The 115343-nt window shown below is 54.3% G+C and carries 92 protein-coding genes (2 of these 92 running past the window's edge); 47 read left to right on the top strand and 45 right to left on the bottom strand.

What is annotated here, in order from left to right; genetic code table 11:
• The 9 genes from htpG to FJD38_RS01910 all read left to right on the top strand — a co-directional run.
• Positions 1–257, top strand: the final stretch of a protein-coding gene (htpG, locus tag FJD38_RS01950; RefSeq protein WP_122784534.1) for a molecular chaperone HtpG. The gene continues 1651 nt to the left of window position 1, outside the view; 257 of the gene's 1908 nt are visible here — the last part of the coding sequence; its start codon lies off the left edge, out of view; the stop codon is at positions 255–257.
• Positions 258–316: 59 nt separating this feature from the next.
• Positions 317–1045 (top strand): dienelactone hydrolase family protein, encoded by a 729-nt coding sequence (locus FJD38_RS01945; protein WP_122784535.1) that lies wholly within the window; start codon positions 317–319, stop codon positions 1043–1045.
• A gap of 631 nt (positions 1046–1676) precedes the next feature.
• Positions 1677–2942, top strand: a complete 1266-nt coding sequence (locus FJD38_RS01940) for a carbohydrate porin (protein WP_244302694.1) — start codon at positions 1677–1679, stop codon at positions 2940–2942.
• Positions 2943–3007: 65 nt separating this feature from the next.
• Positions 3008–3541: a sugar dehydrogenase complex small subunit gene (locus tag FJD38_RS01935; protein WP_146383777.1), complete on the top strand. Its 534-nt coding sequence runs from the start codon at positions 3008–3010 to the stop codon at positions 3539–3541.
• Complete coding sequence (locus tag FJD38_RS01930) at positions 3534–5180, top strand: GMC family oxidoreductase (RefSeq protein WP_146383776.1); 1647 nt, start codon at positions 3534–3536, stop codon at positions 5178–5180. The genes FJD38_RS01935 and FJD38_RS01930 overlap by 8 nt, the downstream gene beginning before the upstream one ends.
• A gap of 3 nt (positions 5181–5183) precedes the next feature.
• Positions 5184–6545 carry a cytochrome c gene (locus FJD38_RS01925; RefSeq protein ID WP_146383775.1) on the top strand — a complete coding sequence of 454 codons (1362 nt, stop codon included), beginning with the start codon at positions 5184–5186 and terminating at the stop codon, positions 6543–6545.
• 131 nt (positions 6546–6676) lie between these two features.
• On the top strand, positions 6677–8662 hold the full coding sequence (locus tag FJD38_RS01920; protein WP_146383774.1) for an FUSC family protein: 1986 nt from the start codon (positions 6677–6679) through the stop codon (positions 8660–8662).
• Positions 8649–8855 (top strand): DUF1656 domain-containing protein, encoded by a 207-nt coding sequence (locus FJD38_RS01915; protein WP_146383773.1) that lies wholly within the window; start codon positions 8649–8651, stop codon positions 8853–8855. The genes FJD38_RS01920 and FJD38_RS01915 overlap by 14 nt, the downstream gene beginning before the upstream one ends.
• Positions 8856–8868: 13 nt before the next feature.
• Entirely contained in the window at positions 8869–9741 is an 873-nt protein-coding gene (locus FJD38_RS01910; RefSeq protein WP_122784541.1) for an efflux RND transporter periplasmic adaptor subunit, read from the top strand.
• A gap of 177 nt (positions 9742–9918) precedes the next feature.
• On the opposite strand, the gene FJD38_RS01905 is transcribed toward FJD38_RS01910, so the two are convergent.
• The 8 genes from FJD38_RS01905 to FJD38_RS01870 form a co-directional block, all read right to left on the bottom strand.
• Complete coding sequence (locus FJD38_RS01905) at positions 9919–10800, bottom strand: aldose 1-epimerase (RefSeq protein ID WP_146383772.1); 882 nt, start codon at positions 10798–10800, stop codon at positions 9919–9921.
• A 26-nt stretch (positions 10801–10826) separates the two neighbouring features.
• The gene (locus FJD38_RS01900) at positions 10827–11741 is read right to left on the bottom strand and encodes an EamA family transporter (protein WP_122784543.1); all 915 of its coding nucleotides are present in this window, start codon (positions 11739–11741) and stop codon (positions 10827–10829) included.
• Between the two features lie 139 nt (positions 11742–11880).
• Positions 11881–13161 carry a TRAP transporter large permease gene (locus tag FJD38_RS01895; RefSeq protein ID WP_146383771.1) on the bottom strand — a complete coding sequence of 427 codons (1281 nt, stop codon included), beginning with the start codon at positions 13159–13161 and terminating at the stop codon, positions 11881–11883.
• Positions 13162–13689 carry a TRAP transporter small permease gene (locus FJD38_RS01890; RefSeq protein WP_146383770.1) on the bottom strand — a complete coding sequence of 176 codons (528 nt, stop codon included), beginning with the start codon at positions 13687–13689 and terminating at the stop codon, positions 13162–13164.
• A gap of 61 nt (positions 13690–13750) precedes the next feature.
• On the bottom strand, positions 13751–14734 hold the full coding sequence (locus tag FJD38_RS01885) for a TRAP transporter substrate-binding protein (protein ID WP_146383769.1): 984 nt from the start codon (positions 14732–14734) through the stop codon (positions 13751–13753).
• Between the two features lie 58 nt (positions 14735–14792).
• Complete coding sequence (locus tag FJD38_RS01880) at positions 14793–15680, bottom strand: SMP-30/gluconolactonase/LRE family protein (RefSeq protein ID WP_146383768.1); 888 nt, start codon at positions 15678–15680, stop codon at positions 14793–14795.
• A 45-nt stretch (positions 15681–15725) separates the two neighbouring features.
• Complete coding sequence (locus tag FJD38_RS01875) at positions 15726–16553, bottom strand: NAD-dependent epimerase/dehydratase family protein (RefSeq protein WP_122784548.1); 828 nt, start codon at positions 16551–16553, stop codon at positions 15726–15728.
• A 222-nt stretch (positions 16554–16775) separates the two neighbouring features.
• Complete coding sequence (locus FJD38_RS01870) at positions 16776–18071, bottom strand: OprD family porin (RefSeq protein ID WP_122784549.1); 1296 nt, start codon at positions 18069–18071, stop codon at positions 16776–16778.
• Positions 18072–18304: 233 nt separating this feature from the next.
• Here FJD38_RS01870 and FJD38_RS01865 point away from each other — a divergent pair, with 233 nt between their 5' ends.
• The gene (locus FJD38_RS01865; protein ID WP_122784550.1) at positions 18305–19387 is read left to right on the top strand and encodes an AI-2E family transporter; all 1083 of its coding nucleotides are present in this window, start codon (positions 18305–18307) and stop codon (positions 19385–19387) included.
• Here FJD38_RS01865 and FJD38_RS01860 read toward each other — a convergent pair.
• From FJD38_RS01860 to FJD38_RS01740, 25 genes are all read right to left on the bottom strand, one after another.
• The gene (locus tag FJD38_RS01860) at positions 19384–21501 is read right to left on the bottom strand and encodes a TonB-dependent receptor family protein (protein ID WP_146383767.1); all 2118 of its coding nucleotides are present in this window, start codon (positions 21499–21501) and stop codon (positions 19384–19386) included. The genes FJD38_RS01865 and FJD38_RS01860 overlap by 4 nt on opposite strands.
• Before the next feature lie 303 nt (positions 21502–21804).
• Positions 21805–28686 (bottom strand): hypothetical protein, encoded by a 6882-nt coding sequence (locus FJD38_RS01855; RefSeq protein ID WP_158637844.1) that lies wholly within the window; start codon positions 28684–28686, stop codon positions 21805–21807.
• A 280-nt stretch (positions 28687–28966) separates the two neighbouring features.
• A complete protein-coding gene (gene nuoN / locus FJD38_RS01850; RefSeq protein WP_146383765.1) occupies positions 28967–30436 on the bottom strand; it encodes an NADH-quinone oxidoreductase subunit NuoN in 1470 nt (489 codons plus the stop codon).
• 7 nt (positions 30437–30443) lie between these two features.
• Positions 30444–31976 carry an NADH-quinone oxidoreductase subunit M gene (gene nuoM, locus FJD38_RS01845; RefSeq protein ID WP_122784553.1) on the bottom strand — a complete coding sequence of 511 codons (1533 nt, stop codon included), beginning with the start codon at positions 31974–31976 and terminating at the stop codon, positions 30444–30446.
• 38 nt (positions 31977–32014) lie between these two features.
• Entirely contained in the window at positions 32015–33868 is a 1854-nt protein-coding gene (gene nuoL / locus FJD38_RS01840; RefSeq protein ID WP_146383764.1) for an NADH-quinone oxidoreductase subunit L, read from the bottom strand.
• Complete coding sequence (gene nuoK / locus FJD38_RS01835) at positions 33865–34173, bottom strand: NADH-quinone oxidoreductase subunit NuoK (RefSeq protein ID WP_122784555.1); 309 nt, start codon at positions 34171–34173, stop codon at positions 33865–33867. The genes nuoL and nuoK overlap by 4 nt, the downstream gene beginning before the upstream one ends.
• 1 nt (position 34174) lies before the next feature.
• The gene (gene nuoJ, locus FJD38_RS01830; protein ID WP_122784556.1) at positions 34175–34678 is read right to left on the bottom strand and encodes an NADH-quinone oxidoreductase subunit J; all 504 of its coding nucleotides are present in this window, start codon (positions 34676–34678) and stop codon (positions 34175–34177) included.
• A 9-nt stretch (positions 34679–34687) separates the two neighbouring features.
• The gene (gene nuoI / locus FJD38_RS01825) at positions 34688–35236 is read right to left on the bottom strand and encodes an NADH-quinone oxidoreductase subunit NuoI (RefSeq protein ID WP_122784557.1); all 549 of its coding nucleotides are present in this window, start codon (positions 35234–35236) and stop codon (positions 34688–34690) included.
• Positions 35237–35248: 12 nt separating this feature from the next.
• Positions 35249–36256 carry an NADH-quinone oxidoreductase subunit NuoH gene (gene nuoH, locus FJD38_RS01820; protein WP_122784558.1) on the bottom strand — a complete coding sequence of 336 codons (1008 nt, stop codon included), beginning with the start codon at positions 36254–36256 and terminating at the stop codon, positions 35249–35251.
• A complete protein-coding gene (gene nuoG / locus FJD38_RS01815) occupies positions 36253–38967 on the bottom strand; it encodes an NADH-quinone oxidoreductase subunit NuoG (protein WP_146383763.1) in 2715 nt (904 codons plus the stop codon). The genes nuoH and nuoG overlap by 4 nt, the downstream gene beginning before the upstream one ends.
• A 132-nt stretch (positions 38968–39099) precedes the next feature.
• Positions 39100–40455, bottom strand: a complete 1356-nt coding sequence (gene nuoF / locus FJD38_RS01810; RefSeq protein WP_122784560.1) for an NADH-quinone oxidoreductase subunit NuoF — start codon at positions 40453–40455, stop codon at positions 39100–39102.
• Positions 40452–40949 (bottom strand): NADH-quinone oxidoreductase subunit NuoE, encoded by a 498-nt coding sequence (gene nuoE, locus FJD38_RS01805; RefSeq protein ID WP_019412098.1) that lies wholly within the window; start codon positions 40947–40949, stop codon positions 40452–40454. The genes nuoF and nuoE overlap by 4 nt, the downstream gene beginning before the upstream one ends.
• A 2-nt stretch (positions 40950–40951) precedes the next feature.
• On the bottom strand, positions 40952–42736 hold the full coding sequence (gene nuoC / locus FJD38_RS01800) for an NADH-quinone oxidoreductase subunit C/D (protein WP_122784575.1): 1785 nt from the start codon (positions 42734–42736) through the stop codon (positions 40952–40954).
• A gap of 75 nt (positions 42737–42811) precedes the next feature.
• Complete coding sequence (locus FJD38_RS01795) at positions 42812–43486, bottom strand: NuoB/complex I 20 kDa subunit family protein (RefSeq protein WP_016780200.1); 675 nt, start codon at positions 43484–43486, stop codon at positions 42812–42814.
• A gap of 10 nt (positions 43487–43496) precedes the next feature.
• The gene (locus tag FJD38_RS01790) at positions 43497–43910 is read right to left on the bottom strand and encodes an NADH-quinone oxidoreductase subunit A (protein WP_003446990.1); all 414 of its coding nucleotides are present in this window, start codon (positions 43908–43910) and stop codon (positions 43497–43499) included.
• 699 nt (positions 43911–44609) lie between these two features.
• Positions 44610–45935: an isocitrate lyase gene (gene aceA / locus FJD38_RS01785; protein WP_003446991.1), complete on the bottom strand. Its 1326-nt coding sequence runs from the start codon at positions 45933–45935 to the stop codon at positions 44610–44612.
• A 234-nt stretch (positions 45936–46169) separates the two neighbouring features.
• Positions 46170–46913: a secretin N-terminal domain-containing protein gene (locus FJD38_RS01780; RefSeq protein ID WP_146383762.1), complete on the bottom strand. Its 744-nt coding sequence runs from the start codon at positions 46911–46913 to the stop codon at positions 46170–46172.
• Positions 46914–47132: 219 nt separating this feature from the next.
• Complete coding sequence (locus tag FJD38_RS01775; protein WP_122784562.1) at positions 47133–47555, bottom strand: GNAT family N-acetyltransferase; 423 nt, start codon at positions 47553–47555, stop codon at positions 47133–47135.
• On the bottom strand, positions 47548–48714 hold the full coding sequence (locus tag FJD38_RS01770; protein WP_122784563.1) for a ribosomal protein uL16 3-hydroxylase: 1167 nt from the start codon (positions 48712–48714) through the stop codon (positions 47548–47550). The genes FJD38_RS01775 and FJD38_RS01770 overlap by 8 nt, the downstream gene beginning before the upstream one ends.
• 83 nt (positions 48715–48797) lie before the next feature.
• A complete protein-coding gene (purB, locus tag FJD38_RS01765; protein WP_146383761.1) occupies positions 48798–50168 on the bottom strand; it encodes an adenylosuccinate lyase in 1371 nt (456 codons plus the stop codon).
• A gap of 127 nt (positions 50169–50295) precedes the next feature.
• Complete coding sequence (gene hflD, locus FJD38_RS01760; RefSeq protein ID WP_122784564.1) at positions 50296–50919, bottom strand: high frequency lysogenization protein HflD; 624 nt, start codon at positions 50917–50919, stop codon at positions 50296–50298.
• A complete protein-coding gene (gene mnmA / locus FJD38_RS01755) occupies positions 50916–52049 on the bottom strand; it encodes a tRNA 2-thiouridine(34) synthase MnmA (RefSeq protein WP_122784565.1) in 1134 nt (377 codons plus the stop codon). The genes hflD and mnmA overlap by 4 nt, the downstream gene beginning before the upstream one ends.
• A gap of 59 nt (positions 52050–52108) precedes the next feature.
• Positions 52109–52555, bottom strand: coding sequence for an NUDIX hydrolase (locus FJD38_RS01750; RefSeq protein WP_122784566.1), 447 nt, complete (start codon positions 52553–52555; stop codon positions 52109–52111).
• Between the two features lie 229 nt (positions 52556–52784).
• Complete coding sequence (locus FJD38_RS01745) at positions 52785–55007, bottom strand: NADP-dependent isocitrate dehydrogenase (protein WP_122784567.1); 2223 nt, start codon at positions 55005–55007, stop codon at positions 52785–52787.
• Between the two features lie 502 nt (positions 55008–55509).
• Complete coding sequence (locus FJD38_RS01740; RefSeq protein WP_146384595.1) at positions 55510–55788, bottom strand: cold shock domain-containing protein; 279 nt, start codon at positions 55786–55788, stop codon at positions 55510–55512.
• A gap of 226 nt (positions 55789–56014) precedes the next feature.
• Between FJD38_RS01740 and clpS the strand changes: the two genes are divergently transcribed.
• Positions 56015–56377, top strand: coding sequence for an ATP-dependent Clp protease adapter ClpS (gene clpS, locus FJD38_RS01735; RefSeq protein WP_122784569.1), 363 nt, complete (start codon positions 56015–56017; stop codon positions 56375–56377).
• 29 nt (positions 56378–56406) lie between these two features.
• Entirely contained in the window at positions 56407–58677 is a 2271-nt protein-coding gene (gene clpA / locus FJD38_RS01730; protein ID WP_122784570.1) for an ATP-dependent Clp protease ATP-binding subunit ClpA, read from the top strand.
• A 242-nt stretch (positions 58678–58919) separates the two neighbouring features.
• Here the strand turns inward: clpA and infA are convergent, their stop codons facing one another.
• From infA to aat, 3 genes are all read right to left on the bottom strand, one after another.
• Positions 58920–59138, bottom strand: coding sequence for a translation initiation factor IF-1 (gene infA, locus FJD38_RS01725; protein WP_002553999.1), 219 nt, complete (start codon positions 59136–59138; stop codon positions 58920–58922).
• A 98-nt stretch (positions 59139–59236) separates the two neighbouring features.
• Positions 59237–59944, bottom strand: a complete 708-nt coding sequence (locus FJD38_RS01720; protein ID WP_146383760.1) for an arginyltransferase — start codon at positions 59942–59944, stop codon at positions 59237–59239.
• Positions 59945–60026: 82 nt separating this feature from the next.
• A complete protein-coding gene (aat, locus tag FJD38_RS01715; RefSeq protein WP_146383759.1) occupies positions 60027–60713 on the bottom strand; it encodes a leucyl/phenylalanyl-tRNA--protein transferase in 687 nt (228 codons plus the stop codon).
• A gap of 396 nt (positions 60714–61109) precedes the next feature.
• Here aat and FJD38_RS01710 point away from each other — a divergent pair, with 396 nt between their 5' ends.
• Genes FJD38_RS01710 through cysG form a run of 6 tightly spaced genes read left to right on the top strand, consistent with a single transcriptional unit; the run spans position 61110 to position 68606 of the window.
• A complete protein-coding gene (locus FJD38_RS01710; protein WP_146383758.1) occupies positions 61110–63512 on the top strand; it encodes a DNA translocase FtsK in 2403 nt (800 codons plus the stop codon).
• A 52-nt stretch (positions 63513–63564) separates the two neighbouring features.
• Entirely contained in the window at positions 63565–64188 is a 624-nt protein-coding gene (lolA, locus tag FJD38_RS01705) for an outer membrane lipoprotein periplasmic chaperone LolA (protein WP_146383757.1), read from the top strand.
• A gap of 29 nt (positions 64189–64217) precedes the next feature.
• On the top strand, positions 64218–65543 hold the full coding sequence (locus tag FJD38_RS01700; RefSeq protein ID WP_146383756.1) for a replication-associated recombination protein A: 1326 nt from the start codon (positions 64218–64220) through the stop codon (positions 65541–65543).
• On the top strand, positions 65540–65914 hold the full coding sequence (crcB, locus tag FJD38_RS01695; protein ID WP_122783268.1) for a fluoride efflux transporter CrcB: 375 nt from the start codon (positions 65540–65542) through the stop codon (positions 65912–65914). The genes FJD38_RS01700 and crcB overlap by 4 nt, the downstream gene beginning before the upstream one ends.
• Before the next feature lie 16 nt (positions 65915–65930).
• Positions 65931–67211 (top strand): serine--tRNA ligase, encoded by a 1281-nt coding sequence (serS, locus tag FJD38_RS01690; RefSeq protein ID WP_146383755.1) that lies wholly within the window; start codon positions 65931–65933, stop codon positions 67209–67211.
• Positions 67212–68606, top strand: a complete 1395-nt coding sequence (cysG, locus tag FJD38_RS01685) for a siroheme synthase CysG (RefSeq protein WP_122783270.1) — start codon at positions 67212–67214, stop codon at positions 68604–68606.
• Positions 68607–68763: 157 nt separating this feature from the next.
• On the opposite strand, the gene FJD38_RS01680 is transcribed toward cysG, so the two are convergent.
• The 3 genes from FJD38_RS01680 to FJD38_RS01670 form a co-directional block, all read right to left on the bottom strand.
• Complete coding sequence (locus tag FJD38_RS01680; RefSeq protein WP_122783271.1) at positions 68764–69951, bottom strand: osmoprotectant NAGGN system M42 family peptidase; 1188 nt, start codon at positions 69949–69951, stop codon at positions 68764–68766.
• Between the two features lie 70 nt (positions 69952–70021).
• Positions 70022–71767, bottom strand: coding sequence for an N-acetylglutaminylglutamine synthetase (gene ngg / locus FJD38_RS01675; RefSeq protein ID WP_122783272.1), 1746 nt, complete (start codon positions 71765–71767; stop codon positions 70022–70024).
• Between the two features lie 3 nt (positions 71768–71770).
• Complete coding sequence (locus FJD38_RS01670) at positions 71771–73543, bottom strand: N-acetylglutaminylglutamine amidotransferase (RefSeq protein WP_146383754.1); 1773 nt, start codon at positions 73541–73543, stop codon at positions 71771–71773.
• Positions 73544–73805: 262 nt separating this feature from the next.
• On the opposite strand from FJD38_RS01670, the gene FJD38_RS01665 reads away from it, so the two are divergent.
• Positions 73806–74093 carry a helix-turn-helix domain-containing protein gene (locus tag FJD38_RS01665; RefSeq protein WP_146383753.1) on the top strand — a complete coding sequence of 96 codons (288 nt, stop codon included), beginning with the start codon at positions 73806–73808 and terminating at the stop codon, positions 74091–74093.
• A gap of 22 nt (positions 74094–74115) precedes the next feature.
• Here the strand turns inward: FJD38_RS01665 and mnmC are convergent, their stop codons facing one another.
• Positions 74116–76092 (bottom strand): bifunctional tRNA (5-methylaminomethyl-2-thiouridine)(34)-methyltransferase MnmC2/FAD-dependent 5-carboxymethylaminomethyl-2-thiouridine(34) oxidoreductase MnmC1, encoded by a 1977-nt coding sequence (gene mnmC, locus FJD38_RS01660; RefSeq protein WP_146383752.1) that lies wholly within the window; start codon positions 76090–76092, stop codon positions 74116–74118.
• A gap of 139 nt (positions 76093–76231) precedes the next feature.
• Here mnmC and pap point away from each other — a divergent pair, with 139 nt between their 5' ends.
• Complete coding sequence (pap, locus tag FJD38_RS01655) at positions 76232–77746, top strand: polyphosphate:AMP phosphotransferase (protein ID WP_146383751.1); 1515 nt, start codon at positions 76232–76234, stop codon at positions 77744–77746.
• A 55-nt stretch (positions 77747–77801) separates the two neighbouring features.
• On the opposite strand, the gene FJD38_RS01650 is transcribed toward pap, so the two are convergent.
• Positions 77802–79193 carry a class II fumarate hydratase gene (locus FJD38_RS01650; protein WP_122783277.1) on the bottom strand — a complete coding sequence of 464 codons (1392 nt, stop codon included), beginning with the start codon at positions 79191–79193 and terminating at the stop codon, positions 77802–77804.
• Positions 79194–79388: 195 nt separating this feature from the next.
• On the opposite strand from FJD38_RS01650, the gene FJD38_RS01645 reads away from it, so the two are divergent.
• The 7 genes from FJD38_RS01645 (at position 79389) to FJD38_RS01615 (ending at position 87387) form a co-directional block, all read left to right on the top strand.
• Complete coding sequence (locus FJD38_RS01645; protein WP_122783278.1) at positions 79389–79904, top strand: DUF2059 domain-containing protein; 516 nt, start codon at positions 79389–79391, stop codon at positions 79902–79904.
• 11 nt (positions 79905–79915) lie between these two features.
• Complete coding sequence (locus FJD38_RS01640) at positions 79916–80212, top strand: BolA family protein (RefSeq protein ID WP_122783279.1); 297 nt, start codon at positions 79916–79918, stop codon at positions 80210–80212.
• 367 nt (positions 80213–80579) lie between these two features.
• Positions 80580–81518, top strand: coding sequence for an oxygen-dependent tRNA uridine(34) hydroxylase TrhO (trhO, locus tag FJD38_RS01635; protein ID WP_122783280.1), 939 nt, complete (start codon positions 80580–80582; stop codon positions 81516–81518).
• 2 nt (positions 81519–81520) lie between these two features.
• Positions 81521–82153 carry a DsbA family protein gene (locus tag FJD38_RS01630; protein WP_122783281.1) on the top strand — a complete coding sequence of 211 codons (633 nt, stop codon included), beginning with the start codon at positions 81521–81523 and terminating at the stop codon, positions 82151–82153.
• Positions 82154–82172: 19 nt separating this feature from the next.
• Positions 82173–83963: an ABC transporter ATP-binding protein gene (locus FJD38_RS01625; RefSeq protein ID WP_167654242.1), complete on the top strand. Its 1791-nt coding sequence runs from the start codon at positions 82173–82175 to the stop codon at positions 83961–83963.
• 134 nt (positions 83964–84097) lie between these two features.
• Entirely contained in the window at positions 84098–86557 is a 2460-nt protein-coding gene (locus FJD38_RS01620) for an EAL domain-containing protein (RefSeq protein WP_122783283.1), read from the top strand.
• Positions 86558–86601: 44 nt separating this feature from the next.
• Entirely contained in the window at positions 86602–87387 is a 786-nt protein-coding gene (locus tag FJD38_RS01615) for an iron-containing redox enzyme family protein (RefSeq protein ID WP_122783284.1), read from the top strand.
• 81 nt (positions 87388–87468) lie between these two features.
• Here FJD38_RS01615 and FJD38_RS01610 read toward each other — a convergent pair whose 3' ends face one another.
• The 4 genes from FJD38_RS01610 to FJD38_RS01595 form a co-directional block, all read right to left on the bottom strand.
• Positions 87469–88209, bottom strand: coding sequence for a YciK family oxidoreductase (locus FJD38_RS01610; RefSeq protein WP_146383749.1), 741 nt, complete (start codon positions 88207–88209; stop codon positions 87469–87471).
• A gap of 36 nt (positions 88210–88245) precedes the next feature.
• Positions 88246–88917 (bottom strand): N-acetylmuramic acid 6-phosphate phosphatase MupP, encoded by a 672-nt coding sequence (mupP, locus tag FJD38_RS01605; protein ID WP_122783286.1) that lies wholly within the window; start codon positions 88915–88917, stop codon positions 88246–88248.
• 3 nt (positions 88918–88920) lie between these two features.
• A complete protein-coding gene (ubiG, locus tag FJD38_RS01600) occupies positions 88921–89619 on the bottom strand; it encodes a bifunctional 2-polyprenyl-6-hydroxyphenol methylase/3-demethylubiquinol 3-O-methyltransferase UbiG (RefSeq protein WP_122783287.1) in 699 nt (232 codons plus the stop codon).
• A 62-nt stretch (positions 89620–89681) separates the two neighbouring features.
• Positions 89682–91013: a TRZ/ATZ family hydrolase gene (locus FJD38_RS01595; protein ID WP_122783288.1), complete on the bottom strand. Its 1332-nt coding sequence runs from the start codon at positions 91011–91013 to the stop codon at positions 89682–89684.
• 108 nt (positions 91014–91121) lie between these two features.
• Here FJD38_RS01595 and mtnA point away from each other — a divergent pair, with 108 nt between their 5' ends.
• From mtnA to FJD38_RS01495, 20 genes are all read left to right on the top strand, one after another.
• Entirely contained in the window at positions 91122–92198 is a 1077-nt protein-coding gene (gene mtnA, locus FJD38_RS01590) for an S-methyl-5-thioribose-1-phosphate isomerase (protein WP_146383748.1), read from the top strand.
• A 386-nt stretch (positions 92199–92584) separates the two neighbouring features.
• Positions 92585–95248: a DNA gyrase subunit A gene (gene gyrA / locus FJD38_RS01585; protein ID WP_146383747.1), complete on the top strand. Its 2664-nt coding sequence runs from the start codon at positions 92585–92587 to the stop codon at positions 95246–95248.
• A 195-nt stretch (positions 95249–95443) separates the two neighbouring features.
• On the top strand, positions 95444–96529 hold the full coding sequence (serC, locus tag FJD38_RS01580; protein WP_122783291.1) for a 3-phosphoserine/phosphohydroxythreonine transaminase: 1086 nt from the start codon (positions 95444–95446) through the stop codon (positions 96527–96529).
• On the top strand, positions 96529–97623 hold the full coding sequence (gene pheA / locus FJD38_RS01575; RefSeq protein WP_122783292.1) for a prephenate dehydratase: 1095 nt from the start codon (positions 96529–96531) through the stop codon (positions 97621–97623). Before serC ends, pheA begins: the two co-directional genes overlap by 1 nt.
• Before the next feature lie 12 nt (positions 97624–97635).
• Positions 97636–98748 (top strand): histidinol-phosphate transaminase, encoded by a 1113-nt coding sequence (hisC, locus tag FJD38_RS01570; RefSeq protein ID WP_146383746.1) that lies wholly within the window; start codon positions 97636–97638, stop codon positions 98746–98748.
• A 28-nt stretch (positions 98749–98776) separates the two neighbouring features.
• The gene (locus tag FJD38_RS01565; protein ID WP_146384593.1) at positions 98777–100984 is read left to right on the top strand and encodes a bifunctional prephenate dehydrogenase/3-phosphoshikimate 1-carboxyvinyltransferase; all 2208 of its coding nucleotides are present in this window, start codon (positions 98777–98779) and stop codon (positions 100982–100984) included.
• Positions 100981–101670, top strand: coding sequence for a (d)CMP kinase (cmk, locus tag FJD38_RS01560; protein WP_146383745.1), 690 nt, complete (start codon positions 100981–100983; stop codon positions 101668–101670). The genes FJD38_RS01565 and cmk overlap by 4 nt, the downstream gene beginning before the upstream one ends.
• 123 nt (positions 101671–101793) lie before the next feature.
• Positions 101794–103488 (top strand): 30S ribosomal protein S1, encoded by a 1695-nt coding sequence (rpsA, locus tag FJD38_RS01555; RefSeq protein WP_122783295.1) that lies wholly within the window; start codon positions 101794–101796, stop codon positions 103486–103488.
• Between the two features lie 338 nt (positions 103489–103826).
• Positions 103827–104123: an integration host factor subunit beta gene (gene ihfB, locus FJD38_RS01550; RefSeq protein WP_122783296.1), complete on the top strand. Its 297-nt coding sequence runs from the start codon at positions 103827–103829 to the stop codon at positions 104121–104123.
• A 24-nt stretch (positions 104124–104147) separates the two neighbouring features.
• Positions 104148–104396 (top strand): lipopolysaccharide assembly protein LapA domain-containing protein, encoded by a 249-nt coding sequence (locus tag FJD38_RS01545; protein ID WP_146383744.1) that lies wholly within the window; start codon positions 104148–104150, stop codon positions 104394–104396.
• Between the two features lie 312 nt (positions 104397–104708).
• A complete protein-coding gene (locus tag FJD38_RS01540; RefSeq protein WP_146383743.1) occupies positions 104709–106079 on the top strand; it encodes a Wzz/FepE/Etk N-terminal domain-containing protein in 1371 nt (456 codons plus the stop codon).
• Between the two features lie 79 nt (positions 106080–106158).
• On the top strand, positions 106159–107604 hold the full coding sequence (locus FJD38_RS01535; protein WP_146383742.1) for an MBL fold metallo-hydrolase: 1446 nt from the start codon (positions 106159–106161) through the stop codon (positions 107602–107604).
• Between the two features lie 88 nt (positions 107605–107692).
• Entirely contained in the window at positions 107693–108217 is a 525-nt protein-coding gene (rfaH, locus tag FJD38_RS01530) for a transcription/translation regulatory transformer protein RfaH (RefSeq protein ID WP_146383741.1), read from the top strand.
• Between the two features lie 158 nt (positions 108218–108375).
• Entirely contained in the window at positions 108376–109263 is an 888-nt protein-coding gene (rfbA, locus tag FJD38_RS01525) for a glucose-1-phosphate thymidylyltransferase RfbA (protein WP_146383740.1), read from the top strand.
• A 2-nt stretch (positions 109264–109265) separates the two neighbouring features.
• Positions 109266–109811 carry a dTDP-4-dehydrorhamnose 3,5-epimerase gene (rfbC, locus tag FJD38_RS01520; protein ID WP_146383739.1) on the top strand — a complete coding sequence of 182 codons (546 nt, stop codon included), beginning with the start codon at positions 109266–109268 and terminating at the stop codon, positions 109809–109811.
• Positions 109812–109893: 82 nt separating this feature from the next.
• Positions 109894–111009, top strand: coding sequence for a DegT/DnrJ/EryC1/StrS family aminotransferase (locus tag FJD38_RS01515; protein ID WP_146383738.1), 1116 nt, complete (start codon positions 109894–109896; stop codon positions 111007–111009).
• A gap of 1 nt (position 111010) precedes the next feature.
• Positions 111011–112297 carry an O-antigen translocase gene (locus FJD38_RS01510; RefSeq protein ID WP_146383737.1) on the top strand — a complete coding sequence of 429 codons (1287 nt, stop codon included), beginning with the start codon at positions 111011–111013 and terminating at the stop codon, positions 112295–112297.
• On the top strand, positions 112294–113355 hold the full coding sequence (locus FJD38_RS01505) for a glycosyltransferase family 4 protein (RefSeq protein ID WP_146383736.1): 1062 nt from the start codon (positions 112294–112296) through the stop codon (positions 113353–113355). Before FJD38_RS01510 ends, FJD38_RS01505 begins: the two co-directional genes overlap by 4 nt.
• A gap of 35 nt (positions 113356–113390) precedes the next feature.
• Entirely contained in the window at positions 113391–114302 is a 912-nt protein-coding gene (locus FJD38_RS01500) for a glycosyltransferase family 2 protein (protein WP_146383735.1), read from the top strand.
• On the top strand, positions 114302–115343 hold the 5' portion of the coding sequence (locus FJD38_RS01495) for an EpsG family protein (protein ID WP_146383734.1). Its footprint extends 20 nt past the window's final position; only the first 1042 of its 1062 coding nucleotides appear in the window; its start codon is at positions 114302–114304; its stop codon lies off the right edge, out of view. Before FJD38_RS01500 ends, FJD38_RS01495 begins: the two co-directional genes overlap by 1 nt.

Genomic DNA, 115343 nt, shown 5'->3' with positions numbered 1-115343 from the left:
AACAGGACATGGGCATGCAGATGCGCCAGATTCTTGAAGCCAGCGGTCAGAAAGTTCCGGAGTCCAAGCCGATCTTCGAATTCAATCCGGCTCACCCCCTGATTGAAAAACTCGATGCAGAGCAGAGTGAAGAGCGTTTTGGCGACCTGTCGCACATTCTGTTCGATCAGGCAGCACTGGCTTCTGGCGACACTTTGAAAGACCCGGCAGCCTATGTACGTCGGCTAAACAAATTGTTAGTAGAGTTGTCGGTCTAACCGCGCTATAAAAACCCGCTTCGGCGGGTTTTTTTTGGTTTTGAATTCAGGAGCTTTAAATGGAACCGATCACGGTCATGTCAGTGGCGTACCAAATCGACGGCCAGCCATTCGAAGGGCGTCTTGCCTTTGACCCCAGCCGGGAAGATCCGCTGCCGGGTTTGCTGATGGCGCCTAACTGGATGGGCATCAGCGCTGGGGCAGAAGAGATTGCCAAGTCCGTGGCCGAGCAGGGCTATGTGGTATTGATTGCCGATTTGTATGGCAAAAGCATTCGTCCTAGTAATGCAGACGAGGCGGGTGCGGCCATGATGCCCTTGAAAAATGACCGTGCCTTGTTGCGCAAGCGGATGTGGGCGGCTTATGACCTGTTGAAGAACCAGGAACAGGCCAAGGTGGACAGCAGCAAACTGGCAACATTCGGTTTCTGTTTTGGCGGTTGCTGTTCGCTGGAATTGGCGCGCGGTGGCGCGCCACTGCAAGCGGCGGTGTCATTCCACGGAACGCTGGACACTCCCAATCCTGTCGACGCCCAAAGCATTAAGGGGTCGGTGTTGGTGCTGCATGGTGCCTCGGATCCATTAGTGCCCCGTGATCAACTGCCAGCTTTCGAAGAAGAGATGAACGCGGCAGGTGTCGATTGGCAGTTGACCAGCTATGGCGGCGCAGTTCATTCCTTTACTGATCCGCATGCCAACGTGCCGGGCAAGATGATGTATGACGCCAAGACAGCCAGCCGGGCGTTTACCGCCATGCACAACCTGTTGGATGAAGTGTTCCGAGATTGAAATGAATCAAGAACACCTTCTTGTGCAGGGAGTCGGTGCTGAAGAGGTGTGACTACACCCGCATTGTTGAGATCTGAAACATCTTTTCGAAAACAACTTGATCAAACCCCCTCTCCCTCGGGAGAGGGTTGGGGTGAGGTGAGGGGTTACACCGCACGCTCCAGCGTTTCACTTACCGTTAAATCCCGCATCAACACCCCAAACTTCAACCCAGCTCACGCCCCGCTGCAACTCATCAACCGCCTTGGGATGGCCCACAGCGTGCAGTGCACGTCAGTGCTCCTGATGCGGGTGCACCTCTTTCTCCTCTACAGCGGTCTGTGGATCAGTCCATGGCACGGAAATCTTGCCGAATTGTTTATCACTAAATTCCCCCTTCAAACCTGTGAGCAGTTTGTCTCATTGTCCCATTCCGTAGGCCGAGTGTTATTGCGCTCAATCTATATATATTAGTTAGCTAAGTATCTTGTTATAGTTTCTTTATTCCGATGCATATCTGTCGGCTGTAGCGCTGTATTTGACCAACAGAACATGTTCGAGAAGGGTCGGAATGAGAAAAATAAGCAGTACCGTAGTCGCGACAGGATTCGTTTTGAGTGGGTTGGCCACGAGTGCCTGGTCAGATGAGCCGATGTTTTCTTCATCGTCACGCTGGATGACGGGCGACTGGGGCGGCCTTCGAACTGAGCTGCTCGACAAGGGTTATGACTTCCAGTTCAGCTATCAGTCGGAAAGCGCTGCCAACTTGCGTGGAGGTTATGATCACGACCATACCGCGCGTTACACCGATCAGTTCAATCTGGGCGGCGCCATCGATCTTGAAAAAGTATTGGGCTGGAATGATGCCAACTTACAACTGCTGATCACCGAGCGCAGTGGACGAGATATTACCAATGACCGGCTTACCGACCCTCGCACCGGGACCATTGGCTCTTCGGTTCAGGAAAACTATGGGCGGGGCCAGACCTGGCGGATTACCACTTTCGCCTATCAGCAAAAGTACTTTGATAATGTTCTCGACATCAAAGTAGGTCGGTTGCCGATTGGCAGCGACTTTGACTCCACGGGTTGTGTGTTCCAGAACAACTCGATGTGTGGCGGGCTGGTCGGGCACGCCTCGACGGTGTGGTACAACTCGCCGGTGGGTCAATGGGGTGGGCGGATTAAAGTCAACTTTACCCCGCAGATCTATGGGCAAGTCGGGGCTTACGAATACAACCCGACCTTGCTGGACAGTAACAACGGTTTCAAGCTGAACACTTCGGGCCGTGAAGGCACTACCTATGTGGCAGAGGTGGGCTGGACACCGTCCTTGGGCGCGGCCGGCATGGCGGGCAAATATATGGTCGGTGGCTACTGGAACAACGCGACAGCCAACGATGTGTTGAAGGACGGCAACGGTAACTTCAAGCAAGTGTCCGGACAATCAGCGGACCAGTTGGATGGGCGTTATGGCATGTATGCCTATGCCCGACAACAGATCACTACGGTCAATGGTGATGCCAAGAGGGGACTGAGCCTCTTTGCCCATTACTCCCAATATGACAAACGCAGCAGCACGCTTGATTGGCAAGCGCAGGTCGGCGCGATTTATGCAGGTCCTTTTGACGCCCGTCCCCAAGATTCGCTTGCGATAGGGTTCAGTGCGCTGCACGTCAACCCGGCTTTATCGAGAAACCAGAGTTTGCACAACTCAGTCAACGCTTTAGACAACTACAGTGACCCTGCCTTCCAGCCTGTTCAACACGCCGAATATGCCGCCGAAATTCACTACGACTTTAAGTTGACGCCGTGGCTGATGGTGCGTCCCAACATTCAATATTTGGGTAGCCCGGGCGGGGTTTATGAGGTGGATGACGCCATCGTTGTTGGTTTGACCGTCAACACCGTGTTCTGAGTTGGCAACGAATGACTGCATAAAGCGCTATACCCTAACGATAACCTGTGACTACAGGACAAACCATGAATAGCTTGAATGAAGTAACGCGCCCAGACGACTTGAAATCGACCCGACGGACATTGCTTAAGGGGATGCTGACGGCCTATACCGCGTCCTTGATTCCATTTGCACTGGCGGCACCGGTCGACAGCAAAGAGCAGGGCGCGTTTTTGGCGCTCTCGGCGATTATCGCGGGTCGTCAAAGCCTGGACACGGTTCTGGCAACCAACCTGTATCAGGCACTGATCGAGGATGACCCCACATTCGCCAAGGGCGTTGAGGGTTTGCTGGCCTTGGTCAATGAACGTCATCTGGACCCGGCACAGATGCAGAAAATTCTGGATGACGAAAAGTCGCCTTTGGCTGGCGTGCCACGCCAGATAGCGACGGCCTGGTTCATGGGCGTGGTAGGCAGCGGTGTCAAGGCTCGCTGCCTGGCCTACGAATATGCGCTCAACGCAGTAATCGTCGCCGATGTCCTGAAGCCCCCCACCTATGCTTACGGTCCCTACGGAAGCTGGGCACGTAATCCAACCGCCGGGGTGAAAAATGTCTGATCAATTGTCTGCGGACATCGTCATCATCGGTTCCGGGATTTGCGGTGCAATGGCTGCGACCAAACTGCTCAAACAAGGTGCTTCGGTCCTGATTCTGGAAGCCGGCGGGCCGATTGAGCGAGGCCGGATTGTCGCAGCATTTCGCAACTCTACGCGCAAGAGTGACTGGATGTCGCCCTACACCTGCTACGACTGGGCACCGTTTCCGGTCTATAAACCGGTTGATAACGGTTACCTCATCCAAGGCGGGCCTTATCCATACCCTGCAGAATATATTCGTGGCGTCGGTGGCACGACATGGCACTGGGCGGCCCAAGCCTGGCGTGTCGTGCCGGGTGACATGCAGATCAAGACCCTATACGACGTGGGCGTTGACTGGCCCATTACCTACGAAGAACTAGACCCGTTCTACCAGGAGGCGGAAGAGATCTGGGGCGTATCGGGAGCCGATAACACCGGCTCGCCTCGCAGCAAACCGTTCCCGATGGAACCCGTCACCGAGCCTTATGCCATGCGGCGCATCCGTGAGCGTTTGGCGCCAACCTACGCGGTGGTGGGCAACACCACCGGGCGCAACAGCCGCCCGTACGATGGGCGTCCAGCCTGCTGTGGCAATAACAGTTGTCAGCCGATTTGCCCCATTGATGCGCAATACCACGGTGGCATTGCCATTCAGACAGCAATTGACGCGGGTGCCAAGCTGCAGATAAACGCTGTGGTCTATCGCATCGAGCATGATGACAAAGGCCATATCGTTGCCGTGCATTACTATGATCCGGACAAGCAATCTCATCGGGTCACCGGCAAGACGTTCATCCTTGCCGCCAATGGCATTGAAAGTCCGAAATTGTTGCTGATGTCGGCCAGCGCTAAATATCCCAACGGCTTGGCTAACAGCTCCGGCATGGTAGGTCGTAACCTGATGGACCATCCGAGCACATCCATCACCTTCGATGCCGATGAAGAGTTATGGCTGGGTCGCGGGCCGCAAAGCCCGAGCTCAATCAATACCATGCGCGACGGTGAGTTCCGAAAGGAGCACGCTCCGTATCGGCTGGACTTCACCAATATCTCCAGGGTCAACAGCGCCACAGACGCACTGATTGCCAACGGCGTCTACGGTGCAGAGTTCGAAAAGCAGCTGCGTCACCGTGCGGGTTTTGAAATGAGCCTCAAGGACGTGCTGGAAGTACTGCCAAACCCTGAGAACCGTATCAGTCTGAGCGATCAGAAAGACAAACTTGGCTTGCCCAAGCCCAAGGTCAACTACGCCATTCACGAATACACCCGCAAAGGCGCCATGGAGTCGCACAAAGACTTCACCCGCATTGCACAGCTGATGGGCGGTACTAACCTGCGCTACAGCGCCGAAGGCAGCTTTGCCAACAACCAGCACATCACTGGCACCATGAGCATGGGGATCGACCCAAAAACCTCGGTTTGCGATAGCTACGGCCGAACCCACGATCACGACAACCTGTTCATTTGCAGCACCGGGATCATGCCGACCTCAGCCACCATGAACTCGACCCTGACCGCCGCGGCACTGACCCTGCGCACGGCGCAACACATCCTGCCGGACCGGGTCATTGCTCGAGTTTGGTCGTCCGCGTCTGCCACTGAACAAGGGCGGGCGTGAACCATGAACTGGAAAACCACCTCGCTGACTACCTTAATGTTAGTAGCGCTAAACGTCAGTGCGGCAGACGACGCGCAGATCAAACGCGGCCAATACCTGTCCACTGCGGGTGACTGCGTTGCGTGCCACAGCTTACCCGGCGGCAAGCCCTTTGCGGGCGGCCTGGAGCTGCCTACACCGATTGGCGATATCATCGCGACCAACATCACCCCCTCAAAAACCGCCGGCATCGGCAACTACACGTTGGAGCAATTCAGTGACGCCCTGCGCAAGGGTATTCGCGCAGATGGCAAGCATTTGTACCCGGCCATGCCTTACACCGCTTACGCCAAAGTCAGCGACCAAGACATCAAGGACATGTACGCCTACTTCATGAACGCCGTGGAGCCGGTGGACACACCGACAAAAGCGACCGACTTGCCATTCCCGTTCAACATTCGTTTCTCGATGGCGGCGTGGAATTTGCTCTTTCTCGACGATAAGGTGTTCGTACCCAATGAGTCGCAGGATACCGAGTGGAACCGTGGTGCCTATCTAGTACAGGGGCTGACCCACTGCGGCACTTGCCACACCCCGCGCAACTTGCTGATGGCTGAAGAGTCATCAAAAGAATTGGCGGGCGGTGACGTCGGTACCTGGCATGCACCGAACATAACGTCTGACCTCAACAGTGGTATAGGTGGCTGGGACAGTTCCGAGCTGGTCGCCTACCTGAAAACCGGTGAAACCCTGGGTAAGGCGCAGGCTGCCGGACCGATGGCCGAAGCGGTAGATCATAGTCTTCAGTACCTTGAGGAGGGCGACCTGAAAGCCATTGCCGCCTACCTCAAAGCCGTGCCGGCTCGGCACAACCCGGCAGACAGCAAACCGGTATACGCGTTGGGGCAGCCTTACGACGACCTGGCCAGTATCCGTGGGGTCTCCTTGCCGGCGGATGGCGACAAAATGACCGGTGCACAACTTTACGAGGCCTATTGCGGCACGTGTCACCAAGACCGGGGCCAGGGCAGTTTTGAAGGCGGCCTGCCTTCGTTGTTTCATAACACCGCCGTTGGGCGCAGCAACCCCGACAACTTGCTGATGGTGATTCTGGAGGGCGTCAAGCGTGGCGCTGATGGCCAGGACATCCGAATGGAGGGCTTTGCCCACACCTTGAGCGATCAGCAAGTAGCTACACTCACCAACTACCTGACCACACACTTTGGCAACCCCGACGTCAGCGTCAGCGCAGCCAAGGTCAAGGAGGTCCGCGCAGGCGGTCCGACCTCGCACTTGGCTGCATTGGCCCAGGGCGCGATCGCTGTTGGCGTTATCGTGGTGATCCTGCTGTTGATTTGGTGGGCACGGCGCAGACGTCAGTCATAACGTCTGGCTCGTTCGTTGTTTCTCCACGAGAGAGGCAACGAGCAGCCTCGCAACATCTCACATGATCAGCAGGCAAAATGGCTACGCAAGGTAGCTATTTTGTCTGCTGATCTTTGCTTAAGGTGGTTTTTTTGGGCACGACTTTCAGGGCGCTTTTTGCGCCTGGCATGGCTGCCGTACAGTTTTCCATCAAAACACTGATTGGCGGTGGCCTAGCTTTGTGGCTGGCCATGCGGTGGGGGCTCGAGCAACCGTCATGGGCGCTGATGACCGCTTTTATTGTCGCCCAACCCCTTTCGGGCATGGTGCTGCAAAAGGGGCTAGCTCGATTGCTGGGTACCCTTGTGGGAACCATCATGTCAGTGGTGTTCATGAGCATAGCGGCTCAGGCGCCATGGCTTTTTCTCCTGAGCTTGGCGCTTTGGCTCGGTCTGACGACCGCTGTTTCTACGATGTTACGCAGCGCGTTCTCTTACTCGTGGGTATTGGCAGGTTACACCGTCGCGATCATTGCGTTGCCGGCGTTAAACCATCCGTTGGGGGTGTTTGATCAAGCCGTCGCCCGGTGTACGGAGATCAGTCTGGGAATCATCTGCGCAACGCTCACCAGTGCCTTGTTATGGCCCTCGAAGGTGGAGCTCGCCCTGACCCAGCAAGCGCGCGATATCAGCAAGCGTGGTACTCAGGCAGCACAGGCCAGCTTGTTCGGCGCAGACTCCGCTCGTAACGATCTACTTGAGCTGCTTTCCGGGATCATCGCAGCAGACGCCCAGCGCGAGCACGCATGGTTTGAAGGTCATACTGGACGTCAGCGTGCCCGGGCTATCGGAGCACTGGTACAGTCATTACTGATGCTGCTACGACTTTGTCGTTCAGTGCGCAGGCAATGGCTACAGTTGGATGAAAAGCAAATGCATGCCCTGGCGCCCACTTTGGAGGCGGTTGGGCAAGCGCTGTCGGATCCACACCCATCTGACATTGAGGTGTTGAGACACCAGCTTTGGGATAAGTCCAGCGATCCGCAAAACACAGGCGTCGAACGATCCTGTCTGGCACGTATGGCGCTGGTTCTGGATAACACCATGGCCAGCCATCTGGCGCTTCGTGATGTGGAGGAGGGCCGAAGCACTGCTTCAACAGTCAGCCTTGCTGTGCAGCGTGACGGGGTATCGGCCATCTTGTTTGGCACGCGCAGTGCCTTGGCTTTTCTCGCGATGGCCTGTCTTTGGCTGGCGACCGCCTGGCCAGCAGCGATTAGCGGAATGTTGCTGACCTGTGTGGTCTGCGGGTTGTTTGCAAGCAAAGAAAACGGCGCTCAAATAGGCATGAGTTTTTTACGGGGTGTGTGCCTGGCAGTGCCGGCCGCCTTATTTGTGGGGCAGTTCATTCTGCCGCAATGGAGCAGCTTTGCCATGCTCTGCCTGGCGATGGGTGTGCCGTTGTTTTTCGGTGCACTGGGCATGGCCAATCCAAAAATCGCAGGCACAGCCACCTCTTTTTGCCTGCATTTCATAGTCTTGATATCAGTAAGCAATCACATGACCTACAGCGTGGGGGCTTTCCTCAATAACGCGATGGCAATTGCGGTAGGTGTATTCGCCGCTGTGCTGGCATTCAAGTTATTGGTGTTTCGTTACCCGCTCTGGAAAAGCCGGCGATTGCTCAATGCAACCCGCCAGGATCTGGTGCAATTGACCTATCGCGACCTTGCAAATGCTGAAACCTGGTTCGGAGGACGCATGGCTGACCGTCTGCTGCAGTTTGCTCAGTTGGATAAAGACTTATCCAGTGCTGAACGTCTGCGCATTGAAGCTGACATGCACGGGTTGGATATCGGTGATGAGTTGATTCACCTGCGTAAATGTCTCTCCAAGTCAAAGATCTCGATGGAAGGGGCTGACCGGATATTTCTCAGTCGCGTAGCCGACGTGCTGAAAGACCCGCCTGCGAGCGGGCGAGCCAGTGCTCTTGATTCGGCGTCTGAAACGATGCTGCGAGCATTGGATCAGTATCCGCAAAGTAGCGACTTGCGCCTCGCGCGAGGGGCTGTCCTGCAACTTCAACAGAGTTGGCAACGCTGGTGTGTCAGCCAGGAGGCGGACAATGGGATTGCGTGAGTGGTCATTGGGCGGAGTGCTGCTTAGCCCGTTTTTGTTTTATATGTTGCTCGCCTTGCTGATCACGGCTGGTTTACGGGCGTTACTGCAATTAACAGGTTGGCATAGATGGATCTGGCACGAAGCGCTATTCGATGTCGCCATTTACGTTTGTGTCTTGACGCTAGTCACCAAAGGGTTAGGCCCGTTATGAAAAGGAATAACTCATGCGCATGTTAATGCGGGTTGTAGTGACCCTGGCGTTGGTGCTGGTCGCCGTGTTCGCGGGATATGAACTGTGGCGTTACTACATGCTGTCGCCGTGGACGCGTGATGCGCGTATCCGTGCGGATATCATCACGCTCGCACCCGACGTGTCGGGTTGGGTAGAGACACTGAATGTTGTGGACAACCAAGCGGTAAACGCAGGGGATGTGTTACTGACGATTGACCCTGAGCGTTTTGAAGCCGCGTTGCAGAGTGCGCGTGCTGTAGCTGAAACCCGACAGCAAAAACTCAAGCAAAGTGAGCACGAAGCACAGCGCCGGATTACGCTCGGATCGGGAGCTATCAGTGCTGAACTGCTGGAGAACGCAAAATTCAATGCAAAAGTCGCGCAAGGCGAGCTCGATGAAGCGCTGGCTGATGTGCGACTGGCCGAGATCAATCTGGCCCGGTGTGTGATGAGGGCACCGCGAAGCGGGTACATCACTAATTTGCAGTTAGCACAGGGAAACTACGTGACTGCCGGACAGCCCATCATGGCTCTGGTGGACGACTCGACTTTCTACGTTCAAGCCTATTTTGAGGAGACAAAACTACCCAGGGTAAAAGTCGGTGATCCAGTGACTATCTGGCTCATGAGTGCCAACGAACCTATGCACGGGCATGTGCAAAGCTTCAGTCGCGGCATCACGGACTCCAATACCAATCCCGATCCGCAATTGTTGGCGCAGGTTGAACCCACCTTTAACTGGGTGCGCTTGGCACAACGAATCCCGGTGAGAATCAAAATTGAACAAATTCCCGAGGGGAGTGTTTTGAGCGCGGGGATGACGGCCAGTGTTCAAGTGAATCATGAAGAAAGTTCCGACAATTAAATTGGCGAAAAAATTGGCAACATGCGCACCGTAAGCCTTTGAGAGAGGATGGCCTTCGGCGGTGCCGAGTACGAACACCCATTACGGGTGATAAGACGCCAGTTTGGCTATATGACAGTGCCCTTTGGCGACCTGATGCAAAACACCGCCTAACAGCCCGCGCGTTAATTCCTTCGGTTATTGGTCTGTGTTCAAGTTTTTAGCGACAAGCTTGCAGCTGACTCCCATCGTTTGCCCCTTGTGCAGCAACGTCAGGCCCGGATGACCGGGCAGGTGGTGGGCGTTGACGGGGTGAGTGACGGGCTCGAAACAGAAAAAGTCTTCCCCCGGTGGGCAATACACCAGGCAGTACTCGGTGCCGCTTGCCTGGCATTCCAGCGTGTAGCCCAAGTCCGGCTGGATAATCCGCGCATGGCCGTCCCATTCGGTAAAACAGTTGTCCAGCCGTGACTGGGGCAGTGAATTGCCTTGATTAAAGTCCCATTCGGCCGGTAGGGGCACGCAGTCCGTGGGCAACCCTTGGGAATCGCACAGCCACACCTTCGCGGTTTTCGCCTGTAAGCGGGTGTTCGCGGTGCGCGGCAGGTAGGGGTGCAACCCCAAGCCATGCCAGGCGGCATGTTTGTCTTGATGGGTCACCTTCAACTCGATGTTCAATTGCCCATCTCGCAGGGTGTAGATGAGTTGTGCGCTATAGGCGAACGGGATCGTGCTGTCGAGTTGCAGGCAGGCATGCCGGGAACTGTGTTCTTTTACGGCCCAGGCTTGCTGCCAAGCGCTGCCATGGATCGGCAGTGGCCCGGGCGGGCTGTTAGGCGCCAGCGCAAACCAGTGGTCAGGGCCATTGAAACCGCCACCGCCTACCCGGTTTGACCATGGCACCAGCGGATAGCATGCCAACTGGTTGGCTGAGCCGCTGGCCAATGCATCGGCACGGCTGTTGCGCAATAAGGGCTGGTTGCTGGCAATTAGGCGCCAGTCAAGAATACTGCCGCCTATAGATGGAGCAAGGATCAGACGTGTCATGCCGTCTTCAAGGGTCAATAGGTGTGGGGTCATGAGACGCTACCGTAAAAAGTGTCAGATCAATCTGTGGCACGTCGCCAGGTCAGCATCACAATGCCTGCAACCACAATCAGCCCGCCGATAATCTGACCGCTGCTAAGCAGTTGATCCAGGATCAACCAACCAAACAGCAGGCTCGCCACTGGCTCCACGTTCATCACTGGTGCGTTGCGGGCCATGTCCAGGCGGGTTACGCAGATAAACAGCAAACAAAAGCCTAGCCCATACAGCGCCACCAGAAAGGCGAGGGCGGTCCAGCCGGTGGACGAACTCGGCAGGGATACGCCGCCGGGCAACACGCCGCTAAACCCGGCCACTGCCGCAGCGCTGAAGACAATCAACATCGTCAGCATGCTGCGTACGGTACCGCGCAGACTGGAAAGTTTGTGATCGGTGATCCACAGCGCGCAGGCAAACACAGTGGCCGCAGCGAAGCCAAAGGCGATGCCTTCAAGCCATTGCGCTTCAGTGGTGCCTTGGCTGGACAGGCGCTCAGGCACATCGAGGGCAAAGACCAGACCTAGCATGATCATGCCCATCAGCAGAGCGGCACGTCGGGTGGGAGCAGCGCCGCCCAATGCCCAAGTCAGCAATACCAGCAGGATCGGCGCCACGTTGGCGATCAGCAAGGCCAGTGCCACGGGGATCCGCGCCACTGCGGAATAAATAAAGAAACTCTGTGCCGCAATCAGCAGTCCCAGCAGGAGTTGCCAGCGCCAGTTGGCGGGTGTCAGGCGAGGCCGTTCGCGTTGCCACAGCACCAGACTGGTGAGCACCAGCAAGGTCACACCGGCACGGCACAAGATAGCCAGAAGCAGACCGGTGTCGTGGTCGAACGCGATGCGGGCGGCAATATGGTTGCCAGCGAAAGCACAGGCCAGCAGCACCAGAATCAGCACCGCAATATGACGGGGAAATAAAGCAGGAGCAGACATAAGCAACCAGCCTCCTTGGCTGGAAAAAGCTACCTGTAGCCGCTGCCGCAGGCTGCGATAAGGGGCGAGTGAATCTCGAAAGCGGGTCGCTTCGCAACCCATCGCAGCCTGCGGCAGCGGCTACAGGTAAGGATGCGCCTTACAACACCATACTTGGCAGCCACAGCGAGATGGCCGGAACGTAGGTCACCAGCATCAGCACCAGAAAAAGGGCGATATAGAACGGCAGCAGGGCCTTTACAGTGTTCTCGATCGTGACTTTGCCCACGGCCGCGCCCACAAACAGCACCGCGCCCACAGGCGGCGTAATCAAGCCGATACCCAGATTCACCAACATGATCATGCCGAAGTGCACCGGATCTACACCAATACCCACGATCACTGGCAGCAGAATCGGTGTCAGGATCAGGATCAGTGGCGCCATGTCCATCACGGTGCCCAGCAGCAGCAACATCACGTTGATACACATCAGGATCACGTAACGGTTATCCGACAGCGTCAAGAACGCTGTGGTGATCTTCATCGGGATTTCCATCAGCGTCAGGATGTAACCGAAGCTGGCTGCAAAACCGATCAGAATCATCACGATTGAAATGGTTCTGACTGCCCGGTGCATCAGTTTGGGCAAGTCGCGCCATTTGTAGTCGCGGTAGATGAACATGGTGACAAAGAACGACCATACCACCGCAATCGCCGCTGACTCGGTAGCGGTAAAAATGCCGCTCAGAATCCCGCCGAGAATGATGACCATCGCCATCATGCCCCACATGGCGTCACCGGCGATTTTCAGCGCCTGGCGCAGCGGAATCACTTCGCCCTTGGGATAGTTGCGTTTACGCGCAAAAATCATGCACAGGCCCATCATCACCGCGCTAAGCAGCAGGCCCGGCATGATCCCGGCCATAAACAGCGACGCGATCGACACCGTGCCGCCAGCCGCGAGCGAGTAAAGCACTGAGTTGTGGCTGGGCGGTGTGAGCAGGGCTTGTACCGAGCCGCTGACCGTGACCGCTGTGGAGAACTCACGGGGATAGCCGGCCCGCTCCATTTCCGGAATCAGTACCGAGCCGACGGAAGCTGTGTCGGCTACCGATGAACCGGAAATTGCACCGAAGAAGGTCGACGCCACAATGTTGACCAGTGACAGACCACCCCGTACAAAGCCCACCAGCACTCCAGCGAAGGCCACGAGCCGGCGCGACATACCGCCCTCGGCCATAATCGCGCCGGCAAGCACGAAAAAGGGAATCGCCAGCAGGGAAAATTTGTTGACGCCACCGGCGACCTGAATCATCAGTGCATCGAACGGTATGTCAATCCACCAGGCACCCACCAGTGCAGACAGGCCCAAGGCGTAAGCAACGGGCATGCCGATAAGGATCAAAACAATAAAGCTGCCCAACAATACAAAAGCGTCCATTTAAACGGCCTCTTCGCTGGCTTCAACGATGTCGAACCGCACGGCGCGGCGATGGCTTTGGTCACCCAGCACGAGTCTCTCCAGGACGAAGATCAGCGTAACAATGCCGCCCAAGGGGATGGGCAGATAAGAAATGCCGACCCGCAAACCCGGCATTTCGCCCAGAAATTGATTCCAGGTGGTCATGCACAGCTTGAAGCCCTTGACGGTCATGAACAGGCAGACGATGACCATCAGGATCTGGACCAGTACCGCAGCCTGTTTGCGCAGCATGGCAGGCATGCGATCGACGGCCATCGACACCGCCATATGGGCCCCCGCACGATAACTGGCGGCCGCGCCGAAGAAGGTAAACACCACCATTAACAAAATGGCCGTTGGTTCGGGCCAACTGGAGCCACTGCCGAGCACATAACGGGCAAAAATGCCCCAGGGAATAATCAGGGTCATGGTCAGCACCGACAAACCGGCGATCCCGATACAGACCCTGTACAGCAAGTCGTTGAAGCGCAGTACGGTATTTTTCATGTGCTCACCACTGCGGCGGCAAACGGGCCAGAGCCCGCCACCGCGGCGTTATCGAACTGACTTATTGGACGGCTTCAATGCGGGCAATCAGGTCTTTGTAAGCGGCACCGTATTTGTCGCGTACCGGCTGGGTGGCGTCGTAGAACGCTTTTTTCTGTTCTGGGGTAAGGGTGATGAACTCAACCCCTGAGGCCTTGAGTTTGGTTTCACTGTCGGCGGACTTTTTGTCCCATATCACACGCTCTTCCATCTGCGCTTCGCGGGCCAGTTTTTGCACCAGGGCTTGCTGCTCAGGGCTGAGCTTTTGCCAGGTGGTTTTGGCGATCACGATGGGCTCCGTAAGGATCAGGTGATCGGTCCAGGTGAAGTACTTGGCATTCTGATAGTGGTTGTGTTCGAGGTAGGTCGGCGGGTTGTTTTCAGCGCCATCAATCACGCCGGTCTGCAAGGCGCTGAAAATCTCGCCCGTGGCCATGGCGATGCCGTTACCGCCCATGTCGTTAATGGTGTCGATAAACACCGGGTTGCCTTGAACGCGGATTTTCATCCCTTTGAGGTCAGCCATTTCGCGCACAGGTTTCTTGGTATACAGATTGCGCGTGCCACCATCCATCCACGCCAACGCGACCATGTTGAAGTCCGAGTTGGTGATTTTATCCAGCATCTCCTGACCGATTTCACCGTCGATGATCTTGCGCATGTGGGCTTGATCACGGAATACAAACGGCAGGTTGAACGCGTTGGTTTCAGGAACAACAGGCCCCAGGATGCCCAGGCTCACGCGGGTCATTTGCACCGCGCCTGATTGAAGCTGCTCGACCACTTCTTTTTCGGAGCCCAGTACGCCACCAGCAAACATCTTGAAGCTGATATCACCGTTGCTCTGCTCTTGCAGTTTTTTGCCCATCTCTTGCTCAGCCTGAACAGGCGGGTAGCCAGTTGGGTGAACCTCGGCAAATTTGATTTTGATTTCTGCCTGAGCCACGCCACTGAGGCAAAAAGCCAGCGGCAGTGCAGCGAGCAGCAAGGTGCGTTTGAAATTCATGGGGCACTCCAACTCTTGTTGTTTTTATTTAAGGGGGTGAGTCAACAGGGTTTAACGATTACAGATTGAACACGGGTTCTGGCAGGCCCTTGACCCCTGGGTACAGCGCAAACACGCCGCCGGCCAGAGGTTGGTCTCTGACATCACCTTGCGGGCGAATCGAGGTGACAAACAGGGTGTCCAGATTGGCTCCGCCAAAGGCGCACATCGCAGGTTTTTTCACGGGCACAGCCAAGGAACGGTCAAGCTTGCCCTGTGGCGTAAAGCGATGGATCAAGCCAGCATCGTTGCCGCAGATCCAGTAACAGCCGTCTGCGTCGATGGCGGCGCCATCGGGGCGACCCGGATGTTCATTCATGTCCACAAACAGGCGGCGGTTATACGGCGTCGCGTTGTCGGTGTCGTAATCGAAGACCCATATTTTTTGCACGTCCGGATGTGAGTCCGAGAGGTACATGAGAGTGCCGTCAGGGCTGAAAGCCAGGCCGTTGGGCACGGTCAGGCCGCTTATCTGTGCCTTGAGCGGTTCGCTTTGTCCGGCGGTGTAGCGGTACAGAGCGCCCACCGGCAGCCCTGCGGCCATGTCCAAGTGCATGGTGCCTGCCCAGAAACGGCCTTGACGGTCACAGCGGCCATCATTGAAACGCATGTGCGGTTGTGCATGAGCGACACCGCACAGCAGGCGTGTTTCGAGACGGCCATTGACTTGCGGGGCAAGGGCGAACACACCGCTCTGCATGCCGCCAATCCAGCTGCCATCACTGCTTCTGGCGATGCAGGCCAGCATTTCGTCAGCTTCCCAGCTTTGGGTATTGCCGTCGACGAGGTTCCAGCGATGCAGACGTCGGGCAGGAATATCGACCCAGTAAAGCGCCTGTTCGGCGGTACTCCATACCGGGCTTTCGCCGGTGGCATTGCGTGCATCGAGAATGAGCTCAGCAGTCATGGCGACTCGATCCTTGTTTATTTTTATTGTTATGAGCGCCGGGGTTTACTCGTCCCCGAACGGGCCGGCGGCCACGAAGGCACCGCCTTGATAAATCATGCTCGGGTCATCGGCAGCCGGCATTGGCTGCGCTTCGACCTTGGCGCGGAACACTTCTGAAGAGTCTTTTGGCTCAAAGCCCAAATGCGCGGCAAAGCGATTGTCCCACCACACCTTGAGATTGTTCGAGGCGCCATAGACGACGGTGTGGCCGACATTCGGGGTGTACAGTGAGCGTTCGATCAATTGCGTGAGGTCGGCAAAACTGAGCCAGGTGCTCATCATTCTGCGGTTTTGTGGTTCCGGGAATGAGGAGCCGATGCGGATACTGACAGTTTCGATTCCGTAGCGATCAAAATAGAAAGTCGCCATGTCTTCGCCGTAGGACTTGGATAAGCCGTAATAACCATCCGGGCGGCGAGGGGAGTGGGCGTCAAGGGTCTCACTCTGCTTGTAAAAACCAATGACATGGTTGGAGCTGGCGAAAATTACGCGCTTAACGCCATGACGGCGTGCGGCTTCGTAAACATGGAACACGCCGGAAATGTTCGGCCCCAGAATTTCTTCAAAGGGGCGTTCTACAGAAACACCGCCAAAATGCAGGATGGCGTCGACGCCTTCTACGAGTTGATGAACCGCCTGCTTATCGGAAAGATCGCATAGGAAGACTTCTTCACTGCTGTCAATGGCGGGAGCCATCGGGGCAATGTCAGAGAGTCGCAAGGTCTTGGCGTAAGGCTTGAGGCTTTCGCGTAGAACCTTCCCCAAGCCACCGGCGGCACCGGTGAGAAGAAGGCGATTGAAGGGGGTTTGGACAGTACGGGTGGTTGTCATCAAATATCCCTGTATTTCTTATTAGTGTCATCTGTTGTCGTATGACTTGGGTGGATTATTCGCAGTCATTTCTATGCTTGTCAATAGAGCCCCTCACCCTAATCCTCTCCCGGAGGGAGAGGGGACTGAAGGCAAAAACAGATTTGCAATACGCCTTCATTCGGTCCCTCTCCTTCGGGAGAGGGTTGGGGTGAGGGGCAGGCCCAACTCAAATCCAGGGCCTTACATCAACGACAACGGATAGCTGATAAAGATGCGGTTTTCATCGAACTCATTGGTGCTGTAGTCGCGACGTATGGACGCGTTACGCCAGCGTACGTTGAGGTCTTTGAAGGTGCCGCTTTGAATGGTGTAAGCCAGCTCCGACTCACGCCCCCATTCCTTACCGTCCGTAATAACGCCGGTATGGATGTTATCGCCGCTGATGTAGCGGTTCATCATGGTCAGGCCCGGCACACCGAGCACGGCGAAGTCCAGGTCATGGCGCAGCTGCCAGGAGCGTTCCTTGGCATTGTCGTAGCTGGAGTTGTAACTATCGTTGGCCAGCGTGCCCCCGCTGGTGCCATTGACGCGGAACCAGGCATCATCGCCGCTGACTTTTTGCAGGCCCAGGTACAGCGTGTTGCCTTTGTACCGGGCGGACAGCAGGGCGTAAGCGGTTTTGTTGTCCAGGTCACCGGCCAATTTGCTGCCGTCTTCCTTGCCCCAGAAATAACCGAGGTTGGCCCCCAGAGTCACATCGCCAATGGGTTGGCTGTGCAACAGGTTAATAAACTGCTGCTGGTAAATGTCTTCGAGCTGCGCATACCACAGTCCGACTTGGGTGCGTTTCTCGTTGAAGCTGTAATCACCGCCAGCAAAGTTGAAGCGATCAGAGGTAAAGGCACCTTTCCCGTTGAGCGACATGTCTTCCATGCTCGCATCGTTGCGCGGGCTGTTGGCCCGGAACTGGCCGCCGTAAAGGTTCAGGCCGGCAATTTCTTTAGAAGTAATCTGGCCACCACGAAAGGTTTGCGGCAATGAACGCCCGTCGTCCGAACGCAAAATAGGCAGCACTGGCATCCACTCACCGATTTTCAGCTCGGTGTTGGAAATTCTGGCTTTGCCTGCAACACCCAAACGACCGAAGTTGTCGGCGGGTTCGCCATTATCGTGGGTCGGTAAAAGCTGAGTACCGGCAGTGCCTTTACCGCCATCGAGCTTTTGCGAATACAGTCCCAGAACATCCACGCCGAAACCGACAGTGCCTTGGGTAAATCCGGATTTGACGTCGAGAATGAAGTTTTGAGTCCATTCCTCGGCTTTGCTTTGTGGATGATCGGGGTTGGTGAAGTTCCGGTTGATATAGGCGTTGCGTAAATTCAGTGTGGCTTTGGTATCGTCAAGAAACCCTTCGGCCATCCCGGTGATAGGCAGGGCCAGAGCCATGCTGCCCAGCCCGATCAAAGCCAGAGAGCGCGTGTGCGGCGAGAGTGTTGAGCGTGCGAGACGGGTGCGCGAGCGGGTGGCCGTGAGCATGAGTGAATTCCTTGACTATTATTATTTTTGTCATCTGTTGTCGTACAACAGTGGCGGGATTATTTTCCGTTTACAGCGGCTTGTCAATGCAATATGCCACTACGCTTTGCGCGACAAATATAGGAATAATCGCGGCACACCACGCTTTATCCAGAAAAGAGGGCACTCGTCTGTATATTGGCTGACTAAGCTTCGGTTATCCCCTTACACGCGCTTTCAAGACATGGACGCATATGAACGAAACGAGCCTTCAACGAAAAACCCTGCTTCTGTTGCTGGCCTTAGTCACAATTGCCTTTATCTGGATATTGTTGCCGTTTTACGGAGCGATTTTTTGGGCTGTTGCACTGGGGATTCTATTCGCGCCGTTGCAACGCAAGATGCTGCTCAAGCTCAGGGGCCGGCGCAATCTGGCCACCTTCACCACACTGGGTGCCTGTACGGTGATTGCGATCATCCCGGTGGTGCTCACCACCGGCTTGCTGGTGCAGGAGGTGGCACTCCTCTACAAGGATGTGGAAAGCGGCAAGATCAACGTTGCCAGCTACGTCATGCAATTCAAGGACATTTTGCCCTTCAGCGTGCAGGAATGGCTGGATCGCTTAGGCCTGGGCAGTATCGACGGGCTGAGCGAGAAAGTCGCCAAAGGCGCGCTGGAAGGCAGTCAGTTTTTCGCCACACAAGTCTTCAGCTTTGGCCAGAGTACCTTCGATCTGGTGGTGAGCTTTTTCATCATGTTGTACCTGCTGTATTTCTTTATCCGCGATGGCCAGCAGATGGTTCGCATGATTCGCAACGCGGTGCCCCTGGCCGAACAGCAAAAGCGTTTGCTGCAACTGAAACTGCGCCGTGTGGTGCGTGCTTCGGTCAAAGGCAACTTGGCGGTGGCGATCACTCAAGGCGCATTGGGCGGGATCATTTTCTGGATTCTGGGCATACACAGTGCGCTGTTCTGGGCGGTACTGATGATGTTTCTGTCGTTACTGCCGGCCGTGGGTGCAGGGATTGTATGGGCGCCAGTGGCGGTCTACTTTCTGGTCACGGGGGCCATCTGGGAAGGTGTCGTGCTGGCGCTCTACGGGGTGTTTGTCATTGGCATGGTCGACAACGTACTGCGCCCGATACTGGTCGGCAAAGACACCAAGATGCCGGACTTTCTGATTCTGATTTCAACCCTGGGCGGCATGGCGATTTTCGGCCTGAACGGGTTTGTGATCGGCCCGTTGATCGCCGCCCTGTTCCTGTCGAGTTGGGGGTTGTTCAGCGGCACCCGCCGAAAAGTGCGGCTGCCCGCTGACATTCAAACCGAGGATTAACGAAAGCTGTAGGAAACTCCGACGTAGGCACCCCGGCCTTCGCCGGGAGTGGAGCGGGCGGCGTCCTGGCCTTTGTCGTCGTAGCCGGGGGTGACCGTGGCGGCGTAATGTTCATTACTCAGATTGCGCAGGTCGAGCCAGGTGTGCCAATCCTGCTTGGGTGAGGCATAGCCCAGTGTTGCCCCCCACAGCATGTAGGACGAGGTGTAAAACGTGTTGGCATAATCCACTGCCATGCGTGAGGCCACTTGTGTATTGACCCCGGCGTAGAAACCTTGAGGGTGGTCGTAGCGCATCTCAGCCTGGTAGTAATGCTGCGGTATACCCGGCAATTTGTTGTCGCCAAAGCGCTCATCATCTCGGTAATGAAAGTCGCTAAACGTATAGGCCTGACGCAACGACACCTTGCCCGCCGCTTCGCCTTGCCACAACACGCTGTTCAAGCCTGCTTCAATACCTTGATGCACCGTGGGGCTGGCATTGGACTCTCCGACAACAGGGCTTTGTGAGGCGGTAGCAGCCTGGGTTTCGACACTGAGCAATTCGTGGCGAATGGCTGAGTAATACCAGGCCAGATCCCATTGCCCGATCCAGGCATCGCCGCGAGTGCCCAGCTCCAACGTGGTTGCGGTTTGATTGTCCAGCGACACGGGGGTGCTTTGACGCCCTGTTGCCGGGCCGCTGCCAATCGGGAAGGTAAACGGCGAACCCCATATCATCGACCACGGGTGAGGCGGTTCAACCGAGCGACTGAGATTGCCGTATACCTGCAGGTGCGGGTTGAACTCATAGCGAAGGCCGAGCCGTGGTGCGTAGTCCCAGTCGTGCTGACTGACCTTGCCGCCACTGTCGGGGTAACTCACATCACTTTCGCGGCGGGTATAGATAAGTGCCATTCCCGTTGTAAGCCATAGGTCTGGCATCAACTCCAGATCATTGCTGGCATGCAGAACCGTGTCCGAACCTTGATAACTGAAATCACGGATTTTGGTGCCAGGTGCATATCCTGCCGTGTTACCCACGGGAATGCGCACATACTCCGACGCGCCACTGTTGGGCAGATGCTTGGTTGAGCGCAGTCCCACCGTGGTTTTGCTTTCAAGTCCGAACAGCGTGTCGCGCCGCTTATAATTCATCGTACCGCTGACATCGGTGTAAGCGACCTTCAAGCGGTTCGGCCCTTCGCGCAGGTCCATCGGGTAATCGTGATAGACGAGGCCGACTTCCAGCTGCGAGTCATCATCCAGATACATCGTGGTCTTGTTGCCCAACCATGTACTGCCCGGCTGCGGGCGGTTGTAATCCCCTGCGACGTAGGCAGGGTTGGCGGCACGCGGGTGGTGTTTGATGTTGTCTTTGGTCACGCGCCCGGCCAGTTGATTGTCGGTTTCGCGATAACGCAGGTAAAAGCGGGTTTCAAGTTGCGGATTGAAGCGATAGCCGACATTGGCTGCAATGCCTTTACTGCTGCCAGCGGTGTGATTCTGATAACCGTCGGTGTCGGAATCGGTCAACGATACGTAGTAATCGAGATCCCCGAGCACCTGTCCGGAACTGATCTGGCGTTTTTGATAGCCGTAGCTGCCTGCTTCGTAGCGCACTTGCAGCGGTGCGGCATCGTAGCCGGTATGGGTGACGTAATTGATGGAGCCGCCCAGCGCTAAAGCACCCGTGTCAAAACCATTGGCACCACGTAGTACCTCCGCGCGACTGAGCCACAATGGTTCGAACAGCTCATAAGGCGTGCCCCCTGGCCCGGTGAGCGGCAACCCGTCGAACATCACATACAGACCAGAGCCGTGGGCACTGGGCGCGCGGTTGATGCCCGAGCCTCGCACCGATACCTTGGCCCCGTCATTACCGGCCGACTGCGCATAAATACCCGGCTGGTACGCCAGCACATCGGTATTGCTGGCGGTGCGCCCATTTTCGACGCGGCTCAAGTCAATCACGTTGCTGGCGCCGGGGACTTCTTCGAGCGCACTCCGAGCGGCTTCCAGCTCACTGCTTTCTTCGCTGCGCACCTGTACTTCACCCAGCTCAAGGGTATTGCCATAGACGGGGGCGGCGCATATGAGCGCCAAGGGTAGAAGCGAAGAAAGGGCGGGGCGCATTGGCTGACAGTTCCACATCGATGGGCGGGCGGCGCGCAAGCCTATACAAGCGCTCTATGGCTGGCAACCTCGCATACTCACGGTTAAGGACGTTATTTAATCGAGTTGAAGTAATCAGCCAGCAAGGTGATGTGTTGATCTTCGATCTCCGTCATTACCCGATTCCTGAATATTCCTTGTCGAGTTGCGGACTTGTATACCTGTATGTTTATTTCAAGGAAAAAATTAGGCCGCCGCTTTAAAGACGGGATATTGCCTATTGTGGCACCTTGTCCTTAAGCGCCATGGCAATTGACACAACCACTACTCAGGATTTTGGGCCTGTGGAAGGTACGTGGTAGTCTGGTTGTTTCTAATGTTATGGTGAGTGACTTCACTGTCTAAAAAGTTACTGAGCGCTTGCACAATAGGCGGTTCTTTGTCGCGCTCTACATAAGATGACACTACATAAGTAACAGCGATACCAAACGTCGCGTCAGTCTTTAGGAGTAGACCCCGCGCGTTCCATAAGTGCTCAAGTGGAGACATGCTCAAGAACGTATAAAGTGGGTCGTCAGCACCGGGTGATCTGATCATCTCGATAGTTATTACGTTATTGGCACCCTTTGTAATCTTAGACCCTTTGCCCAGAAAGGATTCAAACGTAAGTTTAGCTTTATTAATTTCACCCGACGCTAAACTGAACTTGCCAATCTTGCCTTGGACCATCTTCTGTTTCAGAGTTTCAGCGGTAATAATACCATTGGACCTCGGTAAACTTGAGTCAACCTCATCAAGACGGTGCGCAGCAAACTTACCGTTGCCCAAGCTGAACAAAACATGGTGATGAAGATCACCATCAGATATCACTACGACCTGCGAAGCTGGGACCGAACTCAGTTGTTCTCCAGTGGTAATGGGCTTAGGCTTATTCAAAAGTCGAGAAATATATTTGCTTTTGCTGTCTACGCTTCTTTTGGTAAGGGTATCTGATAGTGCCTTGAATAGAACAGACTCTTCCGTTGTAAGGTTGGCCATGGAAGATGCAGTGTCAGTCACGTATGCAGGGCTGATCAATGTTTTAAACCACGTGGGCTCGGTCAAGTTGATGGTGGAGTTCGCGTTATAGCCGCTGAGGCTTGGCGGGGTGAGCGGATTAAAACGATGACTTGCCAGCGTGGGACTTGAAGTGTCCAGATATTTGATCATTAGATCGCCATCGAAAGATCTGTATTTTTCAAGCCATTGGGCTTCTGTCAGAATAAAGGGATCATCAATTGCAGCGATATTTAGGTTGCCTAGTCGCCTCGCTGTCAGATCAAATACATAGCGCTGGCCATCTTTCTCACCTGTTATAACGATGTGACGCATGTAAGTGTGTTGGTCGCTTTCGCTCCAAAAATAGACAACGCGATATTGGATATCAGTCATGCCAATATCAGATTCTAACAAGCGCGCTCGCACGTTCTGTAGAAAATTTCTACTGACTGTTCCAAAAGGGGGGTTCATGGCAAGCTTTATTGCTGGCTCGACTTTTAGTTTGTCGAGCATAGTTGCCATGGAAGATTTCAAAGGGTCATCAAGGTCAGTCACGACAGAAGTGCCGAGGGGAATAGGCGTTTCAGTAGTAGGTAACTGGGTAACAGTAGCTTGTCTTGTCAGGGGTGGCATTGACTCAGTATCGTTTGCTGCGCTAAGGGTTGTATTGTTAAGGTTAACGTCTGGCGTCTCGACCTCGGTGACTATTTTGATAGGTGTATTACTGCTCTTAAGTGTCCAACCATTCTCGGAATGAGTTAAGATATCAGCGTCGGATAAGTCTATCGTTACCCAACTATCAGATTGTTCAGGATTAATCAGTGTGTTGTTGATCCCTGCTACTTTTCCTTCGCCCAAGTTGATACCCGTAAAGATAACATTGTTATCTGCATCGCGTATGCTCATTCGGCTACCTGGTGTCATGTCAATAAATTGGGTAGCATTTTCTATTTTTTTACTTGAACCACTCAGGAATGTATCCGCAGATACCCCTTGCGCAGCTGCCACCTCAGGCGTGATGACGCCTGTCTCTACTTGAAGATTCAATACCGCACCTTGACGGCTAGTGCTCCCTGGGGAGATACGGTTTTTAAATGAAGCATCCGCCGCGCCATGTTTGGCCGATAAAACTGATTTTTGCTTCGGTGTCAGCTTCCTGGCAGCGACTCTTTCTTTTGCTAATTTAGAAGCCTTATTGTAAATATTGGACAGTCGAGTGGAGGTATTGCCTACCGTATTAATTAATACTTTGCGGCCCATCCACACCTCGGGAAGTACACCTATGGCTAATAATATTCGGCCAATTTCGATGCTTTCTTCAGACGATTTATAACTGTCTCCCTGATCGGTATTCGCCATATTTATACGCTCAACAACTTCGCCAGCTGCGGCAAAGCCTAAACCAAAAAAAATCCCCAAAAGGGTCTGTGGAACAGTGGGGACTCCTAATAACAGAATTAAAGTCGCAAACTCGGCGAATTGTAGTAGCGATTTTGTGTAGGCAATTTTCCGGTCAGATGAGTGCTCACTTGTGGTGTACACAAAGCCATCCAAATTGCTTTTCATTTGTTCGATTTTCGCTGCCCATAGGGCTGCTTCCCATTCTGAGGTTTCGCCTATCCCTATCCTCGGGTCTGTTAAGTAGTCCTCAATACCGGCTAAGCCAATTGATGCTTTAGGGCTGAATTTGTCAGATGCCGTAGCCCTCAGGAGGTCAAACACTGAAAGATGTGGGCTTATAAATTGCCACATTAATTTGTTTTCGTCATTTTTCGTGTAAATAAAACTGGTGTTGTGCTCATAAGAGACAAGGAGCATTTTATCTTCAGTCCCATAGGCAATCACCCCGGCTAAGACTTTACCTTTGAATTTGAAGGGTTTCGGCTCAAAAAACCCATCCCATGCAAGTTTAGATATTCGGTATTTTTCAGAATTAGATGAACCTTGCATATTCGCCAATAAAATGATGGACGTTTGTTGTTTTGCATATGCGCCATATTTCATTTTTGCTACGTCGTTATCTTTCAAGGCCCCCAAATCTGATGAAAATTTCTGCTCAATACCATTACGGATGTCGCCGCTTTTGAGTGCCGCTACCACGCTTGCGGGTGTACCTTCTTGATTGGGAGCAATGCTATGCACTCGAGTTGATCCCGTTACGAATGTGCTTTCTGCACGCCACGGATTGCCCAAAGCAACATCGGTTAGGCTAAGATAGTTTGGGGTCACTGTAAAGTTAGCACCGCCGTTACCCATTGGAGCAGTGGGACCTCTCATCTCAGTGTTAACAACAAACGAGTCACTGAGTTTAACTTTCGCTGCATCCTCAACACCGACTTTATTTGCGATTACATTCATAATGGTATTGCCGATATAGCTTTTTATTGATTCATCATCTTTGTCAACAGGTTTGCTTTGGCGTGCGGTCATGTCCAAGATTTCATTGCTACTCAACGTCATGGAACTATCATTTTCTAACGGATCAGCAACCCTGTCTGATAGAGAGTTTTTGAGGCGATATGCCTGTAGCTTAGATCTATATTTAGTATAAATTTCATAGGCGCGATTGGTATTTCTGGTGGAGTTACCGTGGTTGCCCCTAAGACGACGCTCCAAATCTGCTTGCACTTTCAATAAGCCTGCAAGTGTATTACCAGCAGTTCTTGCATGCTTGGAACTTGCGCCTTTCATGGCCTCTTTGAGCTTTTTCAGTTCCGACTGGACTTTTTTCAATTTTTTTCCGTGTTTCGACCTTAGCGCTTGTAATCTGAGACCCTCTTTAATATGAGTTATATAGGCTGACCGGAGATCAACCAATTCACGCTGTTCTTGCGCCTTGGGTTCCAGATTTTTGATTTTAACTTCAAGGTCCTTAATATCGTTATTATTTTTATGTATGTTCTTCTGAAAATTAGCATTGTCGGCTTTGAGTCTTCTGGTTGTATTTCTGCGTTCGATCACTTTTTTTCTGGGTAAGTATGTGTGTCCTTGCGCATAGTCAGCAGGGCCTTCCGTGTACCTAATGCGTGCTGATGTTGCGTCATTAGCATTTATTTTTGAGCGAAGTTGTAGGTTATTTTGTTTTAGTGCTTGTATTGATCGTTTAAGCCGCTCCTGTTCTTCGTACTCAGGGAATTCGACGGTTTCCTGGTTTTGCAGAGGCGGAGCAGGGTTTACGAGTGCCGGAACTGTATTTTCAGCCGGCTCTGTCCCCACTCCATAGGCGGGTTCATCTCCTTGAGGTAATTCGTCATTCATATTCAAGGGTTGAGCATTCGGTGGAGCTGTAGATGCAGCGGGGTGACTTATAAGGGGCGGTTTAATTGACCCCTGATCTTTAGTCTTAACCGCTGTTGAAATCGGAGCGCTGTCCCTTAAAGGAACTGATTTAGTAGCTTCGGCGGCTTCTTGGAGTTTCCGAATTTCTGTTTTTAGTGCACTCACAGCCTCTTTACGATTTGCGCTGTATTTGAGAAACGGTTGTTCCAGGCCAGCGAACACAATATCTCCCATTGCCCTTTTTTTTACGCGCTCTAAGAACTTACTTCGGTTTTCACCGCCTTTGTACAGCCCGTGCAAGAAAAATGCCCCTGCCAGCGCAGTATTAAACCCGCGGGGCAATACACTGGTTACAATCCTGAAAGCCAACTTTTGAACCTCACGTCCTACAAAGTCTTCAATCGCTAACGTCGGATCTTGACCTGGACGGGTTCCTTTTTTAAGTTTTCGAATGCCCCACATTATAATCAGCGGGGCAAAAATAATTTTAAAGTAACGTAAGCGTGGCCAAAGATAGTTCTTTCTTGGGCTTATCGACGTTAGTCTATCCAGTGCTTCATACCCGTTTCTAAGACAACCGGCCATTGCTCCGACGATAGAATTATAAGCGACCTTTTTTTCACCCCACTGATGCAGGTAATCAGATATCTTGGGGAATTGGGCCAGGACTTGTTCTATTGTTTCTGGCCAGTAGAGGGAATCGTTTTCAGCATCGTGTAGGGCTAGATCCATCCATTTACCCAAGACAACGGCATCCGGGTCCTTATCTGAGGTGAAATTGCCTTGCAGACGCCGTAGCATTTTATCAACAGCCTCATCAACCTCCTTATGCTTGTCAGGGTTATCAGGATAATCTTTTAGATAGGCTTTCTTTTCCTCAGTGATAACTTGGCCAATATCTTTGGCCAATATTCCTAGGCGGGAATAATTATTCAGGGGGGCGCCAGTCAGGTCTGTGGTGGCTAGCTTGATTCTATCTTTGACCCTGGCGGCCAGTTGTAAAACTTTCCGACATGTCAGCACTATATATTCAGCGTCAAAACGGCTTGTATCAATAGGGTAGGTTATGTTTTTCAATTTAGCGGTTGCAGTCATTAATTCAACGACGGCTGGGCGCAGTGAATCTTCCAATCTCAAGAGTCTGGCTTTTCCTTCTGGATGCCTGCTGGCAGGGATGAATGAAATTGTCTTTTTCAAATCAGCAGTAACTGCGTCTTCCGAAGCATTTGTTTCAACTAACGCTGCGATTTTGTGGGCGTTTGAAATCGCATTATTGAGTGAGTCGGTAGCCTCTTTGCGGTCTTTGATTTTATTGCTAAGTTTGATGGATTCCTTTGTCTGGTCAGCGTACATAGTTCCTAAAACATGTTGCAATGCCTGGCTTACGGCGTGTTTCAATTTATCGTCTTCTTCAAAAAAGGGTTCAGGCTGTCCGTTGACTTGCGCATCAGCACTGGTGTTAGGTTGTCCAAACACACCTTTTCTAGATGAGCTTCTTTTCTCTGCCAGTGACGCTATATTCAGTAAGTTAGTCGTGACCTCTTGAATGCTTTGCGTAGCGTTTAACATGCCCAGTGGTGCTGCGCTTATTAATGCATACATTCTGAGAAGATCGTCATCACTGGCGTCTAACTTATTGGCCGGTGTATGCACGTTCATCGCGATACGTGATTTTCGGAAGACTGTTTTCACAAGTGGGGTAAAATAGGCAATTGTATTATTTGCAAGCCGATCAAATGAAGTTGATGCTCTAATTAATATCTCTATAGGTTCATCTGCCAACTCAGTCCCAAAATGACGAATTCCTTTCTTGGCGCTCTCAATGCTGTTATGGATTTTTATACCCGTTGGCTCATAAGGTTTGACTTTTCTTTTAATTGACTTTAATTCAGTAACCGACGCCAACAATGCTATTTTAGAATGCTGAAATACCTGTAACAGATCTAAGTATACATCGTCCGGTTTGAGTGTTTTTTTTACAAGCGTGGGGGCATTGGCTGAGAATGGAACCACCTCTCTGCCAACGTCCAAATAGTTATCTAACGTTTTTATTTGCTCTTTCATTGGTGAGTAAGCAGTCTTTGCCAAACTCGCCATGTGATGTCTCAGGTCTTCGAATTTCAGTTCTAAAATCGTTTGTGCAAAACTTTTTGTTGCGATAGATGCGCTGTTATATACAGCTTCTACATAAGTCTCTGCTGCTTTTTTATCCTTGGGCGAGAGGCTATTTTGTGTGTCTGATGTTAATAGGTATTCGGCAGTTAACTGGAAGATTTCTTGGGTGGCCGTGTCTTTAAATTGTTGCCAATACTGAGGGTTGTTTAAGCTCATGATTTGATTAATGTCAGCCGATGCTTGAGCTAACCAACCCCCCACTGTATTCAGCTGTTCTATCAACCTTGAGTACTCAGGCGCTGCCAGTTTTTCCCATTGGGCATTCGTTATTGTCGTTATTTCTTTTATGGCCACCGCTATCAGGCGCAGCGCAGCGGAGTCAGACGTGTAAATAGACTGCTCAGCGATAAGTTTTTCTAACTGTTTTATTTGTTGGCGATCTAATTGTGGCCTGTTTTTGCCGCGCTTTTCGAATTCCGTCCACTTATCTATTCCGGCATTAACTTTCTTCTGGAGAACCGCTTCAAATCCCGTCTGAGGTACTTCGGACTCATCACCTTCTGCCAGTGAATCCAGTAGCGTCTCGTTGACCCCCAGCTCACTTAAAGTAGCTGTTGCAAGCTCCTCCTTCGCGATTGCATCGTCGTGATTGTCTGTTCGATCCGTAGCTGACCGGCTAGCCGCCTTCAAGTGGGGGACGGCTAAAATTAGGTTTTGTGGCGAAACGCCCGTATATGACGCCTGAGCTAAAGACGTTTGTGGAAATGCCTGCATGCCATCTGGGGCATTGTGAGGCTCAATTACCGCTTGACTGGTCTTGGACTTTTCAGCAGCCGTTCGACTTGGTGTATCACTTGTCTGGCTCGGCATTGATGCTCACCCATATTTGGACGAGGGGATCTTTGAGGAAATTTCTTACGCTCTGAGTTAACAGTAGCTGACAGGTGTGATCGCGAAAGTGAACCGTTCACCTCAGGTATACCGGCTGTCTTAAATCAATAAAAAACCCCGTGAAGGCCAGGCCTTCACGGGGTTTTTGTACAACCTGTGGAAATTAGCCAAGCAGGCCCAAGGTCGCGCGCTGTACCAGTTCCAGCATCGGCTGTGGGTATACACCCAGCACGAATACCAGTACCGACACGGCCAGCAGCATCACGCCGCCTGCTTTCTGCTCCCAGTTCAGCGGAGCATCGTGGCGATGCAGTTTTGGCTCGACCAGATACAAGGTCACCATCACACGCAGGTAGTAGAACACGCCGATGGCGCTGCCCAGAATCAGCGAGCCGACCAACCACCATTGGTGAGCTTCAACGCCGGTGGCGATGATGTAGAACTTGCCGATGAAGCCGGCGGTCAGCGGGATGCCGGCCAGCGACAGCATCATCACCGTGAGTACGGCGGTCATGTACGGACGACGCCAGAACAGGCCGCGGTATTCGTACAGGGCGTCTGCATCACGGCCTTTGTACGGCGAGGACATCATGGTGATGACACCGAAGGCACCCAGGCTGGTAAGCACGTAGGTGATCAGGTAAACACCGATGGCTTCCATGGCCATGCCTTTGCTCGCGATCAAAGCAATGACCAGGTAGCCAAAGTGAGCAATGGAGGAGTAACCCAGCAGACGCTTAAGGTTGGTTTGGGTCAGGGCCAGCAGGTTACCGAACAGGATCGAGGCAATCGCGATCACGGTCAGTACGTCGCTCATCACGCCGGTAGTCGCGGCAGGCGAAATCTGGAACAAACGCACCATCACCGCAAACACAGCAACTTTGGAGGCGGTCGCCAGAAAGGCAGCCACAGGCGCGGGAGAACCTTCGTACACGTCCGGCGTCCACAGATGGAACGGCACCAGCGACAGTTTGAACGCCAGACCCACCAGCATCATGCCCAGACCCAGCTGTGCAATGGCGCTAGGCGCGCCTGTCGCTGCCAGTGCGTGACCGATGCCGCTGAAGCTCAGGCTGCCCGCTTCGGCGTACAACAGCGCCATACCGAACAACAGGAACGCAGAGCCCGCCGCCGACAGCACCATGTACTTGATGCCAGCTTCCAGGGAGCGCTTGTTGAAGAAGGCATAGGCCACCAGACCGTAAACCGGCACCGAGAGCAGCTCCAGGCCGATAAACAAACCGGCGAGGTGTTGCGCGCTGACCAGAACGATACCGCCCGTAGCGGCCAGCAGGATCAGCAGGTAAAGCTCTTCGCGGTTGCCCGGATACCCAGTGCCGCCTTCACCCAGATAAGCATGGGCAAGGGTGACGCAGGCCAGTGTGGAGACCAAAATCAGCCCGATGTACAGGTAGGCGAAGTTGTCCATCATCAACAGCGGAGTCACCGCTAATGGTGCCACTTTCAACGCCGGGAAGATCGACAGCAGGGCCAGGTTGAGACCCGCCACCGATAGCAGGAAGGTCTGTGAGTGGTTGCGGCGCCACGCGATTGCCAGCATCACCACAACAACAGTGAGGCTGGTAATCAGCAGTGGAGCAAGCGCGATAAAGTGTTGGATCGTAAATTCCATAGCGCTCTTACCGGGCCGAAGCGAGTTGAGTGAAGGCGGTGCCGATCCATTGCTGCACGCCATTCATAGTGGCAGCCGAAGTATCGAGGAACGGTTGTGGGTACACGCCGATGAAAATCAGCAGTACCGCCAGACCGAGCACCATGATCAGTTCACGTGCATCCATGCCGGCCAGTACTGCGTCGGACTTGGACGGGCCAAAGTAGGCACGGTGAATCATGATCAGCGAGTAGACCGAACCAAATACCAGGCCGGTTGTTGCAATCGCCGTGACCCAAGGGAAGCTGGCAAACGAGCCCATCAGAATCAGGAACTCACCCACGAAGTTACCGGTACCCGGCAAGCCCAGTGATGCGGCGGCGAAGAACAGGCTAATGGCTGGCAGGTAAGCAATCTTCGACCACAAGCCGCCCATTTCACGCATGTCACGGGTATGCAAGCGCTCGTACAACTGGCCGCTGAGGATAAACAGCGCGGCAGCCGAAACACCGTGAGCGAGCATCTGGATAACGGCCCCTTGCAAGGCCAGCAGGCTACCGGAGTAGATGCCGATCAGGACGAAGCCCATGTGCGAAACGCTGGAGAACGCGATCAGACGCTTGATATCGGTTTGGGCGAAGGCCAGGAACGCGCCGTAGAAAATCCCGATCAGACCCAGGGTCATGGCAATCGGCGCAAACTCGGCCGAGGCATTCGGGAACAACGGCAGGGCGAAACGCAGCAGACCATAGGCAGCGGTTTTCAACAGGATACCGGCCAGATCGACCGAACCCGCGGTCGGTGCCTGGGCGTGAGCGTCAGGCAACCACGAATGGAAAGGTACGACCGGCAGCTTCACGGCAAAGGCAATGAAGAAGCCGAGCATCAGGATGTACTCGGTAGTGAGCGACATCTTGGTTTTCAGCAACTCGGCATAGCTGAATGTCAGCACGCCGGTGTCATTGAAGTGCACCAGCACCAGACCGAGGATCGCCACCAGCATGATCAGGCCGGATGCCTGAGTGAAGATGAAGAACTTGGTCGCGGCGTAGATACGCGTTTTTTTGCCGTCCGACGAGCTGTGACCCCAGAGCGCGATGAGGAAGTACATCGGCACCAGCATCATTTCCCAGAAGAAGAAGAACATGAACAGGTCGATGGCGAGGAACACGCCAACCACGCCGCCCAGGATCCACATCAGGTTCAGGTGGAAGAAACCCACGTGACGCTGAATTTCTTTCCAGGAACACAAGACCGACAGCACACCCAGCAAGCCGGTGAGCAGGATCATCAGCAGCGACAGGCCGTCCAGCGCCAGGTGCACACTGATGCCAAAGCGCTCAATCCAGACGTGCTTGAACTCAAGTGCCCAGGCCGGATCGGCGCCGGGGTTCGGCGCCAGATGGTAATCCCCGTGCGCCCATAGCCAAAGGCCAAGGGCAAGTTCGAGGGACATGGTCAGCAACGCAATCCAGCGTGGCAGGGTAGGGCCGAAGCGCTCACCCAGCCAGCACAGCAGGCCGCCGATAAAGGGGATCAGGATTAGCCAAGGCAGAATCATGACGGGCTCAATTCCTTTCGCAATGTCGAAGGTTCATATCAGACCGCTACCAGTACGATGGCGCCCATGACCAGTACAGCACCGGCGGCCATGGAAGCAGCGTACCAACGCAGTTGACCGGTTTCGCTGCGGCTCAGGGCGTTATGCCCGGCCTTGGCCACTTTGGGTATCAAACCGATGGTCTGATCCAGAGGGTCTTTACGCAGTACACGGCAGATCAACAGATACGGTTTGACGAACAGTTTGTCGTACAGCCAGTCGAAGCCCCATGCGGCGAACCACCAGGCCGTGAGGAAGCGGCCGATGCCGCTGTTGGCGACGGCGTTCACGAAGCGGCGTTTGCCCAGATACAGCAGGCCTGCCAGCAGGATACCGGCCAGCGCAATGGCACCCGAGGCGATTTCCAGGCTGTGCTGTGCTTCGCCGCCGGCATGGCCCACGCTTTGTGGCAATACGCCCGCCAAGGGTGGTGTGATCATGGCGCCGATAAAGGTCGACAGGACAATCAGCACGCTCAGTGGCAGCCAGTAGGTAACGCCGTGACCCGGGTGCGCTTCAGTCTTGGCTTCACCGTGGAAGGTGATGAAGATCAGGCGGAAGGTGTACAGCGAGGTCATGAACGCGCCGACAAGGCCCGCGTACAACAGTTCGGTGTTGCCGCTGGCGAAGGCTTCCCAAAGAATTTCGTCCTTGGAGTAGAAACCTGCTGTCAGCAATGGCAGGGCAGACAGCGCCGCGCCGCCGACGATAAAGCTGGCGTAGGCCAATGGCAGTTTCTTCCACAGGCCGCCCATCTTGAAGATGTTCTGCTCGTGGTGGCAGGCAACAATCACCGCACCGGAGGCAAGGAACAGCAGGGCCTTGAAGAAGGCGTGGGTCATCAGGTGGAAAATGGCTCCGTCCCATGCACCCACACCCAGCGCCAGGAACATGTAGCCGATCTGGCTCATGGTCGAGTAGGCGAGGATACGTTTGATGTCGGTTTGCACCAGTGCGGCAAAACCGGCCAGTACCAGCGTGACACCGCCGACGATGCCCACCAGGTGCAGCACTTCAGGTGCCAGGGTGAACAGACCGTGGGTACGGGCAATCAGGTAGACACCGGCGGTTACCATGGTTGCGGCGTGAATCAGTGCCGACACCGGGGTAGGGCCTGCCATCGCATCAGCCAGCCAGGTTTGCAGGGGCAGTTGAGCCGATTTACCAACTGCACCGCCCAGTAGCATCAGGGTTGCCAGCACGATCCAGAAATCACCGGCCTGAAACTTCTGCGGCGCCAGCACCAGCAGCTGTTGAATGTTCAGCGTGCCCAGTTGCTGGAACAGGATGAACAGGCCGATGGCCAGAAATACGTCACCGATGCGGGTCACGATAAAGGCTTTCAGTGCTGCGTTACCGTTGTTGCGGTTGCTGTAGTAGAAACCGATCAACAGGTACGAGCACAGGCCTACACCTTCCCAGCCGAAGTACACGAACAACAGGTTATCGGCCAGGATCAGGAACAGCATGCTGGCGATAAACAGGTTGGTGTAGGCGAAGAAGCGCGAGTAGCCGACTTCACCGCGCATGTACCAAGAGGCAAACATGTGGATCAGGAAGCCGACGCCGACCACCACACCGAGCATGGTCACCGACAGGCCATCCAGATGCAGGGCGAAGTTGGCATTGAAGCCGCCTACCGCCATCCATTGCCACAGCACTTGGGTGTACTGGCCGCCTGCTGGCGGTGCCACATTGAATTGCCAGATGACGTACGCGGCCACAATAGCCGACAGGCCAATGGAGCCGACGCCGATCAGGGCCGAGAGGTTTTCGCTGAAGCGTCCACGGGAGAACGACAGCAACAAAAAGCCGATCAGGGGGAATACGAAAGTCAGAAAGAGTAGGTTCATCCGCGCATCTCACTGGCAGCATCGATATCAAGCGTGTGGAAGCGGCGATACAGCTGCAACAGGATCGCCAGGCCAATACTGGCCTCGGCGGCTGCCAGGGTGATCACCAGAATGAACATGACCTGTCCATCCGGCTGCGCCCAGCGTGCACCGGCCACAATGAACGCCAGCGCTGCAGCGTTCATCATGATTTCCAGGCTCATCAACACGAAGAGAATATTACGGCGAACCATCAGTCCAACCAGACCGAGGCAGAACAGGATGCCGGCAACCGCCAGACCGTGTTCGAGTGGTATTGCTGGCATGTTATTGCTCCTTCGCCTCGTTACGGCCCAAATGGAACGCCGTCACCGCTGCGGCAAGCAACAGCATCGAGGCGAGTTCGACCACCAGCAGATACGGGCCGAACAGGCTGATGCCCACGGCTTTTGCATCAATGGTGGTTTGACCGATTGCCACGCCGCTCTGTTGTGCGAAAAGCACGTACAGCAGTTCGGCCAGCAGAATCGCAGACAAAATACTCGGCCCGATCCAGATGCCGGGCTTGAGCCAGTGGCGTTCTTGCGTCACCGAGGCCGGGCCTTGGTTGAGCATCATCACCACGAACACAAACAGCACCATGATGGCGCCAGCGTAAGCGATCACTTCGAGCACACCGGCAAAGGGTGCGCCGAGGCTGAAGAAGGTCATCGCCACGGCAATCAGCGAAATAATCAGGTAGAGCAGGGCATGCACAGGGTTGGTGTTGGTGATCACGCGTAGCGTGGACACGACAGCGACACCCGATGCGAAATAGAAAGCGAATTCCATCGTTCTTCCTTAAGGCAGCAAGCTCTTCACGTTGATCGGCTCGGCTTCATTCTGGGCAGCGCCTTTCGGCTTGCCTTCAACGGCCATACCTGCAACACGATAGAAGTTGTAATCAGGGTTCTTACCGGGGCCGGAGATCAGCAGATCTTCTTTCTCGTACACCAGGTCCTGACGTTTGAACTCGGCCATTTCGAAATCCGGTGTCAGCTGGATTGCGGTGGTCGGGCAGGCTTCCTCACACAGACCGCAAAAAATGCAGCGTGAGAAGTTGATGCGGAAAAACTCCGGGTACCAACGGCCATCTTCAGTTTCGGCTTTTTGCAGCGAGATGCAGCCTACCGGGCAGGCCACGGCGCACAGGTTGCAAGCTACACAACGCTCTTCGCCGTCAGGGTCGCGGGTCAGGACAATCCGGCCACGGTAACGCGGTGGCAGGTAGACCGGCTCTTCCGGGTATTGCAACGTGTCACGCTTGCGGAAGGAGTGGCTAAACACCATCACCAAGCTGCGAAGCTGGGTGTAGGTGCCATGCACGATGTCAAACAAGTACTTGAACATGGGTCTCTATCCTCACTGAACCGCGCCGGCAGGCGTGTTCAACAACACGATTGCGGCGGTCACCAGCAAATTGATCAGGGTCAGCGGCAGGCAGAACTTCCAGCTGAAGTCCATCACTTGGTCATACCGAGGGCGCGGAATGGAGGCGCGCAACAGGATAAAGATCATGATGAAAAACGCGGTCTTCAGGGCGAACCAGATAAACGGAATCTGTGGCAGCAGCCCGAAAGGACCGTGCCAACCACCGAAGAACAAAGTCACCAGCAACGCCGAGATCAACACGATCCCGATGTACTCACCGACGAAGAACATGCCCCATTTCATGCCGGCGTATTCAATGTGGTAACCATCGGCCAGTTCCTGCTCGGCTTCAGGCTGGTCGAAGGGGTGACGGTGAGTCACGGCCACGCCGGCGATGAAGAAGGTCAGGAAACCGAAGATCTGCGGAATGATGAACCACAGGTTCTGTGCCTGGTATTCAACGATGTCGCGCATGTTGAACGAGCCAACCTGTACCACGATGCCCATCAGCGACAGGCCCATGAATACTTCATAGGACACGGTCTGCGCCGAGGCGCGCAAGGCGCCCAGCAGGGCAAACTTGTTGTTGCTCGACCAGCCGGCGAAGAGCACCGCGTAGACCGACAGACCGGCCATGGCGAAGAAGAACAGGATGCCGATGTTCAGATCCGCAACGCCCCAGGTCGGGGTGATCGGGATAATCGCAAAGGAGATCAGCAAGGCGCTCATGGCCACCACGGGTGCCAAGGTGAAGATCACCTTGTCGGCAAACGGCGGTGTCCAGTCTTCCTTGAAGAACATCTTGATCATGTCAGCGGCAATCTGGAACGCGCCAAACGGGCCGACGCGGTTCGGACCGTAACGGTCTTGCCACAAGGCCAGCAGGCGACGCTCTACCCAGCTGAGCAGTGCGCCGCAGACCACCACGGCGAGCAGAATCACCACGGCTTGCACCACCGAGATAATCACGTCGATCACTTCAGGCGTGAACCAGGTCATTGGGCTGCCTCCTGCAAACCGTCAACGGTAAGGCCAAAGATCGCTGGTGGAATGCCCGGCAAACCAGCGGGCAATGCCACCAAACCTGCACCCAGCTCTTCATTGATACGCAGCGGCAGACGCAGGGTCACACCGGCAACGTTCAAACTGAGCAGTGCGCCATCATTGACGCCCAAGCGGTCGGCTTCGGACTTGGCCAGCGCAATATAGGCCGCTGGAATACGTTCTTGTACCGGCGCGGCTTTCGAGGAGTTCTCTTCGCTGCCCAGCAGGTGGTAGAACGGAACGACTTGCCAGGTGCCACGGGCCGGGTTGAAGGCGCCCGGAATGTTGGCAAACCAGTTCAGCGAATCACCTTTGCTTTCGATCAGGCGAATGCCCGGATCGCCCGCGCGGATGTGCCCACCGACTTCGTCCTGGAACTTGTTCCACGCTTGTGGCGAGTTCCAGCCCGGCGACCAGGCGAACGGCACTTGTTGACGTGGTTCGACGGAGCCCGAGTAGCCTTCCATCGAGAACGCGAACGCGGTGTCCGGGTCTTGTGGGGTACGCGGTTCGTGCACGCTGATATTGGCGCGCATGGCCGTACGGCCACTGTAACGCAGTGGTTCGCGAGCCAGTTTCAAGCCTTTGATGCGGAATGCCGCCGACGGTGCTGCATCAATGATGCCCGCCAGTTCCGGTGTGCTTGCCGCTGTTTGTTGCGTGACGTGATCGAGCAGGGTCCAGTCAACCGGCTTGTTCAGCAGGGTGCTGCGCAAGGCGTGCAACCAGCGCCAGCCTTCGTGGATCAGGATGCTCGAATCCAGGTAGCGAGGTTCAAACACCTGGAAGAAGCGCTGGGCGCGGCCTTCCTGGCTGACCAGCGTACCGTCGCCTTCGGCGAAGCTTGCGGCCGGCAGCACCAGATCGGCACGGTCGGTGGTTGCAGTTTTCTGATGATCGGCAACGATCACCACTTTGGCGGCATCCAGTGCAGCATTGACCTTGACTGCATCAACCCGGGTAAACAGATCGTTTTCCAGTACCACGATGGCGTCGGCGTTGCCGTCAATCACTGCTTGCAGGGCAGCGTCTACCGATTCGCCGCCGAGCATGGCCAGACCCAAGCTGTTAGCTTCCGGCACGACCAGGCTGATAGAGCCGGCTTTCTCACGCAGGTGCAGCGCCTTGGCGATATTGCCTGCGGCTTCGATCAGGGCTTTGGAGCCCAGTGAAGTACCGGCAATGATCAATGGGCGTTTGGCGGCGAGCAGGGCGTCAGCGATGCGTTTGGCCAGCTCCAGGGCTTCAGCGTCCAGACCGGCTACGGCAGGCGCGCTGGCGTCGATGGCGTGGGCCACAGCGAAACCGATGCGGGCCAGATCGTCTGGTGCGGCGTGGACGCATTCTTCGGCAACGTCGTCGAGCTTGGTTTCAGCCAGGCTGGCGATAAACAGTGGGTTCAGCGCGTGCTGGCCAATGTTTTTCACCGCGGCGTCAAGCCAAGGCTGAACGCGCATGGCGTCGGCCATTTCTTCGGCTTTGCCCTTGACCGATTGACGCAGCGACAGCGCCATACGGGCGGCGGTCTGAGTCAGGTCTTCACCCAGTACGAAGATGGCGTCGTGATCTTCGATCTCGCGCATGTTCGGCACGGGCAGCGGGCTGTCTTTGAGCACTTGCAGCACCAGGCGGATGCGCTCCAGCTCACCGGCTTCAATGCCCGAGTAGAAGTGTTCGGCGCCGACCAGCTCGCGCAACGCGTAGTTGCTTTCAAGGCTGGCACGGGGCGAACCGATACCGACAATATTGCGACCGCGCAATAGATCGGCGGCTTTATCCAGTGCGGCGTCGACGCTTAATTTCTTGCCGTCGGCCAACAATGGCTGACGTGGGCGGTCGGTACGGTTGACGTAGCCATAACCAAAGCGGCCGCGGTCACACAGGAAGTACTGGTTAACCGAACCGTTAAAGCGGTTTTCGATGCGACGCAGCTCACCGTAACGCTCACCGGGGCTGATGTTGCAGCCGCTGGAGCAGCCGTGGCAGATGCTCGGTGCAAACTGCATGTCCCACTTGCGGTTGTAACGCTCGGAGTGGGTTTTGTCGGTGAACACGCCGGTCGGGCACACTTCGGTGAGGTTGCCCGAGAATTCGCTTTCGAGCACGCCGTCTTCAACGCGACCGAAGTACACGTTGTCATGGGCACCGAATACGCCCAGGTCAGTACCACCCGCGTAGTCTTTATAGAAACGCACACAGCGATAGCAGGCAATGCAGCGGTTCATTTCGTGGGAAATGAACGGGCCGAGTTCCTGGTTCTGGTGAGTACGCTTGGTGAAGCGATAACGGCGCTCGTTGTGACCGGTCATCACGGTCATGTCTTGCAGGTGGCAGTGACCGCCTTCTTCGCACACAGGGCAGTCGTGCGGGTGGTTGGTCATCAGCCACTCGACGACGCTGGCGCGAAAGACTTTCGCTTCTTCGTCTTCGATGGAGATCCAGCTACCGTCGGTGGCCGGGGTCATGCACGACATGACGATACGACCACGGGTGTCGTTTTCGTCGGTGTACTGCTTGACTGCACATTGGCGGCACGCGCCAACGCTGCCCAAGGCAGGGTGCCAGCAGAAATACGGAATATCGAGGCCTAGCGACAGACACGCCTGTAACAGGTTGTCTGCCCCATCGACTTCGAGCTCTTTGCCGTCTACGTGGATAGTGGCCATGGTTCAAAGTTCTTCGTTGGCCCGGTGTCAGCGGGCGTGGCTAATGGAATCTTGTTATGCGTTCGAAGCAACCCAGCCTTACGGCGTTATCGAACGATCAGAGGGCGGCACGGACCACCCTCATTCAGAGCGTTATGCACCGATAACAATCGGGCGTGCCAGAGGTGGAACGCCCGGTTTTGCTTGCGCAATACCGGCTTCGAACTCTGGACGGAAGTATTTGATCGCGCTGCCCAACGGCTCAACGGCACCCGGTGCGTGAGCACAGAACGTCTTGCCCGGGCCGAGGAAACCGACCAGACCCAGCAGGGTCTCGATGTCACCAGGCTGACCTTCACCGTTTTCAATGGCCATCAGCAGCTTGACGCTCCACGGCAATCCATCACGGCAAGGGGTGCAGAAACCGCACGATTCACGGGCGAAGAACTGTTCCATGTTGCGCAGCAACGACACCATATTGACGCTGTCGTCGACGGCCATCGCCAAGCCTGTCCCCATACGGGTTCCGACCTTGGCGATACCTCCGGCGTACATTTGCGCGTCCAGGTGCTCTGGCAGCAGGAAACCTGTACCGGCACCGCCAGGCTGCCAGCATTTAAGCTTGAAGCCGTCGCGCATACCGCCAGCGTAGTCTTCGAACAGCTCGCGAGCGGTCACGCCGAAAGGCAGTTCCCACAGGCCAGGGTTCTTCACTTTGCCGGAGAAGCCCATCAGCTTGGTGCCGTGGTCTTCGCTGCCTTCGCGGGCCAGGGATTTGTACCAGTCAACGCCGTTGCCAATGATGGCCGGGACGTTGCACAGGGTTTCAACGTTGTTCACGCAGGTCGGTTTGCCCCATACGCCCACAGCGGCCGGAAACGGCGGCTTGGAGCGCGGGTTGGCGCGACGGCCTTCGAGGGAGTTGATCAGTGCGGTTTCTTCACCGCAGATGTAACGCCCGGCACCGGTGTGCACGAACAGTTCGAAGTCAAAGCCCGAGCCCAGAATGTTCTTGCCCAGCAGGCCGGCGGCCTTGGCTTCTTCCACGGCGCGGCGCAGGTGCACTGCGGCAGTGGTGTATTCGCCACGCAGGAAGATATAACCGCGGTAGGTTTTCAGTGCGCGGGCACTGATCAACATGCCTTCGATCAGCAGATGGGGCAGTTGCTCCATCAGCATCCGGTCTTTCCAGGTGTTGGGTTCCATTTCATCGGCGTTACACAGCAGGTAACGGATGTTCATGGACTCGTCTTTAGGCATCAGGCCCCACTTCACGCCCGTGGGGAAGCCTGCACCGCCGCGACCTTTGAGGCCCGCGTCTTTCACGGTCTGGACGATGTCGTCCTGAGCCATGTCGGCGAACGCCTTGCGCGCAGCGGCGTAGCCGTCTTTTGCCTGATATTCGTCAAGCCATACCGGCTCGCCGTCATCACGCAGACGCCAGGTCAGCGGGTGAGTTTCAGCCGAACGCTTGATCAGGTTGGCTGGGCCGAAGGAAGTCAGGGTCATGGGTAGCCCTCCAGCAACGTAGCGACGCCAGCAGGCTGCACGTCACCGAATGTGTCGTCGTCGATCATCAACGCCGGCGCTTTGTCGCAGTTGCCCAGGCAGCACACCGGCAGCAGCGTGAAGCGGCCGTCGGCAGTGGTTTGACCGAGGCCGATGCCCAGTTTGTTCTGGATCTCGCCAACCACCGATTCGTGGCCGCCGATGTAGCAGACCATGCTGTCGCACACACGGATGATGTGACGGCCAACCGGCTGACGGAAGATCTGGCTGTAGAACGTAGCCACGCCTTCGACGTCGCTGGCAGGAATGCCCAGCAACTCGCCGATGGCGTAGACGGCACCGTCCGGTACCCAGCCGCGTTCCTTCTGAACGATCTTCAGGGCTTCGATCGACGCCGCGCGCGGGTCTTCGTAGTGATGCATCTCGTGCTCGATGGCCGAGCGCTCGGTTTCGCTCAGGGCGAAACGGTCTGTCTGGATAAGCGTGCTGTTCATGCTTAGCGGTCCACGTCGGCCATAACGAAATCGATACTACCCAGGTACGCAATCAAGTCCGCGACCATTTCACCTTTGATCACCGAAGGGATCTGTTGCAGGTGCGGGAAGCTTGGGGTGCGAATCCGGGTGCGGTAGCTCATGGTGCCGCCATCGCTCGTCAGGTAATAACTGTTGATGCCCTTGGTCGCCTCGATCATCTGGAAGGATTCGTTGGCCGGCATCACCGGGCCCCACGAAACTTGCAGGAAGTGCGTAATCAAGGTCTCGATATGTTGCAGCGTGCGCTCTTTAGGCGGCGGCGTGGTCAGCGGGTGATCCGCCTTGTACGGACCTGCCGGCATGTTGCGCATGCACTGCTCGATGATCTTCAGGCTCTGGCGCATTTCTTCTACACGCACGATGCAGCGGTCGTAGGCATCGCCATTGGCGGCCAGTGGCACTTCAAACTCGAAGTTCTCATAGCCGGAATACGGGCGAGCTTTACGCAGGTCGAAGTCACAACCGGTCGAACGCAGGCCAGCACCGGTGACGCCCCATTCCAGGGCTTCTTTGGTGTTGTACTGAGCGACGCCGATGGTACGACCGCGCAGAATGCTGTTGTCCAAAGCGGCTTTCTGGTATTCGTCCAGACGCTTGGGCATCCAGTCGATGAATTCTTTGACCAGGCGTTCCCAGCCGTTCGGCAGATCGTGGGCAACGCCGCCGATGCGATACCAGGCCGGGTGCAGACGGAAACCGGTAATGGCTTCGATCACTTTGTAAGCGCGCTGACGGTCGGTGAACGTGAAGAACACCGGGGTCATGGCGCCCACGTCCTGGATATAAGTCCCCAGGAACAGCAGGTGGCTGGTGATACGGAAGAACTCGGCCATCATGATGCGGATGGTGTCGACCCGATCCGGCACCTTGATGCCTGCCAGTTTTTCGACCGAAAGCACATAGGGCAGGTTGTTCATCACGCCGCCGAGGTAATCAATACGATCGGTGTACGGGATGAAGCTGTGCCAGGACTGGCGTTCAGCCATTTTTTCGGCACCACGGTGGTGGTAACCGATGTCCGGCACGCAGTCGACGATTTCTTCGCCATCGAGCTGCAGGATGATACGGAAGGCACCGTGAGCCGAAGGGTGGTTCGGGCCCAGGTTGAGGAACATGTAGTCCTCGTTATCACCGGAGCGTTTCATGCCCCAGTCTTCGGGCTTGAAGCGTGCGGCTTCTTCTTCCAGCTGGATCTTGGCCAGGCTCAGGCTGTACGGATCGAACTCAGTGGCGCGTGCCGGGAAGTCCTTGCGCAGCGGGTGACCTTCCCAGGTCGGCGGCATCATGATGCGCGACAGGTGCGGGTGACCTTTGAAGTCGATACCGAACATGTCCCACACTTCACGCTCGTACCAGTTGGCGTTTGGCCAGATACCGGTCACGGTCGGCAGGCTCAGATCGCCTTCAGACAGCGCCACCTTGATCATTACGTCGCTGTTACGTTCCAGCGACATCAGGTGGTAGAAGACGGTGAAGTCTGCGCCCGATGGCAAGCCCTGACGCTTGGTGCGCAAACGCTCGTCCACACCGTGCAAGTCATAGAGCATGACGTAGGGTTTTGGCAGGTTGCGCAGGAAGGTCAGCACTTCGACCAGTTTGGCGCGGGCAACCCAAAGCACCGGCATGCCGGTGCGCGTGGCCTGAGCGGTGAATGCTTCAGGGCCAAAACGGTTATTCAATTCAACGACCACATCTTGGTCGTCAGCCTTGTAAGGCGGGATGTACAGAGCGGAGCCTGTAGTCATGGTTTTTTTATCGCTTTCGTTCAACGTAAAGAATGAAGCCAGTGATTCGTTCTATTGCTTAGAAACGGCTCTGGGTCAGACTTCGTCGGGGCTGCGCAGGTTGGTCACCTGGATACGCTGTTCGCGGCGCTGTTCCTTTTGCGATGGCATCTCGGCGCGGTAAACGCCTTGTTCACCAACGACCCAGGAAAGTGGGCGACGCTCCTGGCCAATTGACTCTTGCAACAGCATCAAGCCTTGCAGAAAAGCCTCTGGGCGGGGCGGGCAGCCGGGTACGTAAACGTCCACGGGCAGGAACTTGTCGACCCCTTGAACCACGGAGTAGATGTCGTACATGCCACCGGAGTTGGCGCACGAACCCATGGAGATGACCCATTTAGGTTCAAGCATTTGCTCATAGAGACGCTGAATGATCGGCGCCATCTTGATGAAGCAGGTACCGGCGATCACCATGAAATCCGCCTGACGCGGCGATGCCCGGATCACTTCGGCGCCGAAGCGTGCGATGTCATGGGGGGCTGTGAAGGCGGTGGTCATTTCCACGTAGCAGCATGACAGGCCGAAGTTGTACGGCCACAGGGAGTTTTTACGTCCCCAGTTGACCGTGCCGTTCAGCACGTCTTCCAGCTTGCCCATGAAAATGTTTTTGTGGACTTGATCTTCTAACGGATCAGCAACGGTTTCCCGTGTGCCGATCGGATACTGCTCGTTAGGAGCGTCCGGGTCGATCCTGGTAAGTTCGTATTGCATTGCCAAAGCCTCATTGTTTCAGCTTGGCCTGCCGCTTACGACGAGCTTCCGGTGCCCAATCAAGAGCACCCACCCGAAATAGGTAGACAAGGCCTGCCAACAGAATTGCTATGAAAACGAGAGCTTCGACGAATCCGGTCCAGCCGCTTTCGCGTACAGACACAGACCATGCAAAGAGAAAGAGGGCTTCGATATCGAAGATCACGAACAGCATCGCGACCAGATAGAATTTGGCTGAGAGCCGTAAGCGGGCGCCACCGGTGGGCAGCATGCCGGATTCAAACGGTTCATTTTTGCTGCGACCCCAGGCTTTTGACCCAAGGAGGCTGGACACGCCGAGCATGAAGGCACAAAGGCCGACAACGCCGAGAAGGAAAATGGCAAAGCCCCAGTTGTGGGCTATGAGTCCTGTCGCTTCGGGCATGCTGGAAATCCTTAACAGAGAACACGCGTCTCTGAGCTTGAAAAGGTAATAAAGCAGTGACGAAATGTCGCAGCGCAATTGATGGGCGGGATTTTATGGCTAAACACCCAGCAAGTAAATTTTCTATGATGAATTAATTCAGTCCTTTAGTTGTAGAACACTCGGTAATGTCGATGCAGGCCTTGTGGCACGGGCGTTCCAGCGTATTTCAATGATTGTATTTCGGCAGCCAGGTATCCAACAAAAGCAACTCGTAATGATAATTAATATCGTTTAAGTAGCCGTCTATTGTGTCGCTATGTCGCAGGTGTCTAGAACTTGGCTTATATAAGCGCAGTTAGCAAGTTTGGAACTTGGCTTTTTAACCTGTTCAGGCGATTGAGGTATGGACCTGGGTCAGTGTTTTGTTGGAAAGAGGTGCTCTGGACTCGTAGCAGCTGCCGTAGGAACGAGGCTGCGTTAGGCGGCGAAGCCGCCTTAAGATCAGACGCTCTGGTGTATTGGTCAAATCTGACTCGCAAAATTTACGACGACTACGGCGGGGTGCCGTATCACGCCGGACGCAGCCTCGTACCTACGGCAGCTGCTACGTGAGACTGGTTAACTGTGGACAAAAAAATGCCCCGAACCAGTCGGGGCATGATGTTCAAGGCATTGCGTCTGTTCTTTACACGCCGGGCAATTGCCGTGCTCGCACTATTAGTGGAACTGTTCTTCTTCTGTAGAGCCGGTCAGTGCGGTTACCGATGACGAGCCACCCTGAATGACGGTGGTCATGTCGTCGAAGTAGCCGGTGCCCACTTCCTGCTGGTGCGCCACAAAGGTGTACCCTTTGGCGGCGTCAGCAAATTCCTGCTCTTGCAGCTTCACGTAGGCGGTCATGTCGTTGCGGGCGTAGTCGTGCGCCAGGTTGAACATGCTGTGCCACATATTGTGGATGCCAGCGAGGGTAATGAACTGATGCTTGTAGCCCATTGCCGAGAGTTCGCGCTGGAACTTGGCGATGGTCGCGTCGTCCAGGTTTTTCTTCCAGTTGAAGGAAGGCGAGCAGTTGTAAGACAGCAGTTGGTCCGGGTATTCCTTTTTGATCGCTTCAGCAAAACGACGGGCTTCATCCAGGTCCGGCTTGGCGGTTTCGCACCAGATCAGGTCGGCATACGGAGCGTAAGCCAAACCGCGAGCGATCGCTTGGTCCAGGCCGGCGCGTACTTTGTAGAAGCCTTCCTTGGTGCGCTCGCCTGTAACGAACGGCTGGTCGTACGGGTCGCAATCGGAAGTCAGCAGGTCAGCTGCGTTAGCGTCGGTGCGGGCCAGAATGATAGTCGGTGTGCCAGCGACGTCAGCCGCCAGACGGGCAGCCGTCAACTTTTGTACGGCTTCTTGAGTGGGGACCAATACCTTGCCGCCCATGTGGCCGCATTTCTTGACCGAAGCCAGCTGATCTTCGAAGTGAACGCCGGCGGCGCCTGCTTCGATCATGCTTTTCATCAGTTCATAAGCGTTCAGCACGCCACCAAAACCGGCTTCAGCGTCAGCCACGATCGGTGCGAAGTAGTCGATATAGCCTTGGTCACCCGGGTTTTTACCGGCTTTCCACTGAATTTGATCCGCACGGCGGAAGGAGTTGTTGATGCGCTTGACCACGGTTGGAACGGAGTCCACCGGGTACAGCGACTGATCGGGGTACATGGATTCGGCAGAGTTGTTGTCTGCCGCCACTTGCCAGCCCGACAGGTAAATGGCCTGGATGCCGGCTTTAACCTGTTGTACTGCCTGGCCCCCGGTCAGGGCGCCCATGCAGTTGACGAAATCTTTCTCGGGACGGAAGGACGGGTGTGCGCCCTGTGTCACCAGTTTCCACAGCTTGTCAGCGCCCATTTTTGCAAAGGTGTGCTCGGGTTGAACCGAGCCGCGCAGGCGGACCACGTCAGCAGCGGAGTAATCGCGAGTCACGCCTTTCCAGCGTGGATTTTCGGCCCAGTCTTTTTCAAGGGCTGCAATTTGCTGTTCGCGTGTCAGTGCCATGGTGATAAACCTCGTCGCATAGGTCTGGGTTGAAAAGTTTTGCTCCACCAGGCACACATCAATGTTGTTTGTGTAAGTGCGTGATTGGCTTCTCGCTAACGGCTTTCAGAGGTCTTGTGTAAGGCCTCTGAATTGCGGGAGCGGGGCCATCATGCCTTTGCATTTTTGCGTCGTCAAACACTTTGTAGTGCTTTTTTCGTGGCACTACATATTTGCTCTGATTCGACTCATCAGTCAGTTTTGGGCCTTTTGGTCAAGTGCGTCGACTTTTACCCGCACGGTCATGTCATCACGGCTTTGAGTAGAGTAGGTAAGGGTTTCACCTTGTTGAGCGGTCGGATTCTGGCCATTGATCCCCGCAACAGTGATCCACTGCCCCAGTGGTCCGCTGACCTGTGTGTCGGTGTTTTGCACGTTCACTACATCGGGCTGCTCCTGGCTCATGCGGTCGCGCTGGGCGCTGATCGCCAGGTGAACCGTATTGCCCGTCACAGTGGCGGTGACATAAAAGCCGCGGGTCACGTCTCGGTATTCGGTCTGCGTCAGCAAGCGGCCATAGCCATCTGTCTGGGTGCTGGTGAGCGGAACACTTTGACCGGTCTGAATAAACGCGGGAACGCCTTCAGTCACTTGAATTTGCTGAGTCCCTCCATCGCGGCTGGCGGTGCTGTAGACGCGGGTGCTGCTGTTGGTTTCGGGCAAGTTGTTGTCACGGGTATCGACGGTGACAAGCAGGCGTTTGGCGGGTGTGTCGAGTTGGCTCAGCAGGTCCTGAAGGTTTTTGATTTTTGAGGCGGACGCCTCGACGATCAATTGATTGCCGTAAGCACTGACTTTACCGTTCTTGCCGATAAAGTCCTGAGCGATGGGCAGAAGGTCAGTGCTGGTACGGTTTTGCAGGGTGATGACTTGGGTGTCGGCCAGCGCCATGCTGCTGGTCAGCAGCAACAGACTGGCGACGAATGTGCGTAGGGACATGTCCGTATTCTCCGCAATGCTTGGAAGGTCAGAGTGGAGTGTGCCAGATAGCAAAACGCCCTGCGATCCAGAGAGGGCAGGGCGTTGCTTAATTCGTAGCAGCTGCCGCAGGCTGCGTTCGGCGGCGAAGCCGTCGTAAATCCTGTGTGCACATTTGCTGGATTAACGATCGCTTCGCAATCGGCCGTCGCCTTCGGCAACTGCTACGGGAGGGTTACGTTAGCTGTCGCGCACCATATCAACATGAGGAATGCCTGCTTCCAGGAATTCTTCGCTGACGATATTAAAGCCCAGTCGTTCGTAAAACGCTGAGGCATGCACTTGTGCGCTGAGCATTTGCTGCTTGAGCCCGCGCTTTTCTGCTTCGCTGACCGCCGCATTCATCAGCGCATCACCGACTTTCAAGCCGCGCCAGTCCTTGAGCACGGATACCCGGCCGATATGGCCGTCGAGCAGCAAGCGCGCAGTGCCAATCGCATAGTCGCCCTCATAGGCCAGAAAATGCACAGCGTCAGCGTCGTCAGAGTCCCATTCAAGCTCAGGCGGGACCTGTTGTTCATTAATAAATACCGCCTCACGAATGCGTCGAAGGTCGGCGATGTCCTTTTGCCAATTGGCGACACGTACGCGAATTTTATTCATCAGCGAATCCCAAGCTTCCTTGTTTGACCAGCTCACAGAGCAGGTTGCGTCCATCTTCATCGGCCAACCATGGCTCGAGGTTTTCGATGTGCAGGGCATCAGCCGCGCAAATCATCTTTAGCAGTTCGCGTAATTTGCCCGGCAGCAGGCGACTCTGACCGCTTGCAAACAAGAGCAGGTCGTCGTCCACTTCAGACCAGGCCAGGCGCGCACTCGGATTGCGGATCAGGACTGCGCCCTGTTCCAGGCTGCCCAGCAGATCTTCTTCTTCGAGTTCAGGCCCTGTCACGAGTTCCGGATAACGCGGCTCGGTCATGAATTGGCCGAACCATGTCAGCAGCATGCGCTCGTCGCTCATGTGCTCGGCCAGCAAGCCTTTAAGGCGATCAAGGGCATCATGCTGGATCTGGTGCGGGTCGCTCACCGGCTGGGCGTCAGCATCGGTGTAGCGTTCTTCATCAGGCAGGTACTGGCTGAGGAAGTCGGTGAAGTGAGTCAGTACTTCAGCTGCGCTCGGTGCGCGGAAGCCCACGGAGTAGGTCAGGCATTCATCCACAGCTACACCGCAGTGAGCCAGACGTGGCGGCAGGTAGAGCATGTCGCCCGGCTCCAGCGTCCACTCGTCGGTGGCCTGGAAATCAGCCAGAATGCGCAGGTCTGCATGTGCCAGCAGCTTGCTCTCGGAATCGCACATCTGGCCGATCTGCCAGTGACGCTTGCCGGCGCCTTGTAGCAAGAACACATCGTAGTTGTCGAAGTGAGGGCCAACGCTGCCACCGGGGGCTGCGTAGCTGATCATCACATCGTCGATGCGCCAGCTTGGCAAGAAGCGGAAGTTTTCCAGCAGCTCACCCACTTCGGGTACGAACTGATCAACGGCTTGAACCAGCAGCGTCCATTCGCGCTCTGGCAGTTTGCCAAATTCGTCTTCTGCAAACGGGCCGCGGCGCAATTCCCATGGGCGCTCGCCGTGCTCGATGACCAGGCGCGACTCGACTTCTTCTTCAAGTGCCAGGCCAGCCAATTCGTCGGCATCGATCGGGCTTTCGAAGTCAGGAATGGCCTGACGGATCAGCAACGGTTTCTTCTGCCAGTAGTCGCGCAGGAATTCGCGTGCAGTGATGCCGCCCAGTATTTGAAGAGGAGTATCAGGATTCATGTGTAACCTATTGAAAAATTGCACTTTGTAATCGGGAATAAAAACGCCCGGCACGGCCGGGCGTTAGTAGGTCGTTGCTGCGATCAGATGCGCTTGGCCTGTTCGACCGCGTTGCCAATGTAATTGGCAGGGGTGAGCAGTTTCAGCTCGGCTTTCGCCGCTTCCGGCATTTCAAGGCCGTCGATGAACGTTTGCAGTGCTTCTGGGCTGATGCCCTTGCCGCGCGTCAGCTCTTTAAGCTTCTCGTACGGGTTTTCAATATTGTAACGGCGCATCACGGTCTGAATCGGCTCAGCCAGCACTTCCCAGCAGGCGTCCAGGTCAGCAGCGATCTTCTGAGCGTTGAGCTCCAGTTTGCTGATGCCTTTAAGGCTGGCTTCGTACGCGATCACGCTGTGGGCAAAGCCCACGCCGAGGTTGCGCAGTACGGTGGAGTCGGTCAGGTCGCGCTGCCAGCGGGAGATGGGCAGTTTGCTGGCCAGGTGCTGGAACAATGCGTTGGCGATGCCCAGGTTGCCTTCGGAGTTTTCGAAGTCAATCGGGTTGACCTTGTGCGGCATGGTCGAGGAGCCGATTTCGCCTGCGATGGTGCGCTGCTTGAAGTAACCCAGGGAGATATAGCCCCAGATGTCGCGGTCGAAGTCGATCAGGATGGTGTTGAAGCGCGCAATGGCGTCGAACAGCTCGGCAATGTAGTCGTGCGGCTCGATCTGGGTGGTGTAGGGGTTGAAACCCAGGCCCAGTTCGTCTTCGATAAAGGCGCGAGCGTTTTCTTCCCAGTCGATCTGCGGGTAGGCCGAGAGGTGGGCGTTGTAGTTGCCCACGGCGCCGTTGATTTTGCCCAGTAGCGGTACAGCTGCCACTTGAGCAATTTGACGCTCAAGACGGTAAACCACGTTGGCCAGTTCTTTGCCCAAGGTTGTCGGCGAAGCCGGTTGGCCGTGGGTGCGCGACAGCATCGGTACGTCGGCGAACTTGATCGCCAGCTCGCGGATGGCTTCGGCGGTCTGACGCATCAGCGGCAACATCACATCATCGCGGCCTTCGCGCAGCATCAGGGCGTGGGACAGGTTGTTGATGTCCTCGCTGGTGCAGGCAAAGTGGATGAACTCACTGACGTTGGCCAGCTCTGGCAGCTTGGCGGCCTGTTCCTTGAGCAAGTACTCAATGGCCTTGACGTCATGGTTGGTGGTGCGCTCGATCTCTTTGACACGCTCGGCGTGCTCCAAAGAGAAGTTTTCGACCAGTTCATTCAAAACGGCGTTGGCTTCGGCAGAGAAGGCCGGAACTTCAGGGATGGCAGCGTGTGCCGCGAGGCGCTGAAGCCAACGGACTTCAACCAGAACGCGAGCACGAATCAGGCCGTACTCGCTGAAAATTGGGCGCAAAGCCTGGGTTTTGCCGGCGTAGCGGCCGTCAACAGGGGAAACCGCAGTGAGCGAAGAAAGCTTCATGGGGTGTTCTCGGACAGTCGGGCAACGAAATGGGGCGCGTATCATACATGAAAAAACGGCCGGTCCGTTGCCAAGTGACCGGCGTCATACGCGTATCGATTTATAAATCTGTGACTACTGGCGGGTTTCAGTGACCGCGCAGCATCGGGTAAAGCTCTTTGAGCAGCTTGCGGCGGCTGAACACCAGCTGCCAGCGATGGCCACCCAGTTGGCGCCAAAGCCGTGCCGAGCGGATGCCGGCCAGCAACAGGGCGCGAATTTTTGAGGCGTTGCTCGGTTGTTGCAGATTACGCATGTCTCCATGCACCTGAATGCGCTGGCGCAAGGTGCTTAACGTGTCCTGATACAGCGCGCCACACGCGGCCACCACGTTTTCGTGTGCCGGGCCGAAATGTTCGACCTGAGACTGAATCTGCGGCAAGCGTTTGCCGATCAGTTCCAGCATGTCATCACGCTTGGCCAGTTGGCGCTCGAGGCCGAGCATGGACAGTGCGTAGCGTAAAGGCTCGCGTTGCAAGGTGTTGGGGTCGCGCTCAAGGGCGCCGATCAAGGCGCGATAGCCTTCACGCAGGTGGCTGTCGTCGCCGCCAAACACTTCAAGCGTGTCCTTGGGGTCGCGAACCAGCAAGGTCCCCAGCATGCAGGCCAATTCGGCTTCGCCGACCTGACCCGTTTTGGCGATCTTGTCGACCAGCACGGCAGCGAGGAAAACCCCGCCCAGGGCTACCAACTGCTCTTGGGTGGGGTTCATGCCTGGTTGCCTTTGCTGGTCCAGGGTTCAGCGATTTCGATCACGCCGCCGCCAAGACAGACTTCGCCGTCGTAAAACACCACGGATTGACCGGGGGTAACGGCACGTTGTGGGTCATCGAATGTGGCGCGATAACCGTCTGCGGTTTTTTCCAGCGTGCAGGGCTGGTCGCTTTGGCGATAACGAACCTTGGCGGTCAGGCGCAGCGGGCTGCTCAGGTCGATTGGGTTGACCCAGAAAATTTCGGAGGCGAGCAGGGCGCGTGAGAACAGCCACGGATGATCGTTGCCTTGACCTACGATCAATTCGTTTTTTTCCAGGTCTTTAAACAATACATACCAAGGCTCGTCGCTGGCGTCCTTGAGGCCGCCAATGCCCAGCCCTTGACGCTGGCCGATGGTGTGGTACATCAGGCCGTGGTGGCGGCCGATGACTTCACCTTCGGTGGTCTTGATCTCGCCCGGTTGTGCAGGCAAGTACTGCTTGAGGAAGTCGCTGAAGCGTCGTTCGCCAATAAAGCAGATACCTGTTGAATCTTTCTTCTTGGCGGTGGCCAACCCGTGTTTTTCGGCGATTTGACGCACCTCGGGTTTTTCCAGTTCGCCAACCGGGAACAGGGTGCGGGCAATTTGCTCGCCGCCGACCGCGTGCAGGAAGTAGCTCTGATCCTTGTTCGGATCAAGGCCTTTGAGCAGCTCTGTACGGCCGTCAATGTCGCGACGACGCACATAGTGGCCCGTGGCAATAAGGTCGGCACCCAGCATCAGGGCGTAGTCGAGGAACGCCTTGAACTTGATTTCGCGGTTACACAGGATGTCCGGGTTCGGCGTGCGTCCAGCCTTGTATTCGGCCAGAAAGTGCTCAAACACATTGTCCCAGTACTCGGCGGCAAAGTTGGCGGTGTGCAGCTTAATGCCAATTTTGTCGCAGACGGCCTGGGCGTCTGCCAGATCATCCATGGCGGTGCAGTAATCCGTTCCGTCGTCTTCCTCCCAGTTCTTCATGAACAGGCCTTCCACCTGGTAGCCCTGCTCCATGAGCAGAACGGCGGAAACGGAAGAGTCGACACCACCGGACATGCCGACGATGACGCGCTGTTTTTCGGGGGCGACTAAGGCTGGATCACGCATAAGGATTCAATGAGTGTCTTTAAAAAGGACGCGATTCTAGCAGGCCCGAGCGCTCAAGGCTAAACCGAAGGGCGGATTAACGAGAGGTCGAACAGTTTGCCGCTCAAATAATCGTCAATGCATTGCAAGGTCAGCTCGCTGCGCCAGCGCTCGCGTTGTTCCAGCAGTTCGTCGCGAGTCAGCCAGAGCGGGCCGATAATGCCGGTGTCCAGGGTGTACGTGGGGTGGTGCTTGATGGCTTTGCCCGCAAAACATACGCGTTGATACGTCACGCCATTGCTCGGGGCGGTGTACAGATAAATGCCAATCACGCCGGTCAGTTCGACGTCGTAACCGGTTTCTTCAAGGGTTTCGCGGATAGCCGCGTCGATCAGGCTTTCATTTGGGTCCAGATGGCCGGCCGGCTGGTTGAGGACTGCGCGGTCGCGTTTGAACTCTTCAACCATGAGAAAGCGACCATTGTCTTCGACGACGGTTGCGACGGTGATGTGGGGTTTCCATTCCATATGAGTTGATCTCTTTGTATGAATTGTTCGTAGCAGCTGCCGAAGGCTGCGTCCGGTTGCGAAGCAATCGTAACGCCTGAGTGTGCGGTGTAACTGACAAATTGCAGGTATTGATTTTACGACGACTACGTCGCCGGACGCAGCCTTCGGCAGCTGCTACGAGATAGTGGGGCCCAAAAACACAAACCCCGGCGTCGTGGGCCGGGGTTTGTGGTGTTGCCTGTTGCTCTTACACTGAGGCGATAATCGCATTCAGTGTGGCGCTTGGGCGCATTACTTGGCTGACCTTGTCGGCATCAGCGTGGTAGTAACCACCGATGTCTACAGGTTTGCCCTGCACAGCGTTGAGCTCGGCAACAATTTTTGCCTCGTTCTCGGCCATGGCTTTTGCCACAGGGGCAAATTGGGCTTGCAGCTCTTTGTCTTCGGTCTGAGCTGCCAGGGCTTGTGCCCAGTACAGCGCCAGGTAGAAGTGGCTACCGCGGTTGTCGATGTTGCCGACTTTGCGCGATGGCGATTTGTTGTTGTCCAGGAACTGACCGGTAGCCTGATCCAGAGTCTTGGCCAACACCAACGCTTTCGGGTTGTTGTAGGTCGTGCCCAAGTGCTCCAGGGAAGCTGCCAGCGCCAGGAATTCACCCAGCGAGTCCCAGCGCAGGAAGTTTTCTTCCAGCAACTGTTGAACGTGTTTCGGAGCGGAGCCGCCTGCGCCCGTTTCGAACAGACCGCCACCATTCATCAACGGTACGATCGACAGCATTTTGGCGCTGGTGCCCAGTTCCATGATCGGGAACAGGTCAGTCAGGTAGTCGCGCAATACGTTGCCGGTCACCGAGATGGTGTCCAGGCCTTTACGGGTGCGCTCCAGAGTGAACTTCATGGCATCAACGGGTGCCATGATGCGAATGTCCAGGCCGCTGGTGTCGTGATCCTTCAGGTAGGTTTCAACCTTCTTGATCATCAGGGCGTCGTGGCTACGCTTTGGGTCGAGCCAGAACACGGCAGGCGTGTTGCTGGCGCGGGCGCGGTTGACAGCCAGCTTGACCCAGTCGCGGATCGGCGCGTCTTTGGCCTGGCACATGCGCCAGATATCGCCTTCAGCGACCTTTTGCTCCATCAGCACGTTGCCGTTGCTGTCGGTTACACGCACAACACCGTCCGTCTTGATCTGGAAGGTTTTGTCGTGGGAGCCGTACTCTTCGGCTTTCTGTGCCATCAGGCCAACGTTTGGCACGCTGCCCATGGTGGTCGGATCGAAGGCGCCGTGTTGCTTGCAGTCTTCGATGGTTGCCTGATAGATGGTGGCGTAGCAGCGATCCGGGATCACAGCTTTGGTGTCGTGCAACTGACCGTCAGTGCCCCACATTTTGCCCGAGTCACGGATCATCGCTGGCATCGATGCGTCGACGATAACGTCGCTTGGCACGTGCAGGTTGGTGATGCCTTTGTCGGAGTTCACCATGGCCAGCGCAGGGCGGTTGGCGTACACCGCCTCGATGTCAGCTTCGATTTCAGCTTGTTTCTCGGCTGGCAGCGCCTTGATGCGTGCGTACAGGTCGCCAATGCCGTTGTTCAGATTGAAACCGATTTCTTTCAGGACGTCAGCGTGTTTTTCCAGCGCGTCCTTGTAGAACTCAGCCACGATCTGACCAAACATGATCGGGTCGGACACCTTCATCATGGTGGCTTTCAAGTGCACCGAGAACAGCACGCCTTGCTTCTTGGCGTCTTCGATTTCGGCCGCTACGAACTCGCGCAGGGCTTTTTTGCTCATGACCGAGCAGTCGATGATCTCGCCGGCTTGTACGGCGGTTTTTTCTTTCAGGACGGTGGTGGTGCCGTCTTGAGCGATCAGTTCGATTTTAACGGTGTCAGGGGCTTCGATCAGGGCGGCTTTTTCGCTGCCGTAGAAGTCGCCTTCGCTCATGTGAGCCACGTGAGACTTGGAGTCTGCTTTCCAGGCGCCCATTTTGTGCGGGTGCTTGCGAGCATAGTTTTTGACCGACAGCGGAGCGCGACGGTCAGAGTTGCCTTCGCGCAGTACCGGGTTTACGGCGCTGCCCATGACCTTGCTGTAACGCGCTTTGATTTCTTTCTCGGCGTCAGTGGTCACGGTTTCCGGGTAGTCCGGAATGTCAAAGCCCTGCGCTTGCAGTTCTTTGATTGCGGCCTGCAATTGCGGGACCGAGGCGCTGATGTTAGGCAGCTTGATGATGTTGGCTTCAGGTGTAACGGCCAGCGCGCCCAGTTCGGCGAGGTGGTCGGGTACAGCCTTGGCACCCAATTGCTCGGGGAAGCTGGCGAGGATTCGACCGGCCAGAGAGATGTCACGCGTTTCGACATCAATATTGGCGGTGGCCGTAAACGCTTCAATGATAGGCAGCAGTGAGTAGGTGGCGAGCGCCGGAGCTTCGTCGGTGAAGGTATAAATGATCTTCGAACGGTTGGGCATTTCGGATTAACTCTCTTCTTTGCTGAGCGTGCTCAGATACTCGAGATGCGCAGGGTAGGCGCTTTCGTTCACAGTGAACAATGAGCCGAAAGTCGAGGTTCTTCGCGGTGATGTGAATGCATCAGTAGAGCGTCAAGCGGTCGAACCGGGGTAACGGCTCAGCCTTTCTAGGCCTGAAAGACTCAATTCATAGATGTTGCTCGGTGACTCAATGGTCACCGGCGCAGTATACATAGGTCCCTCAGGTTGCTGCGAGGGGTCTGGTGAATCACGGATCATCAATTGGTCTAAGAGCGTGCTTTCTTTGGCTTCTTGCCCAGTGTTTACGGTTGTTGCAGCGGGGCGGGGATGCTTTTGGGCGGGTGTTCTTTTCTGTATTTAAACAGTTGGCGTGAGAGGGCTCTCAGGACTCAGGCCCAAAAAAACCGCCAGATCGATGGCTCGACATGGCGGTATTTTTTTTAAATTTTTTAAAAGTGCGGCTTATCTTCTCGCCTGGTAGTCAGACCGCAAGGGAGTGTCCCTCGGCTTCTGTCACTGTAAGTGGTGCGGTGGCCTTTGCATCAGTGATTGCGACAGCGTGCAGGCCTTTGGGGCCCTGGATGATTTCAAAACTCACCGGTTGGCCAGCCTTGAGCGTTTTGTACCCGTCCATATTGATGGCCGAAAAATGAGCAAAAAAATCGATCATGTTTCCGTGTTCATCGAGGCCTTCCTTGGCTTGCGTATTAATGAAGCCGAAGCCCTTGGCGTTGTTGAACCACTTGACCTTGCCTTGCATACTCATATCCCTCTGCTGCAAACGACTCCATCACTGGAGTATCATCCAGTTCATCCGCACAAAAACCAGTAAATGTGGTTGACTGCGCGGGTCTTTACTACCCACTGTGGGCCCTATTGGTTGTAACACCGTTTTACCGATAGTCAAGGTCACGCGGCAGGCGCAGTTGAAATTTAATGTGCTTGCCTCCATCTCTGTAATCGATCAATGACGAACCTTTCATTCCATGCATGCATTTAGCCAGATTCGACTAACATTCAATCAGGATCAACCCGGTTTTGATGACGACGATGCCGCTGGCTTGGCTGTGCAAGAGGCTAAGCCTGCGCTTCAGGTGCCGCCTATGTACAAGGTGGTTTTGTTCAATGATGACTACACACCCATGGATTTCGTTGTCGAAATACTTGAGGTGTTTTTTAACTTGAATCGCGAATTGGCGACCAAGGTCATGCTGGCCGTTCATACAGAAGGACGGGCTGTGTGTGGTATCTACACCCGCGACATTGCCGAGACCAAGGCAGCGCAGGTAAATCAGTACGCACGCGAAAGCCAGCATCCGCTACTCTGTGAAATCGAGAAGGACGGTTAACGCCGACCACTTGGGTATGAGGTGAAGCCATGTTAAATCGCGAGCTCGAAGTCACCCTCAATCTTGCCTTTAAGGAGGCCCGTTCCAAACGTCATGAATTCATGACGGTTGAACACCTTCTTTTAGCGCTACTGGATAACGAGGCGGCCGCAACCGTTCTACGCGCCTGTGGCGCAAACCTCGACAAACTCAAGCATGACCTGCAAGAGTTTATTGATTCCACCACCCCTTTGATCCCTGTTCACGATGAAGACCGTGAAACCCAGCCAACACTGGGCTTTCAGCGTGTGCTGCAACGTGCCGTTTTTCATGTGCAAAGCTCCGGCAAGCGTGAAGTGACGGGTGCCAACGTTCTGGTTGCGATTTTCAGTGAACAGGAAAGCCAGGCTGTGTTTCTGCTCAAGCAGCAGAGCGTTGCCCGCATTGATGTCGTCAACTTTATTGCCCATGGCATTTCAAAAGTGCCAGGCCAGGGTGATCACTCTGACGGGGATCATGAAATGCAGGATGAGGAAGGGGGCGAGTCGTCCTCTTCCAGCAATCCGTTGGATGCCTATGCCAGTAACCTGAACGAGCTGGCTCGTCAGGGCCGTATTGACCCGCTGGTAGGGCGTGAAATGGAAGTTGAGCGCGTTGCTCAAATCCTTGCGCGCCGGCGCAAAAACAATCCGCTGCTGGTCGGTGAGGCAGGCGTGGGTAAAACCGCGATTGCTGAAGGGCTGGCCAAGCGTATCGTTGACAATCAAGTTCCAGACTTACTGGCTAATAGCATTGTCTACTCGCTTGATCTGGGCGCCTTGTTGGCGGGTACCAAATACCGTGGCGATTTTGAGAAGCGCTTCAAGGCGCTGCTCGGCGAGCTGAAAAAACGTCCTCAGGCGATTTTGTTCATCGACGAAATCCACACCATCATTGGTGCGGGTGCTGCCTCGGGCGGTGTAATGGATGCGTCGAACCTGCTCAAGCCACTGTTGTCTTCGGGCGACATACGTTGCATTGGTTCGACCACGTTCCAGGAATTTCGCGGTATTTTCGAAAAGGACCGTGCCTTGGCGCGTCGTTTCCAGAAAGTGGACGTGTCCGAGCCATCGGTTGAAGACACCATCGGCATTCTGCGTGGCCTGAAGGGTCGTTTTGAGCAGCATCACAGTATCGAGTACAGCGATGAAGCCTTGCGCGCCGCTGCTGAGCTGGCGTCGCGCTATATCAATGATCGGCATATGCCGGACAAGGCCATCGACGTCATCGACGAAGCGGGTGCTTACCAGCGCTTGCAGCCGGTAGAGAAACGCGTCAAACGCATCGATGTGCAGCAAGTCGAAGATATCGTTGCAAAAATTGCCCGTATTCCGCCTAAGCACGTGTCCAGTTCTGACAAAGAATTGCTGCGCAACCTTGAGCGCGACTTGAAAATGACCGTGTTTGGTCAGGATGCGGCCATTGATTCGCTGTCTACGGCCATCAAACTGTCCCGTGCGGGGCTCAAGTCACCTGACAAACCCGTGGGTTCGTTCCTGTTTGCAGGGCCGACCGGTGTCGGCAAGACCGAGGCGGCGCGTCAGTTGGCCAAGGCCTTGGGGGTTGAGCTACTGCGTTTCGACATGTCGGAATACATGGAGCGTCATACCGTTTCACGTCTTATCGGTGCTCCTCCGGGCTATGTCGGCTTCGATCAGGGTGGGTTGTTGACTGAAGCCATCAGCAAACAGCCGCATTGCGTGTTGTTGCTGGATGAAATCGAGAAGGCGCATCCCGAAGTCTTTAACCTGTTGTTGCAGGTGATGGACCACGGCACGTTGACCGATAACAACGGGCGTAAAGCTGATTTCCGTAATGTTATCGTCATCATGACCACCAACGCGGGGGCTGAGACTGCATCGCGGGCTTCGATCGGCTTTACGGTTCAGGATCATGCGACCGATGCGATGGAAGCGATCAAGAAAAGCTTCACGCCCGAGTTCCGCAATCGTCTGGACACTATCATCCAGTTTGGTCGCCTCAGTCATGAGGTTATCAAGCACGTGGTGGACAAGTTCCTTACCGAGTTGCAGGCGCAACTGGACGACAAGCATGTGCAATTGGTGGTGACAGACGCCGCACGTGGCTGGTTGGCAGCGGGAGGTTACGATGTGCAGATGGGTGCGCGGCCAATGGCGCGTTTGATACAAGACAAGATCAAGCGTCCGCTGGCTGAAGAGATACTCTTTGGTGAGCTGGCTGATCATGGCGGGGTAGTTAACATCGACCTGGTCGATGGTGAGCTGACGTTCGAGTTTGAAACGTCCGTCGAGATGGCTTGATCTAGCTCTGAAATAAAAAAAGCGCCGAAAGGCGCTTTTTTTTGATCAGCTAACCCTCACCCGAGCCCTCTCCCAGAGGGAGAGGGGACTGATTGAGTCGATTTAGAAAAACTCGAATTTCCCCCAACCTGCTCCCTCTCCCTTTGGGAGAGGGTTGGGGTGAGGGTGCTTTTGATCTCAAGCCCACAAATCGCAGACAAACAAAAACGCCCGGCAGAACCGGGCGTTTTGTATTGACTTGATTAACGAGCGCGGTAAGTGATGCGCCCTTTGCTCAAGTCATAGGGCGTCAGCTCGACGCGCACTTTGTCGCCGGTAAGAATACGAATGTAGTTCTTGCGCATCTTGCCGGAAATATGCGCGGTTACGACGTGCCCATTTTCCAACTCCACACGAAACATGGTGTTGGGCAGGGTGTCGACGACAGTGCCTTCCATTTCGAAGCTGTCTTCTTTCGACATGCAGTAAAGCCCTCGGTGTCCAATGAATGGCCCGGTGCAACTGCGCCAGGCAAAAGCGGCGTGCATTGTGCCCGAAAAATGGGGTTTAAGCCAAGGGTTCAGTTAACACTGCTCCATCTCTGATTTATCAGCAGCTCAATCGGGCGGTATTCAGTCTTGTAATTCATCTTCTTGCAGTTCTTGATCCAGTACCCCAAGTACAGGTTATCAAGCCCCATGCGCCGTGTTTCTGCGATCTGCCAGAGGATCCCGTAACGGCCCAGGCTGCGGCGTTCTTCCTCGGGTTCGTAGAAGGTGTACACCGCCGATAACCCGTTAGGCAGCACATCGGTTACCGCAACGGCCAACAAGCGTTCGTCGAGACGGAACTCATAAAACGTCGAGAACGGCAGGTCGCGTACCAGAAAAGTCGAAAATTGATCGCGGCTGGGCGGGTACATGTCGCCATCGGCATGGCGTTGTTCGATATAGCGCTGATAAAGATCGAAGTTCTCTTCGCTGAAGCATGGCTTGACCGCCGTAACCTGCAAGTCGGCGTTGCGTTTCAGGATGCGCTTTTGCTGACGATTGGGTACGAATCGTGCCACTGGAATGCGTGCAGCCGTGCAGGCATCGCACTTCAGGCAATGGGGCCGGTAAAGGTGGTCGCCGCTGCGTCGAAAGCCCATTTCGGACAAATCGGCATACACCTGCACATCCATTGGCTGGCTGGGGTCGAGAAACAGCGTAGTCGCCTGTTCTTCGGGCAGGTAGCTGCAAACGTGAGGTTGAGTGGCATAAAACTTCAAGCGCGCCAGCTCGGTCATGATTGGCCCTCGGGAAATCTTTGAATTAAGTGTAAGACAGTGCGCAAAAAACGTCTGTAAAACGCCCGTTATCTTGCGGTACCTACAGGTTTAAGTCCCATTGTGCCGTTGTAGGCTGGTCCAGATGGTCGCGCAAGTAGTCGGCGAATTGCTGGCGCGGGATGGATCGTGCGCCGAGACTTTCAAGGTGGCGAGTCGCCATCTGGCAGTCGATCAGCACGAAGCCCCATGCCTGAAGGTGTTTTACCAGCGTGACAAAGCCAAACTTTGATGCGTTGTCAGCACGACTGAACATGGATTCACCAAAAAAAAGCTGACCCATGGCCAAGCCATAAAGGCCTCCAACCAGTTCGCCGTGGTCCCACACTTCCACAGAATGCGCATGGCCTCGAGCGTGGAGCTCGATGTAGGCATTTTGCATGTCGTCGGTAATCCATGTGCCGTCTGCATCGCGGCGAGGGGCGGCGCAGGCTTGGATGACTGCCTCGAAATCGCGATCAAAGCTCACCTGATAGCGTTGCTGGCGCAAAAGCTTGCCCAGGCTGCGTGACACATGCAGTTCTTCAGGGAAGAGCACTGTGCGTGGATCAGGCGACCACCAGAGAATAGGCTGGCCTTCGGAAAACCACGGGAAACAGCCATGACGATAGGCCTGAACCAAGCGGTCTGCTGACAGATCTCCGCCCGCTGCCAGTAGCCCGTTGGGCTCGCTCATGGCCTTGGTCAGGGGCGGAAATGTAAGGGTGTCGCGTTTTAACCAGGTCAACATGATGATTCGTCTTGTGCAGGTGGGGGGGGAGGGCGCCTGCAACTCTACTGCGCCAATGCGGTCTCAATCGGTCTGCCGATCAGATCCAGTTGCTGTTTTGCAGTGCTATAAGTCTTTGTCACAAAAGATAATGCATGCTCAAATCAGCGCTTCACATGTATTTACGGTGCTCATGGGCCTGGCGCATGCGTCGGCGTGGCAACAGCGGCTTAAACCCGTACAATGGCTCGCCTGTTTGAGCTGATCTAAACTGCATGCGTACCAGCGTTGACAACGGTGGTTGATAGTACCAAGCGTCACGCAGCGCGAGTCCAGTATCCGGTAGCGCGTAGTAGCTTGCAGTCAATTTAGTCAATTAATAGTTGGGCGCGCCACAGGCGCAGGAAAAGACCCGTTTTGAAGAAATCCACAGCAGCACCCAAAGTAGTTCCTCTCTGGCGTCAGCAATTGCACTACCGGCTCAAGGAAGGTGCGCTGATCGCTATCGGCGCCCTCTGCCTGTTCATGATCATGGCCTTGCTGACCTATGCCAAGGATGATCCTGGCTGGAGCCACAACAGCCGTATCGTCGATGTGCAGAACTTCGGTGGGCCTGCGGGTTCCTACAGCGCTGACATCCTGTTCATGGTGCTGGGTTATTTCGCCTATATCTTCCCGTTGTTGTTGGCAATCAAGGCTTATCAGATCTTCCGCGAACGGCATCAACCGTGGCAGTGGAGCGGTCTGCTGTTTTCATGGCGTCTTGTCGGTTTGCTGTTCCTGGTGCTCTCTGGAGCGGCATTGGCCCATATTCATTTTCATTCAGCGGCGGGGCTGCCTGCTGGCGCGGGTGGTGCACTGGGCGAAAGCCTGGGTGATCTGGCCAAAAATGCCCTGAATATCCAGGGCAGTACCCTATTGCTGATTGCCTTGTTCCTGTTCGGTTTGACGGTGTTTACCGACCTCTCATGGTTCAAGGTCATGGACATGACCGGCAAAATCACACTCGACCTGTTTGAGCTCATTCAGGGCGCTGCCAATCGCTGGTGGTCGGACCGTAACGAGCGCAAGCAACTGGTCGCGCAATTGCGTGAAGTCGACACTCGCGTCAATGAAGTGGTTGCCCCCAGCGTTTCCGACAAACGTGAACAGGCCAAGGCCAAAGAGCGTTTGATCGAACGCGAACAAGCGCTGACCAAACACATGTCCGAGCGCGAAAAGCATGTGCCGGCGGTGATCACGCCAGTACCGACCAAAGCGCCCGAACCCAGCAAGCGCGTGCAGAAAGAGAAACAAGCGCCTTTGTTTGTCGACAGCGCGGTTGAAGGTACATTGCCGCCCATTTCCATTCTCGATCCGGCAGAGAAGAAACAACTCAACTACTCACCGGAATCCTTGGCGGCCGTGGGCCACTTGCTTGAAATCAAGCTCAAGGAATTCGGAGTTGAAGTTACCGTTGACTCGATCCACCCCGGCCCGGTAATTACCCGCTACGAAATTCAACCGGCAGCCGGGGTCAAGGTCAGCCGTATCGCCAACCTGGCCAAAGACTTGGCGCGTTCACTCGCGGTGACCAGTGTGCGGGTGGTTGAAGTAATTCCGGGCAAAACCACGGTCGGTATCGAAATCCCTAACGAAGACCGTCAGATCGTGCGTTTCAGTGAAGTGCTGTCCACGCCTGAATTCGACAACGCTAAATCACCTGTGACGCTGGCTTTGGGCCACGACATCGGTGGCAAGCCGGTGATCACCGACCTCGCCAAAATGCCGCACTTGCTGGTGGCCGGTACAACAGGCTCCGGTAAGTCGGTCGGTGTCAACGCCATGATCTTGTCGATCCTCTTCAAGTCTGGGCCTGAAGACGCCAAGCTGATCATGATCGACCCGAAAATGCTTGAGCTGTCGATCTATGAAGGCATCCCGCACTTGCTGTGTCCGGTCGTGACCGACATGAAAGATGCCGCCAATGCCTTGCGCTGGAGCGTTGCCGAGATGGAACGCCGCTACAAGCTGATGGCCAAGATGGGCGTGCGTAACCTCGCCGGCTTCAACCAGAAGATCAAAGATGCCGAGGCGGCGGGCGAACCGCTGAGCGATCCTCTGTACAAGCGTGAAAGCATTCACGACGAAGCGCCCTTGCTGACCAAGTTGCCGACCATTGTGGTGGTGGTGGACGAGTTTGCCGACATGATGATGATCGTCGGCAAAAAGGTTGAAGAACTGATCGCCCGTATTGCCCAGAAGGCGCGGGCGGCAGGTATCCACTTGATTCTCGCTACCCAGCGCCCGTCGGTGGACGTGATCACGGGTCTGATCAAGGCCAACATTCCGACCCGCATGGCGTTTCAGGTGTCGAGCAAGATCGATTCGCGCACCATCATCGATCAAGGCGGTGCCGAGCAACTGTTGGGTCACGGTGACATGCTTTACATGCCGCCGGGCACCAGCCTGCCGATTCGGGTGCATGGTGCATTTGTGTCTGACGAAGAAGTGCACCGCGTGGTTGAGGCATGGAAGCTGCGCGGCAGCCCGGACTATAACGACGACATTCTTAACGGCGTTGAAGAGGCCGGCAGTGGCTTTGAAGGTGGCAGCGGCGAAGGCAGCGAAGACAGCGAGACCGACGCGCTGTATGACGAAGCTGTCCAGTTTGTACTGGAAAGTCGTCGCGCCTCCATCTCTGCCGTGCAGCGCAAACTTAAGATTGGCTATAACCGCGCCGCCCGTATGATCGAGTCCATGGAAATGGCCGGTGTGGTTACGGCAATGAACACTAATGGCTCGCGCGAAGTGCTGGCGCCAGCTCCGATGCGCGATTGATCTGCTCGCGGGTACCCCGCGAGTGGCGTTCAACTAATCAATGAGGATTCTCATGCGTTTTACCAGCATGTTGTTGCTACCGATTTTGGCTTTTTCGTCACTTTCAGCTCATGCTGATGCCCAGGATGTCACGCGTTTGAGCCAGTTGCTTGAGAAGTCGAAGACCATCTCGGCTAATTTTTCGCAACTGACGCTGGCCGCCGGTGGCACGCAGTTGCAGGAAGCCAAGGGTGAAATGTCGGTGCAGCGCCCGGGCCTGTTTTACTGGCACACCGAAGCTCCGCAAGAGCAAACGATGATTTCAGACGGTCAGAAAGTAACCCTCTGGGACCCGGATCTGGAGCAGGTCACCATCAAAAAGCTGGATCAGCGCCTGACACAGACGCCAGCTTTGTTGTTGTCGGGTGACGTGTCGAAGATCAGTGAAAGCTTTGATATCAGTTCAAAGCAGGCAGGAGAGGTCATGGAATTCACCCTTAAGCCCAAGACCAAAGACACGCTATTCGATTCGCTGAACCTGTCCTTTCGCAATGGCATGATCAACAACATGCGCCTGATGGACAGCATAGGTCAGCGTACTGACATTGTGTTTAGCGGTGTAAAGGCCAACGAGCCGATCCCTGCCAGTAAATTCAAGTTCGTTATCCCGAAAGGGGTTGATGTCATCCAGGAATAATCCTGGAACAAGAGGTTTAAGCGTTGCCCATGGATTTGTTTCGAAGTGCCCCGATTGCTCAACCCTTGGCTGCTCGCTTGCGCGCGGCCAATCTGGACGAGTACGTCGGCCAGCAGCACCTGCTCGCCCGGGGCAAGCCCTTGCGCGAAGCGCTGGAGCAGGGGGCGCTGCATTCGATGATTTTCTGGGGGCCGCCGGGGGTGGGTAAAACCACCTTGGCCCGACTTCTGGCTGAAGTCTCCGAAGCGCATTTTGAAACGGTGTCTGCCGTGTTGGCCGGGGTCAAAGAGATTCGTCAGGCGGTAGAAATTGCCAAACAGCAGGCCGGTCAATATGGTCGCCGAACCATCCTGTTTGTTGATGAAGTACACCGTTTCAACAAGTCACAGCAAGATGCCTTTTTGCCTTATGTCGAGGACGGTACCCTGATTTTTATCGGGGCCACCACCGAAAACCCTTCGTTTGAGCTAAACAACGCACTGCTCTCGCGGGCGCGGGTGTATGTGCTCAAAAGCCTTGATGAGACGGCTCTGAAAAGGCTTGTTCAGCGTGCGCTGACTGAAGACAAGGGGCTAGGCAAACGCGGTTTGACCCTCAGCGATGAAGGCTTCCAAATATTGCTGCGTGCAGCCGACGGCGATGGTCGGCGCTTGTTGAATTTGCTGGAAAACGCCGCCGATCTGGCTGAAGACAACAGTGAAATAGGCTCTGACCTGCTGCAAAGCCTGCTGGGCGATACTCAGCGTCGTTTCGACAAGGGCGGCGAGGCGTTTTACGATCAGATATCGGCCCTGCATAAATCGGTGCGCGGCTCCAATCCTGACGGCGCCTTGTATTGGTTTGCGCGGATGATTGATGGCGGTTGTGACCCGCTGTACATCGCCCGCCGTGTCGTGCGCATGGCCAGTGAAGATATTGGCAATGCCGACCCGCGGGCCTTGAGCCTGTGCCTGGCGGCCTGGGACGTGCAGGAGCGCCTGGGCAGTCCGGAAGGCGAGCTGGCTGTGGCGCAGGCCATCACCTATCTAGCGTGTGCGCCTAAAAGCAATGCGGTGTACATGGGGTTTAAAGCAGCACTGCGCAGCGCTTCCGAGTACGGCTCCATGGAAGTCCCTCTGCATTTGCGTAATGCACCGACCAAGCTGATGAAACAACTGGGGTACGGCGACGAATACCGTTACGCCCATGATGAGCCCGATGCTTACGCGGCGGGTGAAGATTACTTCCCGGATGAGCTGGAGCCTTTAGCGCTCTATCAGCCGGTGCCACGCGGTCTTGAGCTTAAAATCGGCGAGAAGCTCAAACACCTCGCTGCACTGGATCGCGCAAGCCCCCTGAAGCGGAGAAAGCCTTGATTCCATTGGTCTTGGCCGTCTCGGCGGGCGGCATTGCCGGAACCTTGTTGCGGTTCGCCACAGGCAACTGGATTAATGCCAATTGGCCGCGGCACTTCTATACCGCGACATTGGCCGTTAATATCGTCGGCTGCCTGCTGATAGGCGTTTTGTACGGCCTTTTCTTGATACGCCCAGAGGTGCCAATCGAAGTCCGAGCAGGACTGATGGTGGGCTTTTTGGGTGGTTTGACTACTTTTTCATCCTTTTCACTGGATACGGTGCGCCTGCTTGAAAGCGGGCAAGTGCCATTGGCACTGGGCTATGCAGCTCTCAGCGTATTCGGCGGGCTGCTCGCAACATGGGCTGGCCTGTCCCTGACCAAACTTTGATAAACGAGAAACCGACATGCTCGATTCCAAACTGTTACGTAGCAACCTTCAGGACGTAGCGGATCGCCTGGCATCCCGAGGCTTCAAGCTGGACGTGACGCGCATCGATGCGCTCGAAGCCCAGCGTAAAGAAGTCCAGACTCTGACCGAAAAGTTGCAGGCCGAGCGTAATGCGATCTCCAAAAGTATCGGTCAAGCCAAAGCGCGCGGTGAAGACATCGCGCCGTTGATGGCCAGCGTCGAGACCATGGGCACTGACTTGGCCAACGGCAAAGTGCAGCTGGAAGCGATCCAGACTGAGTTGGATTCAATCCTGCTGAGCCTGCCCAACCTGCCGGATGCTTCCGTGCCGGTAGGTGCTGATGAAGACGACAACGTTGAAATTCGCCGCTGGGGCACGCCTAAGGTCTTTGACTTTGAAATCAAGGACCACGTGGCGCTGGGCGAGCAGTACGGCTGGCTGGATTTTGAAACCGCCGCCAAATTGTCCGGTGCGCGTTTTGCGTTGCTGCGTGGCCCGATCGCACGTCTGCATCGCGCGTTGGCGCAGTTCATGATCAACCTGCACACCGGTGAGCACGGCTACGAAGAGGCCTACACGCCTTATCTGGTTCAAGCGCCAGCGCTGCAAGGCACGGGTCAACTGCCTAAGTTCGAAGAAGAACTGTTCAAGATCAGCCGCGAAGGCGAGGCTGATTTTTACCTGATTCCAACGGCTGAAGTCACGTTGACCAACATCGTTGCCGGTGAAATCGTCGAGCACAAAGCCCTGCCGATCAAGTTTGTGGCTCACACGCCGTGCTTTCGCAGTGAAGCGGGCGCATCGGGTCGCGACACTCGCGGCATGATCCGCCAGCACCAGTTCGACAAAGTTGAGATGGTGCAGATCGTTGAGCCTTCCACTTCGATGCAAGCACTGGAAGGTTTGGTTGGAAACGCCGAGAAAGTCTTGCAACTGCTCGAATTGCCTTACCGCACACTCGCATTGTGCACGGGCGACATGGGTTTCAGCGCTATCAAGACCTACGACCTTGAAGTGTGGATCCCGAGCCAGGACAAATACCGCGAAATTTCGTCGTGCTCCAACTGTGGCGATTTCCAGGCCCGTCGCATGCAAGCACGTTTCCGTAACCCGGAAACCAACAAGCCCGAGCTGGTGCACACCCTTAACGGCTCCGGTCTGGCAGTAGGCCGTACCCTGGTTGCCGTACTGGAAAACTACCAGCAGGCTGATGGCTCGATTCGCGTGCCAGAAGTACTTAAGCCCTATATGGGCGGTATTGAGGTCATCGGCTAAATGGAGTTTCTGCCGCTGTTTCATAACTTGCGGGGCAGTCGTGTGCTGGTGGTCGGCGGCGGGGAAATTGCCTTGCGCAAATCCCGGCTGCTGGCCGATGCCGGCGCCGTATTGCGGGTTGTTGCACCCGCTATAGAACCGCAGCTATGCGAGTTGATTCTCAGCAGTGGCGGTGAGCAGATCTTGCGCGGCTATGTTGAGTCGGACCTTGACGGGTGTGTGCTGATCATTGCCGCCACCGATGACGAGCCGCTTAATGCGCAAGTCTCGGCGGATGCCCATCGGCGCTGTGTGCCGGTTAATGTGGTGGATGCGCCAGCCTTGTGCAGCGTTATTTTCCCCGCCATTGTTGACCGTTCTCCGTTGGTCATCGCTATTTCCAGTGGTGGCGACGCGCCGGTACTGGCGCGCTTGATTCGGGCCAAGATTGAAACCTGGATTCCGTCGACTTACGGACAGTTAGCCGGTCTTGCCGCGCGCTTTCGTACTCAGGTCAAAGGGTTGTTCCCCGATGTTCAACAGCGTCGCGGGTTCTGGGAAGACGTCTTTCAAGGCCCCATTGCTGATCGCCAATTGGCCGGGCAGGGCGGTGAAGCGGAACGTCTGCTCCTCGCCAAGATTAACGGCGAAGCAGCCATTACCACGGGTGAGGTCTACCTTGTGGGCGCCGGGCCGGGGGATCCTGACCTGCTGACTTTCCGCGCTTTGCGGCTAATGCAGCAAGCGGATGTGGTGCTTTACGACCGTCTGGTGGCGCCAGCGATTCTTGAACTGTGCCGCCGTGATGCCGAGCGTGTGTATGTCGGCAAGCGTCGCGCTGATCATGCCGTGCCACAGGAGCAGATCAATCAGCAACTGGTCACGTTGGCCAAGCAAGGCAAGCGTGTCGTGCGGCTCAAGGGCGGCGACCCGTTTATCTTTGGCCGTGGTGGTGAAGAAATCGAAGAGCTGGCAGCACATGGCATCCCGTTTCAGGTCGTGCCGGGTATTACCGCCGCCAGCGGCTGCGCCGCCTATGCCGGGATTCCGCTGACGCATCGCGATTACGCGCAGTCTGTGCGTTTCGTGACGGGTCACTTGAAGGATGGCACCAGCAATTTACCGTGGAACGACCTGGTTGCTCCGGCGCAAACGTTGGTGTTCTACATGGGCCTGATCGGCTTGCCGATCATCTGTGAACAGCTGATCAAACATGGCCGTTCTGCAGATACTCCGGCGGCCTTGATTCAGCAGGGCACGACGTCCAATCAGCGGGTGTTTACTGGCACGCTGGCGGATCTGCCGACCTTGGTGGCTGAACATGAAGTGCATGCGCCGACACTGGTCATCGTCGGTGAAGTCGTATTGTTGCGCGAGAAACTGGCTTGGTTTGAAGGGGCGCAATCGCAGGTGTAAAAACGCCCTCACCCCAACCCTCTCCCGGAGGGAGAAGGAGCTCAATCAAGTCGATTTCAGATTCAATGCAATGCCTTCGGATTCTAGAAAACCCCAAGCCTCCCTCAATCAGTTCCCTCTCCCCCTGGGAGAGGGCTAGGGTGAGGGGCTTTTGATCTTAGTCCCGATTATCCCCCACCAAACTCTCCACTGACGGCACTCGCGTGTCGCTCTCCATCTGCGCATCGTGCTCAATCTGATGGCTAAAGCGGTCCAGTGATCCTTGCGCCGGTTGCGCATCGCTGGCAAAGACCGGCGGGCTCATCATGTAAGCTCCCAACAGACGACTTAGCGCTGCCAGGCTGTCGATGTGGGTTCGCTCATAACCGTGGGTCGCATCACAACCGAAAGCCAGCAGCGCACAACGAATGTCATGCCCCGCCGTTACGGCTGAATGCGCATCGCTGAAGTAATAGCGGAACATATCCCGGCGCACCGGCAATTCGTTTTCTGCACCCAGACGCAACAAGTGCCGCGACAAATGATAGTCATACGGCCCCCCCGAATCCTGCATGGCCACACTGACCGCATGCTCACTGGAGTGTTGCCCGGGAGCCACGGGCGCAATATCAATCCCGACAAACTCGCTGACATCCCAAGGCAATGCAGCCGCGGCGCCACTGCCGGTTTCTTCGGTAATGGTGAACAGCGGATGGCAGTCAATTTGAGGTTGTTCGCCACTTTCCACAATCGCTTTCAAGGCCGCCAGCAGTGCAGCAACGCCGGCCTTATCGTCCAGATGACGGGCACTGATATGCCCACTATCGGTGAATTCAGGCAGCGGATCGAACGCAACAAAATCGCCAACATTAATACCCAGCGAATCACAGTCCGCTCGCGTGGCGCAGTACGCGTCCAGTCGCAACTCGATGTGATCCCAACTGATAGGCAATTCGTCGACGCCCGTATTGAATGCATGGCCTGAAGCCATCAGCGGCAGTACGCTGCCACGTATCACGCCATTGTCAGTAAACAGGCTGACGCGGCTGCCTTCAGCGAAACGGCTGGACCAGCAACCGACAGGCGCGAGTACTAACCGACCGTTGTCTTTAATGGCGCGAACACTGGCGCCGATGGTATCCAGATGCGCTGAGACGGCTCGGTCCGGACTGCTTTTCTGACCTTTCAACGTCGCGCGCAGGGTGCCACGTCGTGTCAACTCAAAAGGAATGCCCAGCTCTTCAAGGCGTTCGGCCACATAACGCACGATGGTGTCGGTGAAACCGGTGGGGCTGGGAATGGCCAGCATCTCCAGTAATACCCGTTGCAGGTAATCGAGGTCGGGTTCAAGGATGGTGCGGTTCATAAGGCCTCCTGAGGCGTGGCTCGCCGCGCAAGTGAATGCGGCGAGCCCGAATGACGTTCAGCGGCTGCACTCAGGGCGCAGGCTGACTGTGAGGGAAGAGCAAATCTATAAAGCGCTCGGCGGTGGGTTGCGGTTCGTGGTTGGCCAGCCCGGCGCGTTCATTGGCTTCGATAAACACGTACTCGGGCTGATCAGCGGCTGACACCATCATGTCCAGCCCGACCACTGGAATATCCAGCGCACGGGCGGCACGAATGGCCGCGTCCTTGAGTACAGGATGCAAAATGGCGGTGACATCTTCCAGGCATCCACCCGTGTGCAGATTGGCGGTTTTGCGCACCGCCAGCAGTTCGCCTGCCGGTAATACACTGTCATATTCATAGCCCGCTGCTTGCACGGCGCGCAGCGTTTCTGCGTCTTGCGGGATGCGGCTTTCACCATCGGTGGCAGCCTGACGTCGACGGCTTTGAGCTTCGATCAATTGAAGGATGCTGTGATGGCCATCACCGATAACCTGAGCCGGTCGTCTGATTGCCGCAGCCACCATTTCAAAACCGATGACTACAATGCGCAGGTCAAGCCCTGGGTGAAAGCTTTCCAGCAGTACGCGATGGTCGAACGAACGAGCGGCCTCGACGGCGACCTGTACCTGTTCGAAGGTGTCAAGATCCACCGCCACGCCATTGCCCTGTTCGCCGTCCAGCGGCTTGACCACGATGCGACCGTGCTCTTCGAGAAATGCCAGATTGTCATCAGCATTGCCGGCCAATTGCTGCGTTGGTACGTTCAGGCCGGCCAGGCTGAGGGTTTTATGGGTCAGGCTTTTGTCCTGGCACAGGCTCATGCTGATCGAGCTGGTCAAATCGGTCAGTGACTCTTTACAGCGAATCTTGCGCCCCCCGTGACTCAGGGTGAACAAACCTGAAGAGGCATCATCGATCTGTACGTCAATCCCGCGTCGGTAGGCTTCTTCCACCAAGATACGCGCATAGGGATTGAGCCCTGCCTCAGGCCCCGGCCCTAGAAAAAGAGGCTGATTGATCCCGTTTTTTCGTTTGATGGCGAACGTCGACAGGTTACGAAAACCCAACTTCCCATACAGGTTCTTGGCCTGCTGGTTGTCGTGAAGCACGGATAGATCCAGATAGCTCAGGCTCCGGCTCATAAAGTGTTCGATCAAGTGGCGCACCAGTACTTCGCCTACACCGGGGCGAGAACACTGCGGATCGACGGCCAGGCACCACAGGCTGCTGCCGTTTTCCGGATCATGGAAGGCGGTGTGATGATTGAGGCCCATCACACTGCCAATCACTGCGCCGCTGTCTTCATCTTCAGCGATCCAGTACACCGGGCCGCCCTGATGCCGTGCGGTGAGCAAGGCAGGGTCAATCGGCAGCATGTTACGCATCATGTACAACGAATTGATTGCACTCCAATCGGCGTCGTTTTGCGCCCTGCGGATGCGAAAGCCTCGAAATACGCGGGTGGCGGGGCGGTAATCTGTAAACCAGAGGCGCAGCGTGTCGGACGGATCCAGGAAAAGTTGCTGGGGCGATTGCGCCAGCACCTGCTGAGGAGCCGCCACATACAACGCAATATCACGCTCGCCCGGTTGTTCATTCAACAATTCGTCGGCAAGGCTGGCGGGGTCGGGAAACGTGTGCCCGATCAGCAGTCGCCCCCAGCCGCAATGTACGGCCACGGGCTGCGCATCCAGAGCGCTGCCGTCTTCGGCAAAACGCGCTTGCAGCCGTTCATAAGAGGGTGTTTGACCGCGCAGCAAGCGCTGGCTATAAGCCGTAGCGAGGGGTTTCATCGATCAGATTCCTTGTTCACTCAGCCACAGGTTGAGTGCCGCCAGTTGCCAGAGTTTGGAGCCGTTGAGGGGAGTCAGTTGGCTGTGCGGATTAGTCAGCAGCGTGTCGAGCATGGCCGGCTGAAAAAGACCTCGGTCCTGGCTGGGATCCAGTAGCAGATCGCGGACCCAATTGAGCGTGTCACCTTGCAGATGCTTGAGGCCCGGCACCGGGAAGTAACCTTTCTTGCGATCAATCACCTCGCTGGGAATGACCAGCCGTGCGGCTTCTTTAAGCACCTGCTTGCCGCCATCCGGTAATTTGAAGCGGGCCGGGATGCGCGCCGAAAGTTCGGCGAGGCGGTAATCGAGAAATGGCGTGCGGGCTTCAAGGCCCCAGGCCATCGTCATGTTGTCGACGCGTTTGACCGGGTCATCCACCAGCATCACAGTGCTGTCCAGACGCAAGGCTTTGTCTACGCCTGCATCGGCACCGGGTTGGGCGAAATGTTCACGAACAAAGTCGCCAGCCGCGTCATTGGCTGTCAGCCATTTCGGTTGCACCGTGGCTTTGTATTCATCGTAACTGCGGTCGAAAAAGGCTTGGCGATAGGCTTGATACGGATCGCTGGCGCCATCCACTTGCGGATACCAGTGATAGCCTGCAAACAGCTCATCTGCACCTTGGCCGCTCTGCACCACTTTGCAGTGCTTGGCGACCTCGCGTGAAAGCAGATAAAAAGCAATGCAGTCGTGGCTGACCATCGGCTCACTCATGGCACGGAAGGCTGCGGGCAATTGCTCAATGATCTCGTGTTCACCAATGCGTAGCTGGTGATGGCGGGTGCCGTAGTGCTTGGCAATCAGATCCGAATACTCGAACTCGTTACCGCGTTCCCCTCCTGCATCCTCAAAGCCGATTGAAAAAGTCGACAGATCTTGTACGCCTGCTTCCCTCAGCAGGCCCACCAACAAGCTGGAATCGACACCGCCCGAGAGCAACACGCCGACATCAACAGCCGCGCGCTGGCGAATGGCAACCGCCTCGCGGGTGCTGTCCAGTACGCGATCGCGCCAGTCTTCCAGGCCAAGATGAGTTTCGTCGGCATGGGGGCCGTAGGGCAGGGTCCACCAGGTTTTTTGTTCGGTCTGCCCGTTGGAGTCAATACGCATCCAGGTCGCTGGCGGCAGTTTTTCAATGCCGGCAATCAGTGTGCGTGGCGCTGGTACCACCGCATGAAAATTCAAGTAATGATTGAGGGCGACCGGGTCGAGCATCGGGTTGATATCACCGCCTTTGAGCAACGCCGGTAGCGTGGAGGCGAAGCGCAGCCGTTGGCCAGTACGCGACAGGTATAGAGGTTTTACGCCCAACCGGTCGCGGGCGATGAACAGGCGTTGAGCGTCTCGTTCCCAAATGGCAAAGGCAAACATGCCATTGAGTTTCGGCAGGAGGGCTTCGCCCCAGGCGTGATAGCCCTTGAGAAGAACTTCGGTGTCACCGCCTGAGTAAAACCCATATCCCAGGTTTTCCAGCTCGGCCCGTAATTCAGGAAAATTATAGATGGCGCCGTTGAAAGCCAGTGACAACCCCATCTGACTGTCGACCATTGGCTGCGCCGAGGCGTCTGACAAGTCCATGATTTTGAGTCGGCGGTGGCCGAGGGCAATTGGCCCCTGGCTGTGGAATCCCCAGGCATCGGGGCCACGGGGTGCCAGGTGATGGGTAATGCGTTCGATGGCTGCCAGATCGGCAGGTTGTTGATCAAAACGAAACTCGCCAGCTAATCCACACATACTGCTTAAACCCTTTTGTCTCCGGGGCCTGTTACATTTTGGCCCGGTTTTGGATCGGGTTTAGCGCTCTGACCCGTCTCCCGATCCTTTCGGCGCGAGTGGCTCATCAGAGCGCGCCGCCGTAAGTTGTCTGTTTTTTTCGAGTGCATGGGCAGCCTGATCGTTCAATTAAATCTTTGAACAGCCATTTTGAGTTGAGCGGTATTAAGGAACTTAGCCACTGATAGCGGCCTCTTAATATTAGTTCCAGGGAGTATCGAGCATGACTATTGGCGCACGATTGAAGTCTGAGCGAATGCGCTTAGGCCTTTCTCAAGCAGCTTTTGCAGAGGTAGGTGGCGTGGCTGTTAACGCCCAAGGTAGGTACGAAAGCGGTGCACGAATTCCCCGTGCTGATTATTTGGCCTTAGTTGCGGCCAGGGGAGTGGATGTTCAGTTCGTCATAATCGGGGAGCGCTGCGAAAACGGTAACGCTGCTTCAATAACAGCCGTTGCTGCGATCGACAGCGCCACCGATTGCCTGGAAAAAGCCAAAGAGCTTATTCGCTGACCTTTTTATCTCGAATCGCCTTCTACAGCCCTTTGATCAAGGCTCGTACGCTAAACCTATTGGGATGGCACGCCTCTGCTATGGCGCGAGGTACGGGCAGGGGATCGTTGTTTATCCACGCCGCCAGGATTTCTCCTGACAGAGGGGCGGTAATCAAACCACGAGACCCATGGCCGCTGTTGACGTATAAGCCCTGCAGCCAAGGGCACTGGGTATCGGGAACCTGTCGGGCGTCCTTGCGTAAAACGGCGTAAGCGTCGGCGAAAAGTTCCGGGTCTGACACAGGCCCCACAATTGGCAAGTAATCAGGGCTGGTGCAGCGAAAGGCGGCCCATCCTTGTAAATGTTCGGGGTCAAGTTGCTCGCCAAAACGTTCGACCAGATCACCCGATATTTCCTGCAACAGATCGATATTGCCCTGATGCCCGGCGGGTGTGGTGGTCAAATCATCATTATGAAAGTCAAAGCTGGCGCCCAGCGTATGCTCACCCAGACGGCCGGGTGCTACATAGCCTTCTGCACACACGACGGTTTTCAGAACAGCCGTTTGCGCCGTTTCCATCAATTGTGTGATTTGCCCGCGAATTCGCTTGAGTGGTAAATCGGTGGTGGCCGCAAAGCGTTTGACTTCGGCGGCCCCGGCCAGAATGACCACAGGGGCACTGGCCAATACCTGCTCGCCCTGGCGGGCCAGCCACTGGCCATCAATCTGTTCCAGTTGCAGCACATCATGATGGGTCAGCACTTGGATATTCGGGTGCAAGGCCTGGAACTGGCACAGTGCCGGCGGATGAACCCAGCCGCCTTCAGGGTAAAACAGCCCACCATGGGACAGTTCAATACCTGCGAGTGCCTGTGCTTGTGGCTGATCAAGCAGGTGGACCAGTGCTGGCGGGAATGCCGCAGCCAATTGCGCCTGCCGGGCAGCTTCCTTGGCATTAAACCCCAGTTGCAGAACGCCACAGTCGTCCCAGTCGCGACCGCGTTGCAATTGCTCCAGTAAACGACGTGTATAGCCGAAACCGCTGACAATCATCTGCGACAGCGTCGTGCCGTGAGCCGATAACTTGAGATACAGCACGCCTTGTGGGTTGCCCGACGCTTCTTTGGCCAGTCGTTCGTGACGTTCCAGCAACAACACCTGCCAGCCCCGGCGGGCCAGACTATTAGCGCTGGCGCAACCGGACAGCCCGCCACCAATCACCAGTACCTTGCGTTCGCCTGCCGGTTGAGGCGGGCGGGCATACCAGGGTTTTATCGAGGTGACGGCCAGTGGGTGTTCAGGTAAACCCACAAAAGTGCCACGCAGAATTTCCCATTTATGGCCAATGCCCGGTGTACGGCGCATTTTAAAGCCTGCGTCGTTCAGTGCACGGCGTACCCAGCCGGTACTGGTAAAGGTACTGATTGTGGCGTCGGGTGCGGCCAGACGTGCCAGTTGGGCAAACAGTTCGGGTGTCCACATGTCTGGGTTCTTCGCGGGGGCAAACCCGTCAAGAAACCACGTGTCAATCTGTGCATCCAACTGCGCAAATTGTTCCTGCGCATCCCCGATCAGCAACGTCAATGTCACCCGGCCATTGGCCAGCGTCAGTGTCTGAAACCCGGGATGGATGGCAAAGTAAGCCGCCATCAACTGCCCGCTGTAAACGGCAAGTTCGGGCCACAACGCTAAAGCCTTCTCTAAATCTTCACGGGAGAGGGGATATTTTTCAGCACTGATGAAATGCAGTCGCGCATTCGGTGGGGCGCATTGATCGAACAACTGCCAGGCACATAAAAAGTTCAGCCCGGTACCGAACCCTGTTTCGCCAATGACCCATTGACCATTAGCGGGGAGTGCTGCAAAGCGTTCTTTCAGCGCGTTTTGTTCAATAAACACATAACGCGTCTCTTCCAGACCCGATTTGTCAGAAAAATACACATCGTCATACACCCGAGAGTGGGGACGACCTTGTTCATCCCAGTCGATCTGGGCATTGGGCATTTCAGTAGTCATGTGCGGCTCGGCAACGGCAAGTCGGCCATTCTATCTGATCGGTCCACGCGAGATTGATCCTTGGCAGGGTGATGCAGGTTTCTTGCTGCATGGCGGGCACAATCCGCTAGTCTTGTGACAACTTGACAGGGAGTTTTCCATGTTCGAATCAGCTGAAATCGGTCATTCAATCGATAAAGAAACCTACGACAAAGAAGTGCCTGCCTTACGCGAAGCCTTACTTGAAGCTCAGTATGAGCTTCATCAGCAGAAGCGGTCGGCGGTCATCGTGCTGATCAACGGCATTGAAGGTGCAGGCAAGGGCGAGACGGTCAAGCTGCTCAGCGAGTGGATGGACCCGCGCTTGATCGAAGTGCGCACGTTTGATACTCAGACTGACGAGGAACTGGCGCACCCTGCGGCCTGGCGTTATTGGCGACATTTGCCGGCCAAAGGCCGTATGGGGACGTTCTTTGGTAACTGGTACAGCCAGATGTTGCAGGGCCGGGTCCATGGTGTTTTCAAGGATGCGGTCCTGGATCAGGCAATAAATGGCGCAGAACGACTGGAAAAGATGCTGTGCAATGAAGGCGCAGTGATTTTCAAATTTTGGTTTCACCTGTCCAAAAAGCAAATGAAAGCCCGCTTGAAGGCCCTTCAAGATGACCCATTGCACAGCTGGCGTATCAGCCCGCTCGATTGGCAGCAATCAAAGACCTATGACCGGTTTGTGCGCTTCGGTGAACGCGTCATTCGACGCACCAGCCGCGACTATGCACCGTGGAACATCGTTGAAGGGGTAGACCCTTACTATCGCAGCCTGACGGTAGGCAAAATTATCCTTGAGGGTTTACAGGCAGCGCTCAATACACCCAAGCCCAAGGCTCGCCCAACAAGTGCTGCCCCCTTGCCTGAGGTGATTGACGGCCTGAGCCTGCTTGATTGCCTAGACTTAACTCTGCACCTTGAGAAAGATGACTATCAAGAACAGCTGATTACCGAGCAGGCTCGTCTTTCGGGGTTGATGCGTGACAAACGCATGCGTCGTCATGCGCTGGTGGCCGTCTTTGAAGGCAACGATGCGGCGGGCAAGGGCGGGTCGATCAAGCGTGTGGCGGCAGCACTGGACCCACGTCAATACAGCATTGTGCCCATTGCTGCGCCCTCTGAAGATGAACGGGCACAACCCTATCTTTGGCGTTTTTGGCGACAGATACCGGCACGCGGCAAATTCACCATTTTTGACCGTTCGTGGTATGGCCGCGTGCTGGTTGAGCGGATTGAGGGGTTCTGCACTCAAGCCGACTGGATGCGTGCATACGGTGAGATAAACGATTTTGAGGAGCAACTCAGTGATGCAGGGGTGATCGTCGTCAAATTTTGGCTGGCGATTGATAAAGATACCCAGCTCCAACGCTTTCAAGAACGTGAAACCATACCGTTCAAACGTTACAAGATCACTGAAGAAGACTGGCGCAATCGTGAAAAATGGGACCTGTATCGCAAGGCTGTGTGCGACATGGTTGATCGCACCAGCACTGAAATCTCACCCTGGACATTAGTAGAGGCCAATGACAAGCGCTGGGCGCGGGTCAAGGTATTGCGCACCATTAATGATTCGTTGGAAGCCGCGTTCGAAAAACGCGACAAGCAGGATAAAAAGCACAAAAAATAAGTGCACCCTGAAAAGCGAAGACGACGCTAGGGCGACAGAGTCGCCCTAAAACCTGTCAATGCTTGCCTGAACCCAGCATATTCTCGGGTCGCACCCACTGATCAAATTCTTCGTCGGTCAGATAACCCAACTCCAGGGCGGCTTCGCGCAAGGTCAACCCTTCGGCGTAGGCTTTCTTCGCAATTTCGGCAGATTTGTCGTAGCCAATATGCGGGTTGAGTGCGGTAACCAGCATCAAGCCTCGCTCCAGATGTTCAGCCATTTTCGCAGCGTCTACTTCCAGGCCGTTGACGCAATGTTCCTGGAAGTTACTGCAACCGTCCGCGAGGAGCTGGATGGACTGCAAGAGGTTATGAATGATGACGGGTTTGTAGACGTTCAGTTGCAGATGCCCCTGACTGGCGGCAAAGCCGATGGTGACGTCGTTACCCATGACTTGGCACGCCAACATGGACAGTGCCTCGCACTGGGTGGGGTTGACCTTGCCCGGCATGATTGAGCTGCCTGGCTCATTGGCTGGCAGTTTGATTTCGGCCAAACCCGCACGCGGTCCTGAGCCCAGTAAGCGGAAGTCATTGGCCAGTTTCATCAAGGCAACTGCCAGGGTTTTCAAGGCACCGGACAGATTGGTCAAAGGTTCGTGGCCCGACAGGGCGGCGAACTTGTTAGGCGCCGTGATAAACGGTAAACCGGACAAGGCTGCCAGCTCTGCGGCAATGGCCTCACCAAAACCATGCGGGGCATTGAGCCCTGTGCCCACGGCTGTGCCGCCTTGCGCCAACTCGTAAATGGCCGGCATGGCAGCATTGATAGCTCTTTCTGCGTAGTCCAGTTGTGCGATGTAAGCCGAAACTTCCTGCCCAAAGGTGATCGGGGTGGCGTCCATCATGTGCGTGCGCCCGGTTTTCACCAGTTTCATGTGACGAGCCGACAATTCAGCCAGCCCCCCGGACAATTCATTGATAGCCGGTAACAAATGATTGTTCACCGCTTTGGCCACTGCAATATGCATGGCGGTCGGGAAGCAGTCATTGGAGCTTTGCGAGCGATTGACGTGATCGTTGGGGTGTACCGGCGATTTGCCGCCCCGGCCTTTGCCAGCCAGTTCATTGGCGCGCCCGGCGATCACTTCATTGGCGTTCATGTTGCTTTGCGTGCCGCTCCCGGTCTGCCAGACCGCCAACGGAAATTGATCGTCGTGTTGCCCGTCGAGTACTTCATCGGCGGCCTGTTCGATCAGGCGGGCGATGTCGGCGGGTAGATCGCCATTGCGATCATTGACCCGTGCTGCAGCCTTTTTGATGAGCGCCAACGCGTGCAGCACGTCCAGCGGCATTTTTTCGTTGCCGATGGCAAAATTGATCAGCGAACGCTGGGTCTGAGCGCCCCAATAGGCCTCCTCAGGAACGTGCACTTCACCCAGGCTGTCGGTTTCGATACGGCTCATCGTGCTCTTTCTCCTAAGTGGGTTGATCCATCAGCTTAGGCGGTGTTTACAAAGAGAGGTTCAAACTTTGGTTTTAGAGACGTTTGTCGGGTTATTGAGAAACGCTATCAGGCTTGGGGTTGAGTGACACACTTTGTTAGGCGCAGAATGGTCGGCCTTGGGGTATGACCTCGTTTGCTAGATAAAGGAAATTCGATGACCCGTCTACGCGCCATCTGTACTGCAGTTGCTCTGGTATGCGCCAGCGGCCAGGTTTTTGCCGATGCTGCCAGCCATGCAGCCAGTGCTGAAACATTCCTGAAGCTGGCGCATGCCGACAAGCTGGGAACGCCGGTCTACATGCAAGTGCAGCAAATGTTTGCTCAACGTTTTGAACAAACCAAAGCACCTGCAGCCAAGAAAGCTGTTTTGGAAACCTACCAAGCCAAAGCCAACACTGCTCTGGACCAAGCGATTGGCTGGGACAAGCTGAAGCCGGACATGGTCAAGCTGTACACCACCAACTTCAGCGAATCCGAACTCAAGGATCTGGTTGCTTTCTACCAGTCTCCATTGGGCAAGAAGGTCCTGGAAAAAATGCCGCAACTGACTCAACAATCGGCACAGATGACTCAGGCCAAGCTGGAAAGCGCAGTGCCGGTAGTCAACAAGCTGTTGGCTGACATGACCGCCGAGCTGGAGCCAAAAGCGGCCCCGGCCAAAAAGAAGTAAGCGGAGCCTGAATGAGCATGCAACAACGTATTGAAACGACGCTGAACGCGTTGCACCCCGAGCATTTGAGCGTGCTGGACGAGAGTCACATGCACAGTCGCGGGCTTGAAACGCATTTTAAGGCCGTGGTGGTCAGCGAGCAGTTTGTCGGGCTCAATAGCGTCAAGCGTCACCAAAAGGTTTACGCCACTCTGGGTGACTTGATGGGCGAATTTCATGCGTTGGCCTTGCACACGTACACGCCTGAAGAATGGGCGAAAATTGGTACAGCACCGGCTTCGCCGACCTGTGCCGGCGGTGGGCACTAAGTCGTCTTTTTGCTAGAATCCGCACGCGCCGCTTTAGGGTCTGTTGGAGCTTCATTGAGACCGCGACGAAAGCTCACGTGGTGCAGGGCAAGGCGCGAGCAGCGTAGTTTGGTTGTTCCAAATAAGCTGCGAGCAACGTCGCCCTGCGCCACGTGAGCTTTCGTCCCTTCGGGTCGCGTGTCAAATTTCGCCAGGCTGCGTTGCAGGGTTTTAGAAGGGAACAACCATTCTCTTCACCCTGCGTCTTGCCTGGCAAAATTTGACCCAGCGACGCGGCTCCCAATGAAGCGCCAACAGACCCTGACTGGCGCGTTTTTTTTGCATCCGGTTTGCCCTTTACGAGGGTAGCCACCTGGAGAGATTCACAATGACTGCACCGATTGTTGTAGCTGCACTGTATAAATTCGTCACCCTTGAAGATTACGTCGAACTGCGCGAACCCTTGCTCAAGGCCATGGTTGATAACGGCATCAAGGGCACCTTGCTGATTGCCGAAGAAGGCATCAACGGCACGGTTTCGGGCAGCCGTGAAGGAATTGACGGTCTGATGGCCTGGCTCAAGAGCGATCCGCGGATGGTCGATATTGACCACAAGGAATCCTACTGCGAAGACCAGCCGTTCTATCGGACCAAGGTCAAACTGAAGAAAGAAATCGTGACCCTCGGTGTAGAAGGCGTAGACCCGAACAAAAAAGTCGGAACCTATGTCGACCCCGAGAACTGGAACGCGCTGATCAGCGACCCAGAGGTCTTGTTGATTGATACCCGTAACGACTACGAAGTCTCGATTGGCACGTTTGAGGGTGCCATCGATCCGAAAACCACCAGTTTTCGCGAGTTTCCAGACTACATCAAAGCCAACTTCGATCCGGCCAAGCACAAGAAAGTCGCCATGTTCTGCACCGGTGGCATTCGTTGTGAAAAAGCCTCGAGCTACATGCTCAGCCAGGGTTTCGACGAGGTTTATCACCTTAAAGGCGGGATTCTGAAGTACCTCGAAGAGGTGCCGCAGGAAGAAACCAAGTGGCAAGGTGACTGTTTCGTGTTTGATAACCGTGTAACGGTGCGCCACGACCTCACCGAAGGCGAGTACGATCAGTGCCACGCCTGCCGCACGCCGATCAGTGTTGCCGAGCGTGAATCCGAGCACTATCAACCCGGTATCAGCTGCCCGCATTGCTGGGACACGTTGAGCGAAAAAACCCGTCGCAGCGCCATTGATCGTCAAAAACAGATCGAACTGGCCAAGGCCCGCAACCAGCCGCATCCGATCGGTCACAACTACCGTAAATCGGCCGAGGCCTGAGTATGTCCGCGCGCTTGCTCTATGTAATGGACCCAATGTGTTCGTGGTGCTGGGGCTTTGCGCCCATCGCCGAAGCATTGGTTGAGCAGGCGCGTGCCAAAGGTGTGGCGCTGCACGTGGTCGTAGGTGGTTTGCGCACCGGCAGCGCGTCTCTGGAGCCGGCCAAGCGCCGCTACATTCTTGAGCACTGGCAGGCCGTCAATGAGGCCACCGGGCAGCCGTTCACCGTTGAGGGGGCATTGCCCGAAGGCTTTGTTTACGACACGGAGCCCGCTTGCCGAGCGCTGGTAGCAGCCCGTAGCCTGGCGCCGGAGTGTGCCTGGAAATTGGTCAAGCTCATCCAGCATGCCTTCTATGTGCAAGGACGTGACGTCACCCAGGCCAGCGTGCTGGTTGAGTTGGCTGAAACCGCGGGCGTGTCGCGTATTGATTTTGCCGCAGCCTTTGATAGCGCTGAGCAACAGGCTGCCACCGCGGCTGACATTGCCTGGGTGCAGGATTTGGGGATAGCCGGTTTCCCCACATTGTTGGCAGAGCATAATGGCCAACTTGCTTTATTGACCAACGGCTATCAGCCGCTGGAACCCCTTGCTGATCTGCTCGGCCGCTGGTTAGAGCGCGCTGCGAGTGTCTGATACAAAGGATTTACCTCTGATTAACTCGGCACCCGATCGGCTGACATGGGTCGAAATCAGACGTTTGGCCCTGCGCAATAAAAAAGCGTTATGGATTGCCAATGGCGTTGCGGTGCTGGCTACGCTATGCAGCGTGCCGATCCCATTGCTCCTGCCTTTGTTGGTTGACGAAGTGTTGTTGGGTCATGGCGATGCAGCGCTCAAGGTCATGAATCACGCGCTGCCCTCTGCGTGGCAAACCTCGGTCGGTTACATCGGCCTGATGCTGGTCGTGACGCTGTTGCTGCGCAGCGGCGCATTGTTGTTTAACGTGCTGCAAGCCCGGCTGTTTTCAAGGCTGGCCAAAGATATTGTATTGCGCATCCGTCTACGTCTGATCGAGCGCTTGAAACGTATTTCGCTGGCTGAGTATGAGAGTTTGGGCAGCGGAACGGTCACCACGCATTTGGTCACCGACCTCGACACCCTCGACAAATTTGTCGGGGAGACGTTGAGCCGTTTTTTGGTGGCAATGCTCACCCTTGTAGGGACTTCGGCGATTTTAGTGTGGATGCACTGGCAACTGGCGCTGGTCATTCTGCTGTTCAATCCGCTGGTCATCTATGCAACGGTGCAGCTCGGTAAGCGGGTTAAGCACCTTAAAAGGCTCGAGAACGACAGCACTGCACGCTTCACCCAGGCATTGACTGAAACCCTCGACGCCATTCAAGAAGTACGGGCGGGCAATCGTCAGGGCTTCTTTTTGGGGCGCTTGGGCCACAAGGCCAAAGAAGTGCGCGATTTTGCAGTCGCCTCGCAATGGAAAAGCGACGCTTCAAACCGCGCCAGTGGTTTGTTATTTCAGTTTGGCATCGATATTTTCCGTGCGGCTGCAATGCTCACGGTCCTGTTTTCTGACCTGTCGATTGGTCAGATGCTGGCCGTGTTCAGTTACCTGTGGTTCATGATTGGTCCTGTTGAGCAATTGCTTAATTTGCAATATGCGTTCTACGCCGCAGGGGGAGCCATTACGCGTATCAATCAGTTATTGGCGCGTGCGGATGAGCCTCAATACCCCGGCGGCAAAAATCCGTTTGCCGGTCGCGAGACAGTGTCCATTGAAGTGCGTGACCTGAGTTTCAGCTATGGCGAAGAACTCGTGCTGGACCACCTGAACCTGACCATCGCACCGGGTGAGAAGGTCGCCATAGTGGGCACCAGCGGTGGGGGCAAAAGCACCTTGGTGCAATTGCTTCTCGGGCTGTATACACCGCAGTCTGGCAATATTCTTTTCGCTGGCGAAAGCCAGTCGGCCATTGGCCTTGAAACCATCCGCGAGCATGTCGCGGTCGTCCTGCAACATCCTGCGCTATTCAATGATACGGTGCGAGCCAACCTGACCATGGGCCGTGAGAGAACCGATGCGGCTTGCTGGCGGGCACTGGAGATCGCCCAGCTGAATGGCACCATACTGAACTTGCCCCATGGGCTCGACAGTATCGTTGGTCGCTCGGGTGTGCGCCTCTCTGGTGGTCAGCGTCAACGCCTTGCGATAGCCAGAATGGTGCTGGCCGACCCCAAAGTCGTGATTCTCGATGAGGCCACCAGTGCTCTGGATGCCGAGACGGAATACAACCTGCATCACGCTTTAGGAAAATTCTTGAGCGCTCGCACGACTTTGATCATCGCTCACCGTTTATCTGCGGTAAAACAGGCAGACCGTGTTCTAGTATTTGATGGCGGGCGCATTGCCGAAGACGGCGATCATCAACAACTGATTTCCGAGGGCGGTCTCTACGCCAAGCTGTACGGCCATTTGCAGCAAACTTGATGGCGAGGCACACAGGCTTATTTTGATCTGTGCGGCACGACTCCTTGTCATAAATGTCAGAAATTAGCCTAGGCTCAGCGGTGTTGAGGCTTTTTCTCTGGTTTTCATTGGGTAGTTTGAAGCAAAGGGAACTCATGAAGCAGAAACGTGCTCTCGGTACGCCACGTTTATTGGGAATCGTCTGGCCTTTTATTGCGGTCGTGCTGTTTCAGGCGCTGTTAGGTTGTATGAGTCTCTACATGCTCTCTGCGGTGAGAGGCTATGTTGCAGGTGAAAGTCTGTGGAGCAAAGGCCAGAAAGACGCCATCTACTACCTCAATTTATATGCTGATAGTCGTGATCCGGTTATTTTCGAGAAGTATCAGCAAGCCATTAGAGTTCCGGAAGGCGGGCACCGCTTGCGCGTTGCCCTTGATCAATCTCCGCCTGATCTGCAAGCAGCCCGTGAAGGTATTTTGCAGGGAGGTAATAATCCGGACGATGTGTCGAGCATCATTTGGTTTTATCGTTATTTTCGTAACTTCAGTTACCTGAATACGGCCATCGAGAAGTGGGCCGTGGGTGATGATCACCTGATTCGACTCAACGACTTGGCCCAAAAGATGCGCGGGCTCATTAACAGTCATCAAGTCAGTGAGGATGACGTCAAGCGTTGGAAGTCCGAGATTTACGCCATCAATGAAAGTGTCACGCCGGCGGCGAAAGCATTTAGCGATGCTTTGGGTGAGGGTTCGCGCTTTATTTTGCAGTTACTGGTGTTTATCAATCTGGCTACAGCGCTGGGTTTGATCATTCTGGCCTTGTTGCGCACTCACAAAATTCTTGCCCAAAGCCGCGAGTTTGCCGAAGCGCTGCAAGTGGAAAAAGAGCGTGTACAGGTCACTCTTGAGTCCATAGGTGATGGTGTAATCAGTACCGATGTGAACGGCTCTATTGTTTACATGAACCCGGCGGCTGAACAACTTACACACTGGAAGTCCGAGCAGGCACGGGGTGTTCCTCTGGCGGCATTGTTCAAATTGCTCGACGAGCATGCGCTGGATGATGGGTTCAAGCTGATAGACCACATTCTCAGCGGACAGTTGGGCAATAGCAGTGAGCATTCCAAGCTGATTCAGCGCATGGACGGCAGTACTGTTTCCGTAACGCTGGTGGGTGCGCCGATCCTTCATGCGGGCACTGTCAGTGGGGCAGTGCTGGTGTTGCATGACATGACGCGAGAGCGCCAATTCATTGACAATCTGTCGTGGCAGGCAACCCACGATGCCCTAACCGGATTGGCCAACCGCCGTGAGTTTGAATATCGCCTTGATCTGATCCTGCAAAATCTGTCGCGTCAGCAAGGCCGACACGCGTTGATGTTTCTTGATCTGGACCAGTTCAAGCTGGTTAATGATACGTGCGGTCATGCGGCAGGTGATGAACTGTTACGCCATATTTGTGCGGTATTGCAGTCCGGTTTGCGCGAAGGCGATACGCTGGCACGCCTTGGCGGAGATGAGTTCGGCATCCTGCTAGAGAATTGCCCTGCTGATGCTGCAGAAAAGATTGCCGAAGGCTTGCGCCAGACGGTGCAAAGTTTGCACTTCGCCTGGAAGGGCCGCCCGTTTTTGAACACGATCAGCATTGGTCTGGTTCATATCCATCAGGCCCCGGTGACGCTGGAGACTTCGATGCGGGCCGCCGATATGGCGTGTTACATGGCTAAAGAGAAAGGTCGAAACCGGGTTCAGGTTTATCATGCCGATGATTCGGAGCTGTCTTTGCGTTTTGGTGAGATGGCTTGGGTTCAACGCTTGCATGTGGCGTTGGAAGAAAACCAGTTTTGCCTTTATTCGCAGGAAATCGCTCTGCTCAATCATGAGCATGAGGACTCAGGGCATATCGAAATCCTCCTGCGATTGCGCGATGAAAAAGGCGGCATGATCATGCCTGACAGTTTTATTCCCGCGGCTGAGCGTTATGGGTTAATGACATCAATTGACCGATGGGTAGTCGAAAATGTATTCAAGACTATTTCCAGCTTTACGGCACTCAACCCGGGCCAGCCTATGGTCATGTGTGCGATCAACTTGTCGGGCACAACCATTGGTGATGAAGACTTTCTGGCGTTCTTGCATGAGCAGTTCGAGTGTTATGGGGTTGCCCCCGAGCGCATATGTTTTGAAATCACCGAAACCAGTGCAATTGCCAATTTAGGCAGCGCTATTCGTTTTATCAATGAGCTAAAAGGGTTGGGCTGTCATTTCTCTCTCGATGACTTTTGCGCAGGTATGTCTTCTTTCGCCTATTTAAAGCATTTGCCGGTCGACTTTTTGAAAATAGATGGGAGTTTCGTCAGGGACATGCTTGACGACCCCATTAATCGGGCGATGGTTGAGGTGATTAATCACATCGGGCATGTTATGGGTAAACGGACTATTGCCGAATTTGTCGAAAACCCGCAAATTGAGCATGCTTTGGCCGAGATCGGTGTCGATTATGCTCAAGGCTACAACGTTGAGCGTCCGCGCGAATTTACGCGCGACAGTTTGCGCTGTCGGCCTAGGCGCCCTAAGGCTTTTGCTTTGAAGTCACCGGGCACATTACGTTAAGTGCTGCCCTGTTTTGCAAATCACCTCTCAGAAGGAACCCGATAGTGATCGATGCATACGAAAGAACTGGGCCTCTCATGGAAGCGACCAGCTATCCGCAATGGGCTCAAAAGCTGATCCGCGATTGCTATGAAAGCAAGCGCAGGGTTGTTGAGCACGAGATATTCCAGCGAATGCGCGACAACACGCTTAGCCCGAAGACCATGCGTATGTATCTCATTGGGGGTTGGCCAGTCGTTGAGCAGTTTTCGTTGTATATGGGTCATAACCTGGGCAAAACCCGATATGGACGTCATCGCGGCGAGGACATGGCTCGACGCTGGTTGATTCGCAACATTCGTGTGGAGCTTAACCATGCGGATTATTGGGTGCATTGGGCAAAGGCGCATGGTGTAAGTCTTGAAGACATGAATGCGCAAGATATCCCGGCCGAATTCCAGGCCTTGAACGATTGGTGCTGGCATAGCTGTGCAACAGATTCGTTGGCTGTTGCCATGGCGGCGACCAACTACGCAATCGAAGGCGCGGTGGGTGAATGGGCTGCGGTGGTGTGCTCTAAAAACGTTTACGAAGAATCATTCCCTGAAGAGGGTCGTAAACGCACCATGAAGTGGCTGAAGATGCATGCTCAATACGATGACGAGCACCCATGGGAGGCGCTTGAAATTATTTGTACGCTGGCTGGGATGAATCCCAGTGAAGCGCTGCAAACCGAGCTGCGTAAAGCCATCTGCAAGAGCTATGACTACAAGTACCTCTTTTTGCAGAGCTGCCTTGAGTTCGAAAAAAAGTCGGTTGTCCGTGAGTCGCATCTCTTGGCGGAAGCCTGAGACGTTTTAAAGGCTTTTTTACATCAAAAAAAACCGCAGGTTGCGTGATTCGCGACCTGCGGTTTTTTGTTTGTGTTGCAGTTATTGGGCGTCGAATGCTTGACCGTTGATCCCGGTACTGTCCGGGCCCATCAGGTACAGATAAACCGGCATGATTTGGTGCGGCTCCGGATTGTTTTGCGGGTTTTCCCCTGGGTAAGCCAAGGCCCGCATGCTGGTCCGGGTGGCGCCAGGGTTGATGCTGTTGGAGCGTACCGGGGTGATGGAGTCGACTTCGTCCGCCAATGTTTGCATCAGCCCTTCGGTGGCAAACTTGGAAACGCCATAAGCGCCCCAGTACGCACGGCCTTTGCGGCCCACGCTGCTGGAGGTAAATATCACGGATGCATCCTGTGACAGTTTTAGCAGGGGCAGCAGGGTGCTGGTGAGCATAAACGTGGCGTTGACGTTCACATGCATCACGCGCATGAAATTCTCGCCAGACAGTTGCTCCAGTGGTGTGCGCGGGCCAATGATGGACGCATTGTGCAGCAGCCCGTCCAGGTGGCCGAACTCACGCTCGATCATAGCCGCCAGTTCGTCATATTGGTGAGGCTGAGCCGTTTCTAGATTGAACGGGATAACCGCCGGTTGCGGGTGGCCGGCAGCTTCAATTTCATCGTAAACCTCAGTCAGATTGGCCTCGGTTTTACCCAGCAGCAACACGGTTGCGCCGTGTGCGGCGTAGGTTTTAGCCGCAGCAGCACCAATGCCGCGGCCTGCGCCGGTAACCAGAATGACCCGACCCTGAAGCAAGTTGGGGCGTGCGCAATAATCAAACATAAAGACCCTCAGCAGAAAACAGGAGTGGCGCGCTGGTCAGCAGCTGCATACGGCGTTATCCAGCACTTTGCGCAACTCGCTCGGATGATCGACGACTACATCGGCGCCCCAATGGCTAGGGTTATCGTCCGGGTGAATATAGCCAAAACGTACGGCTGCCGTTTTTGTGCCTGCATCGCGACCTGACTCAATGTCGCGCAAGTCATCGCCCACAAACAACACGCTGGCCGGATCAAGACCGAGCATTTTGCAGGCCAGAATCATGGGCTCGGGATCAGGCTTGCTGTGCGTGACATGATCCGGGCAGATAAGCAGGGCAGAGCGCTGTGCCAGCCCCAGGCGCTCCATGATCGGCTGCGCAAAGCGCAACGGTTTGTTCGTGACCACGCCCCATACCAGGTGCGCTTTTTCGATATCGGCCAACAACTCTTCCATGCCATCAAACAACTTGGTGTGCACAGCGCAGTCGTGCTGATAACGTTCCAGAAACTCCAGGCGCAGTTCTTCAAAACCTGGCGCCTGCGGGTCCATGCTGAAAGTGGCTGCAACCATGGCGCGAGCGCCGCCAGAAATCTCGTCGCGGATCAGCTTGTCGGCAATGGGAGGCAGGCCACGCTCGGCGCGCATGGCCTGACAGATAGCGATAAAGTCTGGCGCGGTGTCGAGCAGGGTGCCGTCCATGTCAAAAAGAACTGCTCTTAAACGCATGTATTACTCCTCTCGCAGGGTTTGAATCATGTAGTTGACATCAACGTCGGCGGCCAGCTTGTAATGCTTGGTCAGCGGGTTGTAAGTCAGGCCAATGATGTCTTTGACACTGAGGCCAGCCTGGCGGCTCCATGCGCCCAGTTCGGAAGGGCGAATGAATTTTTTGAAGTCGTGAGTCCCGCGCGGAATCAACTTCATGATGTATTCGGCGCCGATAATCGCGAACAGGTAAGACTTGGGGTTGCGATTGATGGTCGAGAAAAATACTTGGCCGCCCGGTTTGACCATGCGGTAGCAGGCACGAATCACTGATGCTGGATCAGGAACGTGTTCGAGCATCTCTAGGCAAGTCACAACGTCAAACTGTTCTGGCATTTCTTCTGCCAGCGCTTCGGCCGTGATCTGGCGGTAGTCAACATTTACGCCAGATTCGAGTTGATGCAGTCGTGCCACCGCCAGCGGGGCCTCGCCCATGTCGATGCCCATGACGGTTGCGCCGCGTTGAGCCATCGACTCGCTCAGGATTCCGCCGCCACAGCCCACGTCCAGCACTTTTTTGCCGGCCAGTTGTACGCGCTCGTCAATCCAGTTAACGCGCAGCGGGTTGATGTCGTGCAGTGGCTTGAACTCGCTTTCGCGATCCCACCAGCGATAGGCAAGCGCCTCAAATTTGGCGATCTCGGCGTGGTCGACGTTGCTCATGGGTAAATCCTCAAAAACTAAAAAAACAGGCAGTGCTCAGGGGGCGTAGCCCTGACACTCAATCAGTGAGTATGGCTGCTAATACGCTCACCCCAGGCTTTGGCGGTTGCGCAGAGCTGTTGCTCGTCCATTCGGGTCAGTTTGCCATTATTTAACAGGTGTTTGCCTGCGACCCACAGATGTTTTACGCAATCACGGCCGGTGGCATAGATCAATTGTGACACAGGGTCGTACACCGGCTGCTGGGCAAGGCCACTTAAGTCGAATGCGACCAGGTCTGCCGCCTTGCCTAGCTCGATTGACCCGACTTCACTTTCAAGGCCCAGTGCGCGAGCTCCATTGAGGGTGGCCATGCGCAATGCCCGATGCGCATCCAGTGCCGTGGCAGAGTTGGCGACAGCTTTGGCAAGCAGCGCTGCGGTGCGAGTTTCGCCCAGCAGGTCGAGATCGTTATTGCTCGCTGCACCGTCAGTGCCCACGGCAACATTGATCCCCGCCAGCCACAGGCGTTCGACCGGGCAAAAACCGCTGGCCAACTTCAGGTTGGACTCAGGGCAATGGATCACGCTGGCATTGTTTTCTACCAGCAGGCTCAGGTCTTCATCGCTGATTTGCGTCATGTGTACAGCCTGGAAGCGCGGTCCAAGCAAACCCAGCCGGGCGAGGCGGGCCATCGGACGCTCGCCGTAAACCTCAATGGATTGCTGAACCTCGAACGCAGTTTCGTGCACGTGCATTTGAATCGTCGCATCGAGTTCATCGGCAATCACCCGGACTTTTTCCAGGTTTTCGTCACTCACGGTATAGGGCGCGTGCGGGCCAAAAGCGATTTTGATACGCGGGTGGTACTTCAAGTCACCAAAGAGTTCGATTGCCTGACGCAGGGCTTCATCTGCCGAGCTGGCTCCGGGCACCGCGAAGTCGAGAATGGGGATGGCGATTTGCGCGCGTATGCCGCTGTTATGGACGCGCTCGGTGGCGGTTTTGGGGTAGAAGTACATGTCGCTGAAACAGCTGATGCCGCCCTTGAGTTGCTCGGCAATGGCCAGGTCGGTGCCGTCGCGTACGAAGTCTTCATCGACCCATTTGCCCTCGGCGGGCCAGATGTGGTCTTGCAGCCACGTCATCAGGGGGAGGTCATCGGCCATGCCTCGAAATAGCGTCATTGCTGCATGACCGTGGGCGTTAATCAGGCCAGGGCTGAGCAGCATGTCGGGCAGTTCGCGGGTTTCGATAGCCGTGTGTTTCAGCGCTTCTTCACGCGGGCCAATAAATACGATGCGTCCGCCTTCAATGCCTACGCCGTGATCCTTAAGCACAACTCCGGCGGGTTCAACAGGTACTAACCAGGTGGGCAGCAACAGCAAATCGAAGGAGAGAGGCTGGATAGGCATAAATGCGGCTTCCGGAGCTAAATAAAAAGGAGGCGAAGTATACCCGAGCGTCTGAAAGGCGGGACCGTTATAATCGACGGTTTTGTATCTGGGTAAATAGGGGAAAGCATGCGCGATCGACTGTTGGCGGCAGAAAAAGTTAAGGCCATCGATTGGCGGGGCGAGGCCCTGTACCTGCTGGATCAGCGCATTTTGCCCTTTGAAGAAAACTGGTTGTCATTCACCAATGCCGAAGGTGTGGCCAAGGCCATTCGCGACATGGTTGTGCGTGGCGCGCCGGCCATCGGTATTGCTGCCGCCTACGGGATTGTATTGGCGGCTCGTATACGCAAGGCCGCGGGTGGTGACTGGGTTGCGGCGCTGGAAGCGGACTTCACGGTGCTGGCAGACTCGCGACCCACCGCAGTGAACCTGTTTTGGGCGCTGAATCGCATGCGCGATCGACTGAATCGCATCCAGCACAGTGCCGATGCTCTGCGCGTGCTTGAACTAGAGGCGCTGGCTATTCATGAGAGTGACCGTGAGGCCAATCTGACAATGGCGCAGCTGGGCGTCGATGTGATTCGCCGGCACCAAGGCAATGCGCAAACGGTATTGACCCATTGCAATACGGGCGCATTGGCTACCGGTGGTTTTGGCACGGCGTTGGGGGTGATTCGGGGTGCCTGGCTCGAAGGCATGATTGAGCAGGTCTACGCCGACGAAACCCGGCCCTGGTTGCAAGGCTCACGTCTGACCGCCTGGGAATTGGCCAATGAGGGCATTCCGGTGATCCTCAACGTCGATTCTGCAGCGGCGCACATCATGAAAACCAAAGGTGTGACCTGGGTGATTGTGGGCGCAGACCGAATCACGGCCAATGGCGATGTGGCCAATAAAATTGGTACGTATCAATTGGCCGTTAACGCCATGCATCACGGTGTGCGCTTTATGGTGGTGGCCCCCAGTTCGACGATCGACATGGAGCTGGCCACTGGCGAAGACATTCCGATTGAAGAGCGTGAAGGCGCTGAGCTGCTGAATGTGGGGGGCAAGCGAGTAGGTGCTGATGTTCAGGCTTTCAACCCGGTGTTCGATGTCACCCCGGCTGATCTTATTGACGTGATCGTGACCGAGAAAGGCATCATTGAGCGCCCGGATGCGGCCAAGCTCGCCCAATTGATGTGTCGCAAGCGGTTGCATTAATGCCTGCCCCTGTCGTCGTTGCCGAAAATTGCGAAGGGTTGCATGGCAACCCATTGCGTGAAGATCCTGCTGCCACTTTTCGCAGTCTTTGGCATCGACTACGGGCTTCAAATCGCCTTCAGAGTCCTCCTGAGGCCTCTCAGGCCTATAAACGGCTGAATTACTACGCTCCATGCGCATCACAGGGATAGGTGCGTGGCGGCGTTTGTGATAACATTCGGCGGTTTCCAGGGTTGCCCGTCAAGGGTGCCCTTAATGCGCAAATCCGTGACATAACGTATTGATTTGTCGTAAGTCGCTGTATGGCACATGGTCAGCAGTGGCGAGCTTCGTTGATCCCGAATGGATGTGGCGAAGTTTCACCCGAAAAAGGAATCAGGCTTCTCATGGGCGAACTGGCCAAAGAAATCCTCCCGGTCAATATCGAAGACGAGCTGAAACAGTCCTACCTCGACTACGCGATGAGCGTAATTGTCGGGCGCGCACTGCCTGATGCACGTGATGGCTTGAAGCCCGTGCACCGGCGAGTGCTGTTCGCGATGAGCGAACTGAATAACGACTGGAACAAGCCGTACAAGAAATCTGCCCGTGTGGTCGGTGACGTAATCGGTAAGTATCACCCACATGGTGATACCGCGGTTTACGACACCATCGTTCGAATGGCTCAGCCATTCTCCCTGCGCTACCTGCTGGTAGACGGTCAAGGCAACTTCGGTTCGGTCGACGGCGACAACGCTGCTGCGATGCGATACACCGAAGTACGTATGACCAAGTTGGCCCACGAACTGCTGGCCGACTTGCATAAAGAAACCGTGGACTGGGTGCCGAACTACGACGGCACGGAAATGATCCCGGCTGTCATGCCAACGCGCATTCCCAACTTGTTGGTCAACGGTTCCAGCGGTATCGCTGTGGGCATGGCCACCAATATCCCGCCGCACAACCTCGGTGAAGTCATCGATGGTTGCCTGGCGCTGATCGACAACCCGGAACTGAGCATCGATGAACTGATGCAGTTCATTCCGGGCCCGGACTTCCCGACGGCTGCGATCATCAACGGTCGCGCCGGCATCATCGAAGCCTATCGCACCGGTCGTGGCCGTATTTACATGCGCGCCCGTTCGATGATCGAAGACATCGACAAGGTCGGTGGTCGTCAGCAGATCGTCATCACCGAACTCCCTTACCAGTTGAACAAGGCGCGCTTGATCGAGAAGATCGCCGAGCTGGTTAAAGAGAAGAAGCTCGAAGGTATTACCGAGCTGCGTGACGAGTCCGATAAAGACGGTATGCGTGTTGTCATTGAATTGCGTCGCGGCGAAGTGCCGGAGGTTATTCTCAACAACCTGTACGCTCAGACTCAGCTGCAAGCGGTGTTCGGTATTAACATCGTTGCCCTGATCGACGGTCGTCCGCGCATCCTCAATCTCAAGGATCTGCTTGAAGCATTCGTTCGTCACCGTCGCGAAGTGGTTACGCGTCGTACGGTATTCGAGCTGCGCAAAGCCCGTGAGCGCGGTCATATCCTTGAAGGCCAGGCCGTTGCCCTGTCCAACATCGATCCGGTTATTGCGTTGATCAAAGCCTCGCCAACCCCGTCTGAAGCCAAGGAAGCGCTGATCAGCACGCCTTGGGAATCAACGGCAGTTGTGGCCATGGTTGAACGTGCTGGCGCCGATTCTTGCCGCCCAGAGAACCTTGATCCGCAATACGGCCTGCGCGACGGCAAGTACTTCCTGTCGCCAGAACAGGCTCAAGCGATTCTTGAGTTGCGCCTTCACCGCTTGACCGGTCTGGAACACGAAAAGCTGCTGGCCGAGTATCAGGAAATTCTCAACCAGATTGGTGAGTTGATCCGCATCCTCAACAGCGCTGTGCGTCTGATGGAAGTGATTCGCGAAGAGCTGGAAGTCATCCGCGCTGAATATGGCGACGTGCGCCGTACTGAAATCCTTGATCATCGTCTCGACCTGACGCTGGGCGACATGATTCCGGAAGAAGAGCGCGTTGTGACGATTTCCCATGGCGGCTATGCCAAGACTCAGCCACTGGCTGCGTATCAGGCACAGCGTCGCGGCGGTAAGGGTAAATCAGCGACTGGCGTCAAGGATGAGGACTACATTGCTCACCTGCTGGTTGCCAACAGTCACACCACGCTGTTGCTGTTCTCCAGCAAAGGCAAGGTGTACTGGCTCAAGACGTATGAAATCCCTGAAGCTTCCCGTGCAGCTCGTGGTCGGCCGCTGGTCAACCTTCTGCCGCTGGATGAGGGTGAGTACATCACCACCATGTTGCCGGTCGAGGAATATACCGAAGGTCACTTCATCTTCATGGCAACCGCTAATGGCACCGTGAAGAAGACCCCGCTGGAATCCTTCAGCCGTCAGCGTAGCGTCGGCTTGATCGCGCTGGAACTGGACGAAGGTGATGTGCTGATCAGCGCCGCTATCACGGATGGCGAGCGCGAAGTCATGCTGTTCTCCGACGGCGGCAAGGTTACGCGCTTCAAAGAGTCTGACGTGCGTGCAATGGGTCGTACGGCTCGTGGTGTGCGCGGCATGCGCCTGCCAGAAGGTCAGAAGCTTATTTCGATGCTGATCCCGGAAGAAGGTAGCCAGATTCTCACTGCTTCGGCACGTGGTTATGGCAAACGTACGCCGATCAGTGAGTTCCCTGAATACAAGCGTGGCGGTCAGGGTGTCATCGCCATGGTCAGCAATGAGCGTAACGGCCGTTTGGTCGGTGCGGTTCAGGTGCAGGACGGCGAAGAAATCATGCTGATTTCCGATCAGGGCACACTCGTTCGTACCCGTGTTGATGAAGTGTCGAGCCTGGGTCGTAACACCCAGGGCGTCACCTTGATCAAACTGGCCAGCGATGAAACGTTGGTAGGGCTTGAGCGAGTTCAGGAGCCGTCGGAAGTCGAGGGTGAAGAGCTTGAAGGCGAAGGCGAAGGTGGTACTGAGCTCGAAGGCGAGACCGTTCGCGACGGTCTTGATGATGAGCAGCCGCTAGAGACAGGCGCTGACGAAGAGCAGCCGCAGGAATAAGCGGACACACAGGGGGCGGATGAAGATTCGCCCCCTTGTTGTATGTGCGCAGCGAGCGTGCTGGCGATGACTGACTAACACTCAACATCCATGCTGACTGTTACACCGCTATCACAAGCAGGCTCGATCGTGCGCTCAATGATGTGCCGCCAACCAATTAATTGCGTGACCCACCAAATCAGAGCGAGAGTGGATGTGAGCAAACGAGCCTATAACTTCTGCGCAGGTCCTGCTGCGCTCCCTGAAGCTGTCCTGTTGCGGGCCCAGTCAGAATTGCTTGACTGGCATGGCAAGGGCCTGTCGGTCATGGAGATGAGCCATCGAAGCGATGAGTTCGTGTCCATTGCGACCAAGGCTGAGCAGGATTTGCGTGACCTGCTGTCTATTCCCTCGAATTACAAAGTGCTGTTCCTGCAGGGCGGCGCGAGCCAGCAGTTTGCCCAGATTCCGTTGAATCTACTGCCCGAAAGCGGTACTGCCGACTACATCGATACCGGTATCTGGTCGCAAAAAGCGATTGAAGAAGGTTCGCGCTTTGGCCACATCAATGTGGCGGCCAGTGCCAAACCTTACGATTACTTTGCGATTCCGGGTCAGAACGAGTGGAATCTTTCCAAGAATGCTGCCTATGTCCACTATGCGCCCAACGAAACCATCGGCGGCCTGGAGTTTGACTGGGTTCCAGAAACGGGCGATGTGCCACTGGTTGCAGACATGTCTTCGGACATTCTGTCGCGTCCGATTGATGTGTCGCGTTTTGGGATGATCTACGCCGGTGCCCAGAAAAACATCGGCCCGAGCGGTATTTTGGTCAACATCATTCGTGAAGACTTGCTGGGTCGCGCCCGGTCGATTTGCCCGACGATGCTGGACTACAAGGTCGCAGCCGACAATGGCTCGATGTACAACACGCCGCCGACACTGGCCTGGTATTTGTCCGGCCTGGTGTTTGAGTGGCTGAAAGAGCAGGGTGGAGTTGAAGCAATCGGCAAGCTCAATGAAGTCAAAAAACGTACGTTGTATGACTTTATTGATGCCAGTGGCTTGTACAGCAACCCGATCAACACCCCTGATCGTTCGTGGATGAACGTGCCGTTCCGCCTGGCGGATGACCGTCTCGACAAGCCGTTTCTGGTGGGGGCCGAGGCGCGTGGGTTGTTGAACCTCAAGGGGCATCGCTCAGTGGGCGGAATGCGCGCTTCGATTTATAACGCTGTAGACATCAATGCGGTTAACGCGCTGGTGGCTTACATGGCAGAGTTCGAAAAGGAACACGGCTAATGTCCGAGCAAGAACTCAAAGCGCTGCGCGTACGCATCGACAGCCTGGACGAAAAAGTTCTGGAGCTGATCAGTGAGCGCGCTCGCTGCGCACAAGAAGTGGCGCGCGTCAAAATGGCTTCGCTGGCTGAGGGTGAAGTGCCGGTCTTTTATCGCCCGGAGCGTGAAGCTCAGGTGCTCAAGCGAGTCATGGAACGCAACAAGGGGCCGTTGGGCAACGAAGAGATGGCGCGTTTGTTCCGCGAAATCATGTCGTCCTGCCTGGCGCTGGAGCAGCCGCTGAAAGTGGCTTATCTGGGCCCTGAAGGCACCTTTACTCAAGCGGCAGCGATGAAGCACTTTGGTCATGCTGTGATCAGCAAGCCAATGGCGGCCATTGATGAGGTGTTCCGTGAAGTCGCAGCTGGCGCTGTCAATTTTGGCGTGGTGCCGGTTGAGAACTCCACCGAGGGGGCTGTGAACCACACGCTGGACAGCTTCCTTGAGCACGATATGGTGATTTGCGGCGAAGTCGAGCTGCGTATCCACCACCATTTGCTCGTAGGTGAAAACACCAAGACCGACAGCATCAGTCGTATTTACTCCCATGCGCAGTCATTGGCTCAGTGCCGCAAATGGCTGGACGCGCATTACCCGAATGTCGAGCGTATTGCTGTATCAAGCAATGCCGAAGCGGCCAAGCGGGTCAAGGGTGAGTGGAATTCGGCGGCCATTGCTGGCGATATGGCGGCGGGCTTGTACGGCTTGACCCGTCTGGCCGAGAAAATCGAGGATCGCCCGGATAACTCCACGCGTTTCTTGATGATTGGCAACCAGGAAGTGCCGCCGACCGGCGATGATAAAACCTCGATCATTGTATCGATGAGTAACCGTCCGGGCGCTTTGCATGAATTGCTGGTGCCATTTCACGAGAACGGCATCGACTTGACTCGTATCGAGACGCGGCCTTCGCGTAGCGGTAAATGGACCTATGTATTCTTCATCGATTTTGCTGGCCATCACCGCGACCCACTGGTCAAAAGTGTTCTGGAACAAATCAGTCAAGAAGCCGTGGCGCTTAAAGTGTTGGGTTCCTACCCGAAAGCGGTTCTGTGAGGCAGTCATAACATGAGCGGTGATTTTCTCGCCCTGGCGCAGCCGGGCGTACAACAACTTTCTCCATACGTCCCGGGCAAGCCTGTGGATGAGCTGGCGCGTGAGCTGGATATAGACCCGGCGACCATTGTCAAACTGGCGAGTAATGAAAACCCTTTGGGCGCGAGCCCCAAGGCGCTGGCAGCCATTCAAGGCGAGCTGGCCGAGCTGACGCGTTATCCAGACGGTAACGGCTTTGCTCTCAAGAGTCTGTTGTCTAGCCAGTGTGGCGTGCAACTGGACCAAGTCACGCTGGGTAATGGCTCGAACGATATTCTGGAGCTGGTCGCGCGCGCGTATCTGGCGCCGGGCTTGAATGCGGTCTTCAGTGAGCATGCGTTCGCTGTGTATCCAATCGTCACTCAGGCCGTGGGGGCTGATGCGCACGTGGTGCCAGCCACGGACTGGGGGCACGACCTTCAGGCCATGCTCAAGGCGATAGACAACAATACCCGTGTTGTTTTTATTGCGAACCCGAACAACCCAACGGGAACCTGGTTCGATGCAAATGCGCTGAATGAGTTTTTGCAGGATGTGCCTGAGCGCGTGCTGGTGGTGCTGGATGAGGCCTATATCGAGTACGCCGAGGGTGGCGAGCTGCCAGATGGTCTGGAGTTTCTCTCGGCTTACCCCAACCTGCTGGTTTCACGTACGTTCTCCAAGGCTTACGGCCTGGCAGCCTTGCGTGTGGGTTACGCGCTGTCGAGCGCCGTGGTGGCGGATATATTGAATCGCGTCCGTCAGCCCTTCAATGTGAATAGCTTTGCACTGGCTGCGGCCTGTGCCGCGCTGCAGGATGCCGACTATCTTGCAGAAAGCCGTCGTCTTAACGACGCGGGTATGCACCAACTACAGGAAGGCTTTCGCGAGTTGGGCCTGGGCTGGATTCCGTCCCGGGGCAATTTTATTGCGCTGGATCTCGGTCAGTTGGCCGCTCCTGTATATCAAGGCCTGTTGCGTGAAGGCGTCATTGTGCGCCCGGTGGCCAATTACGGCATGCCGAACCACTTGCGTATCACCATAGGTTTGCCGGCCGAGAATGCTCGCCTTCTTGAAGCGCTGGCCAAGGTCCTTGTTCGTGGTTGATGTCATGTCGTTGCAACCTGTTACACCTATTGTGGGGCGCCTGGTGGTTGTGGGTCTGGGCCTGATCGGTGGCTCCTTTGCCAAGGGCATGCGCGAAAGCGGATTATGCCGTGAGGTCGTGGGTGTCGATCTGAATGCAGTTTCGCGCGCTAGGGCGGTAGAGCTGGGCGTGGTCGATCGTTGTGAGTCTGACTTGGCTGCTGCGTGTGTCGGGGCCGATGTCATTCAGTTGGCGGTCCCGATTCTGGCCATGGAGAAAATGCTCGGTCTGCTGGCCGGCATGGATCTCGGTGATGCTGTACTGACCGATGTGGGCAGCGCCAAAGGCAATGTAGTGCGCGCTGCGACTCAAGCCTTTGGTGGTATGCCGGCGCGATTTGTGCCGGGTCATCCCATTGCCGGTTCTGAGCAAAGCGGGGTTGAGGCATCGAATGCCAGTTTGTTTGAGCGCCATAAAGTTATTTTGACGCCTGTAGCCCAGACCGATCCTGCAGCATTGGCCCTGATTGATACGCTGTGGCGTGCCCTTGGGGCTGATGTTGAGCATATGCAGGTTGAGCGCCACGACGAAGTTTTGGCAGCAACCAGCCATTTGCCGCATTTGCTGGCATTTGGCTTGGTGGACTCTCTTGCCAAGCGCAATGAGAATCTGGATATCTTTCGCTATGCAGCGGGAGGTTTTCGGGATTTCACAAGAATCGCCGGAAGCGACCCGGTAATGTGGCATGACATCTTTCTCGCAAATCGCGAAGCGGTGCTGCGCACATTAGATACATTTCGCACTGATCTCGACGCCTTGCGCGACGCGGTCGATGCAGGGGATGGGCATCAATTGCTGGGCGTTTTTACACGCGCACGTGTTGCTCGCGAGCATTTCAGTAAAATCCTGGCCCGCCGGGCATATGTGGACCCTATGAATTCAAATGATCTGATTTTCCTGGCAAATCCTGGTGGCCAAGTTTCTGGCCGTATTCGTGTACCAGGTGACAAATCCATCTCTCATCGTTCGATCATGCTCGGCTCGTTGGCTGAAGGCACGACCGAGGTTGAGGGTTTTCTGGAGGGCGAAGACGCACTGGCAACGCTGCAAGCGTTCCGCGACATGGGTGTGGTGATTGAAGGGCCAAATGAAGGTCGCGTTACCATTCATGGCGTTGGGCTACACGGCTTGAAAGCGCCGCCAGGGCCTATCTACCTGGGTAACTCGGGTACCTCGATGCGTTTGTTGTCCGGCTTGTTGGCCGCGCAAAACTTCGATACCACCCTGACGGGCGATGCTTCTCTGACCAAGCGTCCGATGAATCGCGTCGCCAATCCATTGCGCGAAATGGGCGCTGTCATTGAAACCGCGGCTGAAGGTCGTCCGCCAATGACCATCCGTGGTGGTCATACCCTTAAAGGGATGGATTACACCTTGCCGATGGCCAGTGCGCAGGTTAAGTCCTGCTTGCTGCTGGCGGGTCTCTATGCCGAAGGCAAAACATCGGTCACTGAGCCGGCGCCTACTCGCGACCATACCGAACGTATGCTGCAAGGCTTCGGCTACCCGGTTACGGTGAATGGCCCTACAGCTTCGGTTGAGTCTGGCCATAAGCTGACGGCGACTCATATTGAAGTGCCGGGTGATATCTCGTCTTCGGCTTTCTTTTTAGTGGCTGCATCGATTGCGCAAGGCTCTGACCTGTTGCTGGAGCATGTCGGCATAAACCCGACCCGCACAGGTGTTATCGACATTCTGCGTTTGATGGGGGCTGATATCACCCTTGAGAATCAGCGTGAGGTGGGCGGTGAGCCCGTTGCTGATCTGCGAGTGCGGGCGGCCAAGCTAAAAGGGATCGAAATTCCTGAAGCGCTTGTGCCGTTGGCCATTGATGAGTTCCCGGTATTGTTCGTGGCCGCTGCCGTGGCTGAAGGCAGAACGATTCTGCGCGGCGCAGAAGAGCTGCGAGTCAAGGAGTCTGATCGTATTCAGGTCATGGCGGACGGTTTGCTGGCTCTGGGTGTCAAGTGTGAGCCGACGCCGGATGGCATCATTATTGATGGCGGCACCATCGGTGGTGGTGAGGTGCACGGGCATGGTGATCATCGCATTGCGATGGCCTTCAGTGTGGCGTCCCTGCGTGCCACGGCACCGATACGTATCCATGATTGCGCCAATGTGGCGACTTCCTTCCCTAACTTCCTGGCACTGTGCAAGCAAGTTGGCATGCGGGTCGCTCAAGAGGCGCAGTCGTGAACAGCCCGGCACCGGTCATTACCATTGATGGGCCGAGCGGCTCAGGCAAGGGGACGGTAGCGGGGCGTCTGGCCAACGATTTGAAGTGGCGGTTGCTGGATTCGGGCGCCTTGTACCGTTTGCTTGCTTTCGCTGCGGCCAATCACGGCGTTGCGCTGGAAAACGAGCCTTTGCTGAGCAAATTGGCAGCGCATCTTGATGTGCAATTCGTCGGGGCGACGAATGGCAAGGCGGCGAGCATTATCCTGGAAGGCGATGATGTAACTCATTCCATCCGCAGTGAGCAAGTGGCGGCCGGAGCTTCAAAGGTGGCGGCGCTACCCGCTGTGCGCGCGGCTTTGCTCGAGCGTCAGCGTGCATTTCGTGAGTTGCCGGGGCTCGTGGCCGATGGTCGGGACATGGGTACAGTGGTTTTTCCCGACGCTCCGCTGAAGATTTTTCTGACGGCTAGCGCCGAGGAACGAGCGCGCCGCCGTTACTTGCAGTTGAAGGCCAAGGGCGATGATGTTAGTCTCCCGCGTCTGCTGAAAGAGATTCGTGCCCGTGATGAGCGTGACACGCAGCGTGCAATAGCCCCGCTCAAGCCGGCGGCTGATGCCATACAGCTGGACTCTACGGAGTTGTCAATCGAGCAGGTGCTTGAACGCATCATGAGTGAAATCGCACTTCGCGATATTGCCGGATGACCAAGAAAGCAGGCAGGAGACCAGAAATAGTCCTGTTTGCCTTCTTTTATATGAACGTAACCCACATTGTCTGGAGTGTGGCTGATGGGCGTATTCCTTCGCCCTTATTCAACAGGAATTAAAATGAGCGAAAGCTTTGCAGAACTCTTTGAAGAAAGCCTAAAAACCCTGAATCTTCAGGCAGGCTCTATCATCACCGCTATCATCGTTGATATCGATTACCAAGCTGGTTGGGTAACCGTTCACGCTGGTTTGAAGTCTGAAGGCCTCATCCCGCTGGAACAGTTCCACAACGACGCTGGCGAACTGAACATCAACATCGGTGATGAAGTTCACGTTGCGCTGGACGCGGTCGAAGACGGCTTTGGCGAAACCAAACTGTCCCGTGAAAAAGCCAAGCGCGCTGAATGCTGGATCGTTCTGGAAGCAGCCTTCGCAGCAGAAGAAGTGGTTAAGGGCGTTATCAACGGTAAGGTTAAAGGCGGCTTCACTGTCGACGTTAACGGCATCCGTGCGTTCCTGCCAGGTTCTCTGGTTGACGTTCGTCCAGTGCGCGACACCACGCACCTGGAAGGCAAAGAGCTGGAATTCAAGGTCATCAAGCTTGACCAGAAGCGCAACAACGTTGTTGTTTCGCGTCGCAGCGTTCTTGAAGCAGAGAACTCGGCTGAGCGTGAAGCTCTGCTGGAATCCCTGCAAGAAGGTCAGCAAGTTAAAGGTATCGTTAAAAACCTCACGGATTACGGCGCATTCGTCGATCTGGGTGGCGTCGATGGCCTGCTGCACATTACCGACATGGCTTGGAAGCGTATCAAGCATCCTTCCGAAATCGTCAACGTTGGCGACGAGATCGATGTCAAGGTTCTGAAGTACGATCGCGAGCGCAATCGTGTTTCCCTGGGCCTGAAGCAACTGGGTGAAGATCCATGGGTTGCTATCAAAGCTCGTTACCCAGAAGGTACTCGTGTTACCGCTCGTGTAACCAACCTGACCGACTACGGCTGCTTCGCTGAGCTGGAAGAAGGCGTTGAAGGTTTGGTACACGTTTCCGAAATGGACTGGACCAACAAAAACATCCACCCTTCGAAAGTCGTACAAGTCGGCGACGAAGTGGAAGTTATGGTTCTGGACATCGACGAAGAGCGTCGTCGTATCTCCCTGGGCATCAAGCAGTGCAAATCTAACCCGTGGGAAGATTTCTCTGGCCAGTTCAACAAGGGCGATAAAATCTCCGGCACCATCAAGTCGATCACCGATTTCGGTATCTTCATTGGTCTGGACGGCGGCATCGACGGCCTGGTTCACCTGTCCGACATCTCCTGGAACGAAGTGGGCGAAGAAGCCGTACGTCGTTTCAAGAAGGGCGACGAGCTGGACACCGTTATCCTGTCTGTTGATCCAGAGCGTGAGCGCATCTCCCTGGGTATCAAGCAGCTGGAAAGCGATCCGTTCTCCGAGTTCGTTCAAGAGAACGACAAAGGCGCAATCGTTAAGGGCATCGTGAAAGAAGTTGACGCTAAAGGCGCCATCATCACTTTGGCTCCGGATATCGAAGCGACTCTGAAAGCCTCCGAAATCAGCCGTGACCGCGTTGAAGACGCGCGCAACGTTCTGAAAGAAGGCGAAGAAGTAGAAGCCAAGATCATCAGCGTTGACCGCAAAAGCCGCGTAATCCAACTCTCCATTAAGTCGAAAGATGATGCTGAAGAGAAAGAAGCAATCCAGAGCCTGCGCGACAAGCCAGCTACCTCTGACATTGCTGCTGGTCCGACCACTCTGGGCGACCTGCTGCGTGCACAAATGGAAAAACAGAACTAAGTTCTGATTGACCATAGAAAAAGGGCGACTTCGGTCGCCCTTTTTTGTGTCTGAAATTTGAGATGCGCCGGTGTGGCGGCTGTGAGCGAGCGTGTACGGTGCTGCGCAATTGCAGGGGTAACCTTGTGAGCTTTGCGTTAGGCCGCATATAGCGTGTCTGGGAGAGTTCGAGAACTGCTCGGCTACGCTATGTAGGTCTGTCGGTGTGCGATAAAGAGCTGCTCACATGTTGCATCTGTTCTCGCAAAGATAGTCAAGTCCTGGGCTGTTCAAATTGTTGTGATCGTGCTAAAACCTTTGAAGCGCTGATCTAGCTGCTTGAAAAAGAAGGGAAAAATATGACGAAGTCGGAGTTGATCGAACGAATTGTCACCCATCAAGGGCTGCTCTCATCCAAAGATGTTGAGCTGGCTATCAAGACCATGCTTGAGCAAATGTCACAATGCCTGGCTACTGGAGATCGCATCGAGATCCGTGGTTTCGGCAGCTTCTCGCTACACTACAGAGCCCCCCGCGTGGGCCGAAACCCCAAGACCGGTCAGTCTGTGCGGCTCGACGGTAAATTCGTCCCGCATTTCAAGCCTGGCAAAGAGTTACGCGACCGCGTGAACGAAGACGAGGAAGACGACAATTGATCCTTGTGGGAAAAGGAGGCGCCCATGCATATTTTTAAAAAAGCTGTGTTGAGCGTTGTCGCTCTGCTGATTTTTTTTGGCGTGGTGATTTTTATTCTTGAAAATCAACAAACCACGTCTTTGACATTCCTTGGCTGGCACTCTCCGCCGCTATCGACTGCGCTCTTTTTTGTCGGTGCGTTGCTCGTCGGTCTGGCGATAGGTCCTCTTCTTGGCATGTTGGTTTACTGGCGCAAGCGAACCGCATTGAAGCGTGAGCTGCGCTCTAGCTAATGCTTTCTGGCAGGGTGTAGATTCAACTGGCTTGAGCGAGGTGCGAAAACTGGAGGTGACTTATACGAACGTCTCTATGGGCAGGGCGCCAGCCTTCTGTAGGAAGGGTCTTACGGGTGCGTGAGTTTCCAGTCAAGTCTTGTATTGTTTTGTAAAACTGGCAAAATCCGGTCTGTTCTCGATTGCCAGCTATTTTTGTGCTTCTTCAGGTGCGCAGTGACGCATTGCCTGCAGAAAAAAATATAAAAAAACGCACGTAAGAAAATTTCTGCATAACGAGCCCGCAGTTTCTTTTGAAGGCAGGCCTTTGTTGTGACAAGTATTTCTAATCTTCCCCGAAATTCTTCATCTGATGAAGTCGATCTGATTGCGTTGTTCCAAGCGATCTGGAAACAAAAGCTCATCATCATCGCAACCACGGCAGTGTGTGGGCTTCTTGCATTGATTTATGCCTATGCGGTGACCCCAGAATACAAAGTCACAAGCGTTCTGCGCCCAGCAGCGATCAATGAGCTGGACGCCTTGAACCGCTCGGGCGTGTATACGCTCCCGCCCAGCGAAGCCTTGCTTAAAGTCGGCGCCAGCCTTGAGTCTTATGATTCGCGCTTGAGCTTTTTTCGGGATAATCAGGAATTATTCGAAAAATTTAAAAAACCTGGGCGTTCCCTTGAGCAAAGCTTTGAGGAGTTCAACCGGGACTCTTTGAAGCTGAATCTACCAGATCCTAAAAAAGCCGATTCTCTGAGTTCATTCATCGGCCTGGAATTGAGCTATCCTCAAGGCGTTGATGGCGTTCAGATTCTTAACGGTTTTGTAGACTATGCTATCAATGCTGAGCGTGATCAGATCGCAGCTGACCTCAAAGTCATTGTGAATAACCGGCTCACTGAGCTTAAAGGCAAGATAAATGCCGCGCGCTCCAGCTACGAAAACGACAAGGAAGCACGCATTGCCTCTCTCGAAGAAGCCGATGCTCTGAAGCGCGCGCAATTGCAAGACGAGTTGAAAGCGCTACGTAATCAGCTCAAAGTTCAACGCACAGACAGAATGGCGCAATTGAGCGAAGCCATCGGCATCGCCAGATCTCTGGGTATTCAAAAGCCGACAACACCCTCTGCTTTAGGAGATTCTGCACGTAGCGGCGACTCCAGTATTATGCGCACCGAAATCACAAATCAACAAATCCCTTTGTACTTCATGGGTGTCGAGGCCCTTGAAGCAGAGCGGTTGGCTTTGCAGCAGCGTAAAACTGATGACTTCACTGAAGGGCGAATTGCTCAAATCGCTAGAGAATTGCAATTACTCCAAAGTAATCGCGAAGTTGAAGTGCTCAAGCAACGTCAAAACGAAGATGTATTTTTGCAAGGTGTTGAGCCGTTACGTGCTGAAGTCGTCAGGCTGAGCAATTTGAGCAATCTGGACTTCACCAATTTGAAGTTGGTGTCCATTGATCGTAAAGCTTTGGCTCCCACCGCACCTTTCAAACCGAAAAAGGCCCTCATATTGCTCCTTGGCTTGGTATTGGGTGGAATGCTGGGTGTGCTTATAGCGTTCGTGCGTCACTTACTGCACGCGCGTGTAGCGGGGGCTCATTCAACGATGGCGCCAGCATTGTCAGCAACACTCATTCGTTCGAACGAGGCGGGCCTTAGCGGAAAAACCTTGCAAAAAGATCGCTCCTGAAAAGCATTAAGGTCGGGTGATTAACGGCCTTAGTTGTGGACTAATTGCCTCTTCATGGAGCTGTATCGAGAGCAAGCTTATGCACTATCCGCACATCATTCACCATGGCGCCATCAATGGCGTCACCGGGTCATGCCATCAATTGCACATGGACGCGCAAAGCAGTGTGTTAATTGACTGTGGAATATTTCAAGGAAATGAGCCTGCGGCTGAAGAACGGGTGCGCAATATAGAGTTCTCCGTCCAAGGGATCGATGCGCTGATCGTGACTCACGTTCATGCAGATCATATTGGTCGAATTCCGTATTTGCTGGCTGCGGGTTTCGAGGGGCCGATTATTTGCAGCGAGCCATCGGCAAAGCTGCTGCCCTTGGTGCTGGAAGATGCATTCAAGCTTGAATTCAGTCGAGACACTCGCAACCTGGATCGCTATTTGCAGCGTGTACGGAAGCAAACAGTAGCGGTTCCATTTGGACAGTGGTTCCGCATTTCGCAGTCCGACACTTTGCAGGCGCGAATTCGTTTGCAAAGAGCAGGGCACATACTGGGTTCAGCCTATGTGGAATGCGATCTGACTTACCCGCAAACATGCATGAGCCAGCGCATCGTCTTCTCTGGAGACTTGGGTGCGCCCAATACGCCCTTATTACTTGGGCCACAATCGCCTGAGCGTGCCGATATTCTGATCTTGGAAAGCACCTACGGTGATCGACTGCACGAAGATCGAGTAAAGCGACAAGACCGGTTGGAGCGAGTGATCGATAAAGCTTTAGCCGATCAAGGCACACTTTTAATTCCGGCCTTCAGTTTGGGTCGCACCCAAGAGTTGCTCTACGAGATCGAAGACATCCTTCATCGTAAATCACTGTTGACACCTGCGGCCGTGAGCCTGGATGAGGATCAATCTCTACCGATCAACTGGCCGCAGCTGCCTGTCATAATCGATTCTCCATTGGCCAGTCGACTGACGGCTGCATACAGAGGGCTGGATATATATTGGAATGCTCACGCTCAACAGCGGCTTAAAGCGGGGAGAAGCCCTCTGAATTTCCAGCAGCTCATCACGGTTGACAGCCACGCCAAGCATTTGCAAGTGGTCAATTACCTAAGCAGTACAGGCCGTCCGGCGATCGTGATTGCTGCAAATGGTATGTGTTCGAACGGCCGAATTGTTAATTACCTCAAAGCCATGTTGGGTGATGAGAGGCATAATGTACTGTTTATGGGGTATCAAGCTCAGGGCACCCCAGGGGCCGCTATACAAAAGCATGGCCCAAAGGGTGGATATGTAGACCTGGAAGGTGAGCGCCATCGGATTTCGGCAGACATTACGACCCTTGGTGGTTACTCTGCGCATGCTGACCAATTAGACTTGCTCAACTTCGTGTCCGGCATGGACCACTGGCCAGAGCAGATAAGATTGGTGCACGGTGAAATATCAGCAAAGCAAGCATTGGCAGCGGAACTGCAAGTTCTTTACGGCACTCGAAATCTGCCGGTCGATGTATTGATACCTGCGAGCTGACCTCGCGAACATTATAAGAACTTAGCGGCTTGCTATAGGCAATGACAAGCGCAATAGCAAACCAAGGAAGACGCAGAATGAACGGTCAATGGACATAACTACCGTCGCACCTCACACCTCGGTCGCCTCAAAGCTTGGGGATTGGTACCTGGTGCAGTGCAAGCCAAAGCAGGATGAGCGCGCAGAAGAAAACCTTATGCGTCAAGGCTACGAATGCTCTCGCCCCGTATGCAGTCGTGAAAGACTGCTGCGGGGTAAGCGTCAGCTTGTTCAAGAATCCTTATTTCCGGGTTATCTATTCATTCATATGCCTCTTGGCGCAAACTGGGCGCCCTTACGCTCTAGTCGCGGCGTTGCCCGAGTGGTTGCCTTTGGCGGTCAGCCCTTACCCGTCAGCCAGCAACTGGTAGAGCAATTGCAAGCCCGCGCGCAATCCAGCGTGCTGTGCGCATTCAAACCCGGCGAAACAGTGACATTGAACGATGAAGGGTATGCAGGCATAGAGTCGATTTTCATGTCCATGGACGGTGAGGAGCGCGTCATCCTCCTTATCAATCTGATGAACCGGCAGCAACAGATCAGTATGCCTTTGGCTTCTATCACCAATAGCTAAGCAGTACTCGGGTATCGAGCCCGGGCAATGATGAAACTCCCAGTCCTCAGGAAATTGACGATCAATCCTGGGGCGGTAGCGTGTCTAAAGAATTGAATTCTGTCGCTTGAAGGCATGTCAGGCGACAACCGCATATTAGTTAAGGAAGAGCTAGTTAGATGAGCACCATAAAACGTAAAGGTATTATTCTCGCCGGCGGTTCAGGTACGCGCCTGCACCCGCTCACACTGGGCGTGTCGAAACAAATGCTGCCGATCTATGACAAGCCCATGATTTTCTACCCGCTGTCTGTGCTGATGCTAGCGGGAATGCAAGAAATCCTGATCATCTCGACGCCTGAAGATTTACCGTGCTTTAAAAAATTGCTGGGCGATGGTAGCCAATACGGGATCGAACTCAGCTACGCCGAACAGCCTAGCCCTGATGGTTTGGCGCAAGCTTTTATCATTGGCGAAGAGTTTATTGGTCAAGATCCTGTATGCCTCATTCTTGGGGATAACATTTTTTACGGTCAACACTTCTCTGATAATTTGCGCTCTGCCATGTCGCAAGAGAGTGGGGCAACCGTATTCGGTTACCACGTATCCGATCCGGAACGTTTTGGTGTGGTTGAATTTGATAGCACAGGTCGCGCGCTAAGCATCGAAGAGAAACCGTCTGCGCCGAAATCAAACTATGCCGTGACTGGTTTGTATTTCTACGATAATCAAGTTGTCGAAATTGCTAAAAATATCAAACCCTCTGCACGGGGTGAACTCGAAATCACTGATGTGAACCGCGTATACCTCGAGCAAAAGAACCTGACAGTGGAAATGTTAGGTCGTGGTTTTGCATGGTTAGATACCGGCACTCACGAGTCTCTGCTTGAAGCCAGTCACTTCGTGCATACCATCGAACATCGGCAGGGTTTGAAGGTGGCATGTTTGGAAGAAATTGCTTTTAATAGTCGCTGGATTACACCTGAAAAATTGGGTGAGCAAGCTGAGAAGTTGAAGAAAACGGGTTACGGACAATACCTTCAAAAACTCTTGAAGGATACTATTTGATTATGAAAATAACACGAACTTCAATTGCAGATGTTCTGATTATCGAACCGACTGTATTTAGTGACGATCGCGGCTGGTTTATGGAGAGCTTCAATGAAGAACATTTCAATTCTAGACTTTCAGCATTAGGCTTGCCAGTGCCCAATACATTTGTGCAGGATAATCATTCTAGCTCAAAGCGCTCAGTCCTTCGGGGTTTGCATTATCAACTAGCACCACATGCTCAAGGTAAATTGGTCCGAGTTGTCAAAGGTTCAGCTTTTGATGTGGCAGTTGATATTCGCGAAAACTCGCCAACTTACTTAAAATGTGTCGGGTTGGAATTGAATGACTCTAATAAAAAAATGCTGTGGATTCCTGAGGGCTTCGCACACGGATTTTTAGCGCTAGAAGATGATACTCATTTCTTATATAAAACTACTGGCTACTACCATAAAGAGTCAGAGCGCTCAATCTTGTGGAATGATTCAAAGCTGGATATTCAATGGCCGCAGCTGGATAGTTATATAATAAGTCAAAAAGATCGTGAAGCTCCCCGGTTAACATGATATGAACGATTGGGCAACACAAATGAAACTGTGTTGCCCAACAGGATTGCTTAAGTTAAAGAGTAAAGGATAACGCCTTTTCATGATAAGTTTTTTGAATTTGAAAAAAATTAATGACTCCTTCGGCGATGAGTTGAAGGCAGCTTGCTTGCGAGTCATTGATTCAGGTTGGTATATCTGTGGAAAAGAGCTTGTTAAATTCGAAGATGAGTTCGCATCTTATTGTGGCGCTAAATATTGTATTGGAGTCGCGAACGGTCTAGATGCTTTAACATTGACCTTAAGGGCCTGGAAAGAATTAGGCTACCTTAAAAGCGGCGACGAGGTAATCGTTCCATCTAATACGTATATTGCGAGTATATTGGCGATCTCTCAAACTGGTTTAGTTCCAGTTTTAGTAGAGCCAAATGTATCAACATTCAATATAGAAGCAGATCAGATTGAACTGGCGATAACAGCAAAAACCAAAGCAATATTAGTAGTTCACCTGTACGGTCGTATTGCGCAAATGAGTTCTATTATGGAGGTTGCCAAGCGCTATAGTTTGAAAGTGCTCGAGGACTCCGCTCAATCACATGGGGCACACATTGATGGTAAGAGAGCTGGTAATTGGGGAGATGCCTCTGGATTCAGCTTTTACCCCGGAAAAAATTTAGGAGCATTGGGGGATGGTGGTGCAATAACTACCAATGATGCCATTTTGGCACAAACACTAAAAGCTTTGCGTAATTACGGTTCACACGTAAAGTATGAAAATATCTATCAAGGCGTCAACAGTCGCTTAGATGAATTGCAAGCTGCCGTTCTTAGTGTGAAATTAAAGACGCTGGATTTAACGAATCAAACTAGAAATCGTATTGCATCAGCTTACTTAGCTGGAATAAAAAATGAATTATTATGTTTGCCGGAATCTGGTGAAGAGGGGCAGCATGTGTGGCATCTATTTGTCATCCGCTGTGTTTATCGCTCAGAATTAATTGCGCACCTAAAGAACCTAGGCATCGAAACACTTATCCATTATCCAGTTCCACCTCATAAACAACATGCTTATGCTGAATTAAACCATTTATCTCTACCTATCGCGGAAAAACTGCATGATGAGGTTCTCAGCATACCGTTAGATTGGACACTTAATGATGAGGACGTCAGCGCAATAATAGCCGCCTGTAACTCTTTCAAGGCCAAAGAGATTCAGTAATATGTCAATGCTCAAAACAAGTGCTCTGAATGCAATTGCTGTAATAGTTAAAATGTGCACAATGTTGGGCATCAATAAAGTTCTAGCTATCTATGTAGGTCCGGCAGGATATGCAGCGTTGGGGCAATTGCAAAATGCAATTACCATGATAACGACTCTTTCGAGTGGAGCTGTTAATACAGGTGTTACAAAGTATACTGCAGAATATCATGCAGACGAAAAGCGTCAATTTGAGGTATGGCGAACTGCAAGTTTGTTAGCTGCCATTGGGTCCATTCTTTCTGGAATCTTTGTAGCGATATATAGCGAGGAAATGGCAGTATATTTTTTTAACCGTACAGACTACAGCAGCGTCTTTATATGGGTTGCTTTATCCCTTGTTTTCTTTACATTTAATGCGCTTTTGCTTGCTGTTATAAATGGTAAGAAATGCATAGAACAGTATATTAAGGCAAACATATCAGGAAGTATCCTTTCTCTGGTAGTAACGTCACTACTCGCTTGGAAAATGGGCTTATATGGAGCTTTAGTTGCGCTTGGCATCTACCAGGGCCTAGCTTTCTTTGCGACATTCTATTTTTGTAAAGATGCTCAATGGTTTAAGGTTGAAAATTTTGTAGGGAGATTTGATAGACGATCGGCTATCAATCTTTCAAAATTTGCGGCGATGGCTATTACCTCGGCCGCGTGTATACCGGTCGCTCAAATATTAATTAGAAGGCATTTGATCGAAGTATTCGGACCTGAATCTGCTGGCTACTGGGAAGCAATGTGGCGTTTGAGTAGTGCTTATTTGATGTTAGCTACTACAACTTTAAGTGTTTATTATTTGCCACGTCTTTCCGAGCTTCAGACAGCAAAGGAGATTGTTCGAGAGGTTATATCTGGCTATAAAATAATTTTGCCACTATGTATCGCAGGTTGTGCCGTAATATTCATTTTAAGGGATGTTGTAATCAATGTTTTGTTTACACCTGAGTTCATACCAATGCGCAGTTTATTTGCGTGGCAACTTATTGGTGATGTGATGAAGATAGGTAGCTGGCTGCTTGCATTTATTATGTTAGGGAAGGCTATGGTCAAACTTTACATTGCTACAGAAATTGCATTTTCTGCAACTTTTTATTTTTCAGTTTTGTACTTTACTGAAAAGCATGGTTTGGTTGGCGTTACCGAAGCTTACGCCTTTAATTATTTTATCTATTGGATTGTGATCGGCGTAAGTGTGGCATACATATTTAAAAGCAACAAAAAAAAAGGTGAAATACTAAGTAGTGAGGTCTCATGAAAATCTTGATACCAATTCTATCTTTTTCCAGTGCAGGTGGAATGCGAGTTTTATCAAAGCTTGCTGACGCAATGATTGACCAAGGGCATCAAGTGGAATTTTTAGCTTCACACTTGATTAATGAGCCTTATTACCCTACAAAGGCGAAAATTATAAAATTTAGAAATGTATGCACGAAAATTCCTGTTATCAGAGGTTTGTCTAATCTATTTGGCATGTTCAATTATTTGCGTGTGAACAAATCCAATTATGATGTAGTTTTGTCAAACTACAACCTAACAGCTTTTCCTGTATTTTTATCTACATTGGGTACAGGGAAAGGGTATTATTATATTCAAGCGTATGAGCCGGAATTTTATAATAAGAAAACTATAATTGGGCTGATTAGTTATACCCTTGCGTCGCTATCATATAAGCTGCCACTCAAGAAAGTTGTAAATAGCCCTATTTACAAAAATTTTAAATGCTTGAATGCGGAATATGTAGTTGAGCCTGGTATTGATCTCGATATTTTCCATTATGATCCTAAAGAACGCAATGAAGGGGTGATAAACATTGGTTGCATAGGAAGAAAGTTAAAATGGAAGGGTACACTTGAGATCATCCAAGCCGTAAACAACGTAAGACAAATGACAGGTATAAACTTAGCGCTAACAGTTGCCTTCGAGCTTCCGGATGGTGTTACAGAAGATGATTATAGCTTTGTTCATTTGGTCAAGCCTCATGGGGATGAGAACCTGGGTGCTTTTTATAGAAGCGTAGAGCTGTTCATTGCCACGGGTTTAATTCAGGATGGTGCATTTCATTATCCGTGCCTCGAGTCAATGGCCAGTGGTTGTGTAGTGATCTCAAACTATGGGCCTGCAGATGAAAATAATGCTCTTCTCATAAGGTTAACCACAGTAGATAAGATTCAGACTGAAATTTTACGCTACTTAAATTTCACAGCCGAAGACATATCAAGAATTCGTAAACTGGGTCGTGAAGTCTCTGCACAGTTTAGTTGGAGTAATACTGCACGTAAGATGGAATATTTTTTAAATAAACCTAATTCGTGAATTCAATTTATCCATATTAGAATGGTAAATTACCTATGTCCGTTTCTGTTTCCGTAGCTGCAGTTGTAGTTTTATATAAACCCGATCTAGTTGTACTGCAAAGATTATTGCTGAGTGTGATCGATCAGGTCAAAGTTATCTATATCATTGATAATACACCTTCTGCTGACTTGGATGACTATAGTAGTATTATGTCTGCTTCAAAAATACGCTACCATCCGTTATATGACAACTTGGGAATTGCGTTTGCACACAATAAGGGATTTGAGTTAGCAAAAATCAATAGTAATACTCATGTTTTATTGCTTGATCAAGACAGCGAGTTGTCAGAAGGTACTGTAGCAACGCTGCTCACTGAAGAAAGAAAACTGATTGAAACAGGTATAAAAGTAGCCGCAATAGGCCCTGTATTCATTGATGATAAAACGGGTGATGCCGCACCTGTTTTGATCTCTACAATTTTAGGCACTGCAAAAGCGAAAGTTGATTTCAAATCTCAGTTTCCGGTCCAATCAACCTATATAATATCGTCAGGCTCATTGATACAACTTGAAACTATTGATGCGGTTGGGGGTATGCAAGAAGATCTATTCATAGACTGGGTTGATATTGAGTGGGGTGAAAGAGCGTCTCTGTTGGGTTATAATTCGTATCTTTCTCCGTTAGTTAGTATGAAACATAGTATAGGTGATGAGTTCGTAAGGTTATTAGGTAGGAAAATAACACTTCATAGTGATTTTAGAAATTATTTTATAGTTAGAAACGCCATTTATCTGGCTCTCTGGAGTTCTCTAAGAATTCAATCTCGATTTCAATTTCTCCGGAAGGTCCCATATTATTTACTTTGTTACACCCTGACTTCAGACAAAAAGATATATTCTTTTAAATTATTGTGCGGCGCCATTAAGGATGGAGTTCAGAAAAAAATGCATAAAGGTCGTTTCTGATGGCGTACTACGCAATAGCCATTTTGGCTTCTATTTTTCTTTTGGGAGCAGCTTTATTTAGAAATAGTCCTGCAGAGAGATTATCAGTATCAATTGTAGCTTTATTATATGTTGTAGGATTGGCTATATTTGCTGGATTTAGATCTCCAGATATTGCTCCGGATTACCTTAACTATGTGAGCTGGTTAAAGAGCATACAAGAGAATAATTTGTTTTTCGACGAAATGAAAGACCCTTTATTTGTGGGTACTTATTTAGTAATTAATGATCTGGGGTTTTCAGACACCTCATTTTTCTTCTTGATAGCTTTATTGTCGTTAGGTTTTAAATATTTATTTTCAAAATTTGTGTTCGATAATAAATATGTTCTGATGATTTTATTTTTGATATTGTCTAGATTTTATATTCCGCATGATTTCATTCAAGTTCGTGTTGGTTTAGCTATAGGCTTGGCATCATGCGGTTTAATATTATTTTTCAAAGGTCGACGTTTTTTGGGTTCATTGCTCTACCTGATTGGTTTGGGGTTCCATTTATCTGTCTCTATATTCATTCCGGTATTCTTTATGCTGATATTAAATCTACAGCTCAAAAGTAGATTAGTCTTATCAGCATTAATTATTTCTTCTTTTATGCTTAGTTTCGTTTTGCCTAATGCAATAAATATTTTCGCTAACGTTGAAAGAGTAACTCCTTATCTGAATGGAGGCTATGCTACAACAGCCACTCCTCTGTTTTCATTCTATTTTATGTCACGCTTCTTTCTGATTGTACTGATCATTACTGTTTATTTAGAAAGATTAAGCGCCGTAGAAAAGTTTGTAACATTAATGAGTATATTAGGTCTGTGCATACAGATCATGCTTTCTTGGAACGATGCCTTCTCATTAAGGTTCGCCGAACTATTCGGATTTTTTGATATGGCTATGTTTTGCATGATGTACCGATTTTTTGATAGTAAAAGTAAACTAATCTATAGCCTCGGTCTGATGATAATGAGTTTTATCTATTACTACTCTTCATTGAAACTAGTTAGTGAAT

The sequence above is a fragment of the Pseudomonas saxonica genome (assembly GCF_007858365.1).
In the GTDB taxonomy this organism is placed as follows: domain Bacteria; phylum Pseudomonadota; class Gammaproteobacteria; order Pseudomonadales; family Pseudomonadaceae; genus Aquipseudomonas; species Aquipseudomonas saxonica.
The sequence above is the reverse complement of the archived record's forward strand: the minus strand, read 5'-3'. Positions and strand labels throughout refer to the sequence as shown.

Bases quoted from the DNA above. Each gene is read 5' to 3' on its own strand.
- nuoG (WP_146383763.1), bottom strand. From the start codon at position 38,967: ATGGCCACTATCCACGTAGACGGCAAAGAGCTCGAAGTCGATGGGGCA.
- FJD38_RS01940 (WP_244302694.1), top strand. From the start codon at position 1,677: ATGTTTTCTTCATCGTCACGCTGGATGACGGGCGACTGGGGCGGCCTT.
- FJD38_RS01930 (WP_146383776.1), top strand. From the start codon at position 3,534: ATGTCTGATCAATTGTCTGCGGACATCGTCATCATCGGTTCCGGGATT.
- rpsA (WP_122783295.1), top strand. From the start codon at position 101,794: ATGAGCGAAAGCTTTGCAGAACTCTTTGAAGAAAGCCTAAAAACCCTG.
- rfbC (WP_146383739.1), top strand. From the start codon at position 109,266: ATGAAAATAACACGAACTTCAATTGCAGATGTTCTGATTATCGAACCG.
- FJD38_RS01750 (WP_122784566.1), bottom strand. From the start codon at position 52,555: ATGGAATGGAAACCCCACATCACCGTCGCAACCGTCGTCGAAGACAAT.
- rfbA (WP_146383740.1), top strand. From the start codon at position 108,376: ATGAGCACCATAAAACGTAAAGGTATTATTCTCGCCGGCGGTTCAGGT.
- aat (WP_146383759.1), bottom strand. From the start codon at position 60,713: ATGTTGACCTGGTTAAAACGCGACACCCTTACATTTCCGCCCCTGACC.
- mupP (WP_122783286.1), bottom strand. From the start codon at position 88,917: ATGCGTTTAAGAGCAGTTCTTTTTGACATGGACGGCACCCTGCTCGAC.
- FJD38_RS01700 (WP_146383756.1), top strand. From the start codon at position 64,218: ATGGATTTGTTTCGAAGTGCCCCGATTGCTCAACCCTTGGCTGCTCGC.
- clpA (WP_122784570.1), top strand. From the start codon at position 56,407: ATGTTAAATCGCGAGCTCGAAGTCACCCTCAATCTTGCCTTTAAGGAG.
- FJD38_RS01745 (WP_122784567.1), bottom strand. From the start codon at position 55,007: ATGCCCAACCGTTCGAAGATCATTTATACCTTCACCGACGAAGCTCCG.
- nuoK (WP_122784555.1), bottom strand. From the start codon at position 34,173: ATGCCAGCAATACCACTCGAACACGGTCTGGCGGTTGCCGGCATCCTG.
- hisC (WP_146383746.1), top strand. From the start codon at position 97,636: ATGAGCGGTGATTTTCTCGCCCTGGCGCAGCCGGGCGTACAACAACTT.
- nuoN (WP_146383765.1), bottom strand. From the start codon at position 30,436: ATGGAATTTACGATCCAACACTTTATCGCGCTTGCTCCACTGCTGATT.
- FJD38_RS01870 (WP_122784549.1), bottom strand. From the start codon at position 18,071: ATGCTCACGGCCACCCGCTCGCGCACCCGTCTCGCACGCTCAACACTC.
- pheA (WP_122783292.1), top strand. From the start codon at position 96,529: ATGTCCGAGCAAGAACTCAAAGCGCTGCGCGTACGCATCGACAGCCTG.
- rfaH (WP_146383741.1), top strand. From the start codon at position 107,693: ATGGACATAACTACCGTCGCACCTCACACCTCGGTCGCCTCAAAGCTT.
- ngg (WP_122783272.1), bottom strand. From the start codon at position 71,767: ATGAAACCCCTCGCTACGGCTTATAGCCAGCGCTTGCTGCGCGGTCAA.
- FJD38_RS01645 (WP_122783278.1), top strand. From the start codon at position 79,389: ATGACCCGTCTACGCGCCATCTGTACTGCAGTTGCTCTGGTATGCGCC.
- FJD38_RS01610 (WP_146383749.1), bottom strand. From the start codon at position 88,209: ATGTTTGATTATTGCGCACGCCCCAACTTGCTTCAGGGTCGGGTCATT.
- FJD38_RS01775 (WP_122784562.1), bottom strand. From the start codon at position 47,555: ATGAATAAAATTCGCGTACGTGTCGCCAATTGGCAAAAGGACATCGCC.
- FJD38_RS01795 (WP_016780200.1), bottom strand. From the start codon at position 43,486: ATGCAATACGAACTTACCAGGATCGACCCGGACGCTCCTAACGAGCAG.
- cysG (WP_122783270.1), top strand. From the start codon at position 67,212: ATGGAGTTTCTGCCGCTGTTTCATAACTTGCGGGGCAGTCGTGTGCTG.
- FJD38_RS01945 (WP_122784535.1), top strand. From the start codon at position 317: ATGGAACCGATCACGGTCATGTCAGTGGCGTACCAAATCGACGGCCAG.
- FJD38_RS01720 (WP_146383760.1), bottom strand. From the start codon at position 59,944: ATGACCGAGCTGGCGCGCTTGAAGTTTTATGCCACTCAACCTCACGTT.
- FJD38_RS01770 (WP_122784563.1), bottom strand. From the start codon at position 48,714: ATGAATCCTGATACTCCTCTTCAAATACTGGGCGGCATCACTGCACGC.
- FJD38_RS01860 (WP_146383767.1), bottom strand. From the start codon at position 21,501: ATGCGCCCCGCCCTTTCTTCGCTTCTACCCTTGGCGCTCATATGCGCC.
- nuoI (WP_122784557.1), bottom strand. From the start codon at position 35,236: ATGTTCAAGTACTTGTTTGACATCGTGCATGGCACCTACACCCAGCTT.
- hflD (WP_122784564.1), bottom strand. From the start codon at position 50,919: ATGAACCCCACCCAAGAGCAGTTGGTAGCCCTGGGCGGGGTTTTCCTC.
- FJD38_RS01515 (WP_146383738.1), top strand. From the start codon at position 109,894: ATGATAAGTTTTTTGAATTTGAAAAAAATTAATGACTCCTTCGGCGAT.
- nuoF (WP_122784560.1), bottom strand. From the start codon at position 40,455: ATGACCCTGACTTCCTTCGGCCCAGCCAACCTGATCAAGCGTTCGGCT.
- FJD38_RS01620 (WP_122783283.1), top strand. From the start codon at position 84,098: ATGAAGCAGAAACGTGCTCTCGGTACGCCACGTTTATTGGGAATCGTC.
- serS (WP_146383755.1), top strand. From the start codon at position 65,931: ATGCTCGATTCCAAACTGTTACGTAGCAACCTTCAGGACGTAGCGGAT.
- mnmC (WP_146383752.1), bottom strand. From the start codon at position 76,092: ATGACTACTGAAATGCCCAATGCCCAGATCGACTGGGATGAACAAGGT.
- ubiG (WP_122783287.1), bottom strand. From the start codon at position 89,619: ATGAGCAACGTCGACCACGCCGAGATCGCCAAATTTGAGGCGCTTGCC.
- nuoM (WP_122784553.1), bottom strand. From the start codon at position 31,976: ATGATTCTGCCTTGGCTAATCCTGATCCCCTTTATCGGCGGCCTGCTG.
- FJD38_RS01650 (WP_122783277.1), bottom strand. From the start codon at position 79,193: ATGAGCCGTATCGAAACCGACAGCCTGGGTGAAGTGCACGTTCCTGAG.
- FJD38_RS01500 (WP_146383735.1), top strand. From the start codon at position 113,391: ATGTCCGTTTCTGTTTCCGTAGCTGCAGTTGTAGTTTTATATAAACCC.
- FJD38_RS01875 (WP_122784548.1), bottom strand. From the start codon at position 16,553: ATGACAACCACCCGTACTGTCCAAACCCCCTTCAATCGCCTTCTTCTC.
- pap (WP_146383751.1), top strand. From the start codon at position 76,232: ATGTTCGAATCAGCTGAAATCGGTCATTCAATCGATAAAGAAACCTAC.
- FJD38_RS01915 (WP_146383773.1), top strand. From the start codon at position 8,649: ATGGGATTGCGTGAGTGGTCATTGGGCGGAGTGCTGCTTAGCCCGTTT.
- infA (WP_002553999.1), bottom strand. From the start codon at position 59,138: ATGTCGAAAGAAGACAGCTTCGAAATGGAAGGCACTGTCGTCGACACC.
- nuoH (WP_122784558.1), bottom strand. From the start codon at position 36,256: ATGACCTGGTTCACGCCTGAAGTGATCGACGTGATTATCTCGGTGGTG.
- FJD38_RS01740 (WP_146384595.1), bottom strand. From the start codon at position 55,788: ATGCAAGGCAAGGTCAAGTGGTTCAACAACGCCAAGGGCTTCGGCTTC.
- mtnA (WP_146383748.1), top strand. From the start codon at position 91,122: ATGCGCGATCGACTGTTGGCGGCAGAAAAAGTTAAGGCCATCGATTGG.
- FJD38_RS01680 (WP_122783271.1), bottom strand. From the start codon at position 69,951: ATGAACCGCACCATCCTTGAACCCGACCTCGATTACCTGCAACGGGTA.
- FJD38_RS01935 (WP_146383777.1), top strand. From the start codon at position 3,008: ATGAATAGCTTGAATGAAGTAACGCGCCCAGACGACTTGAAATCGACC.
- FJD38_RS01535 (WP_146383742.1), top strand. From the start codon at position 106,159: ATGCACTATCCGCACATCATTCACCATGGCGCCATCAATGGCGTCACC.
- FJD38_RS01910 (WP_122784541.1), top strand. From the start codon at position 8,869: ATGCGCATGTTAATGCGGGTTGTAGTGACCCTGGCGTTGGTGCTGGTC.
- aceA (WP_003446991.1), bottom strand. From the start codon at position 45,935: ATGGCACTGACACGCGAACAGCAAATTGCAGCCCTTGAAAAAGACTGG.
- trhO (WP_122783280.1), top strand. From the start codon at position 80,580: ATGACTGCACCGATTGTTGTAGCTGCACTGTATAAATTCGTCACCCTT.
- FJD38_RS01900 (WP_122784543.1), bottom strand. From the start codon at position 11,741: ATGTCTGCTCCTGCTTTATTTCCCCGTCATATTGCGGTGCTGATTCTG.
- purB (WP_146383761.1), bottom strand. From the start codon at position 50,168: ATGAAGCTTTCTTCGCTCACTGCGGTTTCCCCTGTTGACGGCCGCTAC.
- FJD38_RS01855 (WP_158637844.1), bottom strand. From the start codon at position 28,686: ATGCAGGCATTTCCACAAACGTCTTTAGCTCAGGCGTCATATACGGGC.
- FJD38_RS01505 (WP_146383736.1), top strand. From the start codon at position 112,294: ATGAAAATCTTGATACCAATTCTATCTTTTTCCAGTGCAGGTGGAATG.
- clpS (WP_122784569.1), top strand. From the start codon at position 56,015: ATGCATGCATTTAGCCAGATTCGACTAACATTCAATCAGGATCAACCC.
- FJD38_RS01630 (WP_122783281.1), top strand. From the start codon at position 81,521: ATGTCCGCGCGCTTGCTCTATGTAATGGACCCAATGTGTTCGTGGTGC.
- lolA (WP_146383757.1), top strand. From the start codon at position 63,565: ATGCGTTTTACCAGCATGTTGTTGCTACCGATTTTGGCTTTTTCGTCA.
- FJD38_RS01545 (WP_146383744.1), top strand. From the start codon at position 104,148: ATGCATATTTTTAAAAAAGCTGTGTTGAGCGTTGTCGCTCTGCTGATT.
- FJD38_RS01640 (WP_122783279.1), top strand. From the start codon at position 79,916: ATGAGCATGCAACAACGTATTGAAACGACGCTGAACGCGTTGCACCCC.
- FJD38_RS01905 (WP_146383772.1), bottom strand. From the start codon at position 10,800: ATGACCCCACACCTATTGACCCTTGAAGACGGCATGACACGTCTGATC.
- FJD38_RS01925 (WP_146383775.1), top strand. From the start codon at position 5,184: ATGAACTGGAAAACCACCTCGCTGACTACCTTAATGTTAGTAGCGCTA.
- gyrA (WP_146383747.1), top strand. From the start codon at position 92,585: ATGGGCGAACTGGCCAAAGAAATCCTCCCGGTCAATATCGAAGACGAG.
- ihfB (WP_122783296.1), top strand. From the start codon at position 103,827: ATGACGAAGTCGGAGTTGATCGAACGAATTGTCACCCATCAAGGGCTG.
- FJD38_RS01665 (WP_146383753.1), top strand. From the start codon at position 73,806: ATGACTATTGGCGCACGATTGAAGTCTGAGCGAATGCGCTTAGGCCTT.
- nuoJ (WP_122784556.1), bottom strand. From the start codon at position 34,678: ATGGAATTCGCTTTCTATTTCGCATCGGGTGTCGCTGTCGTGTCCACG.
- mnmA (WP_122784565.1), bottom strand. From the start codon at position 52,049: ATGCGTGATCCAGCCTTAGTCGCCCCCGAAAAACAGCGCGTCATCGTC.
- FJD38_RS01780 (WP_146383762.1), bottom strand. From the start codon at position 46,913: ATGTCCCTACGCACATTCGTCGCCAGTCTGTTGCTGCTGACCAGCAGC.
- nuoC (WP_122784575.1), bottom strand. From the start codon at position 42,736: ATGACTACAGGCTCCGCTCTGTACATCCCGCCTTACAAGGCTGACGAC.
- FJD38_RS01595 (WP_122783288.1), bottom strand. From the start codon at position 91,013: ATGCCTATCCAGCCTCTCTCCTTCGATTTGCTGTTGCTGCCCACCTGG.
- FJD38_RS01890 (WP_146383770.1), bottom strand. From the start codon at position 13,689: ATGAAAAATACCGTACTGCGCTTCAACGACTTGCTGTACAGGGTCTGT.
- FJD38_RS01670 (WP_146383754.1), bottom strand. From the start codon at position 73,543: ATGTGTGGATTAGCTGGCGAGTTTCGTTTTGATCAACAACCTGCCGAT.
- FJD38_RS01865 (WP_122784550.1), top strand. From the start codon at position 18,305: ATGAACGAAACGAGCCTTCAACGAAAAACCCTGCTTCTGTTGCTGGCC.
- nuoL (WP_146383764.1), bottom strand. From the start codon at position 33,868: ATGAACCTACTCTTTCTGACTTTCGTATTCCCCCTGATCGGCTTTTTG.
- FJD38_RS01885 (WP_146383769.1), bottom strand. From the start codon at position 14,734: ATGAATTTCAAACGCACCTTGCTGCTCGCTGCACTGCCGCTGGCTTTT.
- nuoE (WP_019412098.1), bottom strand. From the start codon at position 40,949: ATGAACAGCACGCTTATCCAGACAGACCGTTTCGCCCTGAGCGAAACC.
- FJD38_RS01790 (WP_003446990.1), bottom strand. From the start codon at position 43,910: ATGCCCGAAGCGACAGGACTCATAGCCCACAACTGGGGCTTTGCCATT.
- FJD38_RS01510 (WP_146383737.1), top strand. From the start codon at position 111,011: ATGTCAATGCTCAAAACAAGTGCTCTGAATGCAATTGCTGTAATAGTT.
- FJD38_RS01895 (WP_146383771.1), bottom strand. From the start codon at position 13,161: ATGGACGCTTTTGTATTGTTGGGCAGCTTTATTGTTTTGATCCTTATC.
- FJD38_RS01880 (WP_146383768.1), bottom strand. From the start codon at position 15,680: ATGACTGCTGAGCTCATTCTCGATGCACGCAATGCCACCGGCGAAAGC.